The following is a 115,343-nucleotide window of genomic DNA, read 5'->3' on the forward strand; positions in this document are numbered from 1 at the left end:
GGCAGTCGCACTGGGATGGGTTCGTCCTCGGCCCAACCGTTCAAGAAAGCGCAGTACGTGTACGCATGCGTGTTATCCGTGCCAATGACACCAACCCGAGCACCAGACAACCCAACACACCTCCAGGAATCTCATCCACCGACGTAGGCGGAAGTCAACGACCAGAATCGTTTGCGCAGCAGACCTCGCAGGTCAGCGATCTTGAGCTGTTCGGCGATGCGTTCGGCGGCGTGGCCGTCGCCGAAGGCTGAGGTGGCGGTGGCGGTCACGGCGGCGTGCTCGGGCGACAGTGCCCGCCGGATGGCCGCCCCGATGTCGTCGGCCGACTCGCCGCAGTCGATCACGGACGCCGCCCGAGGGCGGCCGTCCTGGCGGCTGCCGATGTTCACCGTCGGCGTCCTCAGGGCGGGGACCTCGGCCAGGCCGCTGGACGAGTTCCCGACCACCACGGCGGCCAGGTCGACCAGGCTGAGGTACCTCTGCGCCCCGAGTGAACTGACGGCGACGCTTCGGGTCGGGTTCGACGCCACGAACCGGCGGATGGGCTCGTACGTGGCCGCGCCGTTCTGGTCGACGTTGGTGCCGGTGAACACGACGGTCGCCGATGGGAGTTCGTCGAGCGCCGCCACCAGGCCGCGTACCCCGTCGAGGCTGCGGACCGGGTCGGCGGTGGCGGGGTGGTAGGTCACGGCGACGACCGGATCGCGCAGGGAGATTCCCAGCACCTTCGCCAGCGACTCCCGCCCCACGAACGACATGGTCCTGATCGTGTCCAGGCCGGGTGCCCCCGTGACGTACACCCGCGCGGGGTCCTCCCCCATCTGGATCACCCGCTGCCGGAACTCCTCGTTCGAGGTGAAATGCAGGTGGGCGAGCTTGGTGATGGCGTGACGGACGGAGTCGTCGGTGGACCCGTGGGAGAGCTCACCGCCGCCGATGTGCGCGACGGGCACCAGCCGCAGCGCAGCGGTCACGGCCACCGCGAGTGCCTCGTACCGGTCCCCCAGCACGACGACGACGTCGGGGGCCAGGCGGTCCAACGCGTCCGCGTATCCGATCACTGCCAAACCGAACGACTTCGCCACAGCCGACGCGGTGTCGCTCGCCAGTACCACCTCCACCCGCTCGGCGACCCGGAAGCCGTCGGCCTCGATCTGGCCTACGGTCAACCCCTGCGACTTGACCAGGTGGCCACCCGACACCAACACCGACAGGTCGATCGACGGCTCCGCGTCCAGAGCCCGTAGCACCGACAGCAGCGGCCCGTAATCGGCGCGGGACCCGGTGAAGACGCAGACGCGCCGCATCGCTAGCCGCCGACCGGCAGGTACGTCGGGTCGACGTGCGGTGCCCGCAGCGCGGTCTCCAGCGTCGCGGCGAAGTCCCAGCGCGGCTCGTACCCGAGCACGTCGCGCGCCTTCGCCGGAGAGATCTCGAACGCCAGCCGCATCGGCAGCGCCACCGTCACCGTCTCCAGGTCGAACCGGGCCGCCACGACCCGCGCACCCGCGGCGAACGTCGTCGTCGACGGGCCGACGATGTTGAAGTGGTCGTCGGCCGCCTTCGGGTGCTCGATGCCGAGCATGAGGCCCGCGACGGCGTCGCGCACGTCGGTGAGGTGCACGGCCCATGGCGCGCCGTCCGGGCCGATCAGGACGGCGGCGGCGTTGTCGACGCGGGCGGCCACCATCTGGTCGAGGGCGGCGACGGCGTCGTCGCGGCCGTCGAAGACCTGCCACAGGCTGCCGCGCCGGCCCGCGGCCACCTGACCGGCCACGAAGGCGCGTGCCCAACCCAGCCGGAACAGCGGGAGCACCTCGTTGGGCGCCACCACCGACCCCAGCCGCATGATCGTGTACTCCAGGCCGTGCAGCTCGCGATGGTTGCGGACCAGCTGCTCGGCCAGCACCTTCGTCATGCCGTAGTAGTCGCCGGGGTGTTGCGGATGCTCCTCGGTGATCGGGCTGAACCGCGGCCTGGCCGGGCCGTACGTGCCGTCGGTGCTGGCCAGCACGAACCGCCGCACCCGCCGTCGCCCGGTCACGGCCGCCTCCAGCAGCCGCAGCGTGCCGCCGACATTGACGTCGAGGAGCTCCTCCGGCGGCACGTCGCCGACGACCATCCGCGCGGCCAGGTGCACGACGACGTCCACGCCGGCGACGGCGCGCCGCACCGCCGCCGCGTCGCTGAGTGGAGCCTCGACCACCTCGATCCGCCGCGCCAGCGCCGGATGCGGCTGCCGACCGTCCGGCCGGACCGTCCCGCGCACCTCGTAGCCGGCAGCGACCAGCTGCTGCGCCAGGGTGGACCCCACCCGGCCGGCTACCCCTGTGACCAGTACTTTCACCCGACATCCTCCCTGCGGATCACCAGCTCGACCAGCCGCCGTCGACCACCCATTCGGCGCCAGTCACGAACGACGCCTCGTCCGAGGCGAGGAACTCCACGACGGCGGCCACCTCCTCCGGCCGGCCCAGCCGCCGCAGTGGCGTGGCCTGCGTGAACAGCGCCACCCGCTCGTCGGTCACCGGACGCTCCGGGGTCCGGATCATCCCGGGCGACACCGTGTTCACCCGCACGTTCCACCGCCCGGCGACGACGGAGAGCTCGCGGGTCAGCGCCGCGAGGCCACCCTTCGACGCGTGGTAGGCCGGGGCGCGCTCCGGCCCGCGAGACCCGTCCTGCGGGTACACCCCCGGGTAATACGCGCTGTTCAGCCCGAGTGAGCCGTAGACGGAGCCGATGTTGACGACGCAGCCGTGCTCGCGCTCGCGCATCCGCTCGATCGCCCACGACGAGAGCAGTGCCACGGCGACGAGGTTGGTCTCGAGCTCCGCGACCCATTCCGCGGCCGACTGCTCGAACAGCGGCATCGCGGTCGATCGTGCCGCGCAGTTGACCAGCAGCTCCAGCGGGAGCGCCTGATCCGCGGCGGCGGCCGCGATGGCCTGCCGGCCCGCCTCCGTAGCGACGTCGCACTCCAGCGTGTCGACGTCGCCGCCGGCGTCCGCGGCGGTCCGCTTCAGGTCCACCTCCTCCAGCCCGGCGATCAGGCACCGCCAGCCGACCGCCGCCAGCCGCAGGGTGATGGCCCGCCCGATACCCCGGCCACCTCCGGTGACGACGGCGTACCCGGCCGCGCCGGTCATCGGGCCGACCACCCGACGGGGACCGCGCCCAGCGCCGTCGCCAGCGCGGTCGTCACCCGCTGCTGATCGGCCGCCGACAGTCCGGGCGACGACGGCAGCGACAGGCCGCGCCGGTACAGATCCTCCGCGACGGCGCCGCCGAGCCGCTCGGCCGACCGGTACGGCTGCTGGCGGTGCAGCGGCGGCCACAGCGGGCGCGCCTGGACCCCGTCGCCGGCCAGCACGGCGACGACGGTGTCCAGGGCCGGCCCGCCCGGGTCGAGCAGCACCGACGAAAGCCAGTGCGACGGCTGCGCCCACGCGGCGGCTGGCGGTAGTGACACCGGCGACCCGCTCAGCGCGGTGCGGTATCGGGCCGCGATCCCGCGTTTGGCCAGCAGCAGCTCGGGCAGCCGCTCGAGCTGGGCGAGTCCGACCGCGGCGGCCAGGTTGGTGAGCCGGTAGTTGTAGCCGACGGTGTCGTGGACGTAGTGAGCGCCGGGCACCTTCGCCTGCGTGGTCAGGTGCTTCGCGGCCGCCGCGAGCTGGGCGTCGTCGGTGACGATCATCCCGCCACCACCGGTCGTGATGATCTTGTTGCCGTTGAAGGAGTAGCAGCCGAGGTCTCCGACGGTCCCGACCTGCCGCCCGGTGAGCGGTCCGGTCCGCCACGACGCGCCGAGCGCCTCAGCGGCGTCCTCGACGATCCGCACGCCGAACCGGCGGCGCAGCTCGAGCAGCGGCTCCATAGCCGCGGGATGTCCCAGCACGTGCACCACCTCGACGGCGTCCGGCAGCCGCTCCCCGACCGTGGCCCGCCGGATCACCTCGTCATACAGCAGCTCGGTGTTCATGCACCAGGTTTCGGGCTCACTGTCGACCAGGAGCACGTCGGCGCCGGCGTAGGCGGCGGCGTTGGCCGAGGCGATGAACGTGAAGTCCGAGACCGCCACCAGCGCACTTGGCCCGGCGCCGGCCAGCCGTAATGCCACGTGCAGCGCGGCCGTCCCGCTGGCGCAGGCCACCGCGTGCTCCGCGCCCACCGTCGACGCGAATTCCGCCTCGAAACGGTCCACGAACGGTCCGACCGACGAGACGTAGCCGCTCTCGACACATTCGGCCAGGTAGCGAGCCTCGTTGCCGTCCAGCGACGGTTCGGCCAGCGGGATCATCGCTGGTACCAACCCGCGCGCTCGGTGACCACCCGGGGTGCCAGCCACCGCATGGTCTCGGCCAGACCGTCCACCAATGTCCACGAAGCCTGCCAGCCGAGCAGGTCCTTCGCCCTACTCGGTTCCGACAGCAGCACTTGGACCTCACTGCCGGCCGGGCGGACGCGTTCCTTGTCGGTCACGACGGTCGCCTCGATCCCCGTCGCCTCGCAGCAGATCGCGAACAGCTGTCTGATCGACACGGCTTGCCCGGTCCCGAGCTGCACGACGGCGCCGGGTTCCAGGTCCGCGCCGGCCAGCCGGACGAACCCGTCGACGGTGTCGGCGACGTAGGTCAGGTCTCGGCGGGGCGACAGGCTGCCCAGGCGCACCGTCGTCGCCCCGGAGAGCAGCTGGCCCAGGATGGTCGGGATGACCGCGCGGGCCGACTGCCGCGGACCGTAGGTGTTGAACGGGCGCAGAGTCAGCACGTCCACCCCGAAGGAACGGGCGTAGGCCTGGCAGAGCTGGTCCGCGCCGATCTTCGACGCGGCATAGGGCGACTGCCCACACAGCGGGTGCGACTCGGTGATCGGCACCGACTCCGGCGTCCCGTAGACCTCGCTCGTGGACGTGTGCACCAGGCGGACGTCTCCGGCGTCGCGGACCGCCTCCAGGACGTTCAGGGTCCCGGTGACGTTGGTGTCGACGAACGACTCCGGCGCCTGGTAGCTGTACGGGATGGCGACCAGCGCGGCCAGGTGGAACACGACGTCGACGTCGTGGACGGCCCGGCGCACCGACCGCGGGTCGCGGATGTCGCCGAGCTGCAGGTCCACGCCGGCCAGCTGGTCCGGCGCCAGCTGATCCAGCCAGCCGTACGAGCCGTTGGAGTTGTAGACGCAGAACGCCGTCACCCGGGCGGCCTGGTCGAGCAGCCGCTCGACCAGGTGGCTGCCGATGAACCCGTCGGCGCCGGTCACCAGGACCCGCCGGCCAGCCAGGGCGCCCATCACGCCGTGATCCGGCCGCGCCGCAACGTGGTCTCGCGGGCCGGGACGCCGACGACGCAGGCGCCCGGCGGCACGTCCTTGGTGACGACGGCGCCCGCGCCGACCACCGCCCCGTCGCCGATGACGACGTCGCCCAGGACGATGCTGCCGATGCCCAGCATGACCGCGTCGCCGATCCGGGCGCGGGCACCGACCGACGCGCCGCCGGCCATGATGACGTAACTGCCGATCCGCGAGTCGTGGCCGGCGAACGTGTTGACCTCCATCACCACGTGCCGCCCGACTGTCGCGCCGGCGACCACGTGCGCGGTCTCGAAGATCAGCGAACCCGGGCCGACGGCGGTGTGCTTGCCGATCCAGGCCGCGGAGTGCACCAGCGTGGCGGCCTCGCGGCCCAGGCCGGTGGCCGCGGCGTCGAGGTCGCGCCGTGCGGCCGGCAGGCCGACGCCGATGACGTAGCGCGCGTCGAGCGCGGCGAGCTGATCGTCGCCGCCGAGGACCGGCACGCCCCACACGTCCGGCTCGTCGACGCCACCGTCGAGGAACCCGATGAGCTTGTCCGCCGCGGTGTGACGCTCCACCTCCTCGGCAAGTCCGATGATCTGCCGGCCGAGGCCGCCGGACCCCAGGATGACGAATGGGCGCACGGGCCCGTCCCTTCGCTGTGCGGGTGATGATCACGATTCTGGTGTCGGCCCGCCGGACGAGGCAGGGGGCGCGTTTCGCTCACAGCGGCATCGCGACGACCGCCCGTCCCGGCGCGCACAGCTCGCCGCGCTGGTTGTGCTCGGTCAGCTGGACGGTGACCGACCGCCGGCCGCCTTGGGGGTCGTCGTCGACGGCCGTCACGGTGCCGGTGACCGTGAGCACGTCGCCGGCCACCGCGATGCCGCGGTTCTGCCAGCTGAACCGGCGCGGTGTCGCCGCTGGGCCGGCCCAGGCGAGGACGGCGTCGAGGAGGTAGCAGCCGTGCAGGTGCGACTGGACGAGCACGCCCGGGTATCCCTCGGCGGCGGCGTGCCCGGCGTCGTAGTGGACGCGGTGGGCGTTCCAGGTGGCCGCGCTGAACCGGAACAGCCCGACGGTGCTCGGCCGGACTCGGTAGGGGGTGATCGGTGTCCCGATGGCGAGGTCCACGGCGTCACCTCGCGATGAACGACTCGCGGCAGGTGACCAGCGGCCGGCCGCCGTCGTCGGTGAACCGGCGCAGCACCTCGAGGACCAGGAACGCCCCGGACCGGCCGTCCTTGCGACGCACGTCGGTCAGCCGGGTGTGCACGACGACGGCCGTCCCCGCGCGCACCGGCTCGTGCAGCTCCAGGTCCTGCCCCGCACCCATGAGCCGGACGCCGTCGAGCGGCAGCCCGCGGGTCTCGGCGACGCCGGAGCCGTCCGGCCGCAGCTCGCCCTCCGCCGGTCCGACGTCCCAGCCCATCACCGAGCTGACGTACAGCGGCGGCGCGCTGCTCCACGGCGCGGGAGTGCCGGCGGCGACGGCGAAGCGCTCCAGGTCGCGGGCGTGCACGACGCCGAGGCGCTCGTGTCGCTCGACGTCCAGCTCGCCGCGGAGCCGCTCATAGGCACGGTCGAGGTCCGGCGGGGTCCGCTCGATGTCAAGGGCCACGGTCTCCTCCTGAGCCGTCAGTCGCGGGCGGACTGGCCGAGCAGGTTCCGGGCGATCATCCAGCGCTGGATCTCGCTGGTGCCGTGGCCGATCCGCCACACCCTGACCTGCCGGTAGAAGCTCTGCACGGGCAGCTCGCGGGTGTAGCCGAGGCCGCCGAGGATCTGCAGGCACCGGTCGGTGACGCGCTGGGCCATCTCGGTGGCGTAGAGCTTGGCCATGTGCGCCTCGTTCTGGATCGGCAGGCCCTCGTCGGCCATCCACGCCGCCCGGTAAACGAGCAGCCGGGCCGCCTCCAGCTCGGTCACCGAGTCGGCCAGCATCCACTGCACCGCCTGCCGCGACGCGATCGGGCGTCCCCAGGTGGTGCGCTGCCGGGCCCAGTCAGTGGCGATGTCGATGCAGCGCTGGGCGATGCCGAGCTGGAACGCGGCGATCTTCAGCCGGCCGTGCGTCAACTGCTCGCTCGCCAGCCGCCAGCCGTCGCCGACCGCGCCGAGCCGGTTCGCATCCGGGACCACGCAGTCCTCGAAGACCAGCTCGTTCGGGTCCCAGTCGTCGCCCATGGTCGGGATCGGCTTGGACACGGTGAATCCGGGGGTGCCGATGTCGACGAGGAAGCAGGTGACACCGCGCGCGCCGAGCGACCGGTCGACCGTCGCGAACACAATGACGAAGTCGGCCCGCTCCACGTAGGAGATGAACGTCTTGGTGCCGCGCAGCCGCCACCCGTCGCCGTCGCGGGTCGCCGTCATGCGGACGGCGGCCACGTCGGAGCCGCCGCTGGGCTCGGTGAACGCATAGCAGCACCGCAGGTCGCCGTCGATGATCGGGTGCAGGTAGCGCTTGCGCTGCTCCTCCGTGCCGGCGTAGAGGACCGGCTCCGGGCTGCCGCCGAACTCGAACATGGCCGGGTGTTTGAACAGCTCCTCGCCGACCAGGCAGGCCCCGAGCGTGCCGATGCCCTGCCCGCCGAACTCCTCCGGCACGTCCAGCGCCCACAGCCCCTGCTTACGGGCCCGCAGCTCCAGGTCGGTGCGGGTCTGCGCGGTGAAGCGGCCGGCCAGCAGGAACTCGTGCTCCAGCGGCATCAGCTCGCGCTCGCGGAAGCGCCGGACCACATCGACGAACTCGCGCAGCTCGGCGGGGATGGTCAGGTCCATGTGAGACCCACGAGCGAGCGCCGGAGTGGTCTGCCACGGGAGACACGACAGACCACTCCGCGGCGCTGACGCGCCTCCTCCGCCCCGCTGGCCGAGTGGATCAAGGCTCTCACCTTCCTGAAATCATGTCAATGAACGGAACGCTCATTTCGATTCACGTACTCGCCAGCTCCTCCGCGACATCGGCATGATGTCGTCGCCCTCGTTGTCGTGGGCGAGGTAGACGGAGAAGAGGTTGACCGCGGCCGGCGCCAGCAACCGTTCCGTCAGGTGCTTCGCGTCGACCACCGACATGCGCTCGTGCGTCACCGTCGTGGCGCCCCACGTCTGCTGCCACGGCGGGTCCACCGGCGTGAGCAGCGACATCTGCGCGTCCGCCGTGGCCGCGTGCTGCAGCTCCCGGTTCGACCGGATGATCGAGAACCCGCCGTTGAGGAGGAAGAAGATGCTGACGTTGCCGTCGACGCGGCCGCCTTCGTGCCGCAGCTGCTGAGCCAGGCTGGGCAGGCTGGACGGGACCAGCCGCGCGGCACCGTCACCGATGAAGCCGACGATGTTGCCCGGGCTGGTCAGCGCGACCGCCGGGATGGCCTGCAGCGCGTCGCCCATCAGCGCCCGCCCGTACCAACCGGAGAACCCCGGCCCGGTGCGAGCGAGGTTGCGGATGGCCGAGATGCCGCCGCGGCCGACGTCGTAGAAGCCGGTGTACTCGTAGCCGTGGTCGACGATGAGCTGCTCGATCACGGCGTTGAGCTCGGTGAAGAAGTGCTCGTGCGTCATCGGCACCGACGGGACCAGCGCGACCGGGTCGCCGACGGCGTCACGTACCCGACCGATGGCCTCGCGCCGCCCGCGCACGACGCCGTCGTCGGGCCGCAGCCGCGGCTCCAGCCGGCGCAGGAACGGAAGGAGCTCCTCGACGACGGGTAGGTCCGCGAACGGCGCCACGTGCGCCGCGGTGTCGGTGACCTGCACGATCCGGGTGTCCTGATACAGCACCTTGTCCGGGAACGGCGTGGCCAGGTCGGTGATACGGCTCTTGAGGAAGAACAAGGCCTGGTCGCCGTAGGGCCGGCGCTTCCCCTCGGGGTGCAGGAAGCGCCACACCGCCGGCGAGCATCCGTAGATGCTCATCGTGCCCAGGAACTCCGGCACGACCTCCCCGCGGTGGTAACGGGCCACCGTGCCGGGCCGGCCCAGCGAGTCCACCAGCGCGGCGCCGGTGGCGTGGGCGAGGTCGTAGACGTAGTCCCGCTCGGTGTCGGTCAGGTTGCCGCACTGCCACAGCACCGCCGCGGACTCCTCGTTGAGGATGCGGGCGACGGCGTCGACGGTGTCCTCGTCGACGCGTGGGTGGGCCGGCGCCACCGCGACCCTGGGCACGTCGACCGGGCCGGTGAGCTTGAGCACCTCGGGCGCGGCCAGCAGGACGACGGGTCCCTGGCGCCGGTGGTAGGCGCGGAACGCCGCGGCCAGCTCGTCGGCCAGCCGGCCGGGTTCGGTCAGGTAGAAGCAGGCCAGGCCGTACGCGGCGAAGACCGCACGGGCGTCCTCGTCGTCGTGGACGGTGCCCTGGAACGGCTGCCAGCCGCCGGGCGACGTCTCGCCGAAGACGATGAAGCCCGGCGCCTGCGAGTCGCGCAGGTTCGCCAGCGTGCCCTTGAGCTCGTCGACCATGCCGGCTGTCGCCACCAGCAGGAACGGCGCCCGCTGGAGCTGCCAGCGGGCCAGGGCACCGCAGGCCAGGCTGTGCTCGTTGGGCCCGCGCAGCACCGGGTTGCCGGCGCGCCGCGCGATCGCCGTCGTGTCCTGGATGAGCTTGGCCGGCAGCGTCCCGGTGAAGAAGTGCAGCGCCCAGCGGGCGCCGGCCTGCTCGGTGAGGAAGCCGGTCAGCGCCGAGGCCAGCGTGCAGACCGGCTCGGTCTCGGTGAGGACCGCCCGCTGGTTGACGTGGCGGGCCTGGACGAGGTCGGTGAAGGTGGTCAGCACCTCCGCGGCGAGCACCCAGTCATCGTCGGGGACCTTGCGCGCGGTGCACGTCGTGCGCGAGTACACCTGCTCCTCCTCCAGCTCGTCGTAGACGACGACGGAGTAGGGCGAGACGCCGATGCCCAGACGGTCTCGCACCGCGGTGAGTGTGTCGACGACGGCGTCCAGCCTGGTGTCGACGTCCCGGCCGGACACCGCGTCGACCGCGTCCACCAGGAACAGGACGGTGGCGGCGTCGGACCAGCGCCGTGGACCCTCACTCGGCGCAGCGGCGGGTTGTTCGACGAGGCGGCGTAGCCGCTCCTCGGCGAGCTCCAGTCGCGCCACGTCGACGATCTCCACCGTCGCGTCGGGCAGCACCTCGTCCAGGTAGGCGGTAGCCCGCTCGGCCAGCGTCACGGCCACGTCCGGCCACGCGGTCGGGAACACGTCCTTGTCCAGCGCGCCGACGAAGCGGCGGCGCTCCGATGCCAGCTGCCCCAGCGCGGCCGCCACGGTCGCATGGAACGCCGGGCTGGTGCCAGCGACGACGACATAGAGCTTCTGGGCCACGGTGTCACTCCGGGGTTGTGTGCACGTGAAAGCCGCGGCCGGTCTTCACGCCGAGCAACCCGGCGTCGACCATGCGGCGCAACAGCGGCGGCGGCGCGTGATGCGGCTCCCGGAACTCCGCGTGCAGCGACTCACCGATCGCATGGACGACATCGAGCCCGACGAGGTCCGCCAGCCGGAGCGGCCCCATCGGATGGTTGCAGCCCAGCACCATGGCGTCGTCGATGTCGTCGGCCGAGGCGAAGCCCGACTCCAGCATCCTGATCGCGGACATGATGTACGGGAACAGCAGTGCGTTGACGACGAAGCCCGACCGGTCTCGCACCCGCACGACCCGCTTGCCGAGGACGTCGGTGAGGAACGCGGCCAGCCGATCCGCTTTGGCACGATCGGTGAGCAGCGTCTCGACGACCTCGACCAGCGGCATCCGCGTCGCCGGGTTGAAGAAGTGCGCACCCATCACCCGCTCCGGCCGGGTCGTAGCGGCGGCCAGCCGCATCACCGGGATCGACGAGGTGTTCGACGCCAGGATCGCGTCAGGATGTTGCACCACTTTGTCGAGGGTCGCGAAGATCTCGGTCTTCAGCTCCTCGTCCTCCGGTGCTGCTTCGAACACCAGCTCCCGGTCCGCGAGATCCCCCACGTCCGCGGTGATCATCACCCGCCGATGGACGTCCGCGGCTTCCGCGTGGGTGAGCCGCCCCTTCCGCACGGAGCGATCGAGCGCCGCGCGCAGCCGTCCGCGCCGCAGCTCGACGGAGCTCGTCCCCGACACCACCACGACGACGTCCAAGCCCTCCATGGCGCACAGCTGGGCGAGACCAGCACCCATCACCCCACACCCGACCACCCCGATCCGCTCGGGCGCGACGGCCGGCCGGTCGTCGGGCCGGTTGTCGGGCTGGCGAGCGGGCTCGCCGGACGTCGCCGGCACGCACTGGTCCACCGACATCCTCGTTCACCTGCACCTCGACTCGGCTGCCGGATCCCGGACGGGCATCCGTCGTCATGCTCGCCACTCGCGCCACACGACGCGCAGAGGACGAGTTCAGGCACGCGCATGAGAACCGTCCGGTGAGCGCTTCGACGCCGCGAAAGTCGGCCCCTGAGACCGGCTGGCGAAGCTGTCTACGGTGCACGAAACGGCTCCGAGCGACCGCCGTCGAGATCGCAGCCCAGCAGTCGATCAAGAGGGGGGAACGCGGATGAAAGCTCTCTTGGTGACGTACGGCAGCGACGGCGATGTCCACCCCTTTGTCGCCCTCGCCGTGGCGTTGATGGACGCTGGCCACGAAGCCACCCTGTGCGCGCCTGCCGGTTTCTCCGGTCTCGTCCAGAGCTACGGCGTGGAGTTCTTCCCCCTGACCGACTCGTGGGCTGACCACATCAACGACGCCGTCGTGCGAGCAGCGATCGAGACGAACTTCCGCGGCTCGATCGCGCTCAAGGTCATGCGTCGTTACCGACGGATGATGCCTGGTGTGCTTCACGACCTGGCCGAGGCCGCTAATGGCGACAGGTCGTACGACATCGTCGTCCATCATGCAGCTTTTCCTGGCCACGAGGTCGCGGAGCGGCTCTCCGTCCCCAATGCGCCAGCCTGCCTGGAGCCGATCTGGATTCCGACGCGGGCGTTCCCGAACCCACTGCCCAACTTCCTGCTCCCGTTCCGATGGCCACCCGTCTTGAACCGACAGACGTACCTGTGGACACGGTTATGGCATTGGGGGCTTATTGGGAGCACCAGGGGGTGGCGGCGCCGGCATCTCGGTCTGACCTACCGATTCAGACACCGCGACGCGATGCGTCGTCCCGACGGCTCCCGTGCCACCGTGCTTCAGGCGTTCAGCGAGCTCACGCTCCCACAGCCGACGCGCTTTCCCGATCACGTGCACACCACTGGGTACTGGCTTTTGCCCACGCCCCCGTCATGGTCTCCGCCCCCGGACTTGTCCGAGTTTCTGGCCGACGGCGTACCGCCCGTCTATGTTGGGTACGGGAGCGCCGTAGGGAGCGACCCCGACCACGCCGGCCGTCTGATCTCGGAAGCGATATCACTTGCCGGCGTCAAAGCCGTGGTTGCCTCAGGATGGGGAGGCATCGCGGCCCACGGTCTGCAAGGGCGAATCCTCCATGTCAAGTACGTGCCGTTCCCGTGGTTGTTCCCCAGGATGGCGGCCATCGTGCATCACGGCGGAATGGGAACGACCGGCCTCGCTCTCGTCGCCGGCCGGCCGCAGGTCGTCTGCCCGTATATGACCATTCAGCCGTTCAATGCCGCGCGCATGCACGCCGCCGGCGTGGCGCCGCAGCCGATTTCCCAGCCCGAACTGACTCCACAACGCCTCGCAGGCGCCATCCATGAGGCCGTAACCAGCACATCCATGCGGGAACGGGCCGAACATCTCGGCAGGCACGTGCGCGACGAGGACGGTGTCGGACAAGCGGTCAAGCTATTGGAGCAGCTCGCGTGAGCACCAGCCGAGAAGCGGTCGCTTCCGCGACGCCATGTGTCGCATGAGCTAGCGGCGTCGCGTGCAGGCGGGTCGGCCGCATCTCATAGGTAGAAGCAGATCTTGAGCGCCTCGCGCGTGCCCAGCAGGGCATGACCCTCCTCGTAGTCGGTGAGAGGCATCGACTGCGTGACGAGGGCGCCGAGATCGAGCCGACCGTCGAGGACGTGTCGCAGTGCCACCTCTGCCGCACCTCGATGGTGTTCGCCGTAGCCGAGCAGGCCGAGGCCGATGAAGTGCTTCCAGCCGAAGGCGACATCCTCGCGGAGGACACCGAACAACGCGACTGCAAGGCGGGTCCGATCCATCAGGTACTGCACCGACGGGGCGCTCCCGACGCAGTCGATGGCAACGTCGAACGGCGCATCGCCGGTCCAGCGGTGGCGCGGTTCAGGCAAGTCCTCCGGTCGCACAACACGGTCCGCACCCAGCTCGTGAGCCGCCCGTCGACGACCCGCGACCGGGTCGATGCCGATCACCTCTGCCGCTCCGTGGACTCGGGCGAGCTGCACGGCGACGAGCCCGGCGGGCCCCAGGCCGCCAATGGCGATGCGCTGACCGGCGATGGCATCGCGGCGCTCCAAGGACTCGAACGACACCTGGACGCACATCGCGAGCTCGAGGGGGGCGAGCGCCTCCGGTGGCAGGTCCGCCGGCACCGGGAGCAGATCGTCCTCGGCTCGCACGACGTACTCGGCGTACGATCCGAGTTGATCGTGCCCCGGATCCCGCCAGGCTGCCACCCGCATCCCGAGCCGCAGGCCGCGCACCCCGTCACCCACCTCCGTGACGGTGCCGACAGCCTCGTGCCCGGGCTGCCCGGGCGGATACGGATATTGGATCGGGACCTCGGGAAACATCTGCTCTCCCGCCATGAGGTGCAAATCCCACTGCGGGCAGGACGTGACGGCCTCAACCTGGACAAGCACCTCGCCCGATCCAGGACGCGGTGGCTCCACCTCGACGATCGCGGCCTTCCCAGGCGCCTGGATCTGGAGTGCCCTCATGGCGCCGGGGTCACCGCTCGCGGAAGGCCGAGTGCACCTTCTCCATCGCTCGCACGATGTCGGCGACGTCCTCGTCCGTGTAGTTCTCGTTCCACAGGATGAGGAAAAGACGGCGGTAGATCAGTTCCTCGGCGTTGGGGCAGAGTCCTTCCCGATACCGCGGGGCCGAGCTGGCCGGCGGCGACGACAGCGGATAGCCGGACGTCCCGTAGGTCTTTCCCTCCGTCAGCACCGGCTCCAGGTAGAACGGCCGGCTCAAGAAGCCCGCGAATGTAGGCACGCCCTCAGCACCGACCGCATCGGAGAACCGGCGAGCATCCACCCCGAGGAGCTCTGGATCGACTATGACGGGGAACGCCCAGTAGGACATCCCCTCGGTCTCGCCGGTCTCGACACCGTCGAGGGCCTTCATCGCATGCACCAACGGCTCCGCGGCCTTCTGGCGGCAATCGACGATATCGTCGAGCTTCTTCAGCTGCTCTCGGGCGACGGCCGCGTGGAGCTCGGTCATCTTGTAGTTCAGTCCCAACATGAGATGCGTTCGGTCGACGCCGCGGGGCCAACCCTTGTCGGCGAACAGACCTGCCCGGCGGGCCAGATCGGCGTCGTCGGTGATGGTCAGGCCTCCTTCCCCAGCTGTGATGTGCTTCGTCTGCTGCAGGCTGAAGCAGCCGACGTGCCCGATCGTGCCGGCGAGCGCCCCGTCGGGAGGACAGGGTGTCCGGTAGGCCTGGGCGCAGTCCTCGATGAGCATCAGGCCGTGCGTGTCAGCCAGCGCGCGCAACTCCGCGACCGGTGCCGGTTGCCCGAAGAGATGCACGACGATGAGGGCCCTGGTCCGCGAGGTGATCCTCGCCGCGACGGAGTCAATGTCCAAGTTTCCAGTGTGCGGGTCGACATCGGCGAAGACGGGAACGGCGTTCTGCCAGAGGATGGGGAGGATTGTGCCGCTGTCGGTCAGCGGTGTCGTGATGACCTCGTCGCCCGGCTCGAGACCGACCGCGGCGACGGCAAGGTGCAGCGCCGCCGTGCCCGAGCTCGTGGCCATGGCGTGTCCGATCCCGTAATAGTCGGCGAACTCTGTCTCGAGCGCCCTGGTCTCGGGCCCGACGAGGCTGCTCAGCTTGCCTCGCCGCACGACCCGCTCGACCGCCAGCACTTCCTCGTCGCCGAGACGCCGGCCGTCCGGCTCGAAGAAGTGGGGAAAGGACTTCGTCCGAATCGGGACTCCGCCGTCGATGGCAAGGACGTTGCGGTTTTTCGTCATAAAGCCTCCTCGGCTCGACGTTGGGTGAAGGATGATGACCTGGCGCGGTGCCCTTTTCCACCCCGAGCATTCGCTAGGGGGGAATCGAACGTGGCCTCTCCTTGCACGAATTCGATGCGTTTTCCGCACGGCAGAACGACGTCCGCCGTCGTACCGGCCGGCACCAAGACGTTCACGGTGAATCTCTCCCCGTCAAGCACCCATGACGACTCGATGCGTCCGTATGGTGAGACGTGTACGGCGCGTGCCCAGGTGAGGCCGCCACCGGGTTGGGGAACGATCTGGAACCTGCGATACGCCGGGCCATCGTCGAGGAGCTGGATGCCGGCGACGTGCCGATGGAGGAACGAGATCACGGCGCCTTTGCTGTAGTGATTCAGTGACAGGTGTGCCTCGCCGGTCGTGTCGATACCGTTCCAAGCTTCCCAGATGGTCGTGGCTCCGCGATCAATCATCGTCAACCAGGAAGGCTCGGTGTCTTGGAGGAGCAACTCGTAGGCCAAGTCGAGCTGCCCATGGTCGGCAAGGACCGGCAGCAGGTAGGGCGTGGCCAGGAAGCCGGTGCCGGGATGGGTTCCGGCAGCGCGCACCAGCTCGACCAGCCGCCGAACCGCTTTCGTGCGCGCGGTCGGCGGTACGAGTCCGAACGCGAGCGCGCGCACGTGGGCCGCTTGGGTATCGCGCGTCAATGCCCCGTCGGGGCGGAAGAACTCGGTCATCCAGGCCTTGCGGGTGGCCTCGGCCAGCGCGTGATAGTGGGTCTTCTCCAGACGGTTGCCGAGGACCTCGGCCATGTCGCCCAGCCGGCGCGCCGACAGGTGAAGATATGCGGTGGCGACGTCGCCGTGGTCGGCCTCCCGCAGATCGTCGACACCGGCCGATCCAGTCCCCGTGCCGTCGGGTTCGAGCCACTCTCCCCAGTGGAATCCGGTGTCCCAGAGGAACTGATCGTGCGGAGCCGGCACGGGCCGAGTGGCCGTCCGAGTCGGGTGGCGTGCGGACCGAGCGGCGTCCGCGGCGAACTCCACCCACGCCGCCATCGAGGTCCACTGCTCCCGAAGGAGCTCCTGGTCACCGTAAGCCCGGTAGACCTCCCAAGGGACCAGCACCGCGGCGTCGCCCCATCCGGCTGCACCGTGGGCCACGCCGAACTTCTCAACGATGGCATCGGAGAGGGTGTTCGGCACACAGTGGTTGACCGCTCCGCTGGAGCGCTGTTCCACGGCGAGGTCACGCAGCCACTTGACCGAGAATCCGGCGACGTCGTAGAGGAAGGCTGCCGTTGAGACGAAGATCTGCCAGTCACCTGTCCAGCCCGCACGCTCCCGGGTGGGGCAGTCGGTGGGGATGTCGCACACGTTGCTCCGAAGGCTCCACACCGCCGCTTCGTGCAGTCGGTTGACCCGCTCGTCACTGCACTCGAACCACCCGGTGCGCCGTAGGTCGGTATGAACGACGACTCCGGTCAGGTCGTGTCCAGCGTCCAGGCCCTCCGCGCCCTCCAGCCGCACGTAACGGAAACCGTGCGTCGTGTGCCTGGGCTCGTAGACGACGTCGGCGCCCGCGAGCGTCACACTGTCGGTCTGGAACGGCAGAGCGAGGTTTGCGAACTCGGGTTCGTAACTGACGTTCGAATTCCCGGGATCGCTGACCGCCAGGTTCTCGAGCGTGACGTCCCCGTCGTCGCCCAATGCCTCGCCGTGCGTGAACGTCAAGGTCGCCCCGGAGCGAACACTGCTGGCGAGCCGAATACGCCCGTTGAAGTTCTGCCCGAAGTCGACGACCTGGCGATCCCCCCGGTCGATGACGGCAACGGGGGCAAGCTCCTCGATCCGCCGCACCGGGGGTGACGGTGACGAACACAGGCGGCTGAAATCGTGGGCGGCAACGCGGACCGGGACCCAGTCAGACGGCCTGGTGCCGGGCGTGCACCAGCCCGGCACGTCCAACCGGAGATCCACGACCTCACCCTGAATGAGGTCGGCCTGCCGAATGGCGCCGAAGCCTGACAGCCAGTCTGGCCCGGTGCCGAAGTGCACCACATCACCGTTGGTGCTACGAAGCACGAGTTGGGCGAGGAGCGCGACCGCGTCACCGTAGTGCCCGCTCAGCCGGGCTCCGCCGACTTGACCGCGAAACCACCCATCCGAGAGGACGGCTCCCAGGACATTCTCACCTGGCTGGAGCATGTCGGTGACGTCGTAGGTCTGGACCTGGAGGGTCGCCCCATAGCTGGTGAAGCCCGGCGTCAGCTCGAGGTCTCCGACACGCCGTCCGTTGAGGTGACACTCGTAGATTCCGTGCGCGGTGACGTAGAGCCTCGCCCGCTCGACCGGCTGATCGACGACGAATCCACCGCGTAGAAGATGCGCGGGGTGCGGAGTCTGATGCCGTTCTTGCGCTGACTCCGACGGCTCGATCCAGGTGGCGAGCCAGTCGGCCTCCTCGAGGAGACCGAGCTCGAAGGACGCCGGCGTGGCCCAGTCGCTAGCACCGAGCTCGGTCCAGACCCGGACGGTCCAGGTCACGGTCTCGCCGGATCTCCATGGCGGGCCGCTGTACTGCACCAGGACCGACTGGTCGCTGTCGATCCGGCCAGAGTCCCACCCGTTCGCCCGCACCTGGTAGCCGACCTGCCCACGAGAACCAGCCGGCAACCGCCATGAGAACCGTGGTCGCGACACCGTAATGCCCAATGCCACGGCAAGGTGCTCAACCCGTAGTTCCGTCGGCGATGCCATGCTTACTCCTCACGTGGGATCGGTCACCGTCGTCAGAGCACGCCGGAGAGGTCGTCGGCCCAGTCGAGCACCACGCCCAGGTAGGGCTCGGAGTGTGTCATGATCATCCGCCATGCCTCCGGCGCATGATCCACGGGAAAGTGGTGTGTGATCAGGGGGACGGTTTTCAACTGGCCGGTCGCGACGAGCCTGAGCGTGGCATCCATGCGCCTATGCTCCAGACCGGCAACGACGTCCACACCAATCTCCTGGTCCCTGAGCGGCTGGAGCGCGAGCCGATCACGCACTCCGTAGAAACCCGCCGAGACGATGTGTCCGAATCGACGCAGGTAGGGCACGAGTTCCTCGAGCGCCTCGATGGTCCCCACGGTGTCGACGACGACGTCGATTCCATCCGGGAAGCGCTTCTCGATCACAGCTCGCGGCGACTGCGTCCCCGTGTCGACGACCATGTGAAGGCCGCCGGCCGTGTCGAATCTGGCCAGCCGGTCCGAGTGCCGGCCGAGCATAGCGACGCGTGCGCCGCGTAGCGCCAATGTCTGCGCGGCCCAGTGTCCGACGAGGCCGTCGCCGATCACGACCGCCACGCCTCCGATCTCGACCGGTGGACGCGACCCACAGTTGTAGCCGACCTGTGCAAGCACAAGTCCGGAGAACGCTACTTGGTCGCAGCCCTCGGGCAACCTCCAAACCCATGACCTCGGCACCACCGACGGCGAGATGTGCCCGGCCCCCTCGGCGAAGAGGTCGCATATGCCGCTCACCCGGCTCGCGACCGCGAAAACCGTCTGGCCGACCTCGAGGTCGTCCACTCGATCTCCCACCCGCAAAACCGTGCCAACCTTCTGATACCCCGGCACGACCGGGAACGGCCACGGGTCGCCGTCCCGCCACGGCGTGTCACCGCGAATCCGCTCACCGCGCAGGAAGGAGGACTCGGTTCCGGTGCTGATCCACGAGTGCGTGAGTGCGACGACGACGTCGTCGGGCCTGGGTTCCGGGCAGGTCACCTCCTGGACTTCGACGACCCCCGGGGTAGTGAAGACGACCGCTTTCGCTCGCATACGTCACGCTCCTGGTGGTCAGTGGACAGTCCGCTCTGCCGGTCGGACGTCACGCGCGTGGGTGTCGGCGCCGGCTGTGCGGGGAATGTGAACGGCTCGGTGGACAGGAAGCGACGCAGCACATTGCGGCTCAGGGTCGCGACGTTGTTGCCGTAGTCGTTGTGGGCGAGCGCACCGGACCACGAGATCGAGCCGGTCGCGAAGACGGCTCCACCCGACGCCGTTTCGAAGAACACGAGGTCTGACCGTGCCCGGCGGGTGACCGCGCGCACCTCGGACATGAGAGTGACCGCATCCTCCTCGTCGTCGTGTGATGGCGTCCAACGCTTCCGCGGCTCACCGACGGCTGAGGCCAGGACGAGCGCATGGCGTGGCGTGCCTAAGGCGTGATCGGCACGATCAACTTCGAACCCTGCCGCGCCGTAGCGGTGGATGACATTCGGGAACGCACCGATCAGTTCGTCGTCCTCGATCCCGGCGAAGATGAAGGCCCCTCGTGGATCGAAACTCCCGGGCTGCCGCCTATATGGCGAACCGGCCGGGGGGCCAGCATCCGGTTCCTCGGAGAACCCGAGCCCGGACATTCCAACACCCACGTAACGCTGGGGTGGCCGACCACGCCACCGCCATGCTCCGCCCGGCTCACCCGTGAAACTGATGTGTCCTTCACCCGCCGCGGCGTGGCGCGCCGCGTCCAGGCCCGAGGCGTCCTGCCTGCGCACCTCAACTGTGTGTCCACCACTGCGCATGGCGGTCACTCGATAGAGGCCGTTGCCCGAGAGGTACATGTAACGGCCACCGGCCTCGAGATAGCCGGCGAGCCCGTCGAGCATCGGTGCGCTCCAGTACTCCGCGTGCGCTCCGGAGATGACCACGCGGTATCGGCGAAGTAGATCCGCGCCCTCGCGATCGAGATCCTCGTCGGTGATCACATCGAAGTGCACGCCCTCGTGCTGGAGCCAGTCGGTGATCAGCAGATCCGCCGTCAGCTGATGCGGGTCGCCGCCGAGTCGGTAGTCGGGACGGATGTGCAGGTTCGGTCGTAGCCACGACGCGTGGCATACGCTGCTGGCATCGGAGTGCCGATCGTAGAGCCCGCTCAGGCCGCATTCCACCGCGTACCGGCCACGGTCGGTGTGCTCGGCCGCCGACGCGTAGCTGGCTCGCCAGTTGCCATAGGCGAGCCAGCTGAACAGCGGGGCGACGAACAGCACCTGAGCCCTCGGACCGTTGGGACGCGGGCGTACGACGATCGGCGCGAAGTCGATCCCGGATGTCGTGCCCTCGACTCGGATCGCGTAAATGCCGCTGGAAAGCGCGTCGTCGATGTCGAACGATGCGGTCGGCTCCCACCCCGCGTCGTCGAGGTCGTCGTCGTGGAAGTGGATGGCATCGTAGAGCTCCGGCCGCTCGCGCCAGGACAGAGAGCTGCCATCCCATCGCGGACCGGTCACGGCGCGCGTCGGCATTTGCACCGTACGGCCATCCAGCCCGTTTCCTGACACGTCGACGACACGCTCAGATGGGATGTCCTGCGCGAAGTCCCACGCCGCCACGACGGGCCGGTTGTGGGGCTGAGCGGGCGCCTCGGCCTCGAGCATGACCTCGTCTTGGGACAGGGGTCGTCCGAACAGCCGCGGCATCGCGATCTTGCCGTTGAAGGTCCGGTTCGTGAGTCCTCTGGCGTCCCGCCGCCGTGCTCCCGCGATCAACAGCGGCTCCGGGACGCCGGCCACGGATTCGATCCCGGCGGGAGCCTCGGTCCAGACCGCGTCACTCGTCGACACCGACGGCGTGAGCGCGTCGCCGACAGGTCGCACCAGGAGGCATAACCATCCGTCGACGCCGTCGAAGGTGAAGCCGACGAAATGCCACGCGTGATCCCGCAGTGCGATCGACGACTCGATGCAACCTTCCCCCTCAGCGCCCGCGATATCGGCCCGGACACGGCCTGCCGCGGTCGTGCCGATCGCCCAGCCGCGGCCGTCGCGGTCACTCTTCGAGATGAGAGCCTGCGCCCCGGCCGACAGGAGGGTCGGCATTACCCATAGTGTGACGCTGAACCCCCTGTCTATCCGCAACCGCGGGTCATCCTCGATGACCACGTACGATCCGGACACGATGGACTGCGGACTGGACGCATAGGTGCCGTCGACCGCGCTCTCGCAGGCTTCCGGTTCGCCTCCTGCGCCAAGGCTCGCGCCCGACAGCCGCACGAGGGAGACCTGTACCTTTGGATCGACCGCACTGACCATCACCGACACACGCTCACCGGCGGCCGCACCCATCTTGTCGGTGTAAGCGACAACCTCCACAGGCGAGAACCTTTCTTAGAGCTCGAACGCCGTAACGCATCGCACCTAGGTTCCGCGGCGGCTCGGTTTTGCGTCGCATCTCAGGAAGCACCGGCGTGCGGAGCGACCAGCACATCTTCAACAGTCGCGCTGTCAGATTTGAACTATAAATTTCTAAGCTTGAAACCAAGGTAGGTTCGGCCACGCCGATCCGTCAACGCGTGTCAAGCGCTGGGCACCGAAATCGGTCCTCTGCCCAGTCGGGACAGCCTGAAACGACACTTGGTCCACGCTCGCCAGGTTGTGGCGAACGCAGCGGCCGATCAGGCCTGCGACGGATTGACGGAGCGCGGTGATGGAATTGCAGAGAGATCCTGCGACCCGACCTTTCCGCTTCGGCGTCTACATGTCGAACGTCACGTCCCGAAAAGACCTGATTGCGAAGTGTCAGCGTGCCGAAGACCTCGGCTACGACGTCATCGGCGTGGCCGACCACCTGGACATGTGGGCGCCGTTCCCTGCGGTTATGCTGGCTGCGGAGGTGACGGAACGCCCCAAGGTCGCCACGACGGTCCTCAACGCTGCGTTCTACAACCCAAGCCTGCTGGCCCGAGACGTGATGGCCGCACACCGGCTGACCGACGAACGGTTGGAGCTCGGACTCGGGACCGGGTACATGCGATCCGAGTTCGACGCGTGCGGGCTCGCCTGGCCGGCCGCGCCACAGCGCGTCGACCACTTGGAGCGCAGCATCGCCGAGATCCGCCGCCGGTTCGCCGGCCCAAACGGCATCCCGCGACCGCCCCTCTGGGTGACGGGTCGCGGCGACCGCGTACTGCGCATTGCCGCACGGGAGGCCGAAATCATCGGCTTGACGGGATTCGCACCGGGCAACGACGGACACAAGGGCGATCTGGCCAATGCCGACGGGCTCGCCGAACGAGTGGCCTACGTGCGAGCACACCTCGGCAAGCGATCCAGCAGGGTGGAGCTCAATGTTCTCGTGTGGCGCGTCATGGTGACGACCAATCGCATCGCCGCCGCATCAAACCTGGGCCCGGCGCGGTCTCTGACGCCCGATGAGCTTCTCAACGTTCCGACCGTCCTGATCGGGACGCCGATGCAGATAGGTGAGCAGCTCGTCGAGTTCAGGGAACGGTTCGGCTTCTCGTACATCACCGTTCGTGACTATTTTCTCGACGAGTTCGCGCCCGTGATCGCTTATCTGCGCTGATCGCGGTACGCCCGTCATTGGCATGTGCGAATCGGGCGCGGATCACCGCATCCTGAGCTGACGTCCCAGGGACTCCGAGAACCGGTTGAGCCCGAGAACGGTGAGGACGATGGCTAGACCAGGGAAGAGCGATACCCACCAGGCGCCGGCGTGCACAATGCTGAACCCGTCACGGATGATGTTCCCCCACGACGGCGCCGGCGGCGGCACCCCGGCCCCGAGGAACGACAACGCAGCTTCGGCGAGGATGGCACCAGCCATGATGAGTGTGGCGTAGACGAGAATCGGCAGCGCGGCATTGAGGCCTATGTGGTAGCCAACCAGCCGGACCCGCCCGGTGCCCAGCAGCCGGGCGGCGAGGACATAGTCGTGGGCATACTCGGCGAAGATGGCACCACGGACGACTCGAGTCATGGGAAAGGTGAACAGAACGCCGAGCGCGATGATCGTCGTTGCCATGCTCGGTCCCATGACAGCGGCGAGCACCAGCGGTAGCAGTATGCCGGGAAAGGCCAGCCCGATGTCGACGAACCGCATCACGATCTCCTGGACCCACGGCCGCCCGGTTGCGGCCAGTGCACCCAGAATGCTGGCCAGCACCACGGCGATCAGCGTGGACGATGCCGAGACCGCGAGACTTAGCCGGGCGCCGTGGACGACGCGCGCCAACACGTCACGACCCAGCTGATCGGTTCCGAACAAGTGTTCTAGGCTGGGCCTCGCGAGCGCATCCTCGGCGTTGATCTCGGTCGGCGAAGTCGTGATGATCGCGGGCAGGACCACCAGGATCAGGAGTAGCCCTCCTGCAGCACCAACCAACCAGGCCACCATGGCGCCGCGGAGCCACGAACGCGTCGCGGTGGCATCCTGAATCGACGCATGTGCGGTGACCTTGATTTGCTGGCCAGGCTGGATCGCCGTCATTGGGCACTCATCTCCACACTTCGCGGGCTGAGGGCCACATGCAGGAGGTCCACCACGAGATTCACGACGACGAACACCGCGGCGGCGACGATCGCCACAGCGCGGACGACGCCCAGGTCGCCCTGATTGACACCGGTGATCAGCAGGGTTCCCATGCCAGGCAGGTTGAAGATGGTCTCCACCAGGACGGCGCCCGACATTAAGGATCCGATTACCACGCCCAGGACCGTGATGGGGGTGATCAGGGCGTTCCGCAGTACGTTCCGGAACAGCACCACCGGCCAGGACAGTCCGCTACCTCGGGCCGTGATGACGTAGTCCTTCGCCAGTTCGTCGGCCATCGATGCCCGGACAATCCTCGTCAGCGCCGCCATGATGCCCAAGGCGAGAACGACCGCGGGGCCGATGATCGGCGACAGCCATGGCCCGAAGCCTTCTGAGATCGGCACGTACCCACCGGACGGGAGAATGCCGAGCGCGACCGCGAAGGTCTGGATGAACAGCAGGCCCAGCCAGAAGTCCGGCGCGGCATACAGCATTGCGACCAGGCCGCTGATCGCACGATCCGTTGCGCGGCCTTCCTTCCACGCCGCGAGCACCCCGAGGACCAGCCCGAACAGGCACGCCAGCGCGATCGAGAAGGCCATGAGCTGGAAGGAGACGGGTAGCGCTCGGGAGATCAGCTCACCAACGGTCTCCGGTCGAACGACCGAGTCACCGAAGTCGAACTGGACGAGGTCACCGAGAAACCGCACGAAACGCACCACGAGCGGATCGTTCAAGCCATTCTCCTCGGCGAACTGCTCGCGCGCCTCCGCGCTGGCGAACATACCGAGTCGGGCCAGCGCAGGATCGTTGGGCGACAGATCGACCATTACGAAAACAGCGAATGTCACGCCCAGCAACGTCACTGGAGCAAGCACGAGCCGACGGAAGACCAGGCGGCCTGCGTTCAGCCTGCTCGGCCCCTTGACCTTTGAGGTCCCGCCGATTCCGGACTCAGGAAGTGTGTCGACCGTCAATACTCCAACACCGCCTTTCGGCGCCGGTCGTGGCACAGTGGACCCGACCAGATGGTTACGCAGAGTGGAGAAAAGATAACGGGTAGTGACAGAAGTCCAGCACTGTTCACGCGAGGTTATGTTTTAAGTCGACCCATCGTCAACCGTGGCACAGTCGAGCCGTCGCCACGACCCACTCACAGTTGTGCACGAGCTTCACCACAGGTTTCATTCGAACCGCCACGACGTCGCTGCCTCATGGGCCGTGCGACCCCACCGGGGCGCTCCTGCCGACGCAGCGCCCACCAAAGTGGGCGAAGTCCACTATAGTTGGCTGAGATTCACCAGCGCTCCAGCCAGGCTCGACTCGTGGCACAGCGGCGTGAACTTCCCCGGGACTGGCCTGGCCTAGCTCGCGAGCTCGGCCTGCGCGTACGCCAATTCCGTGAGGCCTACGAGACGCCGGACGGGCGCCTGCTGACACAGGAGGATCTCGCGCATCGAGCGGGCTTGAGCCGCAACCACATTCAGAACATCGAAAACGCCCGGAACAACGCCCGCGACGCATCGGGCAAGCCCGCGCCTGGGCCTGGAAACCCTGGACTGGCAACCCTCCTCGCGATCGCCCGAGCTCTCAACGTCCAACTGCTCGACCTGCTCCCTGACCAACTCCTTCCCGAAGACATCAGGGATCGACCCTGGCCTGAAGGCGATGCCCAGCCGGCGGAGATGGACAGCGCCTGAACAGCGTCCGTTGCCGATGCACCGTCGCGCGTGCGAGCAACTCGTGTCGCACGCCCAACTTGTTGGGCACAACCCTACGAGCTGACCCGATCTGGCGTCAACCGACTCCACTCACTGCTGGCCGTGGGCGCGGGCGAGCTCATGGGGGCGCGGGGCACCTTGCCCGACGGCTGAAGCGTCGTCGCACGGGCGCTCCGAAAGGCGGTTGGAGTTCTTCAGCGGCGGCCCGGCGGCGGACGCGCGGCCCTACTTCGACCAGTCAGGCCATCACCTTGTCGCGGCCGAGGAGGTGGTGCCGCGCTCCGCGGGATCGGCATGGGTGCTCATCTGTCCGGCCGCACGACTCATCGGCCGCGACCTACTCGCCGTGCAGGGTCTGCAACCCCGCCGCGAGCGGCGACAACGTCGTCAGCCAGTGAGTCATGGCACAGTTCGGGCCCGTTCGGTCACGTGGCACTGCTGCGGCAGCGACGGCAGACACTCAACCACCCGATCGGGCGCGACAACCGAGTCACGGGCGACGACGTCGAGGCACCGACCCACTCGCTGCGGACCCGCTCACCATGGCGAAGGACGTCGTCCCGGAGCTCGACCTGTACGCCAGGCCGCAGACGAGTTCCCGGACATCGGCAGTCCCGGTCGGCGTGTGACACACCACGACCGTCAACCACGTTGAGCCTGCCGAAGGAAGATCACCGCGACCAGCGCCACCAGCGACAGCGCGGCAGCGACCAGGAACGATGCCGCAGCCGCGTCGCCGTAGGCCTCCGCGACGACCTGCCGCACGCGTGCGGATGAGTGCGACCATGCGGCGGCTGCGGCGCCGCCGTTGTCGATTCGCACGTCGGCGGCGCCCGCCCCCAGCCGCTCGTCGACGAGCCCCGCCAGACGGGACGCCGTAACCGCACCGATGACGAGGACCCCGGTCGCGCCTCCGATCGCCTGAGAGAACGCCACAGACGCCGAACCGGCGCCGACCTCTCGGTCGTCCAGTCCGTCCTGACCGGCCAGGAGGAGAGTCTGCATTGTCGCGCCGACGCCCGCGCCCAGAAGAGTCATGTATGCACCCACGAGCAGGAGGGGCGTTGTGTGGCCGATCGTGGCCATGAGACCCAGGCCCCCGGTCATGAGCGCGGTTCCAGCGACGAGGATCATTTTCCATCCTCCGGATCGCGACACACGACGACCCGACACCGTGGATGCGAGACAGAGGCCAAGCATCATCGGTGACATCAGCAAACCCGCCTGGCTCGGCGTTCTGCCATGGGCGATTTGAAAATAGGGCCCTAAGAAGACCAGCGCGCCGACCATCGCGCCGCCGGCGCCAACACTCCCAATGACCACCAGGACCATCGTGCGTCGCCTCATCAATCGCGGCGGCAGAATCGGCCGCGACACCCGGTGCTCGACGAGCACAGCCAGTCCGATCAGGAGGACACCGCCCACGACGATCATCACGCTGGTGAATGAGAGCCACCCGAAGCTCCTGTCCACCATGGACATCCAGAGCAGCAGAACAGCGACACCGCCCGGGATCAGCAGAGCTCCCAGCCAGTCGATACTGGCCTTCACCCGCGTCACAGGCAGGTCCAGCGTCCGCTGAAGCACCACGAGGGCACCGACGGCGAGAGGCGCACAGATCCAGAAGCACCACCGCCAGCCCATCGAGGAAGCATCTGCGATCAACCCACCCAGCACGGGCCCGCTGACAGTGGCGACGGCCATGACCGCACTCAAATGGCCCAGGTACCGACCACGCGCGCGGTGGGGAACCAGCGAGGCAAGCACGATCTGAACCAGGACCTGCAGCCCACCCATGCCCACGCCTTGCAGCAGGCGGAACGCGATCAGCGTCGGCGCGTCCTGCGAGAACCCGGCCAAGATCGACGCCAGCACGAAGATCGATATCGCGGCTTGCACCAACAGCTTCTTGCTCACCTGGTCAGCCAAGCCGCCCCATAGCGGCATGGCTGCCGTCGCTGTCAGCAGCGCGGCTGCGACAACCCACGAGTACTGATCCTGGCTGCCACCGAGATCGGCCACGATGGTAGGAAGTGACACGGAGACCATGGTGCCGGCGAACATCGCGACGAACGCCGCCATGAGCAGCCCGGTGAACGCCCCCCAAATCCCGTGCTTTGGCTCGGCTTGCCAGCACCGGACATCGCCGTGCCGGACATCACAACCTTGACCATTCACGAAGCTAGCCGGCCAACGCCGACACCTGAATCTCGATCGCTTTGGACATTCGTTGCCTGTCCTGAGGTGAATAGACGCTCGCCGAGTACCGACCAAGAATGCTGAGGTGACCGTCGTAGGTGTAGACGACGAAGAGCGGCCTATGGCTCATGTGATCCCGGGATTTGAACACTCTCAGCCAATCGGTGATCACCATCCCTGGCGGCTGTTCGAATCGGGGAACGCGCCCGAGGTTCGTGATGCTCAGCCCCGGCAGGTCCGCCGACCGCTGCTGATCGCGGGTCCCCTCGGCCCGCAGCTCCCACATCGGACGTACGGCGCGCTCCTGCAGCGCCGTCGTCAGCTGGGCCTTGACTTGGGAACCAATGGCGATCGGATCGCTGGCCACCGTGACGACCACGTTCGCCACGTGTGTCCCCAGCATGCCGACCGCTTCGTCGACCCCCACCGGAGGCGAGAGGTGTTTGCGCAGATCCACCAAGGACGTGCAGGACATCCATCCGTAGTGCGCCGACGATGCCGGAGGCGCCTGTCGCCGCATGGCCAGGAGCAGCGCTCCACACACAAGGCCATGGACCGACGTACCGTGCTGACGCGCCACCACCGGGAGGGCTGCCGTGATCTCCCTTCCGAACCGCACCCTCTCGTCGACCACATCGCACAGCTCGGGGCCGCTTTCCTCATCGCCTGCTCCCGTGGGCGGTCCGACGGCTGTGACGTTCCAGCCCCGTTCGGTGAAGAGCTCCAGCGGTGCAGCCGGCAGCGATCGCGTCGTCTGGATCGAGACCTCTGTTCCCTCGACGATCGCGCTGTACAAGCGCCAGAGTTCCGCGAACGTTGCCGTCCAGTTGAGCCCGTCTATAACCGCGTGGTCCGCGCGCAACGCGACGTACACGAACCGACGATCACGCACGATGCTCAGCTCGGCCACCCCGTTGCCTGGGTCCCAGGAACTGTCCGCGAGCTTCCGCAACGTCTCCATGTCACCGTCGCGGACGACGATCCCCGGCCGGTGGTCGGGATCGACCTCGAGCAGAAACCGCTCGCGATCGGACCTGATGCGCGCCTTGAGAACTGGGTACCGCACACACACCAGCTCGTAGGCGCAGGCGAGAGAGCTGACATCCACTTCGCCCTCGATCTCCGCGACTTGAATCGGCGGCGAGACATTGCGCAGAAATACTGTCTCGATGTCATCCAAGTAGCGGCATATTTCAGGCATCGCCATGCTTCCAACCCGGTTAGACGAATGTCTCGTTCATCGTCCTTCCGGGGGAAGTTCGGGGCCAGGTGGCTGCTTCAGCCGCCTCATTCACCGCTCGCCGGATGGTCCTGACCAGCCGATCGCCTGAACGACCGTCGTCAGATCACGCCCTCCTCGCTCAGGGCCATCATCCGCTCGTTGGTGAATCCAAGAATCCCCTGATAGACGGCCACATTGTCGGCACCGACCTCACGACCAAGATGCTCCACAGCCCCCGGTGTGCGCGACAGCCGCATGACGGGTGCTTGTACGGTGACCTGGCCGAGATCGGGATCCTTGATCGGCACGAACGCCTTCCGCTGAACCAGATGCTCGTCCTCGAGAAGCTCCACGACGTCGTAGACCGGCGCCGCCGCCACGCCGTGATCCGTGAAGGTCTTCATCGCGTCGTCCAGGGTCTTTGCCGAGATCCACTCGGCGACCAGTCGATCGATCTCCACCGCGTTCGCCAGCCGGCCCTGAGCGTCCGCGTACGCAGGCTGGCTCAGGAGGTCCTCCCGGTCGATCGCCAGAAAGACTCGTCGCGCGATGCTCGGCGCACTTCCCGACATCGCGATCCACTTACCATCGAGCGTGCGATAGGTGTTGCGCGGGACTGACACGTCCCAGCGGTTTCCCATCCGCTGCGCGACGAGGCCCAGTTGGTCGTAGCTAAGCACCGTATGCTCGAGCAGCCTCGCCAGGGGTTCGATCAGATTGACGTCGATGAGCTGGCCGTCCCCGCCGCCCACATCGCGGTGGTGCAGGGCCATCATCACACCCGACAGTGCGGTCAGTGCTGCAACGCTGTCCGCGAGCATGAAGGGCGGAAGCGTCGGAGGGCCGCTCGGCTCGCCGGTGAGATGGGCGAACCCACTCATAGCTTCGCCCAGCGTGCCGAAACCCGGCTGGTCGCTACGAGGCCCACCGGCACCGAACGCGGTGATGTGCAGCATCACGAGCCCGGCGTTGACGTCACGCAGTTCCTCGTAAGCAAGTCCCCACGTCCGCAGCGTGCTCGGCCGCGTATTCATGATCAATACGTCTGAGGCCGCGACGAGCTGCTTGAAGACGTCCTGACCCGCTCGGAGGCGGAGGTTTAGGCTTGCCGTCTTCTTGTTGCGGCTCATGCTTTTCCACATCAGCCCGACCCCGTTCTTCTGGGGTCCCCAGTGTCGTAGCGGATCTCCAGAGCCGGGCTGCTCGACCTTGATGACCTCGGCGCCGTACTCAGCCATCATGGTGGCCACGAACGGGCCCGCACCGAGGGTTGCCGCATCAACGACCCGGACACCGGAAAGCGCGCCCATCGTTGGCGCTCGGTCGGACCTCTTCATCGTTCTCCTCGATGTTTCGTGTCGCCATGAGCGACGTTCGCCTGTCAGACTGATCCGTTCGTTTCAGCTGCCATAGGAATGGGCAAGTGACGATTCCCATATCTTGGAGAAGACGATCAGCCCATTGATGGCAATCTCGCCCTTCGCCCACAGGCTGGCCTGGTTGCAATGGACTACGGCCTCGATTGAGACCTCCTCGCCTGTAGTCAGCACCACCCTCGCAGTGTGGCGTCCCCTCGTGATCGCAGCCTCGGGTGCACTCCGCCGCACGGCGGCTCGCGCCTCGCCGCTGATTTCGACTCGATGCCCCGGACCCACCTGACTCCGAAGGCCAGGTTCTCTGATCAACACCTCGATCCCGTCGTACACCGGATCCCTGGTGATCAGCCACGGGGGGGCGAACTCCGCGATCGCCGGGCGAGAGGTGTCCGCGTCCCACCCCGCCGACAGCTCCGCCCCTGGGGCCTCCCACAGGATCGGGACCGTAATCTCGAGGCGGGACACACTGATCGTCGCCGGAGCGGGCAAAGGCACGAGCCGGGGAAAGTCCGAGTCGCTGAGCACCACGCGAAGGCGATGCCCGGCGCGCACTCTGTAAAACGTGACTCGGAGCGGGACACGGTGGGACTCTCCCCGAGCGTTCGGGGTGACGACGCCGGCAGCAATGAATGTGGACCGCCCCTGGGGATCGACGTCCGCCAGCTTGATCACGATCCGTTGCAACGGTCGACCGATTGTGTCGTCGGCGACGCGTACCACCACCTCCCCGCGCCCGCAGATCAGTACATCGTCAGGAAGCGGTTCGCTGGTCGCACTCAGGGCCCGGACGTCATCGGAATGCTGGTCCAAGGGGGCACCGAACCCTGGGTTGATGATTCCCCAGAGACCGCTGAGACTGCCCACGGTCGGATCCGGCTCATAGACGCCGATGGCCCATGGCGACGAGTGCGCCGGCGCGTTCCCCGCACGAAGTGTCAGATCGGCACCGGTCGCAAGGGTCAGCTCGTCAGCCGTCGACATCGGCGGCCACGACTCATAGGTACGCCAGCCCGGATGGTCGCCCTGGACATAGAGCGCGACCGGTGGCTCGGACATCAGCCCATCGTCGATCCCGCGGAGCCAGTGGTCCCACCAGCGCAGGGCGATCGTGTAGAAGTCGATCGATCCGTAGATCAGTGCCGTGCCGGGAAAATAGTGGGCCCACGGACCGATCATGAGCCTCTTAGGACCTCTCACCCGTTCGTAGACGCGAACCATCGCATCCGCATAGACGTCGCGCCAACCACCGACGCAGAACGTCGGAATCGAGATCGCTCCGACGTCCACCTTGCGTTCCCGAAGCTCCGGGTCCCCGGCCGGTCTGGCCAGATCGAGAACCAGAGGACTCGAGTCCTGCATCCGCGCGCGCCATCGGCCTTGCTCATCTGGGGATGTGTAGTTGTTCAACGGTGGTAGCAATTGCTCCATGATCATCTGGCTACCCCACCTGGCCCGCTGATGGAGGTCGGTGCGGGCACCGTCGTGCTGGAAGGCATCACGCTCAGGGTCGATAGGGCACATCAGCGGCATAATGGCCTTCAACGAAGGACAACCAGCAGCCGCAGCTCGCAGCGTCGTCACTCCGGCGTAGGAGATGCCCCACATCCCGACGTCACCGGTGGACCACTCCTGCGACGAGGCCCACTCCACGACCGTGCACACGTCCTCGGTTTCGTCCGGGTGGAACTTCGGCAGCGCGGTACCATCCGACGACCCATGGCCACGCAGTTCGGCGAGCACAACCGCATAGCCGCGCTCAGGCCAACGACGTAGGAAAGGCTCGTCGTCGGGAATGAAGTCTTTTCGGTATGGAGAGACCGAAACGAGCACGGGGACGGCGTGCGGCGTCACCGGCAAATAGAGATCGGCCGACAAGGTTATCCCCGGATCAGCCGTGGGTATCCGCACATCCCGCCGGACCAGGACGTCATAAATGCCGCTGCGATCTTCTGAGGTGATCCCTGAGGCCAGAATTTGATGAGAGTCCATTCGACGTACCCCCGGCCAGCGCGAATGGTTGGCAGCTCGAGCACCAACCGACGTCGCGGGCCTGGTCCTCGGCGCACACCGGCGCCAAGAATTAACGAAGAAGGTCTTCGGCAGAAATTATATGTTGGCCACTGGGAAGCTGTCAATGTCACCGAATGAGACGTTCTGCTATGTGCCTCGCGGGTGATTTGTCGGCTCGATCTCGACCGACTAGTCGACGTTACGGGCGCTGCCTGGATAAGCCAGCATTCGTCTCGCACGGTCGATGATCGGTTTTCCAATGAGTTCGCCATCGAGAACGGCGACCGATCCGTCTTTTGATGCGGACACAATTTTCTCCGCCCGCTTGAGCTCTTCTGCGGAGGGCGCGAAAACCGCTTGAACCGCGGCGACCTGACGGGGGTGTACGCAGAGTTTCCCGGTGAAGCCGATGGCGGCGGCATGCCTGGCATCGGAGACCACGGCGTCCTCATCAGCGATCGTTGTCGTGATCCCGTCGATCGGAGGAGCGATTCCTGCCGCCGCCGAGGCGAGCACGACCTCGGAACGTGCGTGAACCAGAGCGGACTTGTCCGCATGATCGATTCCGAGCTCGCTCGCGAGGTCGATGTTGCCGAACACCGCGCGAATGACGCCGGGCACCGAGCAGACCTCGCGTGCAGCGAGGATCCCAGCGGAGACCTCGAGCAGCGGCAGGATGCACGATCCCGGCGACAGCCGCCGTAGCACGTGCGAGACCTGTGACTGGTGAGAAACCTTCGGCAAGATCACGGCGCTTCGCCAGGTACTCAAGGCGGCGACATCGTCGTCATGCCACGGCGTGTCGACCGAGTTGATCCGCACGATACCTTCGCCGCCAGAGGCCAACCAGCGCTCGACGTTCGCACGGGCCATGGACTTCAGCCCTGGACCAACAGCATCCTCGAGATCCAACATGATCCAGTCCGCACCGCTGCGTGCAGCCTTCTCGAAGCGTTCAGGGCGATGGCCGGGCACGGCAAGCAGTGCGGGTGCCTGAGCCAACGATTGCCAGTTCGGATGAGTCTCGCGGTGCGCGTCTGTCTTCATCGGATCGTCCAGGTTCACCCGTGGTACGCCGCAGCGTTCTGCTGCCAGCTTGGCCCGTCGCCACGAATACTGCTGGCCTCAATGGTGCCAGACCAGGGGGCGGTTCCAGGCACGACCGCCAGGGGTTGTTTCACTCTAAGAGATCGCCCTTTTATGCATGGTGCCATAGGCTGATCCCGAACACGACAGACCTCGTGGAGGGGTGGCGCGGCATGACGGTCGGGGGCATCGTGTTGACCAGGCTCTATGTTCCCGCGGACCGCCCTGACCGTGCACGCAAGGCCTTCGCCAGCTCTGCCGACGTGGTCATCCTCGACCTGGAGGACGCTGTCACGACGTCAGCCAAGCACGGTGCCAGGCGGTCGATACCAGACCTGCTCGCCGCCTCCGAGGGGCGGCCTCTGGAAGTTCGTGTGAATGCATTGAGCACCGTCTGGGGTGTACCGGACCTCGAGGCGATCGCACCTCTTCCGGCAGAGGTTGGCGTTCAACTGCCCATGGTGTCCTCCCCCACCGAGGTCGAATCGGCCCAGCGAATCGTCGGTGATCGCCCGGTGCATGTCCTGGTCGAGACTGCCGCTGGAATAGAGGCGCTCGGTGAGATCGCTGCCGTACCCGGGGTAGCGTCGATCGGCCTCGGCGAGGTCGACTTGAGCGCCGATCTTGGTGTCACAAGCGACGACGGCCTCGCGTGGTGCCGGCAGCGAGTCATCGTGGCCGCTCGCGCTGCGGGCTTGCCTCCACCCAACGCGGCTGTCTACCCGAACATCGATGACGTCGAAGGGCTGGCGGAGTCCACGTCACGCGCGCGAGACTGGGGGTTCGTCGGCCGCGCGGCGATACATCCTCGGCAGCTACCAGTCATCGAGATGGCCTTCGCACCGATGTCCGGCGAGATCCAGCGTGCGCGTCAAGTCCTGGACACGGTGGCCGCTGCGAGCGCCCGCGGGCACGGTACGTCGACACTGCCAGATGGCAGCTTTCTTGACATCGCGATGATCCGGCAGGCGCGTCGGGTCCTGGCCTTGCACGAGCGTGCGCAAAGACCAGGCTCAGCCGGCGTCGCCGACAGCTCGAGACCCCCCCGTTTGTGACCCGGCTACTCGGCGATCCAGGTGCGGTCGGTCCAGACGAAGACAGGGACGGACTCACCGTTGCGCTCAATGAAGTGGTGAAGGTCGAAGTGCTCGTAGCCCGCCCCGAATAGAATTTTCAGCCGGCCCTCGACGACGGCGGATCGATCGACTGCGATGCGCGGGCCTATGCCCGTACAGCCGACGAGTTCGACCTCCACGTCATGTGCTTCGCCCCGTCCGGTCATGATCGGTTCCTCCTCTGACCTCGGCTCATAACGCGTTCACCACGTTCGAGGTGTCGTCGAATGGTGTCTGCTTCGCGGTACGTGAGTCTCAACCTTTCCGGTGAACAACCTGGGATGGCCAGGGGGCTAATTCTCAAGGCCACTTGTTAGGTGGCGGCTGTTGCGGTTAAGGATGTTGATCCTCGGCTCTGTCGGGTCGGCATGTGGGGCACACCTCCGATAGGAGATGTCGTCGACCAAGACTCCTCACCACACGGGCGTGGGTCGAGGCTTAACGCGTGCGCTCACCAATCCCCCTCGCCTGGGCGAGCTCGTGAGGGCGGCCGATGTCTTGCCACTGGTCGCGTATGGGCCACAGACCCACCGCCTCGCCGCGGGACAGGCAGTGCTCGAACAAGTTGGTGATTGGGTACATCTCACCTCGCGGCACCCGCCCCAGCAGCATCGGCGACACCACGTAGATGCCGGCGTTCACGGGCCAGGAGGGCCGCGGCTTTTCGACGATCCGCATTAGCCGCCCGGACCGGGACTCCAGGACACCGAACGGCACCTGGTGCTCATAGGTGCTCGTCGCGATCGTCGCCACGGCTCCGCTCTCTGCGTGGGCGGCCAGGAGCTCAGTAACGGGGAACGCGGTGACGAGGTCGCCGTTCATGACGAGTACCGGGGCTGCCGGGGTCTCCCCGAGGTCGCCCAGGAGGCCCAGTGCTCCGCCCGTCCCGAGAGGACGATCGGGGGTCTCTCGCAGGTACTCGATGTCGCAGCCATACTTAGATCCGTCACCGAAGTACTGCTCAACGAGACTTCCCAAATAGTTCACCGACAAGAAGAGCCGCCGGATCCCGGAACCGACCAGATGCAGCACGATCCGCTCCAGAATGGGCCGACCCGCCACGGGCAACATGGGCTTCGGAATATCGTCGGTCAGCGGTGCGAGACGGGTTCCGCGGCCACCTGCCATGACCACGGCCCAATTCTCCAACGGAAACGAACCGACTATTTCGGAATCGCGGTGCACACCGACAATGCGACCTTCGCCGTCGACGATCGGCACCTCACCGACTCTCAACGCGCGCATCACGTCCAGGACCTCCGCGCGGCCATCGCGCGGTGTCGACGTGGCGGTCGGCGGGTCCACGAAGGCGGCCACCGCGTCGTCCAGCTCGGCGCCTCCTACCAGGGCTTTTCTGATCTCCCGCTCCCCTACGACGCCCGCCAGCCGGCCTGATTCGTCCACGACGAAGACCGTCGCCACGCCGTGCTTGTCGATGATCGTCAGGCACTCCCGGACGGACGATCCGAGAGTGGCGAGCATGTCGTCGAGGTGTATGTTCCGTTCGCCCATCCCACACTCCATACGCGGCGGCACGCATATCACTCTGATGACGCATGGAGTCTTCAGCCAGGGGGCGAGTTTCCATCGACCGGTGCCCTTGCGCCCAGTAGGCGCCAGATTCGTGAAGTGGACAAGTCTTGTCGCAAAATGCACCGACCACGTGGCTGATTCCGCCGTACCGTCTCCGGTGGCAACCCGTCGCGTATCCCCGGAGCGACGGCACCGAAACGAGGTGTGGCGAAGAATGAATCCCGAAGTTCAGGAAAACGTCGACCTACCGATCGGCCAGCTCATCAGGTCAGCCCGGCAACGGCTGCACCTGAGCCAGTACGCCCTCGCCGATCAGCTCGCGACCATCTCCGGCAAGCCGACCATGGGCCGCGACAGGGTCGCCCGGTGGGAACGCGGCCGGCAGATCCCTCGTCGGGAGTGGCGGCAGTGGCTGTCAGTCGTCCTGCACGTGCCGCCGGAGCGTCTGGACGCCGGTGCCGTCGCCGCCCGCCGGCAGAACCGTCTCGGCCAAGCCGTCGTCACCACGCCGAGCCCGCGACGAGTGACCACCCGGCGCCAACAGGGCACCCCCGCTCTGCTCCCGGTCTTCCGCTCCAGAGTCCAGGCCGGCATCCTGGCCGCCACCCTGCTCAACCCGCACCGGGCGTTCAGCCTCACCGAGCTGGCCGACCACGCCGGCGGCTCACTGGCGTCGGTGTCCAAGGAGGCCAAGCTGCTGGAGGACGCCGGCATCCTGGTCACCCGCCACGACGGCGCCATCCGGCTGATGCGGGCCGCGACCGACAAGCCAACGCTTGGGCCGCTCACCGAGCTCATCCGCGTCACCTACGGCGTGCCACAGATCATCGGTGAGGAGTTCAGCCGGGTCGCCGCCATCGGCCGCATCGCCCTGGTCGGCACCTGGGCCGAGCGTTTCGCGGGCATCATCGGGCCCGAGCCCGAGGCCATCCAGGTGCGGCTCACGCCGCGGCCGAACGCCACACCCGATCAGGATGCGCTACACGCCGCTGCCACCAGGGCTCAGCGCCGCCTCCACCGCCCGGTGCACTTCACCATCGCGGCGATCGCCGACCACACCGCGTCACAGCATCACCGAACGGCGAGTGGCGCGGTCCCCCGGCAGCGTAGCGGCCTGCCGATCGTGCGCATCGCACCCCTGGACGAACCGACAGCGCCCATCGGGGACGCCTGGCGGCCCGGCGTCGACGTCGTCTCGCGGATGATCGGCAGCGGGCAGCTCGAGCTCTTCAGCGGACCGGAGGCCGACGGCCGGCCCTACTTCGACGCGGCGATGAACCATCTCGCCGCGGCCGAGGAGGTGGCTCCGGACTCCGCCGGATCGGCTTTCGTCCTGGTCTGCCAGGCCGCGAACATGGTCGCCTCTGGGCTGCTGGCAGCACAGGGCCTGCGTCCAGCGGCCGGTAGCAACGCCGACGCCGCCAGCCAGTGTGTCATCGCCCAGTTCGGACCCCAGTTCGGCCATGTCGAGTTGCTGCGTCAGCGTCAGCTCACGCTGAACTTCCCCAACGGACGCGACAACCGAGTCACCGCCGAGGACGTCGCCGCGGCTATACCCGCCCTCGAAGCGCTGCTGAAGACGGCGAGAGACCTTTCGCTGGACCTCGACCTCTTCGCCTGAACCTGAGCATCAGCCTGAGTTCACGGGCGAGGCCAGCCGAGCTCTCGCTCCAGGACCTCCGAGTAGGTGTTCGGCTGGGAGCGCAACAGCGCGGAGAGCAGCATGTCCTCGAGCTGCCGTGCCCGGGCCGGTTCGTTGACCACGCTCTCTTCGTAGTTCAGCTGACGCGCCAACGGCCGCAGGAGCTCCCTGTTCAGGGTGCCGCCGGGGCCGCTGCGTCCATCCAGCACCAGGTCGAACCGCAGCGGCTCGGTCACCGGCCGCTCCAGCAGCGCACCGAGGTGCCCGATCAGGTGCGGGGCACGGATCTGGTAGGCCACCACACCGCAGTCCGCCGACCACCATGTCGTCAGATGCCGGTCCGGTGACAACACGACGACGTCTCCCGCGCCAGCCGTAACCTCTTCGTCGTCCTGCCGGACGTGGTAGGTCCCCTTGACCACGAGCTGCATCAGGTAGAACGCGATCTCGCCGGGCTCAGTGCGGACGGCAGCCCCGAACTCCAGGTAGCTGGCGGAGATCCGGTCGATGAGGCGACCGTTGATCCTCGCACGCAGCGTCGCGGTCGGGTCCACGAGCTCGATCGGGTGTTCGCCCATGGCCTGCCAGATCTTCGCCCGCACGTCGTCGAGGTTCCCCGAGTTGAGCACGGGGAACTGGTCGAGCGGCAGCGAGATCATCAGGTCACCTGTCCAAGGTCCGCGACGGCAGCTCACCGTAGCGCTTGCGATAGACCGCGGCGAAACGGCCCGGGTGGCCCAGGCCCCACTTTGCGACGACCCGGCTGACGGTGGTGGTGTCGCGCTGCGCGGCACGGAGCTCGTCATGAGCACGCTGCATGCGGATGCTGGTGAGGTACTCACGCGGTGTGGTGCCGAGGTGCTGGCGGAAGCCGAGCTGCACGGCGCGCACGCTCACCCCGGCCGCACCGGCGAGACTCCTGACGGTGTGCTCCCATTCAGGATGATTCTCGATCAACTCCCGGACAAGGGTTACCGCGCGGTTCGGCACCGACGACTGCTCCGACTCGTCCAGCAGGTGCGAGTAGTTGTGCGGCTGCGCCAGCAGCAGCGTCGTCATCAGCCAGTCCTCGAACTCGGCCGCCGCCAGCCGGTTGTTGATCATACTGCCGTCGGTCCGGTCCAGCTCCTCGACGAGCGTGCGAAAGTAGCCGACCCAGCTGCGGCCGAAACCCGTGCTGATGTCCATACCGGCCTCGAACCGCACGGGCTCGGGCAGCGGGGCGCCGATCAGATCGCGCAGGTGCGCCTCCACGGCCGGGCGCTCCAGCCGGAGGATGAGCTTGGCGCAGTCCTCCGACCACCGCATGCTCAGTGGCACCGTGGGCGAGATCACCGTGGCGACCTCCGGCGTCGAAACAACCATCTCACCTCCGTAGTTGATCATGCTGTGGCCTGCCAGCGGAACCTGCACGACGAAGAACGAGCCCAGCTCACCGGGCTCGATCAGTACAGCACCACCGTAGGTCACGTAGTTCGCCGCCACGCGGCCCAGGCGTTTGGTGTGCATGCGCGCATCGAACCGTGTCGACCCGCCGACGAGGTCCAGCCGATGCGGGACGAACACCTGCCCGACCAGCTCCCGCGCGTGGTCGAGGTCCTTGGTGTGAAACAGCTCATAACGCTGCAATGGCGGCGTCGTCATGACGTTCCCCCTGCGGATACTCCCGACCTCGAGCGCGCGGACCACGACACACCTCGGCCGGCGGGGGAGCTCCACGGTGTCCCCCAAATGGCCCAGGTCGGGCAAGGTGGCCCAAACGATAACGCTTTCCCACGGCTGCGTCACGCCTGATCGATGTCACAGATCGAGGCCGTATGTCACAAGATCGTTCAGGCGTCGAAATTGGCCCCTACCTGCGACGAGGCCGTTCCCACAGACTTGATGACATCGAGTCGCAACCACTGGGAACCACCCAAGAACGTCGCCCGGATGGAAAGGGGCCACTCCGGTGCCCGTGTACATGGAACCGTTTCGGATCAAGGCCGTCGAGCCGATCCCGTTCCCGACGCCGGACCAGCGGCGCACGGCGCTGGCCAACGCCGGGTACAACCTGTTCCGGGTACCCGCCCGCGCCATCACCATCGACCTGCTGACCGACTCGGGCACGAACGCGATGTCGGCCGCGCAGTGGTCGGCGCTGCTGTCCGGCGACGAGTCGTACGCCGGCGCCACGTCGTTCGAGCGGTTCGAGGCGGTCGTGCGCCACCTCACCGGGTACGACGAGGTCATCCCCGTCCACCAGGGCCGCGCGGCGGAGCGCATCCTGCTCGGCTCGCTACTGCGACCCGGCGACATATCCGTCTCCAACACACACTTCGACACCACCCGGGCAAGCGTGGCGGCGACCGGTGCGACGGCGATCGACCTCCCGGTCGACACATCGACCTCGACGTCGTTCGGCGGCGACATCGATCTCGACGCCCTGCATGCCCTGCTGGACGGTCAGGACGGCGCCCACGTCCGCTGCGTCGTCCTGACCGTCACCAACAACGCCGGCGGCGGCCAGCCGGTCTCGATGGCCAACGTCGCCGGCGCGCGGGCACTCTGCAACGCCTTCGACGTGCCCCTGCTGCTGGACGCGTCCCGCTTCGCCGAGAACGCCTACCTGATCACCGAGCGCGACCCCGACCACGCCCACTACAGCCCGCGTGAGGTCGCCCACCTGACGTTCTCACTGGCCGACGGGTGCTGGGCGAGCCTCAAGAAGGACGGGGTCGGCAACATCGGCGGGATGATCGCACTGCGCGACGCCGAGCTCGCCCGCCGCTGCCGCGACCAGCTGATCGCGGTCGAGGGGTTCCCGACCTACGGCGGGCTGGCCGGCCGCGACCTCGACGCGCTGGCCCAGGGCCTGCAGGAGGTCACCGACCCGGCGTACCTGCGCTACCGCGCCCAGAGCACGCGCTGGTTCGGCGAGCAGCTCCTCGACGCCGGGCTTCCGGTGCTGTTGCCGACCGGCTGTCACGCCGTCTACGTCGACGCGGCCGCCTTGCTCCCCCACGTCCCGACGCACCAGCTGCCGGCCACCGCGCTGGCCAACGAGCTGTACCTGGCCGGCGCGGTGCGGGTGTCGGAGCTCGGGACGCTGGTGTTCGGCCGGCGCGATCCCGGCGGCGGACCCGACCTGCCCGCGCCCCGGGAGCTGGTGCGGCTGGCGCTGCCGCGGCGCGTGTACACGAAGAGCCACCTCGAGTACGTCGTCGAGGTGGCGGCAGGGGTGGTCGCGAAAGCCGCGGAGATCCCCGGCTACCGGATCGTGGAACAGGCCGACACGCTGCGGCACTTCAGCGCGGTGCTCGCGCCGGCGCTCACACCGGTTGCGTGACCCGCCGGTCGGCGCCTGACCGCGCGTCACGAGTGACCTTCGCGGCCGCGGCCAGCTCGCCGGCCGGGACCTGGAGGACCCGGCTGAGCCACTGGCGCCAGTAGGGTCCGGGAATCCGCTTCCCCCGTTCCCACCGCGCCACTTCGTCGCGGGTCAGCGAGCCGTTCCCGGACACGCGCACCAGCTCGTCGGCGAAGCCGTACTGGCTGTAGCCGAGGACGGCGCGGGCCCGCCGGATGACCTCCCCCACAGGCTCCTGGTCCACCGCATCACTCCGTCGTCCACTGGCTGAGCCCCCCGTCCCTCAGCGTCGTGACAACGCTTTCGCCGCGCCAGGACGGCCTGCGAACGATCTTGTCCACTTTGCGAAATGGCCCACGCTCGCCGTGATCGGCCTGCGGGCATCGCCTCGTGCGTGTGTCCGGCGGTTGCCTCGTCTTCGCCAACACGGCACAATCAATTCGAAACTGATGTTGCACTAAACAAAACTCCGCCGACTCGTCGGTCGGTCAGTCATGCCGTCGCTACCCGGATCGTGATTCAGCCCAGAGCGCGAGGAGCCGCCGTGAACCAACCGATCCGCCTGCGAGTGGAGCATGTCGACGAGGCGTTGGGCATCCATGTCCGGCGGCCGCGAATGTCGTGGCGACTGCCCGAGGGAACACGTGAACAGGTGGCGTACCAGCTCCGGGCCGGTAGGTGGGATTCCGGCAGAGTGGAGTCGGACCAGTCGATCCTGGTGCCGTACGACGGGCCGGACCTGGCGTCCGGCGAGCGGGTCGAATGGACGGTCCGGGTGTGGACCGATGCGGGCGAGAGCGACTGGGCGGAGCCGTCCTGGTGGGAGATGGGGCTGCTCGACCCGGCCGACTGGGTGGCCCGGTGGGTGGAGCCGGCCGAGCCCGACCGCGTGCGCGCTCAAGTGGTGCACCCGGCCCACCTGTTTCGCGGCAAGTTCACCCTGGACGACGCGGTGGAGCGCGCCCGGCTGTACGTGACGGCGCACGGAATCTACGAGTTCTTCGTCAACGGAGACCGCGTCGGCGATCTGGAGCTGACGCCCGGATTCACCAGCTACCGGTCGCGCCTACAGGTGCAGACGTTCGACGTCGCGCCGCTGCTGCGGGCGGGCGAGAACGTGCTCGGCGCAGTGTTGTCCGACGGCTGGTTCCGCGGCCAGACCAGTGGGTTTCGACACATCCGCTCCTATGGGGACACGCTCGCGCTACTTGCCCAGCTCGACGTCCTTCGTCCGGACGGCACGCTGCGTCGGGTCGGCACCGGACCGGACTGGCTGTCCACCACCGGATCGATCGTGGCGGCTGACCTGGTCGAGGGCCAGGTCGTCGATCTGCGCCGCGATCCCGCGGGATGGCACTCGGCCGATGCCGTGCTCGAAGGTTGGTCCCCCGTCACCGTCGTCGATCACGACCTCACCCGGTTGTGCTGGTCGCCGTCGCCGCCCGTGCGCCGCGTCCAGGAGCTGCGTCCGGTCGCTGTCACCCGCCCGGCGCCGGACCGGCAGGTCATCGATCTCGGCCAGAACCTCAACGGCTGGGTCCGGGTGACCAGCCTCGGCCCGGCCGGCACCACACTCAGCCTCACCCACGGCGAAGCCCTCGATGCCAGCGGCGACGTCACGCTGGACACCCTTTCCCCGGACGCCGACGACGTGCCCGGCATCGACGCATGGCCGTGGGACATGTCCATGATCAAGCGGTCCCTCCAGGTCGACCGGGTGACCGCGGCGGGGACAGACGGTGAGGTGTTCGAGCCCCGCCACACCACGCACGGGTTCCAGTACGTGCGCGTCGAGGGCCATCCCGACGACCTGACGGCCGACGACGTGACCGGTGTGGTGGTGCACACGGACCTGCGGCGCACGGGATCGTTCGAGTGCAGCGACGTACGGATCAACAGACTGCACGAGGCGGCGGTGTGGAGCTTCCGCGGCAACGCCTGCGACATCCCCACCGACTGCCCGACCCGGGAACGCGCCGGCTGGACCGGTGACTGGCAGATCTTCGTGCCCACCGCGGCGTTCCTCTACGACGTCGCCGGCTTCTCCACCAAGTGGCTGCGCGACCTCGCCGCCGACCAGCGCCCCGACGGCACCGTCGAACACCTCGCCCCAAACTCGGTGCCGACCGACCTGACCGACAACCCCGTCCCACCGGGAGCAGCCGGGTGGGCCGACGCGGCGGTCATCGTGCCCTGGGAGATCTACCGCGCCTACGGCGACGTCCGGCTGCTAAAGGAGCAGTGGCCGTCCATGACCGCCTGGGTCGAGTACGCCGCCACGGCCGCCAAGGACCGCCGTCACCCCGACCGGGCAGCGACCCGGCCCACCCCCGGACCACACGAGAGATACCTGTGGGACACCGGCTTCCACTTCGGCGAGTGGCTGGAGCCGGGCGAGCACGAGATGGACATGGCCAAGCGTGCCGCCGCTGATCACGGCGACCTCGCGACCGCCTATCTCCATCACTCCGCCGACCTCCTCGGGCAGATCGCCGCCGTCCTGGGCGACGTCCCCGGCGTGTGCCGCTACGCCGACCTCGCCGGCTTCACCCGCTGGGCCTGGCAGGAGGAGTTCCTCCGCCCGGACGGAACCCTGGCGACCGACACGCAGGCCGCCCACGTCCGTGCACTCGCCTTCGGCCTGGTGCCCGACGACCTACGCGCCCAGGTCGCGGGCCGGCTGGTCGAGCTGATCCGCGACGCCGGCACGCATCTCGGCACTGGCTTCCTCGCCACGCCGTACCTGCTGCCGGTCCTCGCCGATACCGGTCACCTCGACGTCGCCTACGAGCTGCTGTTCCAGGACACTGAGCCCTCCTGGCTGACCATGATCGACCGTGGCGCCACGACCATCTGGGAGGCCTGGAACGGCATCGACGAGCACGGCACATCCACTCTCTCCCTCAACCACTACAGCAAGGGCGCGGTCGTCTCGTTCCTGCACCGCTACGTCGCGGGCATCCAACTCCTCAACGACCACCCCGCCTACCGGCGGTTCCGCATCGCGCCGCGGCCCGGCGGCGGCCTCACCACCGCTCGCGCCACCCACGACTCCCCATATGGGCGCATCGAGTCCGCCTGGCACCTCGACGGCGACCGGTTCACCCTCGATGTCACGGTCCCACCGGGCACCACGGCCGAGGTCCACCTGCCCGACGGCCGACGCCACGACGCGGCTCCCGGCACCGCCACCTTCCGCGGCCTGGCCACGCCGGCGCTCGCAGCCGCCACTGCCGGCGAGGAGGGCCGGTAACCAGAGAGCTCCGCCGGACCGCATCGTGGACGCGGGGGCCGATTACACCACGGCGTGACATCCGCCCTGCGACCGCGACCCTCCCAGCTCGCGTGATGACGGCACCAGCGATCTTGGCCCCTGCACAGGAGCTGCTCCGGCTGCGAGTCTGGAAACGTGAGCAAGATCGTCACCCTGGTCAACCCAAATCTGGTCCATCCGCCGATCACGCCGTACGCACTGGACGTCCTGACGACGTCGCTGGAGGCCGCCGGCTTCGACGTGGAGGTGGTCGACCTCACGCTGGACCGCGAACGCTGGCGCTCCGTCCTCGTCGACTACCTCGAGCGGCGCGACCCGCTGCTCGTCGGCGTCACGATCCGCAACACCGACACGATCTACCCGCAGGAGCAGCGGGTCTTCCTGGACTCGCACCGCGACATCATCCGGGAGATCCGGCGCCGCACGACGGCACCCGTCGTGGCCGGCGGGGTCGGCTTCTCGTCGATGCCGTTCGCGCTGGTCGACTATTTCGGCATCGACTTCGGGGTCAAGGGACCCGGCGAGGTCACCGTCGTCGAGCTGGCCTTGGCCCTCGAGCAGGGCAAGCCGGTCGACGACGTCCCCGGCCTGATCGTCAACGACCGCGCCGGGCGGGTGCGCCAGGTGCCGCACGTCAGCCGGCAGGTCTCGGTCGGCCGGGCGGCTCTGGTGAACCGGACGACGGCGTACGTGCGGCGCTCCGGGACGCCGGGCAAGGTGGACAACCTCGCCTACTACCGCAGGGGCGGGCTGGGCAACATCCTCACCAAGAACGGCTGCACGTTCGCCTGCGCGCACTGCGTCGAGCCGGACGCGAAAGGCACGCAGTTCGCCCGCCGCGCCGAGACCGCCGTCGTCGACGAGATCGAGCTGCTGACCGGGCAGGGCGTGCACCACCTGCACACGACCGACAGCGAGTTCAATCTCAACATCGCGCACAGCAAGGCGGTGCTGCGCGAGATCGTCCGCCGCAAGCGGTCCGACCTGTCCTCGCCGCTGCACCGGTTGCACCTGTGGATCTACGTCCAGCCCGCGCCGTTCGACGAGGAGTACGCCGAGCTGCTGGCCGAGGCGGGCTGCGCCGGCATCAACGTCGCGCCCGATCACGTCCGCGACGAGGTGCTCGACGGCTGGAAGATCACCGCCAAGGGCACCCGGTTCTACACCTACGACGACGTCGGCCGGCTGTGCGAGCTGGCCCGTCGCCACGGGATGCTCACCATGGTCGAGGCGCTGCTGGGAATGCCCGGCGAGACGGCGGAGACGATGCGCGCCTGCGTCGAAGGGCTGCTCGAGCTGGACGCCACCGTCGTCGGCTACACGCTGGGCATCCGCGCCTTCCCGTACTCCCCGCTCGGGCGTGACCTGGCCGCCCGCAGCGGCGGCGAGCGCACGGTGCCGGGGGTGCAGTCCAACACCGCGACGTCGCCGATCCTGCTCAAGCCGCTGGCCGTGTGCGACAGCCGGGTCGAGTACGAGCGGCAGTTCATGTTCGACGAGCACGGCGAGCTGCGCCCGGTCTACTTCTTCTCCCCCGACCTGCCCGAGGGCCGCACGCCGATGGGTCCCGGCGACCGCTGGCTGACGAGCCTGGAGCTGCTCTGGGACTGGGTGCCGCTCGAGGACCGGCACCGCGTCATGCTGCCGACGGCGCCCGGCCTCACGCCCGAGGACAACAACTATGCCGACAACCCGTTCCTGCTGCGGCTGACCGAGCTGGGCTACAAGGGCGCGTACTGGTCCCACTGGCCGCTGCGCGAGCAGATCATGAGTGGTCAGTCGGTGTCCTGAGGCGTCGGGCTCATTGACGACGAAAACGGCCGCACCGGTGACGGTGCGGCCGCTTCGACTGACGACGATCAGAGGGGGCGGACGTTCTCCGCCTGCGGGCCCTTCTGGCCCTGCGTGACGTCGAACTCCACGCGCTGGTTCTCGTCCAGCGAGCGGTAGCCCTCGGCCGCGATGGCCGAGTAGTGCACGAACACGTCCGCGCCGCCGCCGTCCTGTGCGATGAAGCCGAAGCCCTTCTCGCCGTTGAACCACTTCACAGTTCCCTGTGCCATGTCTTGCTCCTTCTGTGGGGATGGAGAGGTCGGATCGGTCTATCACCGATCCGGATTGCCCGGTGCTCGTCATCCCACAGCCGGACACCGATGTTCTTTTGGCCACGTAGCGAGAACGCCCGCCGGAAGTTGATCCGCGGGCGTTCAGAGTACGTGCCAGAAATCACCATGCAACCGCAGAAGAGCCTACCACGGCGACGCCCGTCGGACGCAGCGCCCGTCAGCCACGGCGCTCGCGGGCTCGGCGTTTGCCCTCGTGCATCGCCTGGACGCGCGCGACGGGGATCGTGTGGCCCTCGGCGACCAGGTCGGCCGGCAGAGTCTGCGGCTCGGGCATCCGCGCCGCCCACGGGTCGCTGTCGCCGAGCAGGGCCGGCACGGTGCGGATGGTGAAGTCGGCGGGTGTGACGGAGTCCAGGTCGTCCCACGCGACCGGGAACGACACGGTGACGCCGGGCCGCGCCCGCGGACTGTAGGCGGCCACCACCGTCGCGCCGCCGGAGCGGGTGGAGTCGAGGAACACCTTCCCGCCGCGGTCCTGCTTGATGTACGCCGTCGTGGCCAGGCCCGGGTCCAGCCGCTCGGCGCGCGCGGCCAGCGCCCGGGTGGCGGCGGCGACGTCCTCGTGCGACTGCGGCGCGAGCGGGACGAACACGTGCACGCCCTTGGCGCCGCTGGTCTTGACGATCCCGGCCAGCCCGTCGTTCTCCAGCGCCCGTCGCACCAGGTGGGCGGCAGCGACGACATCGGCGAACGGTCCGCCCTCCGGCGGGTCGAGGTCGAGGATCAGGTGCGTGACCCAGTCCCAGTGCTCCGCGGTGACCAGGGTCGGGTGGTACTCGACGGCGCGCTGGTTGGCGAACCACAGCAGGGTGCGGCGGTCGTCGCACAGCGCGTAGGCGACCTCCCGCTTCGAGGTCTGTGCCCACACCGACACCGTCCGGATCCACGACGGCGCGTATTTCGGCACGTTCTTCTGCATGAACGGCTGCTGCCCCGGACGCACCCGCAGGACGGTCAGCGGCCGGCCGGCCAGCTCGGGCAGGATGCGCCCGCTCACCGCGTCGAGGTAGTCGACGAGGTCGCGCTTGGTGGCGTCGGCGCCGTCGAACAGCGGCTGGTCCAGGTTGGTCAGGTCGACCCCGTCGCGCTCCTCGGCACCCATGGCCACTCTCCTCGTCCGCTGCCGTGTTCGCAGGGTAGACCCACCGGGTTCGGGGAACTCATCGCCGTTGTCTTGACGATGACGCTGCCCACTCGGGCATCCGCCCCTACTTCCCACGTCGTCTGGCCGCCGCCGGCCTTTATGGCCCCTTCTCCTGCGTCAGAACAGCCCCGGGATGATCACGTTCAGCACGAAGTCTCGTGTCACACCATGCTCGCAATCATGGTGAGGCTCGGGGGATCCTGCTGAACGTGATCATTCGAGGCACTCCGACCCGATCCGCCGAGCGACTGGAACGGGCCCGACGACGGCGACGCCTCACCTGGGTGTCTCCACGCCGCGGCATGACCCAGGCAGCGCCACCCGACCTCGATGACCAAGCCCACGCCCAGGACCCGAAACCGGAGCCAGTGCGCGTCCGCCGCCATCACGGTCGACGCCGGCCATCGACATCACACCGATCCGAACCCGTTCGGTCTGCGCCCTGGCACGCCAAATCATCGCTTGAGCGCGGCGATCTGCCCCAATTGTCGACCGACGATGCGTGCCAAGCCACGCCGATGCGATCTTCTCGTGATCCTGGCACCACCGCACGGTCGTCGTCCCAACCCGGTCATCGGCGCAGCCGGATGCCCCACGCCGTCGTCCAGGTCTCGCCCGGCTCCAGCCAGCGCAGCGCCTCGCCGCTGCGCAGCGCGTTGGGCGGCGCGGTCATCGGTTCGACCGCGACCGCCGTCGTCACCCCGTCGGCGCCGGGGAAGCTGTCGGTGACCCACAGCTGGACGTAGCCGAAGTCGGGCTCCTGCCACAGCTCGACGACGGTGCCGTCCGGTGCGCGCAGCGTGCTGGTGGCGCGCCCGTCGACGACGTCGAGGCCGGTCCAGCAGCCGTGCCGGCCGCCGGGGCCGACGAGGACGCCGTCGCTCAGGTCGTGCACGGTGCCGGCGACGTCGACGGTGCCGGTCGGCATGTACCGCTCGTCCAGCTCGATCGCCCGCGCCGCCGGCACGGTCACCGTCAGCTCGGCGACCGGTGCCGTGCCCACCCGCAGGTACGGGTGGGTGCCGATCGCCACCGGCGCGGGGTGGGCGCCGCGGTTGACGATGGTGTGCCGGACGACGACGCCGTCGGGCTCCAGCACGTAGGCGACGGAGGTGTCGAGGTGGAACGGGTAGCCCGGCTGCGGGGTGACCGGAGCACCCAGGGTGACGGCGTGCTCGTCGCCGGCGGTCCGGGAGTAGCGGGTCGCGGCCAGCAGCCCGTGCACGGCGTTGCCCGCTGCCGGCTCGGTCAGCTCCAGCTGCTGTTCGACCCCGTGCAAGCTCCAGCGGCCTCCGTCGACGCGGTTCGGCCACGGCACCAGGACCGCGCTGGCGTACAGCGCGGGCGGGCCGTCGCCTGCGGGCCGCTGCACCAGGTCGATGCCGTCCACGGTGAGTGCTCGCAGGCTGGCGGCGTACTCCGAGACGGTGGCCCGGGTCGCGCCGAGCGCCAGGTGGTGGTCGGTGTCGCCAGGGGATGCGTGCACGTGAGCGCTCCTACCCGGGTGGGCGTTCGTCGGTCCGTGACGGTGACTGTAGCGGCCGCGGCCCAGTTCGCGGCACGGGCACCGTCGGGGGTATCGGGTACCGTTCCGAGCATGTCTGCGAGCCTCCCCGAGAACCCGTTCTTCGCCGCGAGCGACCTGCCCTATCAGCTCCCGCCGTTCGAGCGGATTCGCACCGAGCACTATCGCCCCGCGTTCGACCGCGGCATGGCCGATCACCTCGCGGAGGTCGAGGCGATCGCCACCAATGCGGAGCCGCCGACGTTCGAGAACACGATCGTGGCGCTGGAGCGGTCGGGGCAGATCCTGCAGCGGGTGTCGGCGGTCTTCTTCAACCAGACCTCGTCCCACACTGATTCGGCCATCCAGACCATTCAGTCGGAAGTATCGCCGCGGCTGGCCGCGCACAGCGACGCCATCCACCTGGACGCCCGGCTCTACGCCCGCGTCGCCGCCCTGCTCGACGACGCCGACCGGCTCGACCCGGAGTCGCGGCGCCTGCTGGAGCGCTACCACCTCGACTTCGTCCGCGCCGGCGCAGGCCTGTCCGAGGAGCAGCAGACGCGGCTACGGGAGATCAACGCGGAGCTGTCCGCGCTCTCCACCAAGTTCGAGAACGACCTGCTCGACGACACCAACGCCTCCGCCGTCGTCGTCGACGACGTCGCCGAGCTGGACGGGCTGTCCGACGGCGCCATCGCCGCGGCGGCCGAGACGGCGAAGGAGCGCGGTCTCGAGGGCAAGTACGTCATCACGCTCGTCCTGCCCACCGGCCAGCCGCCGCTGGCGTCACTGACCAACCGGTCGCTGCGCGAGCGGCTCTTCCGCGCCTCCATCCAGCGCGGCGCGCACGGCGACGAGCACGACACCTCGGCGACGGCGTCGCGGATCGCCTCACTGCGCGCGGAGCGGGCGGCGCTGTTCGGCCACCCCGACCACGCCACGTACGTGCTGGAGGACCGCACCGCCAAGACCCCGGCCGCCGTGCACGACATGCTCGGCAAGCTGACGCCCACCGCCGTCGCCAACGCGCACGCCGAGGCGGCCAAGCTGCAGGCGGCCATCGGCGACGAGTTCGAGTTGCGCGCGTGGGACTGGTCCTTCTACTCCGAGAAGGTCCGCCGCGCCACCTACGACATCGACGCCGCCGAGCTGCGGCCGTACTTCGAGCTCGAGCGGGTGCTCCGCGACGGCGTGTTCTACGCCGCGAGCAAGCTCTACGGGCTGTCCTTCACCGAGCGGCCCGACCTCGTCGCCTACCACCCCGACGCGCGTGTGTTCGAGGTGGCCGACGAGGACGGCTCCGAGATCGGCCTGTACATCGGCGACTTCTTCACCCGCGACAGCAAGCGCGGCGGCGCCTGGATGAACTCGCTGGTCGACCAGTCCACGCTGATGGGCACCAAGCCGGTCGTCCTCAACAACCTCAACGTCGTGAAGCCGCCGGCCGGCGAGCCGGCGCTGTTGACCTTCGACGAGGTCACCACCTTGTTCCACGAGTTCGGGCACGCCCTGCACGCGCTGTTCTCGCAGGTCACCTACCCGAAGTTCAGCGGCACCAGTGTGCTGCGCGACTTCGTCGAGTTCCCGTCGCAGGTCAACGAGATGTGGTCGGTGTGGCCGGAGGTGCTCGCCAACTACGCCCGGCACCACGTCACCGGCGAGCCGCTGTCGCAGGAGGTCGTGCAGCGGTTGCGCGACTCCCAGATCTGGGGCGAGGGCTTCGGGACGACGGAGTACCTGGCGGCCACGCTGCTCGACCTCGCCTGGCACGAGCTCCCGCCCGGCACCGTCATCGACGACGTCGCCGGGTTCGAGGCCCGCGCCCTGGAACGGGCCGGCGTCGCGCTGGAGACCGTCCCGCCCCGGTATCGCACCACGTACTTCGCGCACATCTTCGGCGGCGGCTACTCGGCGGGCTACTACTCCTACATCTGGAGCGAGGTCCTGGACGCCGACACGGTCGAGTGGTTCACCGAGAACGGCGGGCTGAAGCGCGAGAACGGCGACCACTTCCGCCGCGAGCTGCTCTCCAGGGGCGGCAGCGTCGACCCGATGGAGGCGTTCCGCACCTTCCGCGGCCGCGACCCGCAGATCGAGCCGCTGCTGGAGCGCCGCGGCCTCACCCAGTGACCCGCTCCCAGCCCCCTCCCCCGAACAGAGGCTCTTCTGTTGCAACCGTGGGTCGGTACTGCCCGGATCGCGACGCCCGGTGCGGACAGGTGCCGTGGCCCCGCCGGCCAGGTCAGGGGCACCGCGACGACCCGGTTCGTGCCGGTGGGGCGCTGGGCCGGGTACCGCGACGCCCAGCGGTGCGAACAGGGCCGCCCTCGGGGAGTTGTCGCAACCGGCTGGAACGACGCGGGATCGCCGCGGCCCCGGGGGTGTCGTGTCGCTGCCCCCACCGCCCGGTCAGCCGCAGCGGTCTCACAGCGCGGCCTCGAAATGATCACGTTCAGCAGGATCGCCCTAGCCTCACCATGATTGCGAGCATGGTGTGACACGAAATCTCGTGCTGAACGTGATCATTTCGGGGCCCGCGCACCCACGGAGGCGGCAGATGAGGGTGAACGTGGCTGGGGCCTGCCCGACCCGGCGACACCGGGCAACTGGTGAGGAACGGGTGATCGTGGTGACCGCCTTTTCACCGGCCACCCAATTCTGGACAGGGCAGTCCAGAACCGTGCTACGGTTTCCACCATGGCCCGGCCCAAGGAGTTCGATCCCGACCACGTCGTCGACGCGGCCATGGACGTCTTCTGGGCCGGCGGGTACGCCGCCACCTCCACGCAGGACCTCTGCGCGGGCACCGGGCTGGGCCGCAGCAGCCTCTACAACACGTTCACGAGCAAGCACGAGCTGTACGAGCAGGCGCTGCGCCGCTACGGCGAGCGGACCCGAGCCGACCAGGCCGAGCTGCTGGAGCGTTCCGGGCCGGTGCGCGCCATCATCCGTGACTTCCTGCTGGAGGCAGTCGACCGGCAGCTGGCCGACCCGAGCCGTCGCGGCTGCCTGGCGCTCAACGCCGCGGTCGAGATCGGCGGTGCCGACGCCGTCGTCGCCGATCTGACCCGGGCGGACTTCGACGCGATCGTCGACACCATGCGCGCACTCATCGAGCGGGGCCAGCGCACCGGCGAGCTCGCGCCCGGACGCGACGCCGAGGCCCTGGCTCGGCTGGTGCACGGCGCGCTGACCGGCATCCACGTGGTCGGCCGGGTCGCGCAGGACCGCGAACGGCTGAGCGACATCGTCGACGCACTCATCGACAGTCTCTGATCCGACCCGCTCGTCACCTGAGGGAGGAACGCGTGCGCGTGCCGCCGGCCGTCTACGTCCTTGGCTCCAGCATCTTCGTCCTCGGCACGACGGAGTTCATGATCGCCGGGCTGCTGCCCACCATCGCGAACGACCTGGACGTCTCGATCCCCGACGCCGGCCTGCTGATCTCCGCCTTCGCGATCGGGATGACGGTGGGCGCGCCGGTGATGGCGGTCGCGACGCTGCGGCTGCCGCGCAAGGCGACACTGCTGGCCGCGTCGGCGGTCTTCCTGGCCGGTCACGTGGTGGCCGCGCTGGCGCCGAACTACCAGGTGCTGATGGGCGCCCGGGTGGTGACGGCGGTCGCGACCGGGGCGTTCTGGGCGGTCGCCGCGGTCGTCTCGGTGCGGATCTCGCCGCCGGGCACGACGGCGCGGGCGCTCGCCGTGCTGGTAGGCGGGCTGACGCTGTCGAACGTCCTGGGCGTGCCAGCGGGAACCTGGGTCGGGCAGCAGCTGGGCTGGCGGGCGGCGTTCTGGGCGGTCGCGGCGCTCACGGTGGTGACGGCGCTGGCGGTGGTCGCGCTGGTGCCCCGGGCCGCCGGTGCCGCGATCGCGCCGCCGCGGGTCCGGGACGAGCTGCGGGTGTTCCGGGGACGCCGCATCTGGCTGGCGCTGGCCACCACAGCCACGTTCCAGGCCGCGATGTTCGCGGCGTTCTCGTACTTCGCCCCACTGCTGACCGACGTCGCCGGGGTCGACGAGGCGGACGTGCCGCTCGTCCTGGCGCTGTTCGGGCTGGGCAGCTTCATCGGCATCACGATCGGCGGGCGGGTGGCCGACCGCGGGCTGTTCCTCAACATCTTCGGCAGCCTGGTCACCCTGGCGGTGGCGATGTCGGTGCTGGCGCTGGTGTCCGGCAGCACGGCCGGCGCGGTCGTCGCGGTGTTCGCCGTCGGCGTCGCCGGGTTCTCCATCGCCCCGGGCCTCAACGCCCGGGTGTTCGTCGTCGCCGGCGACGCGCCCACGCTGGCGTCGTCGGTCAACACGTCGGCGTTCAACGTCGGCAACACGCTCGGCCCGTGGATCGGCGGCGCCGCCATCTCGGCCGGCTGGGGCTACGTCGCGCCGGTTTGGCTGGCGGCCGGCCTGGCGCTGGCCGCGCTGGGCCTGGCGGTCGCGGCGTGGGCGCACGAGCGGCGCCACGAGCGGGCGCTGACGGCGGACCTGGAGCCGGTGGGTGGTCCGGCGGTGGCGTGCCCGGCACCGCCGGTCGCCTGCGACGCGTGACGTCATAGGGTCTGGTCCATGCACAGCGTTCAGCAGGTGGAACGGTGGCCGGTCGACCACGCGGCGACGGCGGTGGTCGCCGCCGACGGGCGAGTGGCCGGCGCGCACGGCGACCAGGACCGCACGTTCCGGCTGGCCTCGGTGACCAAACCGCTCACGGCGTACACGACGCTGATCGCCGTCGAGGAGGGCGCCATCGGCCTCGACGACCCCGCCGGGCCGGAGGGGTCCACCGTCCGGCACCTGCTGGCGCACACGTCCGGCCTGGCGTTCGACGAGCACAAGGTCGTCTGGGCACCCGGCGCGCGGCGGCTGTACTCCAACGCCGGCTTCGAGCAGCTGGCCGACGCCGTCGCCAAGCGCTCGGGCATCCCGTTCGCCGAGTACGCCCGCGACGGCCTGCTGGTCCCCCTGGGCATGACCGCGACGACGTTCGAGGGGTCGCCCGCCGCCGGTGCCGTGTCGACGGTGCGCGACCTCGCCCGCTTCGCCGCCGAGCTGCAGGCCCCGACGCTGCTGGACCCGGCCACGGTCCAGGCGGCGACGACGGTGGCCTTCCCCGGGCTGTCCGGGGTGCTGCCGGGACACGGGCGGCAGGATCCGAACGACTGGGGCCTGGGTTTCGAGATCCGCGACCACAAGTCGCCGCACTGGACCGGCTCGGCCAACTCGCCGCGCACGTTCGGCCACTTCGGCGGGTCCGGCACGTTCCTGTGGGTCGACCCGGAGCTGGGGGCGGCCTGCGTGGCCCTCGCCGACCGCGACTTCGGCCCCTGGGCGGCCGAGGCCTGGCCGCCCTTCAGCGACGCCGTCATCGCCGAGCTGCGCGCGTAGCCGGCGACGCGGCGCCGTTGCGGCAGAATGCCTCCGGTGCGCATCGGCATCCTGGGACCGCTGGAGGTCCGCGACGACGACGCGCCGGTCTACGTGGCCGGCGCACGGCTGCGCACGCTGCTGATCATCCTGGCGCTGGAGCCCGGCCGGCTGGTACCGGTGGCCCAGCTGGTCGACGGCATCTGGGGCGACGACCCGCCGGCCGGTGCCACCAATGCGCTGCAGGCGCTGGTGTCGCGGCTGCGGCGGGCGCTGCCGGGGCTCGCGATCGAGTCCCACCCGGCCGGATACCGGCTTGCGCTGGAGCCGGACGCCGTCGACGCCGCCCGCTTCGAGCGGCAGGTCGCGACCGCGCGGTCCGCGTCCGACGACGCCACGGTGGAGGACGGGCTGCGGGCGGCGCTGGCACTGTGGCGCGGCCCGGCGCTGCTGGACGTCGCGGAGACGGAGTTCTTCGAGGCGCCTCGGGCGCGACTGGAGGAACTCAGGTTGACGGCGACGGAGGACCGCGTCGACGCCGCGCTGCGGCTGGGCCGCGGCGCCGGGTTGACCACCGAGCTGACCACGCTGGTCGCCGAGTACCCGGTGCGCGAACGGCTGGTCGAGCAGCTCATGCGGGCGCTGGTCGCGGCCGGGCGCCCCGCCGCGGCGCTGGCGGCCTACGAGCGGACCCGAGGGGCGCTGGCCGACGAACTGGGCACCGACCCCTCCGCCGAGCTGTCCGCCCTGCACACGGCGATCCTGCGGGCCGACCTCACGTCGGCGGCCCCGGCGCCGCCCGCGCGGGTCGCGGACCCGGCGCCCCAGCCCGCCGCGCCCCGGACCAACCTGCGCGCCGGGCTGAGCAGTTTCATCGGCCGCGACGCCGACGTCGCTCGCGTGCGCGACCTCGTCGGCGAGTACCGGCTGACGACTCTGACGGGACCGGGCGGGTCGGGCAAGACCCGGCTGGCCAGCGAGGCCTCACGCACGCTGACGGACCAGCTGTCCGCCGGCGTCTGGCTGGTCGAGCTGGCCCTGGTCGCGGCCGACGCCGACGTACCGTCCGCGGTCCTCGGCGCACTGGACCTGCGCGACCAGGCGTTCGGCGCGACCACCGAGGACGCCACCGGGCGGCTGGTCGCGGCGCTGCGGACCCGGACCGCCCTGCTCGTGCTGGACAACTGCGAGCACGTCATCGGCGCCGCCGCGACGCTGGCCGACCGGCTGCTCGGCGAATGCCCTGACCTGCGCATCCTCGCGACCAGCCGCGAGCCGCTCGGCATCACCGGCGAAGCGGTCTGGCCGGTCGAGCCGCTGAGGCTCCCACCGGAGCACGTCGACGGTGCTGACCTGCTGCGCTTCGACGCCATCCGGCTGCTCGTCGACCGTGCCCGCGCCGTCCGGCCGGGCTTCACCGTCACCGACGCCGACGCGCCCGCCGTCGCCCGCATCTGCCGCGCGCTCGACGGCATGCCGCTGGCCATCGAGCTGGCCGCGGCCCGGCTGCGCACCATGACCGTCGAGCAGCTGGCTGCCCGTCTGGACGACCGGTTCCGGCTGCTCACCGGCGGCAGCCGCACCGCGCTGCCTCGACACCAGACGCTGCGCGCGGTCGTCGACTGGAGCTGGGGCCTGCTGCCCGAGCCCGAGCGCGTCGTGCTGCGCCGGCTCGCGGTGTTCGCCGGCGGCGCGACGGCGGAGGCCGCGGCGCAGGTGTGCGGCGATGGTGCCGACGTGCTCGACGCGCTCATCTCGCTCAGCGACAAGTCGCTGCTGGTGGTCGAGGACGACGGCGAGGCGCCCCGATACCGCCTGCTCGAGACGATCAAGGCGTACGGCCTGGAACGGCTGGACGAGGTAGGCGAGCTCGACACCGTCCGGCGGGCGCACATCGGCTGGCTGATCGAGCTGGCCGAGACCGCCGAGCCGCACCTGCACCGGGCCGAGCAGCTCGTATGGCTGCGGCGGCTGCGCGCGGTGCACGACGACATCACGGTGGCGCTGCGCGGCGCGAGCGCCGCCGGCGACGCCGAGAACGCGGTCCGGCTGGTGGTGGCCTGCGGCTGGTACTGGTGGCTCAGCGGCCACAAGAACGACGGGATCGAGCTGGCGATCCAGGCGCTGGCCGTGCCCGGCCCCACCGACCCCGAGGCACGGGCCACCGCGTGCGCCGTCGTCACCTTCCTGATCACCAGCGGCGTGGGCGACCTCAGGGAGGCCGCCGACTGGGTACGACAGGCCCGCGAGCTGTCCGCCGGCATCGCGGACCCCGGGCCGTTTCTGCGATTCATGGCCCCGTTGAGCGTGATCCTCGGCGCCGAGGACGAGCCCCTCACGACCCTCGCCGACGCCTTGGCGCCGCTGCTGGAGGACCCCGACCCGTGGTTCCGGGCTCAGGCTCGGCTGACCCGGGCACAGATGCTGCCGACCCGGGAGCGAGAGGCCGACCTCACCCAGGCGCTCACGGAGTTCCGCATGGTCGGCGAGCGGTGGGGCATCTCGTACGCCCTCACCACCCTGGCGGACCTGCACGCCCGGCGCGGCGAGCTGGAGCGCGCGATCGAGCAGTACGAGCAGGCCATCGTCGCCATCAGCGAGATCGGCACCGTCGACGACATCGTCATGATGCGCAGCCGGCTCGCCCAGCTGCGGTGGCTGACCGGCGACCGGGCCGGCAGCGCGGCCGAGGTCGTGCGGGCCGAGCGCGACGCCGAGCAGGTCGCCTGGCCCGACGGCCTGGCCATCATGGCGCTCCACCGTGCCGGCCTCGCCGGCTGGGCCGGCGACACCGTCACCGCGCGGCAGCAACTGGTCCGTGCGCAGGCGCTGCTGCGGGACATCCCGATCCACCCGGTGTTCCAGGCGATCATGCTGGAGATCAAGGCTTCGCTGGACGTCGAGGAAGGCCGGTGGGACGCCGCGGCCGCCGCCCGCACGCAAGCGCTAACGGCCGTCCTGAGCAGCGAGGACAGCGGCGAGGAGACGGTCGGGGCGGTGCTGGCCGGGATCGCCGACCACGCGCTGCGCCAGGGGCGGCCGGCCGACGCCGTCCGGCTGCTGGCCGCCGTCGAAGTGCTGGCCGGCGGGTTGGACCGGTCCGCTCCAGGTGGCGTAAACACCGACGAGGCCGCCCGCGCCGCACTGGGCGCCAGGTCGGCCTCGAAGCTGCTGGCCGAGACGGAGCGGGAGCTCGCCGGCCTGGACGGCGACGCGGCCAACTCCTGGTTGCGCGAGCTGGCCGCGTCGGTCCTGGGTCACCCGGTCAGCGAACCGGGGGCCGGCGGAACAGCTTGAGCGCCCAGAAGTAGCCGAGCAGGCCGATCACGGCGGTCCAGGCGAGCGCCAGGACGGCGTTGTCGCCGATCTCGGTGCCCAGCAGCAAGCCGCGCACCGTCTCGATCACCGGGCTGAACGGCTGGTACTCGGCGAACCACGCCAGACCGGCCGGCATCGAGTCGGCGGGGACGAACCCGCTGCCCAGGAACGGCAGCAGCACCAGCAGCGTCGGCGTGTTGCTCGCGGTCTCCACGCTTTTCGCCTGCAGACCCATCGCGACGGCGAGCCAGGTCAGCGCGATGGCGAAGAGGCACAGCAGGCCGATCGTGGCGATCCATTCCGCCGCGTTCGCGTTTGTCCGGAACCCGATCAGGAAGGCCACGCCGATGACGATCGCGATGCCGACCAGCGTCTGCAGGAAGCTTCCGATCACGTGCCCGGTGAGGACCGCGCCACGGGAGATCGCCATGGTGCGGAACCGGGCGATGATGCCTTCGTGCATGTCCATGGCGACGGAGATCGCCGTCCCCTGGATCGATGCGGACACCGTCATCAGGATGATGCCGGGGACGAGGTAGTCGATGTAGTCGCCCCGGCCGGCGGACGGGCCGCCGAGCCCGGCGCCGAGCGTCTGTCCGAAGACGAAGGCGAACATCAGCAGCATGATCACCGGGAGGGCGATCAGCTGCACGGTCATCGCGGGATACCGTGCCCACCGGCGCATGTTCCGGCGCAGCATGGTGCGCGAGTCGCGGGCGGCAAGGGTGAGGGTGCTCATCGGACGGTCTCCTTGGTCGTCGAGTCGGCGGCGGTGTCGGTCGTCTCGGCCGATTGATGACCGGCCCCGGCTGAGGAGCGCACCTCGGTCGGGCGGCCGGTCAGCGCCAGGAACACGTCGTCGAGGTCGGGGGTGTGCACGGTGAGGTTCGTGACCTCGATCGAGGCGACGTCGAGGTGGTCGAGGACGGCGCGCAGCGAGTTGACGTCGCCGTCGCTGGGGACCTGCAGGGCCAGCGCGGCGTCGTCGCGGGTGGAGCCGGCGAACGTGCGGGCGGCCTGGTCGAGCTCGTCCGGGTCCGCGAACTCGAGCCGGATGTGCCCGCCGGGGATCAGCCGCTTCAGCTCAGCGGAGGTGCCCTCGGCGACGATGTGGCCGTGGTCGAGCAGCGCGATCCGATCGGCCAGCTCGTCGGCCTCCTCGAGATACTGCGTGGTGAGGAAGATCGTCACGCCGCCGGCGACCAGCCCGCGGATGGCGTCCCACATGATGCGCCGGGTGCGCGGGTCCAGCCCGGTCGTCGGCTCGTCCAGGAAGATCACCTTGGGGTCGCCCACCAGGGTCATCGCGAGGTCGAGCTTGCGCCGCATGCCACCGGAGTAGGTCATCGGGTTCTTCTCCGCCGCGTCCACCAGGTCGAACCGTTCCAACAGCTCGGCCGTCCGGCGCCGGCCCTCGGCCCGCGGCAGGTGGTTGAGGTCGGCCATGAGGAGCAGGTTCTCCTCGCCGGTGAGCAGGTTGTCGACGGCGGAGAACTGACCGGTGACGCCGATCGCGCCGCGGATGCCGTCGGCGTCGGTCGCCAGGTCGTGGCCCGCCACGCGGACGGTGCCGCCGTCGGCTTCGATCAGGGTGGAGAGTATCTGGACGGCGGTGGTCTTGCCGGCGCCGTTCGGGCCGAGCAACGCGAAGACGGTGCCTTCGGGGACGGTGATGTCGATGCCGTCGAGGACGGTCTGTTCGCCGTACGACTTGCGCAGGCCGGTCGCGGCGATGGCCGTCGGTTGGTCGGGTGTCATGGTGGCCTCGTTTCAGGAGGTGTCGCCGTGCTGATGCGACAACCGTCGCCGAGACCGCTGACACCGCTATGACACCCCGCTGACATGGCCGCTGACGCGGCGCTGACACGGGCGTCAGCCCGTACGTCGAGCCCTTCGGATGCCGACAGGACGGACGGCGGATAGGCTCGCCCGGTGGCCGTCGCTACTGCATCGAAGACCACCCGGTTCCGGTGGCGACGCGCCGTCCGGGTCTGTGCGCTGGCCGCCTTGGGCGTCGTCCTGAGCGCGGCCGCGCCAGCCGCCGCCGGTGACGTCCCGCACGCCGGCACCGTCGACGAACTGGTCGAACAGTTGCGCGCCGACCCCGTCCTGGTGCAGCCGTCGATGGCGATGGGCGACTCCCGACGCGCCCACGAGGTGCTCGCCGACGCCGCGGCCGAGGTCGACGTCCCGGTCTACGTCGTGCTGGCCGACACCCCATCCGACCTGGCGCACGCCGAGCGCGTGGCCGAGCAGGCGGCCATCCTGTTCCGCGCGGAGCTCGGCGACGGGCTCTACCACGTCGAGTTCCTGGACGGGATCTCCTACACCCAGGCCTGGGGCGACGGCCTGGACGACTTCACCGTCCGTCCCGCGGCCGACGCCATCAGGCGCGCCGAGGCGAACGCACCGGGCGAGTATCCGCGGGCGTCGGCGCTGTTGGAGGCGGTTTACACGGTGCGGTCCGCCGCCGAACCCGGCGCCGCGCTGCCCGACGCCGTCGTCGACGAGTACGCCGGCCAGCCGTGGGCGATCCTCCCAGAGTCGGACCATGACCGAGCCGATGCCACCGCAGCACGCTGGGTGGCGGCGATCGCCACCGGCACCGGCATCGTCGTCGCCGGGCTCATCGTCAGCCTCGTCGTCGCTCGGACGAAGCCGCTGCCCCGCCGGCACCACGACACCGGGCCGGACCGCGCCGGCCACGCACCGGCGCCGGCCGACGTCCGCGCCCAGGCGGAACGGCGGCTCGACGCCGCCCGGCGTGGCCTGGCCAGGCTGCCCGCCGGCTCCCTGTCGACGCCACCCGCCACGGCGGCCGGACTCGCCATCGAGGCGGCGGACCGGGTGCTGACGTCCGGCGACGACCTCGACGCTGTCGGCGCCCTCGTGCTGGCGCACAGCGCGAACCGCGAGCTGGACCGCATGTCCAAGCCGATGCTGGAGGCTTATCGGCCGTGCTTCGTCAACCCCATGCACGGTGAGGCCCAGGACACCGTCCAGGTGGGCGGGTCGTCGATCGACGCGCCGGTCTGCCGGTCCTGCGCCCGTGACCGCGCGGGGCGACCGTTCCTGTCGGTGCGCCGGCGGCTGCGCGGCTGGGTGCCGTACGTCGAGACGTCCACGGTGTGGGCGCGCACCGGCTTCGGCGCCCTGGTCGGCGACCTCGCGGCCCAGGTGCTCGACGATCGGAGCGCCCGCCGATGAGCCGCCGCCTCCGTGGGCTGCTGATCACGCTGGTCTGCGCACTGGCCGGCGTCGCCGTCGCCTGGTGGGCCGCCACCCGCGGCGTCCCGGCCGAACCCGAGGTCACCGAGCGAGCCCGGGCGGCCGCTGAGGGGTTGCGGGACTCCCACGTGTACGTCGACCCGAGCGCCGACGGCGTCTTCACCGAGGCGGAACTGAGCCGGCTCGATGCCGCAGCGGCCGCCTCCGACCCCCAGGCCTTCCTGGTGGTGTGGCCGGACAGCCCCGAGGCGGGATATCGCTTCAGCTCGGACGTGCTGGGCCAGATCGGCCGCCTGACCAGCCGGCCGGGGCTCTATATCGAGGTCAGCCCGGGCGCCGATCTGTCCAGTGTGGACGTGGGCATCACCGGCGAGTACTTCTCCGTCTACGGCGCCCTGGACGACGACGGCGAGTGGACCAGCGCCCGCGAGACCGCCCGGCTGCTGGAGGAGATCGAGGCCAACGACGGCCGCGAGTACGAACTGGGCGTGGACACCAGCAGCCACTATTGGGGCGGCACCGGCGGCACTATAACCGCCGGCCTGCTCATCGGCGTTCTGAGCGGGGGCGTCGCCGGGCCGCTGATCCTCGGCGGCTGGTTCGCGGTACGACGACGGAGGACACGGACGTGATCAGGCAGGGTGACGTGGACGAGCCGGTCTATGAGCCCGATCCGGCGGCCATCGCCGCCGATCTGGCCGACGACGGCGTGCATCTCGACCCGTCCCTCGCCGACGCCGTCACCGCCGAGCAGCTGGACGCCATCACGTCGTTCGTCGCCGCGGTTGACCATCAGGTATTCGTGCTCGCGGTGCCGCTGGACTACGGCAGCGACATCTCCTCCAACCAGCTCGTCTCCCTGGTGCACCGCGAGCTGCCCGAGGACGGCGTCTACTTCGTCTCCGCGGGGTCGGATCGCTGGCGCATCGACACCACGACATACCGCGTGTCGACCGACAACGAGAACGCGCTGGCCACGTACGTGGCGATGGACCGTTACCCGTCGGATCTCGGCGAGCAGCTGCGTGAAACGCTCGAGATTTACACCAGCGGGAACGCCCGACAGGAGTACGACGAGCACTCCCAGGAACGGCAGGACTCCGGCACGACCCAGAGCGACCCGGGCGAGCCGGCCCAGGTCCTCGGCATGGACGCTCCGGTGGCCGTCGGGCTGGGGGCGGCACTGGTCGCCGTCGTCGTCCTCGGCTGGCTGCTCACGCGCCGCCGGCACCCGCGGGCCGACGTCACGCTGAAGCGACGGGCCCTGCAGCGCATCTCGTCCGCGCAGACCCGGGAATGGCGCCGGCGGGCCGAGACGGAGAGCGCGGCACTGGGCGAGCGGATCCGGGAGCTCGAGATCGGCCACGGCGCCGACAGCGAGGCCTGGGCGGCCGCGCTCGACCACTACCAGGCCGCCACCGCCGTGCTGGACCGCTCGGCCGACGCCGCCGACTCCATCGGAGCCATCGTGCTCACCCGCCGCGGCGACGACGCCCTCGACCACGCCGTGGCCGGCCGGGCCTGGACACCCACGGTGGCGTGCTTCTTCAACCCCCTGCACGGCCCAGCGACGACGACGTCCCCGTGGAGCACCTCGGCCGGCAGCCGGGACGTGCCGTGCTGCGCGGACTGCCGACGCGACGTCCGCAAACGCCGGGAGCCGGAGATCCTCGACCTGCCGACCGAGACCACGGTGATGCACTACATGGACTCCGGCGCGGAGCCGTGGGCGTCGACGGGGTTCGGCGCGCTGGCTCCTGACCTGCTGGACCGGCTGCGTCAGCGCTGAGAAGCTTCGCGGGGCCATCACCACGGGTTCTCCCGCTTCACGGCCACGCCGACTGGGCTAGGTCGTGGTCAGGGTCAGCTCGAAGGTGTAGAGCGAGGCACGGTAGATGTGCGACCCGTACTCGACCGCCCGGCCGGTGTCGTCATAGGCGATCCGTGTCATGGTGAGCAGCGGGGCGCCAGGGCTCTCGGCCAGCAGGCGGGCCTCGGCCGCGCGGGCGGCCCGGCCGCCGATGCTCTGGGTGGCGATCTTCAGGTTGATGCCGGCGTTGCGGATCAGCGCGTACAGCCCGGTCTCGGCCAGCTCGTCGGCCTGGAGCCGGACGAGCTCCGTCGGGACGAAGTTGCTCATGATCGACAGCGGCTCGTCGCCGGTGTAGCGCAGCCGGCGGATCGCGTAGACCTCACTCCCCCCGCCCAGCCCGAGCGCTTCGGCGACGACCTCGCTGGGCTGCTGGACCTCGAAGGAGAGGATCTCGGTGCGGGGTTCCTTGCCGGCCGCGCGCAGGTCGTCGTAGAGGCTGGACAGCTCGACCGGCCGGCGCACCTTGGGCTGGACCACCTGGGTGCCCACGCCGCGCTTGCGCACCAGCAGCCCGCGGTCGACGAGATACTCGATGGCGCGGCGCATGGTGGGCCGGGACAGGCCCAGCTGGTCGGCGAGCATGATCTCGTTGTCCAGGCGGGTGCCCGGCGGGTAGGCACCGGACTCGATCAGCTGCTCGAGATGCTGCGCGACCTGGAAGTACAGCGGAACAGGGCTCGTCCGATCGACGACAAGCTGTGGGATTCCTTCGGCCACCCGGCCCCCTCATCTCGCACCTACGGACGTCAGTATGTTAAGACATTTGCCAGACTACCGATCGACCTGGACGGGCGCTGAGGTCGCGGTTGGGTCACTTGTTGCGGCGACATCTGGTCCTCGTCAGATGGTCATGACAATCTGACAGCCGAACATCGAGGTTCGGCACTGGAGGACGGATGAGGCTCAACACCAGGCTCGGCGGAACGGCCGCCGGCCTCCTCGCAGCGGCGCTCGTCCTGGCCGCGTGCGGGAGTGACGACGACGACGGCGGCTCCGGCGGCGGCGACCCCTCGCTGAACGCCGACGCGACCGAGGTCACGCTGACCATCACCGACAACTCGATCGTCGGCGGCAAGAACACCGAGGGCGCGGAATGGATCACCAACTGGGTGATCCCCGAGTTCACCGCGATGCAGGCGGAGAAGGGCGTCGACGTCACCGTCGAGTTCGAGGAGAACGGCGTCGACGACGAAGACTACAAGACCAAGATCGCTCTGGACCTGCAGTCCGGAGGCGGCGGCGACATCATCGGCATCGACGGCATCTGGACCGGCGAGTTCGCCGAGGCCGGCTACATCGCGCCCCTCACCGACGTCGCCGGCGACGCCGTCGAAGACTGGGAGGGCTGGGAGCAGATCCCTGAGGCCGTCCAGCAGGCGATGACCTTCGACGACCAGGCGTACGGCATCCCCGTCGGGACCGATGGCCGCGTCATCTACGTCAACAAGGACCTGTTCGCGCAGGCCGGCCTGCCCGACGACTGGCAGCCGACCAGCTGGGACGAGATCATCCAGGCGGCCGAGGCGCTCAAGCAGATCGACGGCGTCACCCCGCTCCAGATCAACGCCGGCGTCCCGATGGGCGAGGCGACGACGATGCAGGGCTTCCTGCCGCTGCTGGCCGGCGCCGGCGAGGAGATCTGGGCCGACGACACCTGGACCGGCGCGTCCGACGGTGTCACCGAGGTGCTCGACTTCTACGGGCAGGTCTACGGCGACAGCGCCTACGGCGACGCGCTGCTGCAGCAGGAGGCGCAGGGCCGCGACACGTCCTTCGCCATGTTCGCCGCCGGTGAGCTGGGCATGCTCATCGAGAGCGACTACTTCTGGCGCTCGGTCGTCAACCCCGACGGGGGCATCAACCCGATGCCGAACCGCGACGAGGTCGTCGGCTGGGCGAAGATCCCGGCCCGCGAGCCCGGAGCCGGCCTCGACGGGCAGGACTTCGTCAGCATGTCCGGCGGCACCGGCCGCGTCATCAACCCGAACACCGAGTTCCCGCAGCAGGCGTGGGAGCTGATGATGTTCATGAACTCCGCGGAGGCGTACGAGGCACAGCTGGCCGGCGTCCCGCGCATCACGCCGCGCGACGACGTCAACGCGACCGCGCTGGCCGGCGACCCGATGCTGAGCTTCATCGCCGAAGAGGTGCTGCCGATCACGGCGTACCGCCCGGCGCTTGCGCTCTACCCGGAGGTGTCGGTCGCGCTGCAGGAGGCAACCGGCGCCGTCGCCGCGGGGACGTCGGCGCAGGACGCCGCGTCGGAGTACCAGAGCGCTCTGGAAGGCATCGTCGGTGACGACGGTTCCATCTCCGACTGACCTCGACCCGGCGGGCGGTCCCCCACCCGGGGACGCCCGCCGGGGCCGTGGTTCTCGGCGGCCAGCGATCGACGACGGCGACGCCGCCGGCCTCGGCCGTCTGCGGGCGGCCGGGTTCGTCGCACCGGCGATGCTCGTCATCGCCGTCTTCCTGCTGTTTCCCGCCATCTGGACGCTGTACCTCGGCCTGACGAACTGGCGGCTGACCGGGCTCGCCGCGCGCGAGCCGGACTTCGTCGGCCTGGAGAACTACACCGACGCGCTGAGCGACCCGGACTTCCGCAACTCGCTGCTGCTGACGCTGGTTTTCGTGTTCTTCTCCGCGATCGTCGGGCAGTCCATCCTCGGGTTCGCGCTGGCGTGGATCGCGCGCAAGCTCCGCCCGGCGCTCCGCTCCGTCGTCGAGACCGTCGTGCTGCTGGCCTGGATCATCCCGGCGTCGGTGGTGGCCTTCCTCTGGCTGGCGCTGCTGGACCGCCGGGAGGGCACGCTCAACGCGCTGCTCGGCACCGACGGCACCGCCTGGCTGCTCGAGTACCCGATGCAGTCGATCATCGTCTTCAACATCTGGAACGGCACCGCGTTCTCGATGCTGCTGTTCAGCTCGGCGCTGGCGTCCGTGCCGCCGTCGCAGTTCGAGACGGCCCGGATGGCCGGCGCCGGCACCTTCGCCACGCTGCGCGACGTCGTGCTGCCGAACATCCGCGGCCACATCCTGACCAACACGCTGCTGATCACGCTGTGGACGTTCAACGTCTTCGCGCCCTACCTGATCACCGCCGGCGGTCCGCAGGGCCGCACCGAGATCCTCGGCGTGTACATCTACCGGGTGGCGCTGCGCGACGGCGCCCTCGGCCAGGGCGCCGCGCTGTCGCTCATCATGATCATCATCAACTTGGTGGTGGCGGCGGTGTACCTGCGACTGCTCGGCCGAGACAGGCCTTCCCGTCGAGGACGGAAATCGACCAGGGAGCGCCGAGCATGAGCGTTCGTGCCGCCTTGGGCGTGATCGGCCGGTACGTGTTCGCCGGCTTCGTGCTCGTCTTCTTCGCGCTGCCGCTGCTGTGGCTGCTCACCGCGCCGTTCGACAGCGCACCGTCGGTGCAGGTGTCCGTGCCGGACTTCACGCTGGAGAACTTCCGGACCCTGTGGGACAACCCCTACGCGATGCGGTCGCTGGGCAACTCGGTGATCATCGCCGCCGGCACCATGGCGATCACCCTGGTGCTTGCCGCACTGGCGTCGTATGCGCTGTCACGGGTGCGCATCCCCGGCCGCGACACACTGCTGTACCTGCTGCTCCTGCTGTCCTCGATCGTCACCGGGACCGCGGCCATGGTGCCGACGTTCCTGCTGATGACGGAGCTGGGGCTGATCGACCGGCAGCTCGGCGTGGTGCTGGTGCTCACCGGCGGGCTGCTGCCGACCGCCATCTTCATACTCAAGGACTTCATGGACTCCACGCCGCGCTCCTACGAGGAGTCCGCGCGGGTGTTCGGCGCATCGTCGTTGCAGATCCTGCGCCACGTGGTGGTGCCGATCGCGCGGCCGGGGCTGGCGACCATCGCCGTCTGGGCGGTGGTGCAGGTGTGGGGCAACTTCCTGGTGCCGTTCATCCTGCTCCGCTCGCCGGAGCAGCAGCCGGCCGCCGTCGTCATGTTCACCTTCTACACCGAGGGCGGTCAGCCGAACCTCGGCCTCATCTCCACGTTCTCCCTGCTCTTCTCCATCCCGGTAGTGGCCATGTACCTGTTCGTGAACCGCCGCTACGGCTTCCGCTTCCACGGAGGGATCAAGCGCTGATGGCGGCGATCACCACACACCAGCTGGTCAAGGAGTACCCGGGCGGGGTCCGCGCCGTCGACGGCCTGGACCTGACCGTCGAGGACGGCGAGTTCTTCGCCCTGCTCGGCCCGTCCGGGTGCGGCAAGACGACGCTGCTGCGCACCATCGCCGGGCTGGAGACCGCCACCGACGGACGGCTGTCCATCGGCGACCGCGACGTGACGGACCTGCCGCCCGGACAGCGCCGGGTCGCGATGGTCTTCCAGGACTACGCGCTGTTCCCGCACATGTCGGTCGTAGACAACATCGCCTACCCCCTGAAGATCCAGAAGGTGGACCGCGGTGCCCGGCACACCACCGCCGAGGAGGTCGGCAACGGGTTGTCGCTCGAAGGCCTCATGGCGCGCCGTCCGGGGCAGCTGTCCGGTGGGCAGCAGCAGCGGGTGGCGCTGGCCAGGGCGGTCGCCAGCAACCCCGAGGTGTTCCTCTTCGACGAGCCGCTGTCCAACCTCGACGCCCGGCTGCGGCTGGAGGCGCGCACGTTCCTCAAGCGGCTGCAGCGTGACCTCGGAGTCACGACGGTGTTCGTCACGCACGACCAGGCCGAGGCGCTGGCCCTGGCCGACCGCATCGCCATCATGCGCAGCGGCCGCATCCAGCAGATCGGCAGTCCGCGGGAGGTCTTCTCGCGGCCGGCCAACACGTTCGTCGCCGGCTTCGTCGGGTCCACCCCGATGAACCTGCACCCTGGCGTCGTCGGTCCCGACGGACGGGTATCGGTGGCGGGCGCTTCGCTGCCGCTGCCGTCGTCGGCCGCGGACTCGGTGAGCGACGGTCAGAAGGTCATCTGGGGCAGCCGGCCGGAGTACCTGCGGTGGTCGTCGTCACCGGTGTCCGAGGCGATCGAGGGCACCGTCACCGTCGTCGAGAACCTCGGCGCGTCGGTCCTGGTCACCGTCGAGGCCGACGACGTGCTCGTGCAGGTCGTCGTCGACGAGGACGACGAGCCGGCGCCGGGCACCCGCGGCTGGGTCTCCGTCCGGCCGGACCGCACACTGCTGTTCGACGCGGACAGCGGGGAACTGGTCGAGGCGACGGTGCCGGCGGCATGACCGTCTCCTCGGCGCGGTTCGACCGCCGGGTCGGGCCGGACGACCGCGCGGAGTCGCCGTACCTGGAGGTGCCGTTCGAGGTGCCGGCGGGGACCTCGTCGGTGCACGTCACGCTCTCGTACGACACCGGCGCGGGGGTCATCGACCTCGGGTGCACAGGCCCCGACGGCTGGCGCGGCTGGTCCGGCGGTGCGCGATCGCGGTTCACCATCACGGCCGACGCCGCGACGCCGGGCTACGTGGCCGGCCCGCTGGAAGCCGGCACCTGGGCCATGGTGCTCGGCCTGCACCGGGTGCCCGCCGACGGGCTGGCGGTGTCGGCGACGGTGACCCTCGACGATCCCGCGCCGCCGCTGGACCCAGAGCCTGCCCCGCCACCGGTGCCGGCGCGCCCGCCCCGTCGTTCCCTGCCGGCCGACACCGGGCTGACCTGGCTGGCCTGCGACTTCCACGCACACACTCTGCACTCCGACGGGTCGCTCGGCGTGGCGTCGCTGGCCGCGACGGCCGTCTCGGCCGGCCTTGACGTGCTCGCCGTCACCGACCACAACACCATCAGCCACCACGCGGCGCTGCCGTCCCTGGGCTCGCGGTACGGGGTGACGCTGCTGCCCGGTCAGGAGGTCACCACCGACCGCGGCCACGCCAACGCGTTCGGGCCCATCCCCTGGGTCGACTTCCGCCGGCCGGCGCCGTCGTGGGTCTCGTTCGTCGAGTCGAACGGCGGCTTGCTGTCGATCAACCACCCGCTCGGTGGCGACTGCTCCTGGCACCAGCCACTGGATGACCACCCGCCGCTGGCCGAGATCTGGCACTGGTCGTGGCTGGACCGCACCTGGACCGGGCCGCTGGCGTGGTGGACGGCGTGGGGCCTGTCGACCGTGCCGATCGGCGGCTCGGACTTCCACTCTCCCGCCGAGGGACGGCCGTTGGGCGCGCCACTCACCTGGGTCGCCGCGGCGTCGCCGGCTGTCCCCGACGTCCTCGACGCGATGCGCGCCGGCAGGACCGCGGTCTCAGCGGCCGCCGACGCGCCGGCCCTGCTGCGCGTCGACGACGAACTGGTCGCCGTCGACGCCGACGGGCTGCTGCTCGCCGACAGCTGGGGGCGCCGCCGCGCGGTTCGCGGCGACCTCGTCCGCTTCGCCGCCGCCGACGGCCCGCACCGCCTGGAAACCCCCCTCGCCGCCGTCGTCGCCCTCACCCCGTAGGCGTACTGCCGTTGAGGCGGCGGGCGACCGATCATGCGTGATGGCGGGGCGAGAGGCCGTGGCGGAAGGTGCGGACGGCGTACTCGGCGGCCTTGTGGCGGGGCATCCGGCCGGACGCGGCGGCCTCGGCGGCGACGTAGACCAGCGAGTACACGATGCCGACGGTGAACTCGGCATCGATGTCGGAGTCGACGGTGCCGTCGGCCTGGGCGGCTCGGACGAGGTCGACCATGTCGTCGGTGTCGTCGTCGGCGCGCCAATTGGGATTGCCGGCGAACCGGCTGGGGTCGCTGAAGAGGAAGACGATCCGGTTGGCCTCCTCGGCGATGGCGATCATGATGTTCTCGATCGACTCGATGGGCGATCCGGATGCCGCGGTGGCACCGGTCCACAGCCGTTCCAGGGTGTCCTGGGCGTCGATCAGCAGCGCGTCCACCAGCGCCTGACGCTCCGGGAAGTACCGGTGCAGGGTGCTACGGCTGACCTCGGCGCGGTCGGCGATGTCGCCGAGGGACGTCGACCAGTCGCGGGCCCAGGCGGCTGCCGCGGCGTCGAGGATCGCCCTGCGCGTGCGCTGCCGCACGCCGGAGTCCACCTGCGTCGTCATGGCCCCGTACTCTACAGGACCTCCCCATAAGGAAACACTCGCTGTTGAAAATGGGACATGAATGTGTCATTCTTCCGGTGACGAGTCCCACCACTCGAGGAGCTCCGATGGCCCGGCCGCCCGACCAGTCGACCGACCAGCCGCCCACCACCGCCAGCCGCGCCCCGTACCAGGAGGCGGGCGCCACGCCGGACCCGGGCGAGACCCCCGACCTGCCGATGTCGGCCAAGGCGCGGCTGCTGTGGCGCTACGCCCGTCCGCACCGGGGCGTGCTGGCCGTCGGCATCCTGCTCGGCCTGCTGGGCACGGGCGCGGAGCTGGTGACGCCCATGGTCACCAAGAGCGTGCTCGACGGCCTGGAGGTGTCGGCGTCGCTGCGCGGGCCGGTCACGCTGCTGGCCGTACTGCTGGTGGCCGGCGCCGTCATCGGGCTGGTCCAGGCCATTCTGCTCGGCCAGCTCGCCGAGCGGATCATCCTGGCCGCCCGCACCGGCATGGTCCGGCATCTGCTGCGCACCAAGGTCACCGAGCTGGGCAACCGCAGTCCCGGCGAGATGGTCACCCGGGTCACGTCCGACACGATGCTGATCCGCGAGGCCACCACGTCCAGCATCGTCAACGCCGTCAACGGCGTGGTCGGTCTGGTCGGCGCGCTGGTGTTCATGGCCTACCTCGACTGGGTCCTGCTGGGGACGACGCTGGGCGTCATCGTCGTGGTCGGGGTGCTGGCCGGCACGCTCATGCCGCGGCTGGCCAAGGCCCAGCAGCAGGCGCAGGAGGAGATCGGCGCCCTGGGCGGGCGGCTGGAGGGCGTGCTGCGGGCGCTGCGCACGGTCAAGGCCGCCCGCGCCGAGGACCGCGAGACCGACCGCATCTCCGGCCACGCCCACCGGTCGGCGCAGAAGAGCATCCGCGCGGTCAAGATCGAGGCGTGGGCGTGGACGATCACCGGCGGCGGCATCAACCTCGCCGTCATGCTGATCCTCGGCCTCGGCGCCTACCGCGTCTCCACCGGCGACATGACGGTGACCGCGCTGGTCGCGTTCCTGCTCTACGCGTTCCAACTGATGATGCCGGTGATGCTGCTGACGATGAGCCTGACGGCCATCCAGTCCGGCCTCGCGGCGGCAGCGCGCATCGCCGAGATCGACGGCCTGGCGGTGGAGTCCGACCCGCCGGCGGCGGAGTCCCGGCCGGCCCTCAGCCCCGTGACGCCGGCCGGCGCCGCTCCGACCACACTCGAGCTGCGCGACGTCGTCTTCCGCTACTCCCCCGAGGCCGCCCCGGCGCTCGACGGTGTCACGCTCACCATCCCGCGGCACGGCCACACGGCCATCGTCGGACCGTCCGGCGCCGGCAAGACCACGGTCTTCTCGCTGCTGCTGAAGTTCCTGCAGCCCCAGCGCGGCGAGGTGCGGCTGGACGGCCGGCCGTTCCAGGACTGGACTCTCGGCGACCTGCGCGGCCGGATCGCCTACGTCGAGCAGGACACGCCGCTGGTCCCGGGCACCTTGCGCGAGAACCTCACCTACGCCGCGCCCGACGCCGGCGACGACGCCGTCTGGGCCGCCCTCGAGGTGGTCCGGCTCGCCGACCGCGTGCGTGTGCTGGAGCACGGCCTGGACAGCGAGGTCTCGCCCACCACCATGTCCGGCGGCGAGCGGCAGCGGGTCGCACTGGCCCGGGCCCTGGTCACCGACGCCGAGCTGCTCCTGCTCGACGAGGCCACCGCCCAGCTCGACGGGTTGAGCGAGGCGGCCGTGGCCGAGGGCATCCGCCGTCAGGCCGAGAAGGGCGCCGTCGTCACCATCGCGCACCGGCTCTCCACGGTGGTCGACGCCGACCAGATCGTGCTCATGGAGGCCGGGCGCATCCGCGCGGTGGGTACCCATGGCGAGCTGCTGGACAGCGACGAGCTCTACCGCGAGCTGGTCGCCGCCCTGCGCATCAACGTCGCCGCCGAGCCACCGGTCGAGGAGCCCAGCGCCGTCTGAACAGCCACCCGATCATGGCCGACCCCGATGTCGGCTCGTGATCAACCTCTGCTTAGGCTCTGACTTCTCGGATATCCACCAGCTTCACCCGTTGTCACCGATTCGTCACGACCCGTGACCGGAGCAGAGAGAACACCGTGACCCGACGACGCACACTCGCCGTTGCCGCCATCTCCTTTCTGACACTCGCAGTGCTCGGCGCGACCCCGTCGAGCGCCGGCACCGCCGCCGACTCCACCGCCGACTCCGGCTCCACCGACATCCCGGCCGACCCCGCGGACTCCACCGACCCCGAGGCCATGGATGCCGTCCGCGCCTTCCAGGACGCCTTCCCCGGCGTCAGCGACACAGAGGCGTGGCAGCGCATCAACGCCGAGGACGAGCGGGTCGCCCTGATCGAGGAGCTGGCCGCGGAGTCGCCGGACACCTACGGGGGCGCCTGGTACGACGGCGCCACCGACACCCAGCACCTGCTGTCGACGACGCCCGACGCGGCCGCGGAGTTCACCGCCGCGGCGACGGACCGGGGCATCGACGTACGCACCCACGACGTCGACTACAGCCTCGCCACGTTGTTGGAGCAGCGCGACCAGGTCAACGCCGGCGAGCACCCCGACGTCCCGGCCGGCGCGAGCGCCGGCGTGGACATGCGCGAGAACCGCGTGGTGGTGGAGCTGCCGCTGCGGGCGCTGCGCGGCGTCCGCTCGGGCGAGGTGCAGCTGCCGGACATCATGGAAGCCGTCGCGCGGCGGAACGGCACCACCGGCCCTGAGGCGTGCGAGAGCCAGTTCGAGTGCCAGCGCCCGCTGCGCGCCGGGCTGGAGATCCGCCGCGGGAACGACAACTACTACTGCTCCAGCGGTTTCACCGCCAACTCCACGACGAACAGCCACAAGTGGATGCTGACGGCGGCACACTGCGGGTCCACCGGCACGACGTTCAGCCACGACGGCCGCGCGATCGGGCCGATGCGCGGCCGGCACAACACCGGTGACGTGGACGCCGCGGCGATCCGGGTGGACAACGAGTACTGGTTGAACGCCACCTGGGGCTGGCTGTTCCACGAGAACGCGAACAACATGCAGCTCCCGCTGGACGGGCGGATCACGTCGGAGTCCAGCATGCAGCCGGGACAGACGGTGTGCATCGCGGCACAGTCCAGCACCTCGGGCATCCGCTGCGGCGTGCTCGGCGACGTCAACGACTCCACGGCACGCAACATGGCCCGGGTGGACGAGATCGACACCTGCCCTGGCGACAGCGGCGGCGGCTGGTACCGCTACTCCAGCGGCACCCGCATCGCCTACGGCATCCACCACGGCGGCAAGATCCAGCCGTCCACCTGCCACGCCAACGACGTGTCGCTGTTCAGCACGTTGCCCGACATCACCGACCGCATGGGCCTGCGCGTGCACACCCGATAGGCAGCACAGGGGGCGCGCCCGCCCGCGGTCAGCTGAGCCGGACCGTGGCGATCTCCCAGGGGCCCAGCTCGACGTCGGCGCGCCCGCCGGTCACGGTCAGCGGCTCGAGCGGCCGGCCGAGCAGGTCGGTGCGCGTCGCCGTGGTGAACGAGCCGGCCACCATCGCCGTCGTCGGCGCGGCGGACATCGCGACCAGGCGCACCTCGATCTCGCCGTCGAGGCTGCGAATCGACGACGTCACCACGCCCGGTCCGCCGACCGAGATGCCCGCCGACGACGGTGGCAGCGCGCCGCCCGCGGTGGCCGAGCCCGGTGCCGTCAGCGGCTCGTGCCGGAACTCCTCGGCCAGCCGCGGCGCCCGGGACGGCCCCCAGCCGCCGGCGCGCGGCACCACCGCGAGCCTGGTCCGCACCGGCACGCCCAGGTACTGCGCGCCGGGCACCTCGAGCTCGGACCCGGCGGGCTCGTCGCGCAGCGGGTGCAGGTTGACACTCATCCAGCCGACCGCGCGCAGCAGCGTGAGCGCCAGCTCACTGCCGTCGCCGGTCAGCTCGTACTCGGTGACGTGGTCCAGCAGCACGGTCGCGGCGCCCGCGGACACGAACGCCGAGGCCGGGAACGTGGGCAGCGGGTATTCGCCCCAGCCGCCCTCAGAGGTCAGCCCGCGCACTGTCACCGCGAACTGTCCGTCCGCGGCGGACTCGGTGGCCGACGCCGGCAACGGCACGTGCAGCCGCACCCGGTGGTCGCGTGCCGGGTTGACGAACGACACGTCCAGACGCATGAACGGCTCGCCGGTCCGCACCTCCACCAGCGTCGTGACCTCGACCGGCACTGTCGCCGCCGAGCGCACGTCGACGTCGTCGGACAGCGACTCCGGCCACTCGTAGCGCCGCACCACCCGCAGCATTCCGCGCAGCGGCCCGGACTCCACCACCGTCACCTCGACCGACGTCGGTGTGTCGACGACGACGTCGCCGGCCGGCGGGCCGAAGTTGTAGCTGTCGCCACGGTCGCCGCCGGACACCAGCCGGCCCACGCCCGTCAGGGTCGTGCCGTCCGGGCTGCTGACCTCCAGCGTGCCGTCGTCCGCGACCTCGACGCGGACGTCGCGCGAGGCCAGGACGCGATCGCCGGACACCGCGACGCCGCCCGCCGCATCGACGGCCTCCGCCCGGCCAGCCGCCTGCGACACCCGGACCGCCGTCTGGCCGGAAGCGTCCACCGGGACGGCGACGAGCACCCGGCGACGCTGCCGCGCCACCGTCCGGACCCGCCATTCCCCGGGCTCCGCCTCCGCCGCCTCGGCCAGCTCCGACCGCAGCGCCGCCAGGTCGAACTCCGGCGTCGACGGCACCTTCGCCACGGCGAAGTCCAGCGCACCCGGCGCGACGGTGTAGTCGTCGATCTGCTGGCCGAACAGCTCGCGGCCGTGGATGCGGCGCAGCACCTTGTCCAGGTCGGCGGCGGGCAGCTTCTCGTCCCCGAGCGTCGTCACCGAGCGTTCCAGCTCCTGCACCGGCACCGCGGCGCCACCGGCCACCACGGCCGTCGTCGGCGCGGACGGGTCCGGGGCGGCGACGTCCAGCTCGACCAGGACGGTGCGCGGCCACGGCACGGTGTTCACCACCAGGTGCGCGTCGGAGGGCACCGTCGCGGCCATCGACGCCAGGACGCTGGAGCGGACGGCCCGGCCGAGCTGGGCGGCCTCCGCGAGCCGGGCCGCCACCTGGTCGGCCGTCTCGTCGACGCCGCAGCCGGTGACGGAGTCGTGCGCGGTGGACTCGACGATGCGCCGCCAGGCCAGGCGGAAGAAGCGGGCCCGCTCCCCCGGCGTGGCCGTGTCGTACTGGGCCGCCAGTGCCTCCGCCTCGCCGACGACTCGCTCCGCCCGTGCCATCGCCTCCTTCAGGCCGACCCGGATGGAGATCACCCCGGGCAGGATGTTGCCGCGGGCGTGGCTGCGCAGCTCGCCGACCACCACCGGCAGCGCGGGGTCGTCGGGGCGGAACCGGGTGACGTACTCGCCGAGGCCGGCGACCGAGAGGCCCTGCCCGCCCGGCCCGCGCACCAGCTCCATGAGGTCCGGACGGGGCGCGGAGTGGTCGGTGCCCAGCATGCCCAGCACCGGGTCGTCGCCGTACCAGGACCGGGTCTCGTCGCGGTACGCCGCGGCCGCCTCGCCCAGCCGGTCGGGCAGCGCGAACACGCCCAGCGCGTTGCCGTAGCCGTCGAACAGGTACTCGACGCGCACCGAGCTGCCGTCGGGTGCCTCCCAGCGCCATCCGTGGCTGGCCAGCGCACCGGGAGCGCCGCGCCACAGGCACGCGTGCCGGATGCCGGCCCGGGCCAGGATCTGCGGCATCTGCGCGATGTGGCCGAACATGTCCGGCAGATAGCCCACCGGCATGGCCCCGCCGAGCGCCGTCGCACCCTGCCAACCCAGCTCCAGGTTGCGCACGATGGTCTCGCCGGAGCACAGGAACTCATCGAGGAGGACGAACCACGGCCCGACGCTCAGCTGCCCGTTCGCCACCAGGGCCGCCACCCGGGACCGGTACTCCGGCCGCATCTCCAGATAGTCCTCGACCGCCGCGAACTGCCCGTCCAGCGTGAACCGGAACTCCGGGTCAGCCCCGGCCCGTGCGATGACGTCGTCGACGACGTCCACCAGCTTCAGCCGGAACACCTGGAACGGCTCGTACCACTCCCGGTCCCAGTGGGTGTGCGGCACCAGGACGATCTCGGGCTCGGTCATGCCGTCGCCGCCTCTCCTGCCTCACCGCTCAAATGGTCGCGCTCCTCAGATCGCTCACTCCGCGGCGCGACCTCGTCCCTCGGCCCACCACTCCGCTCGCTCACCTCGTCGCCTCTCCGCTCAGCAGATCGCCGCCGGCCAGGGCGCGCAGGATCCGCTGGCTGGTGAGGATGTCCGCGCGTCCCTCGGCGACGCCGGCGCGCGGCCGCTCGCCCTTGGTGACCATGCGGTGGAACTCGACCAGCTCGTTCTCGAACGACTCGTCGGTGGAGACGAACGTGGAGCGGACGACGCCGGCCGGCACCGCGTGCTCCGGCGGCGCGACGACCTCCAGCGTCGTCGGGTTGTTGAGCACGTACGGCGTGCCGAACGTCAGCCGCAGCGAGCCGCGGGCGTGGTGCACCACCAGCGTCTCCTCGTAGGCCGGGTAGTTGGGGAGGTAGTGCCAGCTCATCCGTGCCCGCACGGCGCCGGGCAGCCAGCCCTCGACCTCAACCGACGGCGGGAACGCGTCGTCGGGCCAGGCCCGTGCGCCGTCGACGCCGACCAGCCCGCCGAACAGGGCCCGCAGCAGCGACGTGTCGTGCACCAGGCTGCCGAGGACGATGTTCGCGTACAGGCCGCGCAGACGTTCCGGCGTGCCGGCCCCGATCGCGGCGTCGACCAGCCGCTCGGAGTCCTCCCGCAGCCGGTCCAACGCGGCCGGGTCGATGTCGGCCGGGGCCGGGCGCAGGTTGGCGAAGTCCAGCTGCGACTCCCCGGTCGGGTGCAGCACGCACACCTCGGCCGCACGGACCCCGTCCGCGTCAGCCAGCAGTTCCGCCGTCCGCCAGACCGCCTCGTCGTGCTCCTTCATGTACGCCAGCAGCAGCGCCGGCCGGCCCAGCGCGGCTTCGGCCTCGGCCAGCGCGTCCGCCTCCGCGAGGGTGAAGGCCAGCGGCTTCTCGCAGAAGACGGCGATGCCTCGGCTCAGCGCCCGCAGCGCCGCGTCGCCGTGCGAGCCGGAGGTCAACAGCACGACGCCGTCGACGTCGGCCTCGGCGAGCATGGTGTCGACCTCGCCGTAGCGCCGCTGCGCCGGCACGCCGTACTGCGCACCGACCGCGTCGCGCAATGACGGCGACAGGTCGCAGACCGCGGCCAGCTCGAACAGGTCCCAGCGGCGCAGGATGAGGGGCAGGTGCACGGACTGCGCGACGGCGCCGAGACCGGCGACGGCGATCCGCACCCGCGTGGTCACGGCAGCCACCGCCGCAACGCCTCGCGGTTGGCCCGCTGGTCCTCGACCACCCGGCCGGGCGAGTCGGACGGCGACGGCACGACGTCCTGCTCGACGACGAGCCAGCCGTCGAAGCCGCTGTCGCGCACCGCGTCCATGAAGCCCTCGACGTCGAGGTCACCGGCACCGAGCTCGACGAAGGCGCGGCGCTCCCAGACCGCGCGCATGCCGGCCTTCTCGCGCACCACTTGGTCCAGCACCTCGGTGCGGGCGTCTTTGAGGTGGAGGTGGTTGATCCGCCCACCCCAGCGCCGCCAGCCCTCGAGCGGGTCGCCGCCGCCGATGAGCAGGTGCCCGGTGTCGAACGTCAGCCCGACGTCGGTGCGGGCCAGGAACTCGTCGATCTCGGCCGGCGTTTCGACATACGTGCACGCGTGGTGGTGGAAGGTCGGTTCCAGGCCGGCGTCGCGCACGAGCCGCGCCGCCGTGGCGACGTTCGCGGCCAGCCGGTCCCAGCCCTTCTCGTCCAGGCTGAGCCCGGGTGCCGCCCCGCCCGGGTTGGCCCGGCGGCGCTCGTCACCGGAGTCAGCCAGGGTCGGGAGCGGCGGACGGGCCGGGTCGATCTCGGCCGCCGCCACGAACACCTCCAGGGCGTCGTCGAGCATCGGCAGCGCCGCGGCGAACGCGTCGTCGTCGGTGAACGGCAGGTCCACCCAGCCGCCGGCCAGCGCCAGTCCGTACGTCGTCAGCCGGCGGCGCAGCTCTTCGCCTCGGCCCAGCCACCCGACCGGGCCGAGGTCCACGCCGTCGTACCCGAGGTCCCGCAGCGGCGCGAGGATCTCCTCCGGTTCCGGGAGCGGTTGGTCCGCTGTGAGCTCGAAGACGCCGAAGCTCACCGGCGCACCGGCAATTCCCCTCATCGCCACCCCAATCCCATCCGTCCTCGAACCCGGGCCCGGGCGGGCCTCCGCCCGACTTTGTCCTGACAACAGTACGTACGGTCAGGCTGCCGTGTCCGGCCGGGTCCAGAAAGCGGACGACCCGGCCGGCAGACCCGGCGGTGGATACCGTGGGGCAGGTCCTTTATCACGAAAACACGCATCTGAACACTGGTCCCGGGAATCTTCCCCGGAGCTCACACGTTGTGAACGTATGTTCGCTGATCGTGCGGGTACGGTCCGGACACTGACTCGACCTCGAGGGGGACACGACTGATGGCAGCTGCACCCAAGGCCGGTAGGGCGGGTTCGCCGCGGCGCAGGCAGGCACGCACCGAGGGTGAGCCTGACCTGGTCGGGCGGTACCTGGCACAGCTGGGTTCCACCCCGCTGCTCACCGCGGCCGAAGAGGTCGAGCTGGCCAAGCGGATCGAGGCCGGCGTCTACGCCGAGCAACTCTTGGCCGGCGCCGTGCCCTCCAAGCGCAGGCTCACCGGTAAGCACCGCGCGGAGCTGGAGACCCTGGTCCGCGACGGGGAGCGCGCCCGCGACCACATGATCCGTGCCAACCTGCGACTGGTCGTGTCGGTCGCGCGCAAGCTGTCCGGCCGCGGCCTACCGTTCCTCGACGTCATCCAGGAGGGCAACCTGGGGCTCATCCGCGCGGTCGAGAAGTTCGACTACGCCAAGGGCTTCAAGTTCTCCACCTACGCCACCTGGTGGATCCGCCAGGCCATCCAGCGCGGACTGGCCGAGCAGACACGCACGGTGCGGCTCCCCGTCCACGTGTCCGAGACGGTCGCCAAGCTGCACCGCATCGACCGCGACCTGCAGCGCCTGCTGGGCCGCGACCCGACGGTCGAGGAGGTCGCCGAGGAGGCAGGGATTGCGGTCGAGAAGGTCGTCGAGCTGCGCCGGGTCGCCCGCGACCCCCTCAGCCTCGACACCCCCATCGGCGACGACGGCGAGTCGAGCATCGGCGAGCTGATCGAGGACGACGACGCCGTCCAGGCCAGCGACCTGGTCGAGCGCCGGGCGCTGAGCGAGCAGCTGCGCACCGTCCTCGACTCCCTGCCCACCCGCGAGGCGAAGATCATCGGGATGCGCTACGGCCTGGTCGACGGGCACGAGCACACCCTGCAGGACGTCGCCGACGAGGTCGGCGTCTCCCGCGAGCGGGTGCGCCAGCTGGAGAAGCACGCGCTCATGCTGCTGCGCGACCCGCGCCGCAACGAGTCCTTGATGGCCTGGGCCAGCTGACCCGAGCCCTTCCGCCGCCCCTCGCACGTTGATCATGGAGCAGGTCAGCTCCCCGAACGCCGGGATGCTGGCCGACTCCGTGATCAACCGGGGTTGTGCGAGGCGCCAAGGGGTCAACGGCGGAGCTCGTGGGCCAGGGTGTCCAGCTCGTCGCCGCCGGCCATCTCCTGGGTGAGCTGGTCCAGGTTGATCTCCGAGCGGCGGCAGTCGAGGTTCATCCGGCCCCGTTTGAGGACGATGAAGTGGTCGCCGACCAGGAACGCGTGGTGCGGGTTGTGGGTGATAAACACGACGCCCAGGCCGGCATCGCGAGCGCGGGCGGTGTACTTGAGCACCACGCCGGACTGCTTGACGCCCAGCGCGGCGGTGGGCTCGTCGAGGATCAGCACCCGGGCACCGAAGTAGACCGCCCGGGCGATGGCGACGCATTGGCGCTGCCCGCCGGAGAGCTCGCCGATCGGCTGGTCGATGTCGGCGAGCTCGATGCCCATCTTGGCCAGCTCCTCGCGGGCGGTGCGCCGCATCCCGTCGGCGTCGAGCATCTTCACCGGCCCCATGCCGCGGCGAACCTCGGAGCCGAGGAAGAAGTTGCGCCACACCTCCATCAGCGACACGACCGCAAGGTCCTGGTACACCGTCGCGATCCCCCGGTCCAGCGCCTCACGGGGCGACCCGAACTCCGTCTCCTCCCCGTCGACGCGCATCACGCCGGACGTGTGTTGGTGCAACCCGGACATGATCTTGATCAGGGTCGACTTGCCGGCGCCGTTGTCGCCGAGGACGCAGGTGATCTCGCCCGCGCGCACCGTCAGCGACACGTCGGACAGGGCGCGGATGGCGCCGTAGTCCTTGCCGACGTTCTCCATCTCGATCAGCGTCGTACCTACGGACGTCACCACCACTACCTCCTGGCCGCCAGCTTCTTCACGTACAGGTTCGTCAGCGTCGCGAGGATCAGCATCGCGCCGAGGAACGTCATGTACCAGTCGGGGTTCCACCCGGCGTAGACGATGCCCTGCCGGGTCATGCCGAAGATGAACGCGCCGATGGCCGCGCCGATCGCCGAGCCGTAGCCGCCGGTCAGCAGGCAGCCGCCGATGACCGCGGCGATGATGTACTGGAACTCGTTGCCGACGCCCTCGCCGGCCTGCACGGTCTGCAGCGAGAACAGCAGGTGCATGCCGACGAACCAGGCGGCGAACCCGACGGCCATGTACAGCCCGATCTTCACCTTCGCGACGGGTACGCCGACGGCGCGGGCGCTGGCCTCGTTGCCGCCGACGGCGAAGATCCAGTTGCCGACACGGGTGCGCAGCAGCACCCAGGTGGCGACGGCGACGAACAGCAGCCACCACAGGATCACGGTGCGGAACCGGACGCCGCCGATGTCCCACTCCGAGGCGAAGATCGCCTCCAGGGAGCCGAAACCGTCCATGTCGGAGATCCGCTGCGTCGACACGGTGCCGGTGATCTGTCTGGTCACCGCGAGGTTGACGCCCTGGAGCATGAGGAACGTGCCGAGGGTCACCAAGAAGCTGGGTAGGCCGGTGCGCACCACGAGGTACCCGTTGAACCACCCGATCGCCAGCGACACGGCCAGTGCGGCGATCACGCCGACCCAGACGTTCAGGGTGAGCTGGTAGCTCAGCTCCGCGGCGGTGATGGCCGACGTCGTCACGGCGACGCCCGCGGACAGGTCGAACTCGCCGCCGATCATGAGCAGCGCGACCGCGACCGCCATGATGCCCAGCACGGACGCCTCGTAGGTGATGGTCGCGAACGACTCCACCCGGCGGAACGGACCGGCCACCACGAAGAAGAGCACGAAGATGACGACGGCGCCGACCAGCGAGCCGGTCTCGGGCCGCAGGAACAGCTGCCGCAGCATCGAGCGCCGCGGGCCGTCGTCGCCACCTGGTCCGGTGCCGGCCGGACCAGGGCCGGGCCGTGCCTCGACTACGTCGCTCATGAGCCGATCACCTCGTCCCGCGCTGGGCGTACTCGGCGATCGCGTCGATGTTCTCGCTGGTGATGAACGACGGACCGGTGAGCACGGCCTCGCCGCCGCCGATGTCGTTGCCGTTGGTGATCTGCAGCCACAGTCCGCTCACGGCGAGGTATCCCTGCAGGTAGGGCTGCTGGTCGACAGCCCAGAGGACGTCGCCGGCCTCGATGGCGGCCACCAGCTCGGCGTTGGTGTCGAACGTGACCACCTGGGCCGCCGAGCCGGCGTCGGCGACGGACTGGACGGCGGTGACGGCGAACGGCGCGCCCAGCGTCAGCACTCGCTCGATGCCGGGGTCCTCGGCCAGTTTGGCCTGGATGGTGGAGCGGACCGACGGCATGTTGGTGCCGTCGACGTAGAGCTTCTCGATGGTGCCGGTGAAGGTGGAGGCGGCGCCGTCGCAGCGGGCCTCCAGCGAGACGCTGCCCTGCTCGTGCAGGACGCACAGGACGCTGCTGACGCCCTCCTCGCTGAGCCGCTCCCCGGCGGCCTGGCCGGCGATCGTCTCGTCCTGGCCGAAGAACATGATGGCGCCTGCGTTCTGCCACGCGTCCATGCCGGAGTTGACGCCGACGACGGGGATGCCGGCCTCGACCGCCTGCTGGACCGCGGGGGTCATCGCGTCCGGCTTGTTCATCGTCACCGCGATGCCGTCGACCTGGGAGTCGACGGCGTTCTGCACCAGGTTGGCTTGCCGCAGGCCCTCGGGGTCGTTGGAGTACACCAGCTCGATGTTGTGCCGGGCCGCGGCCTCCTCCGCACCGGCGCGGACGATCGTCCAGAAGGTGTCGCCGGGTGCCTCGTGGGTGACGAAGGCGACGGTGTACTGCGGCGGGCCGGCATTCCCGGCCTCAGCTGCCCGCTCGCGCTCCTCCTCGGCTTCACGGCCACCGGAGCTGCTGCAGGCCGCTGCCGTCACGGCGAGGACGACGGCCAGCGCGGCTCTCAGCCGAGGCGGCGAGGCATCCCGCCGAGGCACGCTTCTCAGCCGAGGCGGCGAGGCATCCCGCCGAGGCGAGCTTCTGAGCCGGGGCCGAGTGGTCGCCCGGTCGGGTCGGTGTCGTCGCGTCATTGCGATCTCCTCACCTGGCGGTGCGGGGCCTCGCCACCGATGGGCGGCGGGGTCCCGCGCGGCGGGAATCGGGAAGCCCTCGAACGGCCCGGGCCCGCCCGCCGACGCGACCCCGGCCGATCACTCAGACGATCATCGGGCCATCACGACGTTGTCGGGAAGTGGTAGCTGGCGCCGATGGGATGTTCGACCCGCGGCCAGCGTGACGTCACGACCTTGGCCCGGGTGTAGAACGCGACCCCTTCCGGGCCGTGGATGTGCGACTGGCCGAACAGCGAGTCCTTCCATCCGCCGAAGGAGTAGTAGGCCATCGGGACCGGGATCGGGACGTTGATGCCGATCATCCCGACCTTGACGCCGCGCTGGAACCGCCGGGCGGCCTCGCCACTGCTGGTGAAGATGGCGGTGCCGTTGCCGTACGGGTTGGCGTTGATCAGCGCGATCGCCTCGTCCACCTCGGTCGCGCGGACGACTGACAGCACCGGGCCGAAGATCTCGTCGCGGTAGACGTCCATCTGCGGCGTCACCCGGTCCAGCACCGTCGGGCCGACGAAGAACCCGTCCTCGTGCCCGGGCACGGTGAGGCCGCGGCCGTCGACAGCGAGCGTGGCGCCCTGCTTCTCGCCGGTGTCGATGTAGCCGAGGATGCGGTCACGGGCGGCGGCGGTGATGACGGGGCCCATCTCGCTGGACTCGTCGCGGCCGGGGCCGACCCGGACCGCCGCGGCCTTGGCCGCCACCGCCTCGACCAGCTCGTCCGCGCCGGCGCCGACCGCGACCGCCGCCGAGACGGCCATGCACCGCTCCCCCGCCGAGCCCATCGCCGCGGCGACCAGGTGGTCGGAGGCGAAGTCGACGTCGGCGTCGGGCAGCACGACGGCGTGGTTCTTGGCGCCGCCGAGTGCCTGCACGCGCTTGCCGTTGGCGCCGGCCCGGCCGTGGATGTACTTCGCGATCGGAGTCGAGCCGACGAACGACACCGCCGCCACGTCGGGGTGGTCGAGCAGCGCGTCGACGGCGGCCTTGTCGCCGTGCACGACGTTGAAGACGCCGTCGGGCAGGCCGGCCTCGGCCCACAGCTTCGCCACCAGCATCGACGCCGACGGGTCCCGCTCGCTGGGCTTGAGCACGAACGCGTTGCCGCAGGCGATCGCGACCGGGTGCATCCACATCGGCACCATGACGGGGAAGTTGAACGGCGTGATGCCCGCGACCACGCCCAGCGGCTCACGGAAGCTGAACACGTCGACGCCGGTCGACACCTGGTCGGAGTAGTCGCCCTTGAGCAGATTGGGGATGCCGCAGGCGAACTCGACGACCTCCAGGCCGCGCTGGACCTCGCCGAGCGCGTCGGAGACCACCTTGCCGTGCTCGTCTGCGATGACCTCGGCAAGGTCTCGCGCGTGCCGGGCGATCAGCTCGCGGAAGGCGAACAGGACGTTGGTCCGCTTGGTCAGCGACGCCTGGGACCAGCTCTCGAAGGCCGCGGCGGCAGCGGTGACCGCGACGTCGACGTCGGCCGGCTCGGCCAGCAGGACCTCGGCCTGCCGCTCGCCGGTGGCCGGGTTCCACACCGGCGAGGTCCGGGTCGAGCCGGCCCGGGTGGTGCCGCCGCCGATCCAGTGCTCGATGGTCGTCATGCGTCGTTCTCCTTCGTCCGCTCCGGGCCGATCAAGGGCCGTTGCGCCTTCTTGTGCCGCTCGTACTCCGCGCGCGCGGAGCGGGTGGTGTCCAGGGACGCCGTCTCGCTGACCGGGACGTCCCACCAGGCGTCGCTGTCCGGCGCACCGGCCAGCGGGTCGGTCTCGACGTGCACCAGTACCGGGCCGCCGTCGGCGGGGGCGGCCTTGGCGTCGCGCAGCGCGGCCTCGAGCTCGTCGACCGAGCCCGCCCGCACCACCCGCACGCCCAGGCTCACGGCGTTCGCGGCCAGGTCGACCGGGAGCACGTCGCCGTCCAGGCGGCCGGACGCGCCGGAGCGGTACCGGTACGACGTGCCGAACCGCTGCGAGCCGAGCGACTCCGACAGCGAGCCGATCGAGGCGAACCCGTGGTTCTGCACCAGCACGACGATGATCTTGATGCCTTCCTGGACGGCGGTGACCAGCTCCTGCGCCATCATCAGGTAGGAACCGTCGCCGACCAGCACGAACACGTCCCGGTCGGGCTCGTGGTCCAGCACCGCCATACGCACGCCCACACCGGCGGCGATCTCGTAGCCCATGGTCGAGTAGCCGTACTCGACGTGGTAGCCCTTGGGGTCGCGGGTGCGCCAGAGCTTGTGCAGCTCGCCGGGCATGGAGCCGGCCGCGTTGATGACGACGTCGCGCGGCTCGCTGACCTCGTTCACCGTGCCGATGACCTCGGTCTGCGCCGGCAGCGGCGTGTGCCCGGCGGTATAGGCGGCCTCGACGACGGCGTCCCAGTCGGCGTTGAGGGTGGCGGCCAGCTCGCGGTAGCCGGCGCCGGTCTGCCAGCCGCGCAGCGCCTCGATCAGCGCCTCCAACGCGACGCGGGCGTCGGCGACCACCGGCAGCCCGGCATGCTTGGCGCCGTCGAACCCGGTGATGTTGACGTTGACGAACCGCACGCCGGGTTCCTGGAACGCGGTCCTGGACGCCGTCGTGAAGTCGCTGTACCGGGTGCCGATGCCGATGACGACGTCGGCCTCGCGCGCGAACCGGTTGGCCGGAGTCGTCCCGGTGGCGCCGACCGCGCCGAGCGCCAGCGGGTGGTCGTACGGGAGGCTGCCCTTGCCGGCCTGGGTCTCGGCGACCGGGATGCCGGTGGCCTCGGCGAAGGCCCGCAGCGCCTCGGTAGCCTCGCTGTAGATGACGCCGCCGCCGGCGACGACGAGCGGCCGCTCGGCACCGCGGATCACGTCGACCGCGCGAGCGAGGGAGGCCGGTTCCGGGACCGGCCGGGCGACGTGCCAGACGCGCCGGGCGAACAGCTCAGCCGGCCAGTCGAACGACTCGGCCTGCACGTCCTGCGGCAGCGCGACCGTCACCGCTCCGGTCTCGGCCGGGTCGGTGAGCACCCGCATCGCGCCCAGCAGTGCCGCCGGCAGCTGCTCGGGCCGCCACACCCGGTCGAAGTACCGCGAGACCGGCCGGAACGCGTCGTTGACCGACACGTCCGGGCTGTGCGGCGCCTCCAGCTGCTGCAACACGGGGTCGGCGACGCGGGTGGCGAAGACGTCGCCGGGTAGCAGCAACACCGGCAGCCGGTTGATGGTGGCCAGCGCCGCGCCGGTCACCATGTTCGTCGCACCCGGGCCGATGGACGACGTGCAGGCCAGCGTGGAGAGCCGGTTGCGCATCCGCGCGAAGCCGACCGCGGCGTGCACCATGCCCTGCTCGTTGCGTGCCTGGTAGTACGGCAGCGCGCCGGGCGCGTCGAGCTCGGCCTCGAGCAGGCCCTGGCCGATCCCGGCGACGTTGCCGTGCCCGAAGATGCCGAAGCACCCCGCGATCAGCCGGTGCTCGACGCCGTCGCGCTCGGTGTGCTGGGCGGCCAGGAACCGGACCGTGGCCTGCCCGACCGTCAGCCTCATGTCGTCTCTCTCCTTCCAGCTCCCATGATCATCAACCGTTGGCGACGTCATGGCGTCGCTGATCGTTGATGATCACGGGGAGTCGGGGGTCGGGGGCCTGCGCGGCCCATTCGTCGCGGACCCAGGCGTGCGCCGGGTCGTCGCTGATCAGCCACTCCCGGGTGGCGCCCGGCCCGGCCATGACGTTCAGGTAGTACAGGTGGTAGCCCGGCGCCGCGACCGACGGACCGTGCCAGCCGTGCGGCACCAGCACGACGTCGCCGGTGCGCACCTCCGCCAGCACGTCGATCGGCCGATCGACGGTGCCGTACACCCGGTGGTAGCCGAAACCGGGGCCGGCCGGGCCGTCGCTGACCTCGAAGTAGTAGATCTCCTCCAGCTCCGACTCCTCGCCGGGCCGGTCCTCGTCGTGCTTGTGCGGCGGGTACGACGACCAGTTGCCCGCCGGCGTGATCACCTCGACCGCGATCAGCCGGTCCGCCTCGAACGTGTCGGCCGAGCCGAAGTTGTGCACCTCGCGGGTGGAATTGCCCGCACCTCGGATCTCGACGGCGACGGCGTCGGCCGGCAGGTAGCGGGTGGCCAGCCGGTTCGTGCACGGCGCGCCCGGGAGCGCGAGCCGGACGCCGTCGCCGTCGCTGCCGATCACGACGGAGGATTCACGCGGCACGTACACGGTGTCGGTCGGGCCGCTGAACACGTCCGGGCGGCCGGTGAGCGAGAACCGCTCGCCGTCGACGGTGACCGTGCAGCCGCCGGACAGCGGCAGCACGAACAGCTCCTCCTCGCCGCTTCCGAACTCGTGCGTCTGCCCGGCGCCGAGCGACAGCACCCGCAGCGACGTCCAGCGCCATCCGTCGGCGATCTTCGGGGTCAGCTCGACGGCGTACGGGTCGCGCCCGCCGCTCCCGGCCGGCCAGTAGTGCCTCATCCCATCTCCCTGTCCCCCATGATCATCAACCGCTGGCGACCTCATGGCGTCGCCGACCGTTGATGATCATGGGACCTCACAGCAGGCTCACCGCGGTGTCCACCGCCGCGGCGACGTCGCCGTCCGGCGGGTACAGCAACGTTCTGCCGACCACCAGGCCCATCGCCGTCGGCAGCCGCAACACCTTCTCCCACTGGCGGAACGCCGCGTCCGGGTCGTCGGGCACCTCGCCGCCCAGCAGGACCGCAGGCAGCGTCGAGGCCGACAGCACGCGCTCCATGCCGGCGGGGTCGTCGTCGACCACGGGCAGCTTCAGCCAGGTGTAGGCCGACGTGGTGCCCAGGCCCGCGGCCACCGTCACCGACCGGACCACCGCCTCGGTGGACAGGTCGTTGCGCAGCCGGCCGTCGACCCGGTGCGAGATGAACGGCTCCACCAGCGCGATCCTGCCGCGGGCCGCGAGCGAGTCGACGGCCTGCGCGCAGGCGTGCATGGTGGGCGGGGTCGCCGGGTCCTCGGGGTCGATGCGCAGCAGCATCTTGCCCATCTCGAAGCCCATCGTGTCGATGGCCGCGGCGTCGTAACCGGTGAAGCGGTCGTCGATCTCGAACACGGTGCCGGCGAGCCCGGCCCGGTTCATCGAACCGACCACCACCTTGTCGTCGAGGGCGCCGAGCAGCAGCAGGTCCTCCAGCACGTCCGCGGTGCCGAGCACGCCGTTCACACCCGGCCGGCCCAGCGCCACGATGAGCCGGTCCAGCAGCTCCGCGCGGTCGGCCATGGCCAGCGGGTCGGGCCCGGCCCGCAGCGCCCCGCGTGCCGGATGGTCCGCGGCGATGACCATGAGCTTGCCGGTCGGCCCGAGCAGGCTGTCCGGACGCTTGCGGCGCGCGGCGGCCTCGGCGATGGCGTCCGGCCGGTGGACGCGCGTCTCCACGATGGTGCGCAGACGGTCAGCGGACATCGGCATCCTCAACCAACCCTTCCGATGTCGGGTGATGCGAAGAACGCGCGACCATCAATGTCGGCCTCGATCCCCGGACCGAGGGCTCCGCGAGACCGTCGGCCCCCCATCGCCCGTTCGCCCGCCACCGATGGCTTGTGCATCACCCTCCAGGAACGCGGTGACCTCGGCCGTCGTCGGCATGGCGTCGGAGCAGGCCAGCCGGGTGGCGACGATGGCGCCGGCGGCGTTGGCGAAGCGGACGCACTCGTCCAGCGGCCGTCCGGCGAGCATCAGGTGGCACAACGCCCCGCCGAACGCGTCGCCGGCGCCCAGGCCGTTGAGGACGTCGACGGGGATCGGCGGGACGTCGTAGGCGCCGGTGTCGTCGACGGCGAGCACGCCCTTCGGACCCTGTTTGACCACGGCGGTGGCGACCCCGTGCTCACCGCGCAGCGCCCGCGCCGCCGCGGCCGGTTCGCGGATGCCGACCGCGGTCTCGCACTCGTCCAGGTTGCCGACGGCGACGGTGACGTGCCGCAGCGCCTCCTGGACGACCTCGCGTGCGGCCTCGCGCGACGGCCAGAACATCGGCCGGTAGTCGAGGTCGAGGACGGTGATGCCCCGCCGGCCGCGTGCCTCGAGCGCGGCGAGGGTTGCCGACCGGCTGGGCTCCTGGCACAGCCCGGTGACAGTGGCCCAGAAGATGCCGGCGTCGCGGACGGCGTCGAGGTCGAGCTCGTCCGCGCGGATTCGCAGGTCCGGAGCTGTCGGGGTGCGACCGTAGAAGTAGATTGGGAAATGGTCCGGCGGGAAGATCTCGCACAGCGTCACCGGGGTCGCCAGGTCGTCGACCGCGGTGACGAAGCGGTCGTCGACGCCATACCCGGTGAGTGCCCGGTGCACGAACCGGCCCAGCGGATCGTCGCCGGTGCGGGTGATGACCGCCGAACGCCGGCCGTGCCGGGCCGCGGCCACCGCGACATTGGTGGCCGAGCCGCCGAGATATTTGGTGAATGTGGTGACGTCCTCCAGCCCCACCCCGGCCTGGTTGGGGTAGATGTCCACGCCGACCCGCCCGATGGTGAGAACGTCCAGCCCAGAACTCATCCTGCGCGCACCTCGTCCACGGTCACCGGGCGGCCCTCGACACGCGAGCGGGTGGCAGCGTCGGCGACGTAGAAGCTCTCCAGCGCGTCGGCGACGGTGCACGGGCTCTCGCGTTCGCCTCGGGCGACGTCAACGAACGCGGAGATCTCGGCCTCGTACGCGGGCCGGAACCGGCTCCAGAACTCGCGGAAGGACGGCCCGGCGGGGAACGCGACGCCTGGCTCGGCCGACACCAGCGGCGCGTGGTCGTCCAGCCCGACGGCGTACGTCGCGGCCGTGCCGGCGATCTCCATGCGCACGTCGTAGCCGCCGCCGTTGTAGCGCGAGCCCTGCAGCGTCGCCAGCGTGCCGTCGTCGAGGGTGAGCACGGCGGCGGACTCGTCGACGTCGCCGCTGGTGGCGAAGACCTCGGCGCCCCGGTTGGCGCCGATGGCGTACACAGAGACGACCTCGCGGCCGGTGACCCAGCGCAGGATGTCGAAGTCGTGGATGTGGCAGTCGCGGAAGATGCCGCCGGAGGTCGGGACGTACGACGGGTGCGGCGGCTCGGCGTCGGCGGTGATCAGGTGCACCCGGCGCAGTTCGCCGATGACGCCGTCGCGCACCGCCCGCCGCGCGGCCACGTAGCCGGCGTCGAACCGGCGCTGGAAGCCGATCTGGTTCGGCACGCCGGCGGCCTCGACCGCGGCCAGCACCTCGAGCGTCCCCGCGACGTCGACGGCAACCGGCTTCTCGCAGAACACCGGCAGTCCGGCGCGGGCCGCGGCGGTCATCAGCTCGGCGTGCGCGGCCGTCGCGGCGGCGACGACGACGGCGTCGACGTCCCTGAACGCGTCGGCCGGGGTGGCGACGGCGCCGACGCCGAGCTCGTCGGCGACCTTGCGAGCCCGGGCGGGATCGGCGTCGGCGACCCGAACCTCCGTGACCGCGGGATGGTCGCGGACCACCTGTGCGTGGGCCGCACCGATGCGCCCCACACCGACGAAACCGACCCGCATGCCGCGCCCTCCCGGAGTGTCGAGTTTGTCCTGACAATCTAACATGCTGTCTAGAGTCGAGACACCTCCACCTACTGATCGGAATGTGTCGCGGCCGCGCGGTGCCGCTGCTCGCCGCCGATCTCCCACTATCGTGGAACACGCACTCCCACGTGGACAGGAGAACCATGGCCGAGCAACAGCGCGGTTCGGTCACGCTCATGGACGTCGCGGCGCGGGCCGGGGTCTCGCTCGCGACCGCCTCGCGCGCGTTGAACGGGAGCACCCGCCGGGTCGGCGACGACCTGCGCGAGCGCGTGCTCGCCGCCGCGCGCAGCCTCAACTACGCACCCAACGCGCAGGCGCAGGCCATGGCGCGCGGGCAGACCAACGTGGTCGGGCTGGTGGTCCAGGACATCGCCGACCCGTACTTCTCCTCCATCGCCGCCGGCGTCATGGGCGCCGCCGAGGGCCACCAGGTCCTGGTCACGCTGGGCAGCACGCTGCGCCGGTCCGAGCGCGAGGTCGACTACCTCGTAGCCGCCCGCGGCCAGCGCAGCCGCGCCGTCATCCTGGCCGGCAGCCGCATGGACGACGACGACCACGCGCAGGCGCTGCGGCGCGAGGTCGAGATCTTCGAGAACGACGGCGGCACCGTCGTCGCCATCTCGCAGAAGCACCTGCCGGTCGACACCGTGGTCATCGAGAACCGCATCGGGGCACGCGACCTCGCGGCCGAGCTGGTCGCCCTCGGCTACCGCCGGTTCGGCGTCCTGGCCGGGGCGGACCGCATGCTCACCTCCCGCGACCGCGTCCACGGGTTCCGCGACGGGCTGGGCCGCAGCGGCGTCGACCTCGACCCCGCGTTCGTCCTGCACGGCGCGTTCACCCGCGACGGCGGCTACGAGGCGATGCAGACGCTGCTCGATAGCGGCGGCGAGCTGGACTGCGTCTTCGCCGTCAACGACGTCATGGCCGTCGGCGCCATGGCCGCCTGCCGCGAGCGCGGCCTGGCCGTGCCCGACGACCTCGGGCTGGCCGGGTTCGACGACATCAGCACCCTGCGCGACGTCTACCCCGCCCTGACCACGGTCCGGCTGCCGCTGGAGAAGGTCGGCGCGACGGCGTTCGACCTCGTCCTGAGCGCCCCGGAGCGCACCAAGCCCCGCACCCGCCGCATCAAGGGGGAGGTCGTCCTGCGTCAGAGCACCCGCCGCATCGACTGACCCGCCGCACCCGTCACCACCTCGCGCTCCAATGATCACGTTCAGCACGAAATCTCGTGTCACACCATGCTCACAAGCCTCGTGATCCACGGGTGATCCTTGTGATGCCCGCGAGCTCGCATGACCGCGGATCAGCGCCGGCCGCACCCCGTCCGCCAGCCCCGAGTGATTAGGCGGACAGGCCGACAAATTCCTCACCTCGCAACATCGATGGCGCGCCGGAACTTGCCATGCCGCGCCGGAACCCTCTACCGTTGGTGGGCAAGCGCTTTCCCAGGAGGTGGCATGGCAGTCAAGTCGCTCGGTGTCGTGATGAACGGCGTCACCGGCCGGATGGGTTACCGGCAGCATCTGGTCCGGTCCATCATCGCGATCAACGAGCAGGGTGGGGTCGAGCTGTCCGACGGCTCCCGGGTCACCCTCGCGCCGGTGCTCGTCGGGCGGAACGCGGAGAAGGTCCGCGAGATCGCCGACCGGCATGGCCTCGACACGTGGACCACCGACCTCGACGCCGCCCTCGGCGACGCGGCCAACCAGGTGTACTTCGACGCCCAGCTGACCTCGGTGCGCGAGAAGGCGATCGTCAAGGCCATCGACGCCGGGAAGCACATCTACACCGAGAAGCCGGTGTCGGAGACGGTCGAGGGCGCGCTGGCGCTGGCCCGGCTGGCCGGGGCGGCGGGCGTCAAGAACGGCGTCGTCCACGACAAGCTCTTCCTGCCCGGACTGCTCAAGCTGCGGCGACTCGTCGAAAGCGGGTTCTTCGGCCGCATCCTCTCCGTACGCGGCGAGTTCGGCTACTGGGTGTTCGAGGGCGACTGGCAGCAGGCGCAGCGGCCCAGCTGGAACTACCGCAGCGAGGACGGCGGCGGCATCGTGGTCGACATGTTCTGCCACTGGGACTACGTCCTGACCAACCTGTTCGGCCGGGTGGAGTCGGTGACGGCGCGGGCGATCACGCACATCCCGCAGCGGTGGGACGAGAAGGGCGAGCCGTACGACGTCACCGCCGACGACGCCGCGTACGCCATCTTCGAGCTCGCCGGTGGGGTGGTCGCGCAGTTCAACTCCTCGTGGGCGGTCCGTGTGCATCGCGACGAGCTGCTGGAGCTGCAGGTCGACGGCACGCACGGCAGCGCCGTCGCCGGCCTGCACCACTGCGTCATCCAGCCGCGCACCGCGACGCCGCGGCCCACCTGGAACCCCGACGTCGTCGACGAGCAGCGCTACCGCGAGCAGTGGCAGGACGTGCCCGACAACTCACCGCCGCAGAACGGGTTCAAGGCCCAGTGGGAGCAGTTCGTCCGGCACGTCGTCGAGGACGCGCCGCACCCCTACGACTTCCTCGCCGGCGCCCGCGGGGTGCGGCTGGCCCAGGCCGGGCTGCAGTCGTCCGCGGAGGGTAGGCGGGTCGAGCTGCCGGAGCTGTCGCTGTGAGCGGCGCGGCGTCGGTACGCGTGCCCGGTCCGGACGGCGCCGTTCGCGAGCACGTGCTGCGTGAGCCGGTGGCGTGGACGCGCCCGGCCGAGCCGTTCCGCTCGCGGGTGGCCTTCGCCGCGGCACACGTCGTCGCGAACCCGCTCGGCGACAACGTGCCCGGCGCGCCCGCCGTCGTCGACTGGGACCACACGCTCGCCTTCCGCCGCCATCTGTGGTCGTACGGGCTGGGTGTGGCCGAGGCCATGGACACCGCCCAGCGCGGCATGGGCCTGGACTGGGCGGCGACGCAGGAGCTCATCCGGCGCAGCGCCGCCGAGGCTCGCGCCGTCAGCGGCCGGATCGCGGCCGGTGCCGGCACCGACCATCTCGCGGCCCCCGCCACCGGCCTGGACGAGGTCGCGGCCGCGTACGAGACCCAGCTCGAGGTGGTGCACGACGCCGGCGCCCAGATCATCCTCATGGCCAGCCGCCAGCTCGCGGCGGTCGCGACCGGCCCGGACGACTATCGGAAGGTCTACGACCGGCTGCTCGAGCAGGCGCCGTCGCCGGTCATCCTGCACTGGCTGGGCCCGATGTTCGACCCGGCGCTGCAGGGTTACTGGGGTGCCGACGACGTCGAGGTGGCCACCGATCACGTCGTCGGCCTGATCCGCGACCACGCAGCGAAGGTCGACGGCATCAAGGTGTCGCTGCTGGACGCGGAGCTGGAACGACGGGTACGCGCGCTGCTCCCCGACGGCGTCCGGCTGTACACCGGCGACGACTTCAACTACCCGTCGCTCATCCGCGGCGACGACGACGGCCGGGCCAGCGACGCGCTGCTGGGCATCTTCGCCGCGATCGCACCCGCGGCATCGGCCGCGCTGCAGGCGCTGGATCGCGACGACCTGACAACCTACGAGGCGGCGTTCGAGCCGACGCTGCCACTGGCACGCCAGGTGTTCGGCGCGCCGACGTACTACTACAAGACCGGCATCGCGTTCCTGGCCTGGCTGTCCGGGCTGCAGCCGGGGTTCACCATGGTCGGCGGGCTGCAGAGCGCCCGGTCGCTTCCACAACTTGTGACGACGTTCGAGCTGGCCGACGCCGCCGGGCTGCTCCCCGACCCGAAGCTAGCCGCGGCCCGGCTGTCCGCGCTGCTGACGACCTACGGGGTGGTGTGACGGTGCGGCGACTGGCGCTGAACCAGAAGACGACGAACCGCTGGTCCGTCGAACAGGCCGTGAACGGGTGCGTCCGGGCCGGCATCGAGTGGATCGGGCTGTGGCGCGAACCGGTCCACGACCACGGGGTCGCCGCGGCCGCCCGGCTGGTCGCGGACGCCGGGCTGCGAGTGTCGTCGCTGTGCCGAGGCGGCTTCATCACCGCGTTCCCCGGCGGCGAGAGGGACGCGACGCTCGAGGACAACCGGCGCGCCATCGACGAGGCGGCAGCGCTGGGCGCGCAGTGCCTGGTGATGGTGGTCGGCGGCCTGCCCGACGGGTCGCGCGACCTGGCCGGCGCGCGGTCCCGGGTGGCCGACGGCATCGCGTCGCTGGTCCCCTACGCGCAGCAGGCCGGGGTTCGCCTGGCGCTGGAGCCCATGCACCCGATGTACTGCGCCGACCGCGGTGTGCTGTCGACGCTGGACCAGTCGCTCGACCTGGCCGCGCCGCACCCGGCCGACGCGGTCGGCGTCGTCGTCGACACCTTCCACGTGTGGTGGGACCCTCGCGTGGAAGCCGCCATCGAGCGGGCCGCCGGCCGGATCGCGAGCTTCCAGGTGTGCGACTGGATCACCCCGCTCCCGGCCGACGCGCTCCTCTCTCGCGGCATGATGGGCGACGGCCACATCGACTTCCGGCACCTGCGCCGGCTCGTCGAGGCGGCCGGCTACGACGGCCCGATCGAGGTCGAGATCTTCAACGCCGACATCTGGGCCGCCGACCCCGACGACGTGGTCGCCCTGATGCGCAAGCGCTACGACGAGCACGTCCTGGACTGATCCGCTGACCCGCGCTACCGATTGGGAACGAGGGCTCGTGTCCTGGTAAGGTTCACCGTCGGTTGGACCACTCGGTTCGCCCGATCCCGCATAGCTCAATTGGCAGAGCATCTGACTGTTAATCAGAGGGTTCCTGGTTCGAGTCCAGGTGCGGGAGCCAGCCTCTCACCAGCGCAAACACGCCAACACGACGAAGGCCCCGGCACGTCGCCGGGGCCTTCTCGCTGGGGTCTCGCTGGGGTCAGCCGCTCGAAGCGTCGGAGAGCAGCCCCGCGGCCGCCTCCGCGGCGGCCTTCCCGACGCCCGGCATGAGGTGGCTGTAGGTGTCGCTCGTCAGCGTCACGGTGGAGTGGCCGAGCCTCTTGGACACGATGCCGACCTCGACGCCGGCCGCCAGCATCAGCGACGCCTGCAGGTGCCGCAGGTCGTGGAACCTGCAGGGCTCCAGCCCGCCGGCCTTGGCCAGCCGGACGAACGTCTTCGTGACGCGCTCCGGATGCCACGGTGCGCCGTCCTCGCGGGTGAACACGTGCCCCTCGTCGTCCAGCCACGCCGGCCCCAGCGCGAGCCGCTGACGGGCCTGGGAGCGCTTCAGCCGCTTCAGCAGCTCGACGGTTCCCGCGTCCAGGTCGACCAGCCGGTGATCGCCGCTGGCGGTCTTCGGCGGCCCGACGATGACCTCGTGGCCGACGACGACGGCCTGACGCTTCACGGTCACCACGCCGGCCGCCAGGTCGATGTCTGACCACTGCAGCTCGACCAGCTCTCCGCGGCGCATCCCGGTCAGCGCGGCGACCTCGAACAGCGGCTTCATCGGGTGCTCGGCGACGGCCGGGCAGCTCATGAACGTCTGCCACTGCGGGACCGACCACACCTGGACGCGGGGGCGCCGCGCCTTGGGCAGCTCGACGTGCTGGCACGGGTCGTGGGTCAGGCCCTCCCGCCGCTTCACCGCGGCCCGTAGCGCCGAGCGCAGCGTGGCGTGCAGCCTGACGAGCGACGCCGGCCCCATCGCCGGGTTCGCCTTCGCGATCTTCCGGTAGCCGGCTTCGATGTGGTGCGCGCGCAACTCGTGCAGCCGGTGATGCCCGATCTCGGCGACCAGCAGCTCGACGTGCCGCGTGTAGCTGGCGACCGTGGCCGGGCGGATGCTGCCGGTGTCGACCTTGCGGGCGAGCCAGCGCCGCAGGTACACGGCCACGGTCAGCGAGCGGTCGTCGGTCAGGGTGCCGCTCCGTTCCTCAGCGATCACGGCGTCGCGGGCCTTCTTCGCCTCGCGCTGGCCGGCGTACCCGGACTTCGTGACGCGGCGGCGCGAGCCGTCGGCGCCGGCCGGCAACTCGACCTCGAACGCCCACGGGCAACCGCAGCGGCCCGACTTCGCGCACCTGGTGCGGTGGCGCTGCGTCACACCGGTTGGCTTCTTCGTGCTCATCGATCCTGGCCCTTCCTCGGTCGGCCTGGCTTTCTCTTCGGCGGCATGCTCACTCCCTCTGTCGATCGCGCCCGCGTGAGCCACCAGTCGGCTGTACGGACGGAGATCCCGAACACCTCGGCGACGGCGTGGCGCTGCGGCCGCCCGGCCCGGTACGCCTGCCATGCCGCCTCCGCCACGGTGTCGACGCTGGGCTTCTGGTCGTCCGGGTTGGCCAGCGAGGTCCCGGCGCCGGCGAGGCTGTCAGCGGCGTACTGGGCGAGGCTGGCGACGGGGATCCGGCGCAGGGCGGCGGCATCGATGTAGCGGCCCGGGGCGACCGTCAAGGCGAGCCCACGGATGCGGGGCACGCCGTCGACGACTTCGACGTCGAGCTGATAGGTGACGCCGGCCGCGGGATCGTTGATGTGGACGACGTCGCGCGGCTCGAACGTCTTCGCGGACGGGTCATCGTCGGCCGGCTGCCCGTACCAGCCGCGGCCCCACGGCGGGCGCCGGAACCACGCCTTCCCATCGGGGTCGACCTCCCACCACCGGGGTTCCGACTTTCGGGTGCGCGTCACAGGTCCAGTAAATACCGGCTGGCATCTTTCAGCAAGCGTCGGCACGCTGGATGCATGACCAGTACCAAGCCACTCGCAGCGGATGAGCTGCGCGATCTTCCCGCGACCATCGACGTGGTGACTGCCGGCCGGTTCCTCGGCATCGGCCGGCAGTCGTCCTACGCGCTGGCCCGCACCGACGACTTCCCGGTCAAGGTCCACCGCCTCGGCGGCCGGCTCCGCGTCGTCACCGCCGACCTGGCGGCCTTCCTCGGGGTCGCCCTGTGACGCGCCAGCCGGCACCCGGCAGCCTCGGATGGGCTCGGGCCACGCTCAGCAACATGCAGTACTTCCGGTTGTGGTCGTCCACCTCGGCATGGCCGCCGACGCCGGAGCTTCGACGGGCAGCGCTGCAGCTCTCCTGCCAGCGCTTGTACGGCGAGCAGCAGCGCGCCCAGCGGCGCCGAGACCGCGCGGCGGCCTTGCGCGCCCGGGCGAGGGTGCGTGGTGCGACCTGACCAGGTGGCCGCCCAGCTCGACCACGAGCCGGATGTCGTGCCGCTCGACGCCGCGTTGTCGGCCTTGCGCCTGGTCGTCGTGGTCGACGCAAAAGGCCAGCCGTACGTGACCAGGAGCAGCCTCGCGGCCGCGCTGCGGCAGCGCCCGGGAAAGCACGAGGGCGCCGGGCTTGTGGCCAGCCGGCGCCCTCACGATGCAGACAGGAGCGACTCTACTCATGAGCTCTGACAACGGCGACTGGCTGGCCGCCGTGCTGCGCCGGTCGCCGTCGAGCTGGCTAGCCCGCCAGCGCGCCGCCAGGCGGCTGTACAGGCGCCGCGGGGCCGAGGCCCGACGTCGTGCCCGGCCGTGGCCGGTGGGGCTGCTGGGGGGCCACCGGTGACGTCCTGGGTGAAGTACGGGACGGCCTTGGCCGACGTCCTGCTTGCCGTCGGGTCTATCGAGCGTCGGCTGATCGACCTTGCGGTGAAGCGGGTCAACGCGATCGGGCACGCCGAGTTCACCTCCGGGGAGCTGGCGCGGCTCCTCACGGTCATGAACCCGCTCACCGGCGAGGTGGTCACGACGGTGAGCGACCGCGCGGTGCGGAAGGCGGTCCGAACCCTGAAGGAGCACGGCGTGATCGAGAAGGACAGCAGCACGTTGTGCCTGCACTTCCCCGCCGATCACCTCAGCAACGGCACCGGCACGCGGGGCTGCCGCTACCACGGCATCGGCGCGAGAACGCGGCGCAGGAGGTGAGCGTGAGCGCGTGCACGAACGCCCTGGTCGTCGAGCCGGGGGCGGAACTACAGGTTCCGCTTTCTGCTGCGCAGGCGGAACCACAGGTTCCGGGAAGCGGAACTACAGGTTCCGGCGCCGATGCTGTGACCTGCACCGATGTCACGCCCCTCTATGAGTCTTCTTGCGACCGCTCGCGGGCGCTCCGATTCCGGCGACCACGGAGCCGGTCATGAGCCGCGCACGCCGCGGTCCTGACATCCTCGTGATCCGGCACCCGACGAGGCCGCGGTTCACGATCATCGGCTCCGAGGCGACCACGATCGCTCGGGCCGTGGCCGGCGACGTCTGGAGCCGGTCTTGGCTGCTCGGCGGCGCCGTCCTCGACAACCGCCACTGGCCCGCGGTCGTCGCGTACTGCGAGCTGCATCACCTGCTGCTCGTCGTGAAGAGCAGCGACGAGGAGAGCGAGGCGGAAGGCGAGCCCGCCGGCCGTCGTGCTGTCCGTCGTCGTCGCCGTTCTGAGACCGAGCCGCGCCGACGTGGAGCTGCGCCGCCGGCTGCGGCATCCGCCCCGTCAGCTTCGCCGGACCGCTTCGCTGGGTCCGGCCCGACGAAGGAAGAACATGATCATGGATGAGCTGGCCGCCGACGGCCGCGTACAGCGCCAGGTCGACGAGGTGGCCGCCCGGCGCGAGCGGCTGCGCGCCACTCGCCGCGAGTTCGACCGGCGCCGCCGCTACGGCAAGGAGCGGCTGCACGCGCTGAAGCTCGCCCGGCTCGTCGACCATCCCGACGACTGCCCGCGTCCACGGCCCGTGGAGCGGATCGAGCGGGCCGCCACGGGCCAAGCGCGGCTCGTGCTGACGTGCCCAGCGTGCGGGGGCACCGACCATGAGGAGGCGCCGTGATCGAGCCGCTGACGCCGCACGGGATGCCGCCACCGGCAGCGCTCGCTGCGATCGGCGCGATGCTGCGCCACTGGCGCGAGGTCGGCCAGCTCCCGCTCGCGTGCGCTCACGTGCGGCCCGGTGACGTGTTCGTCGTCGATGCCGTGGCGCGCGCGTGCTGGTGCTGGAGCTGCGCTCAGCGCGAGCTGTGGAGTCCCGATGCCACGGTCGGCCGGGCATGCGCGGTGTGCAGCAAGGTCGTGGGCCTGGGCGCCGTCGCGGACCTGATCATCCGTCACCCGGTCGCGGTCACCGCGATCCGTCACCCAACGTGCGAGTAGAGGAGTCATCGATCATGAGCCAGAGGAACCGCAGGCGCGCGAAGACCGCGGCCAAGACCGAGACGCCGGCCACCACGACCACGGCGCCGTCCACGCCAGCACAGACCGCGGCGGCGCCGATCCATACCCCAGCGGCCCAGCAGCCGACCAGGCGCCCACGGCGCCGCCTGCCTCCGGTCACGCACACCACGCCGGGGATCATCGGGCCGTCTGGCGTCGGGACCTACGACTACGAAGCCCGCACCACCGAGACGACGCCATGCAGGATCACCGGGCAGGCCGTCGAGCCCGGTGTCGGCCGAGTGGTCGGCGGGTGGCGGGAGCACCCGGACGCGCCCCGCACGGCGGGCGAGATCGTGCGGGCGATCATCGGCGAGCGGGTGACCGACGAGCGGGTGACCGACGCGGAGGCCGTGGCGGCCTGCGAGGCCGCGTACGGCATGGTGCCGCTCTACTGGCGCTGGGAGGGCACCAGCGCGGTCGACGTGCCCGAGGCCGAGCCGTGGTCGTTCCTCGGCGACGAGGACCGCCAGCGGCTCGCTGACGCCCTGGCAGAGCACCGCCGGGACGTACAGCGCGCGGCCCGGCTGCGGCGCTCCAGCACCGGCCGTGGGTGCGGCTGGTGCGGCGTGCGGACGTCGGCGAGGTGGACCAAGCTGGGCCAGTCGTGGCGGTTCGCGGACGGCAGCCGGGCGTCGCTGTGCCAGGACTGCGCGGGCGCGTACAGGTGGGGCGGCCTGCCGTCGAAGCACGACCCCGGCTGGCGGTCACGGCTGCTGATGTTGATGACCGGGCTGCGCAAGCCCTACCTCGGCGACGGCGACCGGCTGAACGTGAGGGCGTTCATCGAGGTCGAGCGTGGCGACTACACCGGCACCGACCGGCCGTTCGAGTACGTCCCGCGGGAGACGCTGCACGAGCTGCGCGTCCAGTCCTGGGGGCGGCACCCGCAGGATGCGCCCGACGAGGCCAAGGCGCGGGTGTTCGCGCGGCTGCTGCGGGAGCGGGAGGCCGCAGCGACCCGGAGGGCGGTCGAGGCCGAGCGGGAGCGGGAGGCGGCCACCAGCGGCCTGCGGTGGTGACTACGCGCCGCTGCGCCGGTACGCCGCGAGGCCCAGCCGGAACAGCTCCCGGTACATCGCTGAGACGGTGACGCCGGCGCGGGCGGCTTCCTGACGGACCCGTTCGTCGGCGGCCGCCCGCACCTGAACGCTGATGATCTTCTGTGGCTCGTCGGGCTTCGGTCGAGGCATGCCCCGGACCCTACCGGTAGCTTCACAAGCAACCTGGCGGCGACGTTGCTTGTGAAGCTAACCGGCCCCGGATTGGGCCACGGGTCCCTCACTCGCCGGGGTCGTCCAGCTCGCCGGCCAGCTCCCCGTCGATGACGTCCGCCTCGACCGGCAGCCACGCCATCTCGTGCTCGGCGATCTGCGCGACCCACTCCTCAAGCTCCCTGGTAGACGGGTTGATCGACAACTCGGCGGGCTCGTCGAGGCCGTGCAGCCGGGCCGCTCGCTCAGCGACCCTCACCGCCGCCGTCACCGCGCCGGCCTTACCCTTCAGAGCGTCCATGTAGGCGATCCGCCACAGCGTCTCGACCCGTTCATCCCACAATCGCCGCAGGTCATCGACCTCGAACGCCGGCATCTCGTCGAAGTGCGACTTCACCGCCCGGTAGGCGTTGGACTTGTTCGCGTATCCACACTCGGCCGCGATCGCATCCCAGGTCAGCCCAGACGCCCGGAGCTGGGCCGCGCGTGCAGCCCTGGCCACCGCGGAGAGGTTGTCGACGCTGGTGCTGTGGTCGTCGTCGGCCTGGTGCCCGTCTTGGGTTGTCGCTGGGTTGTCCATGTGACCAGTGTCGGACCGCGAGGCACGGATCGGCGTCTGCGCTGGCTGCACTGTGGGTTGGCGTGTCCCAGTCGGTGGCGGGCACGGGGGTCAGCGCCGGCTGAACCTGCTGCATCTCGGACAACGTCGGGCGATGTGGCGACGTTGCCTACTGAAGCGCAATGAGCAACGACCCCGTGAGGTTCGACACGGTCCCGACGGCGAGCAGAACACCGCCTGTGACGTCCCAAGGGTGAGGCTCGCGCAGCCGCTCGACCCCAGCCACCAGCGAACGCGTCTGCTGCTCCAGCGCGTCAAGGCGCTTGCCGTGGACTCGTGTCAAGTAACTCACCCTGGCCAGCTCGCCGCTCGTCAGCGCTATGTCGCTGATCTCGACTCGCGCCCCGGGCTTTTCGGCGCGCCACGCTCTAACCTTCCGGATCACGCCATGCAGCACTCGCCAGAGCACAGCGATGCTGACGAGCTGCAGACCGGTACCGACTACTACGAACCACTCTCCAGCCGTCATCGCGCCCCCTCGCGTCCAGCGATGAGGCGGCACGGTACAGCAACCACCGGACATAACCGCCGACTCGCTACGAGCGCGGGCGGAACGTGGCAGAGCGCAGGCTGACAGGAATGGGTCACTCCTCGCTGCCGTGAGACCTTGGCCCTTCGACCTCATCGTGCAGCTTCTCCAGCGCCAGGAGCACGACGCCGGACAGCGGCCGGCGCGTGCGCTCGGCGTAGTCGCTGGCCCACTGCCACAGCCACTCGTCGCGGGGGCGCACGTACACCACCTTGTCGGCCATGACTCCATCCTCGGTCTACCCCTGGCTTCCCTAGGTAACCCGGGGGTAGTGTGCTGATCAAGGCACAGGCGAGCCCCGCCGGTGTGTCAGCACCAGACGGGGCTCTTGATCACATCCCTGACTGGAGGGACGGACCCATGCAGAACCTACCCGCCGAGCGCCGGCCGCGGATCGTCTACGACGCCGCGTTGCAGGCCGAGGTCACGCTCACCTACGACGACGAAGGTCTCGTCGTCACGTTCGGCCAGATAGAGCCGTCGCGCACCGGCTCGTGGGGCGTCGTCGTGCACGCGCTGCGGACGGCCGCGATGGAGGTCGACTCGTGACGCAGTCGAGCGACCCGCAGAAGTGCACCGGCGCCCGCTGGTGCGACGAGCCCGCCGGCCACCGTGGCCGGCACCGTCACTACGTCGGTGAGGTCATGCTCGACCGGACGTCATCGGTCACCAGCGTTGCCGTCACCGTCGAGTCGGCGACGTCGGCGCCGGCCCTGGTGCTGACGGTCGCGGCGTCGCGGCCGGCCCGCTACCACGCGGCGCCGCTCGACTGGGGCCAGGTCGGCGAGCTGGCCGGCCTGCTCGCCGACGCACACGGACGGTGGGCACGATGAGCGACGTCGCGCGCGAGCTCGCCGACATGGCCGCCGCCAGCGTCGAGGCTGCGACGGCGGACCTGCGGGCCGCGCTGGACCGGCTCGACGACCTCAGCACCGCACTGACCGCCTACCGCGAAGCCGCCGCGAACGAGTAGCCGGCGACCCACCGACGACGGCCCCGCGCATCCTCCCCCGGCGTGCGTGGGGCCGTCCCATGCCCAGACCATGATCGAACCCGAATGATCCGACACCGGACCCGGATGCCAGGCCGGAGAGCGTCCTCCACGGGCGCCCGCGTTCAAGTCGGAGGGGGTAGGGGGTGCTGGGGTCTCGCTGGGGAACCTCTCACTCCCCAGCGAGACGGAGCCTCACGGACTGGACCCGGTGAGGAACGTTCGCGCACGTCAACGGACGGTTGCGACACGGCGCGACACACGCCAGCACGGCGCGCCCGGAACTGTTAATCAGAGGGTTCCTGGTTCGAGTCCAGGTGCGGGAGCCACTCCCCCAGGTCATCGTCGCGAGGCCGACCCAGCACCGCCCAAGAGGCCACACTTTTCTCACAGTTTTCCCTCACTCGCGGCCTTGTTCAACATGCCATCGAGGTCCTCAGCAGCGCCAGGGTTGAGCACCCGCCGGCCCATGTACACGTCCTGTGTCATCGACGGGCGAGCGTGACCGAGTTGATCCGCGACCTGTCGCGCCGACATGCCCGCGTCGTCGAGGACCGTTGCCGTGGTCTTGCGGTACACGTGCGAGGTCAGCCACTCCATCGCCGCCGGCCCTCTGGCGAGCCGGATGTCACGACTGGTGTTGGAGGGATCACGGAACCCACCACGACTGTCAGGGAACACCGGGCGGTCGAGCTGGGTACCGGGAACGAACCGACGACGCAACATCGCCACGGCCACGAGCGGAAGCTGTAGAGCGCGATCGAAACGGTTCTTGATCCACTTCCGGATCAGTCCTTCGCCTCTCACGCGGATCACGGTGTGTGTGATCTGAACCGTCCCGGTCGCCAGGTCCACTTGGTCCCACAGAACGGCCAGCGCTTCACCGATGCGGCACCCGGTCGACAGCATGAACAGCGTCAGGTCGGGCAGCTCCTTCCGGACCGCTCGAGGATCAGCTCGAAGAGCGTTCAACCAAGCCGCCAGCTCGGCATCAGTGAGGGAACGCGCCTGCTTGGCCTTGCTCTCAATGTGCTCGACCTCACGCACAGGGTTGGCCAGCACGGCACCACGCCGCGCAGCCAGGCCCATGACGCCGGAGATCACACTTCGGCAGGTCTTGGCTGTCGGCCCGCCGACATCAGCACCAATCTTGCCGATCACCCTGTCCAACAGTGGCGTGGTGATCTCACCAAGGCGGACCTCCCCCAACGCGGGAGGCACGTGATTCTTAAGGTGCTTGCGGTAGGTGTCGAGCGTGCCCGGCGACCCCGATCCGCGTCTTCAGTCAGAAGCAGATCTACGAACTTGCCACGTCGCCTCCAAGCTTCCTAACGACCCTAGACGACATGCGGCGATTCAAAGGAACGAATGGGACGAGGAGTACGAGGAACTACAGCTCCGGTTCAAGGGAGAACGCAACAAACTCCGGCAGGTGCTCGCCGAGACCGAGAAAGCCGACCGGATCCGCGGGCAACTGGAAGAGGTCCAAGGACGGTTGCGGCATCTGGCTCACTTCGGGCGAGCGACCAGTACCAGGAGCTTGAGGTGACTGAGGCGCGCATCAGGGACGCCACGACCGCCGAGCAGCAGGCCCTAAACATCGAGCAGAGGCTGATCACCGATGCCAACACGTTGCGCGACCTTGTGACTGATCCGTTGCGAGTAGGTGCCAGCAACCCGCTCCGCGGCGACCCACGCGCCGAGTTCGGGTCCACGGCTGCCGGTCTCGGCGCCCTCATTCGGATGCGTTCGTTCGACTCGGAGACCTCCTGAGCTGCCGCGACTGCTACTCCACGGTCGGCTGCAGCCACTGCGCGGCCCACGCTCGCGCGCGCCGTGGTGTTGGCGTCCTTTGCTGCTCGCCTTGCTGAGTGCGCGCTTTCGGCCCCGCTTGCTGGCGTTGCCGGTGGCGAGCAGGACCACCAGAAGGTGGCTGGCGAGCAGCAGGGCCACGGCTGACACCGCACTCACGATGCTGGCCACCGTGACGCTGACCGCTTGTCGATTCGCGTGGCTGCTGGCGTGCAGTGCGTTGCCCAGGGATACCAGGTGACGCGCGGTCCCCGATCGCGCAGCGCGACGGCCGCCGCTGTCGCGAGGAGGATGAACTCATCAACGATCAATGGCCAGAGCCAGGCGATCGACCAGTTGAGCCCGGCGACCGTGGCGAGCTCGCGCAGTGCGTCGAAGCTGAGCGTGAACGCACCGATCGCGAGTGCGCCCACCGTTCCGGCAATCATCGCGTTCAACCGTCTCGACGGCGGGGTTAGGCCGGAGCCGCGCTTGCTTGCGCGCTGCGCACGCGCACGCGTGCGGCGCTCCGTAACGGTGGCCTCGGAGCCCCTGCGCGGGACGCGCTCGCCCGGGTGAGCGCCCAGCCGGTCGCTCGTCACATCGTGTGCGTGCGCGGCGACCGTCCCTGCGTTCAGCGTCTCGATGCTCAATGCCCCGCTCCACTCCGGATTCATGCCAGCGCTCACTCGAGCGCCGCTCACGGATTGGGTGGCCCCTACCGCGCACATTCAGGAGGGGGTCTCACTCATGAACGTGCTCGCGCACGCGACCAAGCTCCAGTCGTGCTTGACGGCGACCGGAGGATCATCCCCGCACCGGCCGGCAGACGGGCGCCCGGAGGGGGATTCGCAGCCCATTTGCGGCGGCGAGCCTGCGGCGACCACACGCTGGCCGCCGGCGACGCACATGCTGTACTGCCCTCGTAGACCGCTACTGCGACATCCAGCACCCGCACATCTTCCAGAGCTGCTTACACGCGACCGGCCCAGGCGACACGACCACACCGTGCTGGCCACAGCTACAGCCCACCGCGTGACAGGTCCAAGTGCCAGATAGAGCGGGTGTACCGCTCGGGGAGACATGGTTGCCCGCGAAAGAGCGGGGCCTCCCCTCGTCCGGCCCCAGGCGTTGACGGGGGCACCACGACTCGTTACTTTAAAAAACCTACCTGGATACAGAAGATGTTTTCCGCATAGAGGATGTTAACGCTCACAGCGTCGCTTAGCTACCGTCCAGTGCACTCCATCCGCCGCTAGTCGATACGGAGGTTTCACGTGTCGTTCAAGGTTCGTGAAGGTCATGACGTTGTCGTGGTGGGAGGAGGAACGGCTGGAGCAATCGCGGGTATCGCCGCCGCGCGGACTGGGGCACGAACACTCGTCGTGGAACAACAGGGTCACCTGGGTGGCACCCTCGCGTTCGGCATGAGCATCACCGGCGCCGTCGACGCAAGCGGCCGATGGGCCCTGGGCGGCACCGGGCGTGAGGTACTGCAGCGGCTGGAGGCCCAGGGCGGGGCCACGCGGGCGCATCTGAGCGAGATGTACGCGTCCGTCATCGGCCAGAGTCCGGAGATGCTCCGCATCGAACTGCTGCGCATGACGCTCGAAGCCGGGGCGAAGCTGTTGTTCCATTCGACGCTCGTGGACGTCACCACCGACGGTCAGCGGGTGACCGGGGTCGTCGTGGCCAACAAGAACGGGCTGGAGAAGATCCCGGCCGATATCGTCGTCGATGCCACGGGTGATGCGGACGTCGTGGCCCGCGCCGGCGGCCGATTCACGTTCGGGCGACCCGGCGACGCGCTCGCCCAGCCCAGCTCGCGGATCTTCCTCGTCGGCAATGTCGACATCGACCGAACCTTCGACTACCTCGAGAACAATCCTGACGACCTCCAGCCCCCGCCGGGCTGGCGCAAGCCCGGGACGTCTGTGGAGGGTGCAGAGGCCGCGGACACGCCGACGGTCGAACACCTGCGGACAACTCCGGGCATCAACATCGAGGGCTTCGCCGGACTCGTGCGCAAGGCGAAGGCCGCGGGAGACCTGAACGTGCCCCGCGCCTGGGTGGGGATGTACACGTATCCCGGCCGGCGCGAAGTCGGGATCAACTTCACGCGGGCGCACGGTGTCGACGGAACGGACTCTGATTCGATCACTCAAGCTGAGGTCGAGACGCAGCTGCAGATGGCGGACGCGGTCGAGTTCCTGCGCAAGTACGTACCCGGCTTCGAGGGCTGCTACGTGGTCGCGACCCCGTACCAGTTGGGTGTGCGCGAATCGCGCCACGTCGTGGGACACTACGCCCTGACGGAGTCGGACGTCCTCAGTGGCGCCAGCTTCGACGACCAGATCGGCCGAGCCGCCTACGCTCTGGACATCCACGACATCGGCGAGGGCGTCGTCACCGGTGGCCGGAAGGTCAGTGGCGGCGGAATCACGATCATCCCGATCGAGAAGTCCTACGGTGTGCCGATGCGATGCCTCATTCCGGTGGACCTGTCCAACGTCGTCGTCGCCGGCCGCTCGATCTCCGCCGAGCACGAGGCTGCCGGGTCGGTCCGTGGTCAGGCGGTCTGCATGATGACCGGGCACGCCGCGGGCACCATCGCCGCCCTAGCGGCGATGGACCGAGTCGAACCGCGCAACCTCAACTACGACAAGGCCAAGGAGACGCTTTTGGCCCAGGACGCCGTCATCGACGTCGGCGAGCCTCTGATCGCGGGTGTGGCGCGCTGATGGGTGGCGCGCGAGGCGCGCCGGTGCCACAGCGGACGGCAGTCGGTCAGACACCGGACGCGCCAGATCCGCGGGACGACCAGCGCCGGCCCTCAGCCAGCCGGCCGGCGGCACAACGCCGCTGGCGGTCGTCTTCGGCACCGCTGTCGATCGGGCTCACCGCTCCTGTCCTCGTGCTCGTCGCCCTGGTCAGCGTGGTCCCGATCGTCTACGCCACCCGTCTCAGTCTTTTCGAGACGCAGTTCATGAACATCGGCGAGTTCATCGGCTTGGACAACTTCCGGCAGGCACTGGGCACGAGCGCGGCGCGGGCCGACATTCTGCGGACGCTGGTCTACGTCTCGGTGTCCTTGGTGGTGGCTGTTCCACTCGGCCTGGCCCTGGCCTTGATGCTCAACCTGCCCTTCCGCTTCCGTGCCGCCTTCCGGGCGGTCATCTTTCTTCCCTGGGTCGTGTCGCAGACGGTCGCGGCTCTCCTGTGGAAGTGGTTGCTCAATCCCGACTATGGACCACTGCCACTGGGCTCGTTCGACCCGTTCGCCGACTCGGTGATGGCGATGGGCGCATTGATACTCGCCAACGTCTGGATCAGCTATCCGCTCGCCGCGATGCTGTTCCTCGCCGCCCTGCAGACGGTTCCAGGCGAGCTGCTCGAAGCTGCCGAGGTCGACGGTGCGGGAAAGCTGCGGAGGTTGGTGTCCGTCATACTACCCACCATCAAATCGACCGTACTGATCGTGACCATCATGCTCACGCTCTTCTTTTTCAACATGGTCACGTTGGTCTACACGTTGACCGCCGGTGGTCCGCACAGCGCCACGCAAACGCTGAGCCTGCAGGCGTTCCGAGAATCCTTCCAGTTCTTTCATCTCGGCCTCGGCGCCGCATACAGCATCGTTCTGTTCGGTTTCAACATCCTCTTCGGCGCGGCGTATGTGCGCGTGCTGAGGTCGGAGAAGTGATGACCATGGCGAATTCCGCGACTGCCCGTGGCAACACGACCATGGCGCGTCGGACGGCGGCGGATCGACCCCGGGGTAGGCCGCGCGGCTCGACGTCGCGCTGGGTGTACGTGGGCCTGGCCGCAGCCTCGGTGCTGGCTCTGACGCCGATCCTCTGGGCCGTCTCCACCTCGCTGAAGCCCGAGTCGCTGGTCATCAACGCCGATCCGACCTGGATTCCCACCAACCTCACCTTCGAGAACTACCGGATCGTTCTCAACGAGTCGATGTTCCCGCGGTACGTGCTGAACACGTTTCTGGTGGCCGTGGCGGCCGTCTTGTTCACATTGGTCTGCGCGTTGCCGGCCGCCTACGCGGCTTCCAGGCTTCCGTTCAGGGGCCAGCGAGCCATGCTGTTCTGCATTCTCACGACCACCATGATCCCGGGAATCGCGATCCTCGTACCGACGTACTACCTGGCGGTCACCACCGGTCTCTATGACACGTTCGTGATCCTCGTGATCGTCTACGCAGCCTGGCAGGTTCCCTCGAGCGTCTGGGTCCTGCGAGGCTTCGTCGACAGCGTCCCCGTCGACATCGAAGAAGCCGCACGAATAGACGGCTGCAGCCGAATCGGAGCATTTTTGCGGGTCTTGATGCCCATCCTCCGACCGGGCATCGGTGGTGCCTTCATCTTGGCTTTCGTCAACATCTGGAACGACTTTCTCATCGCCAGCACGATGGTGAGCACCGACGAGCGCCGGCTCGTCTCGGTCGGGCTGTACCAATACCTGTCCGACACCGGGGTGATCTGGGGGCAGCTGACGGCGGCGGTGGTCGTCACGTTGCTTCCCATCATCGTCTTGTTCACTGTCCTCAGCCGCTATCTCACCGCCGGCCTGGCCGCGGGAGCAACGAAAGGATAAGAGGTGTCCAGAATGACTCTCCGACCAGCGACGGGACTGTCTCGCCGGAAGATTCGTCTCGGTGTCGTGGCGGGTGTGGTGGCCGTGGCCGCCTGCGGCAGCGCCGGCACCTCGGGCGACGACGGCGCCGTCACCCTGGAGGTGTGGTCGGTCATCGACCCGGAATCCACGACCGATCCTCGTGGCGCGGCGTTCCAGGACCAGCTCGAAGTGTTCGAAGAAAGCCACCCGGACTTCAAGGTCAACGTCACCGTCTACCCCTTCGCCAAGATCGCCGAGGAGCTGATCCGCGCGAGCGCGACCGGCAGAGGACCGGACGTGGTCGACGTGTACGACCCGGTCGTGCCGATGCATATCGCGGCCGAAAGCATCCAGCCGCTCGACGACTATGCCGGTCCGTGGCTGGACGAGTTCGGTGACGACTACATCTTCCCGCTGGAGCCACTCCGCGGCGGTGGCGACAGCATCTACGCGATGGCCTACGAGATGCGCGGCCAGGTTCTGTGGTACCGCCAGGACCTGCTTGACCAAGCCGGAGTCGCTGCGCCGACGTCGCTGAGCGAGGTGGCGGCGAGCGCGGGAGCCCTGTCAGAACTACCCGGTGACGTGACGGGGTTCGGTTTCGGGCTGTCCACGGATCTCGCCGGATCGGACCTGGTGGAGAAGTTCATCCCGCTCCTGTGGGGGTTCGGCGGTGAGTACATCGGTGAAGACGGCCGCGCCGAGTTCAATAGCCACGCCGGGGTCCAGGCGATCGAATGGCTCCTGTCGGTCCGCGACAACGGCGGCTACGGCGAGGGCGCGCTTCGCACGAACTCCGATGACGTGCTGGCACAGGTACGCGCGGGCACCGCGGCCATGACGGTCGGCGGAACCCAACGCGTCGCCAGCGCTAGGACCGGCGACGGCGTCGGTGAGAACCTGGTGACCGCACCCATCCCCGGTGCCGAGCCGGGGACCGTCGTGCCCACCCTGGTCGAAGGCTGGACCTACGCGATCGGAGCGAACTCCGAGCATCCCGACGAAGCGTGGGAGTTCATCAAGGCCAAGCTGACCAGCGAGTACCAGGTGCGGTCCGCGGACGCAGGCGTGCTCCCCGTGCTCGCGAGCACCTACGAGAACGGCTCGCCAGAACTGCTCAGCTGGCGCGACTACCTGGCTGAACACGGCAGAAGCGTCCACTACCCGGAGGACTGGAGCGAGCTCAACACGGACCTGACCGCCGCTGTACAGGACATCATCTTCCACGATGCCCCGGTGCAGGAGACGTTGGACGAACTCGCGGAGGCCTACAACAGCGAACATGGGTTCGACTAGCCCCGCGTTGGCGCGTCGAAATTCCTGGCTGGTCATCTCGGGCAGAGGCGCCGACCGCGTGGGCACAGATCGGATCGGCGCGCGCCTCAGCGTTGATGGAATTCGGGCCTGACCTGCAATGATGCCTTGACACACCGCTCGATACGGGAGGGGCTCGCGCCCGAACGTTCCGGTGACGGTCGCCTCTCACCGTTTCGGGGTACAGGGCGGCGCATGGCAGCCATCCGATTCGTGCTCACCCAGGCCCCGCACCCGGGCAGCTGCTTCGTCGAAGTCAAGGCCGACGACGGCCGCTCGGTCTCGGTTGGCCAGTGGCGGCACTGGGAAGACGGCCTACGGGAACTGCGGGTCACCGCTGACGACGTCGACGAGGCGGTCCGCGGCGTCGACCGGGCGCACGCGCCGGCGGTTGGATCGGTCTCGTCAAGTTGTCCCATGCTGCGGTCTCGAGCAGGAAGTGGGCCGCGCGCGCAGGTGTGCCTGGGCTGTGGTGATCGCCCGCAGGCACCTTTGGGGTAGGCCTGCCACGGGGCTGAGCGCGGCGCCGCAAGTCGTCGATCATGCGTTCCACTTGGAGACCACGCGGGCGGCATCGGCTGCGCAGTGGCGGAGTACGTCCAGTGTCCTGGGACGCAGGTTCGCTGATGCGAGGTCGATCCTGTTGGCCGCCTGGGCGACGCCAGCCCGGTGGTTCGCCGGCCGCCAGATGGCACAGGTCGCCGACGTGCACGGCTGGCTGCTCGGCGACCTCGGGTCCGGGTTCTTCATGGGCCGCGCCGGCGTACGGGTGACGCCGGCCGCGCTGGACCGGCCCGAGCGGCCAGGACCGCTCGGTCTGGCGGTGCGGCAGACCGTCACCGGCGTGACCGAGTTCGACCCGACGTCGCGCGGCAGGTGGCGCCGACCTCGTCATGGCGGTCCACGCCAAGCCGCCGGTGGCGCTGTCGGCGCTGGCCCCGCTGGTGACGGCGCACGCAGGGACCGATCCGGAGGCCGACCGGATACTCGCCGAGGCGGCGGACCACCTGCTCGCGCACGCGCGGGCGGTGCGGGCCGCGGGGGACCCGACCCCGATCGTGCTGGCCGGGTCGCTGCTCCCACCAACACACCGCTGGCCCGGCTGGTCCGGCCGCGCCTGGCGGAGGCCTGGCCGGACGCCGTCGTAACCCCGCCCCTCGACGGAGCGGCCGGCGCTGCCTGGCTGACCGTCGTGTCGCTCGCGCCCGACGACATAACGCGCGCCGTCCGCCTGCACGCCGCCCTGTTCTGAACTGCCGCCATTCTCTGAGAACCGGTGCGATGCATCGTGAGCAGCGGTGCCGTGGGACCGGAGCGATCCGCAGAGTCAGCGCTCCAGGATAGCGCCCTGCTTGCGAAGACGTTCCTGCAGCTCCTTAAGGTCCACTCTGCGCACCGGCCGGCCTTGCTGCACGGCCAGCGCGGATGCCGTGCCGGCCGCATGCCCGATCACCATGCAGGCGGCCTGGCCCCGTGCCGATGCCGCGGCCTCGTGGTCGGCACTGATCCCCCGGCCGGCGACGACAACGTTCTGCAGTCCTACGGGCAGCAGAGAGCGCAGCGGGATGCCGTACGACCGATTGATCCGCCGCATTGTGAGCCCACCGCCGGTGACCCGCTCGCCCTGGGCGTTCGTATCGGCGGTGGTCGTCACGTCATGGATGTCCACCGGGTACGCGCCACGGCCGATCTGATCGGAGAAGTCTCGCCCCGATGTCACATCGTCACGGGTCAGCTTGTAATCGCCGGAGATGTGCCGCGACTCGCGGACCCCGAGCTGGTGCGGAAGTGCGATCAAGTAGCTGTTCTCGAAGCCCGGAACGTACTTGCGCAGGAAGTTCATCGCTTCGAGCGTCTGGAGCTGCAGGTCGGCTTCGGCCTGGCTGACCTGCCTGGGGTCGGTTCCATCGACCCCGTGCACGCGCGTGACGTTGACGACCGTGTCGGTGCGCCCGGGGAAGGTGTAGAGGCAGATGCGATGGCGGTCGATCGAGAAGTCACCGGCCTTGCGCGCCGTACGGATGAGGCTGTTGAAGGAGGACACGTGGGCGCCCGGAGCCTCCCGGATGTACTGCATGGTGTAGGCCTCGCCCGACCAGCCCTTCGGAGCGGCCCGCTCCTCGGGATGGGCCTCGAGGTACTGCCAGGTCTTCTCGAAATCGACGTTGGCCACCCGGAAGATGTTGCTGACCGGCTGCGAGAGGTTGTCGCCACAGCGCCCGAGCGTGAACTCGCCGCCGGCCCGCGCGACCAGGTCCGCGTCGCCTGTGGCGTCGACATAGGCGGCCGCCGACACCTGCTCCAGGCCGGCCTTGTTCGCGACCGTGACCGACGTGACCTGGCCGTTCTCCGTCGTGGCGGCGACGACCACTGAATGGAAGAGCATCTCGGCGCCCGCGTCCCGCGCCATCCGCATCAGATACATTTTCAGCATCTCCGGGTCCTGTGCGACAGTGCCGGAGTCGGAGTACGGGAGCGGCGCAGTGGCGTATCCGGCGGCGATCAGCGCGTCGATGAGCTCACGTCCGACACCGCCGAGCGCCCAGTGTCCCTCTGCGTCACGAGCGCCGATCAGGCTCATGCCGAGCGACAGCATCCCGCCGAGGTAGCCGTACTTCTCGACCACCAGGGTGCGGGCGCCGGTGCGAGCGGCCGCGATCGCGGCGATCGCTCCTGCCGTGCCACCGCCCGCCACCACGACGTCGTACTCTGCGCGCTGCATTTCCATTTAACGGTCCTTTCCGACGATCGGACGCATCCGAAGGACGTTCCACGAGACCGGTTCCAGCACGAGGTTCCCGTCCGGCACTGGGCGGCTGACCGGTACCACCGTCGCCGGAGCGCCGGCGACGTTGGTGGCGCTCGAATCCGGGTGCGAAAGCACCAGATGCTCGACCAGCCGGTAGTCGGCCAATTCTCCGCCCAGGGTCACCTCCATTGGGTGAGCTGTCCAAGGCGATCGATTCACGACGAAGACCACGAGTTCGTCGTCGTCGGCGTTCCACACGGCCGCGCTCACGATGGATGCGACCCGTCCGTACTTCTCGGTCTCGTGCTCGGCGGACATGGCCTCGGCGGCCCGAAGCACTTTGCCGCGGGCGAACCGGGCGACGTGGGCGAACGGGTAGAACGTCGTCTGCCGCCACCCCGGCCCGCCCGGCTCCGTCATGATCGGCGCGATCACATTGACCAGTTGCGCGAGGCAGCCGATTCGTACCCGGTCGGCATGATTGAGCAGGCAGATCAGCAGCGATCCCACGACCACCGCGTCGGTGACCGAGTAGCTCTCCTCGGCCAGGCTGGGCGCATGGCGCCACGCCTCGCGGGTCGAGTCGTGCGAGTGGAACTCCGTCTGCCGCCACACGTTCCACTCGTCGAACGACAGGCCCATGGTCTTCGTGCTGCGCAACTTCTCCTTGATGTGGTCGCAGGTGGCGGTGACGGCGCCGATGAAGGACTCCATCGCGTCCGACGATGCCAGGAAAGAGACCTGGTCGTCGTCGCCCTCGTAATAGTCGTGCAGCGAGATGTAATCGACCTGGTCATAGGCCTCTTCCAGTGCCGTTGCCTCCCAGGCTCCGAAGCTCGGCATCCGGTTGTTGGAGCTGCCGCAGAGGACCAGTTCGATGCCGGGGTCGACGCGTCTCATCGCCTTCGCGGCCTCGACGGCGACCCGGCCGTACTCCCACGCCGTCTTGTGCCCGATCTGCCAGGGCGCGTCCATCTCGTTTCCGAGACACCACATGGTGATGGCATGCGGCGACGCGACGCCGTGCGCGCGGCGCTGATCGGACCAGTAGGTCCCGCTGGGGTGGTTGCAGTACTCGACGAGGTTGCGTGCGGCGTCCACGCCCCGGGTTCCGAGATTGACCGCGAGCATCATCGTGGTGCCTGCCTGCCGGCACCACTGGGCGAACTCGTTGAGACCGACCTGGTTCGTCTCACGTGCGCGCCACGCCAGGTCCAGCCGGACCGGTCTTTCCGACGCGGGGCCGACACCGTCCTCCCAGTCGTACGCGGAGACGAAGTTTCCGCCGGGATAGCGGACGACCGTCGGACCAAGCTCACGCACCAGTTCCAGGACGTCGGCGCGGAAGCCGGAACGGTCGGCGGCCGGATGTCCCGGCTCGTAGATGCCTGTGTAGACAGCCCGTCCCATGTGCTCGACGAACGACCCGAACAGCCTGCGGTCGAGAGCGGCCGTTTGGAACAAGCTGTGCAGAACCAGCCGGACCGGGTTCACGCCGACTCCTCGCTGTCCGGTCGGGGCCTGGGCCCGGAGACTTCCGGCACCGGTGTCGACGACAGTTCCAGCACGCTGCGCCCACCGAGTCGGGGTGTGTCTGATTAACGGTGGATCCGGTCTTGGCATCGGCTAGTTTCCGGTTGGTGTGATGCGGCCTTCGAACGTGATCGCGAACGCGTTGAGGGCCGGTTTCCACCTCATGGCTCATCGTGCCCGGCCTGGGCCGGTCGGGTCCAGCGACCGGGTCACCAGGTAGAGGCATTTCAGGGCGGCCTGTTCGGTGGGGAAGTGTCCGCGGGCGCGGATCGCGCGTCGGTAGCGGGAGTTGATCGACTCGATCGCGTTGGTCGAGCAGATCACCCGCCGGATCTCCTGGTCGTAGTCCAGGAACGGAACGAACTCCGACCAGGCGTTCTCCCACAACCGCACGATGGCCGGGTACTGCTGCCCCCAGTTGGCGGCGAACTCGTTCCAGCGTTCCTTGGCCGCGGCCTCCGAAGGTGCGGTGTAGACCGGTTTGAGCTCGCGTGACATCTGGTCCCAGTACCGGCGCGACGCGTACCGGAACGTGTTGCGCAGCAGGTGGATGATGCAGGTCTGCACGATCGCGAGCTCCCACACGGTGGTGATCGCCTCGGGAAGCCCCTTCAAGCCGTCGCACACCACGATGCACACGTCCTGGGTACCGCGGTTCTTGATCTCGGTCAGCACCTGCAGCCAGAACTTCGCGCCTTCACCGCCGTCGCCGGCCCACAGCCCGAGGATGTCCCGCTCGCCGGTCACGGTGACGCCGATGGCGACGTAGATCGGGCGGCTGGTGACCTGACCATCGCGGATC

At 69.8% G+C, this 115,343-nt stretch carries 103 protein-coding genes, 1 tRNA gene and 2 pseudogenes (1 of these 106 running past the window's edge); 47 read left to right on the top strand and 59 right to left on the bottom strand.

Annotation, left to right across the window (positions count from 1 at the left end; genetic code table 11):
- Positions 1-131: 131 nt before the first annotated feature.
- The 11 genes from neuC to E1269_RS10975 form a co-directional block, all read right to left on the bottom strand.
- The gene (neuC, locus tag E1269_RS10925) at positions 132-1,307 is read right to left on the bottom strand and encodes a UDP-N-acetylglucosamine 2-epimerase (RefSeq protein WP_162606349.1); all 1,176 of its coding nucleotides are present in this window, start codon (positions 1,305-1,307) and stop codon (positions 132-134) included.
- Positions 1,308-1,309: 2 nt separating this feature from the next.
- Positions 1,310-2,347, bottom strand: coding sequence for an NAD-dependent epimerase/dehydratase family protein (locus E1269_RS10930; RefSeq protein ID WP_162606350.1), 1,038 nt, complete (start codon positions 2,345-2,347; stop codon positions 1,310-1,312).
- Between the two features lie 19 nt (positions 2,348-2,366).
- Positions 2,367-3,149: an SDR family NAD(P)-dependent oxidoreductase gene (locus E1269_RS10935; protein ID WP_131894303.1), complete on the bottom strand. Its 783-nt coding sequence runs from the start codon at positions 3,147-3,149 to the stop codon at positions 2,367-2,369.
- The gene (locus E1269_RS10940) at positions 3,146-4,300 is read right to left on the bottom strand and encodes a DegT/DnrJ/EryC1/StrS family aminotransferase (RefSeq protein WP_131894305.1); all 1,155 of its coding nucleotides are present in this window, start codon (positions 4,298-4,300) and stop codon (positions 3,146-3,148) included. Before E1269_RS10940 ends, E1269_RS10935 begins: the two co-directional genes overlap by 4 nt.
- Positions 4,297-5,292 (bottom strand): SDR family NAD(P)-dependent oxidoreductase, encoded by a 996-nt coding sequence (locus E1269_RS10945; protein ID WP_131894307.1) that lies wholly within the window; start codon positions 5,290-5,292, stop codon positions 4,297-4,299. Before E1269_RS10945 ends, E1269_RS10940 begins: the two co-directional genes overlap by 4 nt.
- Complete coding sequence (locus E1269_RS33780; RefSeq protein ID WP_131894309.1) at positions 5,292-5,939, bottom strand: PglD-related sugar-binding protein; 648 nt, start codon at positions 5,937-5,939, stop codon at positions 5,292-5,294. The genes E1269_RS10945 and E1269_RS33780 overlap by 1 nt, the downstream gene beginning before the upstream one ends.
- Positions 5,940-6,018: 79 nt before the next feature.
- Positions 6,019-6,429 carry an FAS1-like dehydratase domain-containing protein gene (locus tag E1269_RS10955; protein ID WP_131894311.1) on the bottom strand — a complete coding sequence of 137 codons (411 nt, stop codon included), beginning with the start codon at positions 6,427-6,429 and terminating at the stop codon, positions 6,019-6,021.
- Positions 6,430-6,433: 4 nt separating this feature from the next.
- Entirely contained in the window at positions 6,434-6,916 is a 483-nt protein-coding gene (locus E1269_RS10960) for an FAS1-like dehydratase domain-containing protein (protein ID WP_131894313.1), read from the bottom strand.
- Between the two features lie 17 nt (positions 6,917-6,933).
- Positions 6,934-8,079: an acyl-CoA dehydrogenase family protein gene (locus E1269_RS10965; protein WP_131894315.1), complete on the bottom strand. Its 1,146-nt coding sequence runs from the start codon at positions 8,077-8,079 to the stop codon at positions 6,934-6,936.
- Between the two features lie 144 nt (positions 8,080-8,223).
- A complete protein-coding gene (locus E1269_RS10970) occupies positions 8,224-10,620 on the bottom strand; it encodes a hypothetical protein (RefSeq protein WP_131894317.1) in 2,397 nt (798 codons plus the stop codon).
- Positions 10,621-10,624: 4 nt separating this feature from the next.
- Entirely contained in the window at positions 10,625-11,572 is a 948-nt protein-coding gene (locus tag E1269_RS10975; RefSeq protein WP_131894319.1) for a 3-hydroxybutyryl-CoA dehydrogenase, read from the bottom strand.
- A 253-nt stretch (positions 11,573-11,825) separates the two neighbouring features.
- On the opposite strand from E1269_RS10975, the gene E1269_RS10980 reads away from it, so the two are divergent.
- Positions 11,826-13,094 carry a glycosyltransferase gene (locus E1269_RS10980; protein ID WP_131894321.1) on the top strand — a complete coding sequence of 423 codons (1,269 nt, stop codon included), beginning with the start codon at positions 11,826-11,828 and terminating at the stop codon, positions 13,092-13,094.
- An 83-nt stretch (positions 13,095-13,177) separates the two neighbouring features.
- Here E1269_RS10980 and E1269_RS33350 read toward each other — a convergent pair whose 3' ends face one another.
- From E1269_RS33350 to E1269_RS11005, 6 genes and pseudogenes are all read right to left on the bottom strand, one after another.
- Positions 13,178-13,792, bottom strand: coding sequence for a zinc-dependent alcohol dehydrogenase (locus E1269_RS33350; protein WP_239000857.1), 615 nt, complete (start codon positions 13,790-13,792; stop codon positions 13,178-13,180).
- Positions 13,793-13,798: 6 nt separating this feature from the next.
- Positions 13,799-14,140, bottom strand: a pseudogene (locus tag E1269_RS34205) (alcohol dehydrogenase catalytic domain-containing protein); the annotation flags it as partial.
- A 10-nt stretch (positions 14,141-14,150) separates the two neighbouring features.
- Positions 14,151-15,407 (bottom strand): DegT/DnrJ/EryC1/StrS family aminotransferase, encoded by a 1,257-nt coding sequence (locus E1269_RS10990; protein WP_131894516.1) that lies wholly within the window; start codon positions 15,405-15,407, stop codon positions 14,151-14,153.
- Positions 15,404-18,148 carry a family 78 glycoside hydrolase catalytic domain gene (locus E1269_RS10995; protein ID WP_131894325.1) on the bottom strand — a complete coding sequence of 915 codons (2,745 nt, stop codon included), beginning with the start codon at positions 18,146-18,148 and terminating at the stop codon, positions 15,404-15,406. The genes E1269_RS10990 and E1269_RS10995 overlap by 4 nt, the downstream gene beginning before the upstream one ends.
- Positions 18,149-18,180: 32 nt before the next feature.
- On the bottom strand, positions 18,181-19,212 hold the full coding sequence (locus E1269_RS11000) for a zinc-dependent alcohol dehydrogenase (protein ID WP_131894327.1): 1,032 nt from the start codon (positions 19,210-19,212) through the stop codon (positions 18,181-18,183).
- Positions 19,155-21,527, bottom strand: coding sequence for a N,N-dimethylformamidase beta subunit family domain-containing protein (locus E1269_RS11005; protein WP_131894329.1), 2,373 nt, complete (start codon positions 21,525-21,527; stop codon positions 19,155-19,157). The genes E1269_RS11000 and E1269_RS11005 overlap by 58 nt, the downstream gene beginning before the upstream one ends.
- Positions 21,528-21,861: 334 nt before the next feature.
- Here E1269_RS11005 and E1269_RS11010 point away from each other — a divergent pair, with 334 nt between their 5' ends.
- The gene (locus E1269_RS11010; RefSeq protein WP_131894331.1) at positions 21,862-22,740 is read left to right on the top strand and encodes a TIGR03621 family F420-dependent LLM class oxidoreductase; all 879 of its coding nucleotides are present in this window, start codon (positions 21,862-21,864) and stop codon (positions 22,738-22,740) included.
- A 42-nt stretch (positions 22,741-22,782) separates the two neighbouring features.
- Here E1269_RS11010 and E1269_RS11015 read toward each other — a convergent pair whose 3' ends face one another.
- Both E1269_RS11015 and E1269_RS11020 read right to left on the bottom strand, forming a co-directional pair.
- Positions 22,783-23,664: an ABC transporter permease gene (locus E1269_RS11015; RefSeq protein WP_131894333.1), complete on the bottom strand. Its 882-nt coding sequence runs from the start codon at positions 23,662-23,664 to the stop codon at positions 22,783-22,785.
- Positions 23,661-24,686 carry an ABC transporter permease gene (locus E1269_RS11020; protein ID WP_131894335.1) on the bottom strand — a complete coding sequence of 342 codons (1,026 nt, stop codon included), beginning with the start codon at positions 24,684-24,686 and terminating at the stop codon, positions 23,661-23,663. Before E1269_RS11020 ends, E1269_RS11015 begins: the two co-directional genes overlap by 4 nt.
- Before the next feature lie 348 nt (positions 24,687-25,034).
- On the opposite strand from E1269_RS11020, the gene E1269_RS11025 reads away from it, so the two are divergent.
- Positions 25,035-25,409 carry a helix-turn-helix transcriptional regulator gene (locus E1269_RS11025; RefSeq protein WP_131894337.1) on the top strand — a complete coding sequence of 125 codons (375 nt, stop codon included), beginning with the start codon at positions 25,035-25,037 and terminating at the stop codon, positions 25,407-25,409.
- A gap of 663 nt (positions 25,410-26,072) precedes the next feature.
- On the opposite strand, the gene E1269_RS11030 is transcribed toward E1269_RS11025, so the two are convergent.
- From E1269_RS11030 to E1269_RS11050, 5 genes are all read right to left on the bottom strand, one after another.
- Positions 26,073-27,512: an MFS transporter gene (locus E1269_RS11030; RefSeq protein WP_131894339.1), complete on the bottom strand. Its 1,440-nt coding sequence runs from the start codon at positions 27,510-27,512 to the stop codon at positions 26,073-26,075.
- Positions 27,513-27,612: 100 nt separating this feature from the next.
- A complete protein-coding gene (locus E1269_RS11035; RefSeq protein WP_131894341.1) occupies positions 27,613-28,836 on the bottom strand; it encodes a phthiocerol/phthiodiolone dimycocerosyl transferase family protein in 1,224 nt (407 codons plus the stop codon).
- Between the two features lie 134 nt (positions 28,837-28,970).
- Positions 28,971-30,188 (bottom strand): CaiB/BaiF CoA transferase family protein, encoded by a 1,218-nt coding sequence (locus E1269_RS11040; RefSeq protein WP_203433341.1) that lies wholly within the window; start codon positions 30,186-30,188, stop codon positions 28,971-28,973.
- A 63-nt stretch (positions 30,189-30,251) separates the two neighbouring features.
- Complete coding sequence (locus tag E1269_RS11045) at positions 30,252-32,216, bottom strand: CocE/NonD family hydrolase (RefSeq protein WP_131894343.1); 1,965 nt, start codon at positions 32,214-32,216, stop codon at positions 30,252-30,254.
- 210 nt (positions 32,217-32,426) lie between these two features.
- Positions 32,427-33,302, bottom strand: coding sequence for an HpcH/HpaI aldolase/citrate lyase family protein (locus E1269_RS11050; protein WP_239000858.1), 876 nt, complete (start codon positions 33,300-33,302; stop codon positions 32,427-32,429).
- Between the two features lie 194 nt (positions 33,303-33,496).
- Here E1269_RS11050 and E1269_RS11055 point away from each other — a divergent pair, with 194 nt between their 5' ends.
- A complete protein-coding gene (locus tag E1269_RS11055; RefSeq protein WP_131894345.1) occupies positions 33,497-34,378 on the top strand; it encodes an HpcH/HpaI aldolase/citrate lyase family protein in 882 nt (293 codons plus the stop codon).
- A 5-nt stretch (positions 34,379-34,383) separates the two neighbouring features.
- Here the strand turns inward: E1269_RS11055 and E1269_RS11060 are convergent, their stop codons facing one another.
- Together E1269_RS11060 and E1269_RS11065 are read right to left on the bottom strand one after the other, a co-directional pair.
- Entirely contained in the window at positions 34,384-34,605 is a 222-nt protein-coding gene (locus tag E1269_RS11060; RefSeq protein WP_131894347.1) for a DUF5988 family protein, read from the bottom strand.
- 271 nt (positions 34,606-34,876) lie between these two features.
- Positions 34,877-35,950 (bottom strand): sugar phosphate nucleotidyltransferase, encoded by a 1,074-nt coding sequence (locus E1269_RS11065; protein ID WP_162606351.1) that lies wholly within the window; start codon positions 35,948-35,950, stop codon positions 34,877-34,879.
- Between the two features lie 235 nt (positions 35,951-36,185).
- Between E1269_RS11065 and E1269_RS11070 the strand changes: the two genes are divergently transcribed.
- Positions 36,186-37,592: a transcriptional regulator gene (locus E1269_RS11070; RefSeq protein ID WP_131894351.1), complete on the top strand. Its 1,407-nt coding sequence runs from the start codon at positions 36,186-36,188 to the stop codon at positions 37,590-37,592.
- A gap of 20 nt (positions 37,593-37,612) precedes the next feature.
- Here E1269_RS11070 and E1269_RS11075 read toward each other — a convergent pair whose 3' ends face one another.
- The gene (locus E1269_RS11075) at positions 37,613-38,272 is read right to left on the bottom strand and encodes a cupin domain-containing protein (RefSeq protein ID WP_131894353.1); all 660 of its coding nucleotides are present in this window, start codon (positions 38,270-38,272) and stop codon (positions 37,613-37,615) included.
- 4 nt (positions 38,273-38,276) lie between these two features.
- A complete protein-coding gene (locus E1269_RS11080) occupies positions 38,277-39,257 on the bottom strand; it encodes an AraC family transcriptional regulator (protein WP_131894355.1) in 981 nt (326 codons plus the stop codon).
- Positions 39,258-39,576: 319 nt separating this feature from the next.
- Between E1269_RS11080 and E1269_RS11085 the strand changes: the two genes are divergently transcribed.
- Positions 39,577-40,941: a tryptophanase gene (locus tag E1269_RS11085; protein ID WP_131894357.1), complete on the top strand. Its 1,365-nt coding sequence runs from the start codon at positions 39,577-39,579 to the stop codon at positions 40,939-40,941.
- Here the strand turns inward: E1269_RS11085 and E1269_RS11090 are convergent.
- Entirely contained in the window at positions 40,925-41,206 is a 282-nt protein-coding gene (locus E1269_RS11090; protein WP_131894359.1) for a helix-turn-helix domain-containing protein, read from the bottom strand. The two genes, E1269_RS11085 and E1269_RS11090, sit on opposite strands and share 17 nt — an antisense overlap.
- A gap of 300 nt (positions 41,207-41,506) precedes the next feature.
- Between E1269_RS11090 and E1269_RS11095 the strand changes: the two genes are divergently transcribed.
- Both E1269_RS11095 and tsrT read left to right on the top strand, forming a co-directional pair.
- Positions 41,507-44,215 (top strand): family 78 glycoside hydrolase catalytic domain, encoded by a 2,709-nt coding sequence (locus E1269_RS11095; RefSeq protein ID WP_203433343.1) that lies wholly within the window; start codon positions 41,507-41,509, stop codon positions 44,213-44,215.
- A gap of 156 nt (positions 44,216-44,371) precedes the next feature.
- Positions 44,372-46,027, top strand: a complete 1,656-nt coding sequence (gene tsrT, locus E1269_RS11100) for a tryptophan 2-C-methyltransferase (protein ID WP_131894361.1) — start codon at positions 44,372-44,374, stop codon at positions 46,025-46,027.
- A gap of 68 nt (positions 46,028-46,095) precedes the next feature.
- On the opposite strand, the gene E1269_RS11105 is transcribed toward tsrT, so the two are convergent.
- The 3 genes from E1269_RS11105 to E1269_RS11115 form a co-directional block, all read right to left on the bottom strand.
- Positions 46,096-46,299 (bottom strand): cold-shock protein, encoded by a 204-nt coding sequence (locus E1269_RS11105; RefSeq protein WP_131894363.1) that lies wholly within the window; start codon positions 46,297-46,299, stop codon positions 46,096-46,098.
- Positions 46,300-46,519: 220 nt separating this feature from the next.
- A complete protein-coding gene (locus E1269_RS11110; RefSeq protein WP_131894365.1) occupies positions 46,520-47,464 on the bottom strand; it encodes a DNA polymerase domain-containing protein in 945 nt (314 codons plus the stop codon).
- Between the two features lie 613 nt (positions 47,465-48,077).
- Complete coding sequence (locus E1269_RS11115) at positions 48,078-48,992, bottom strand: aldose 1-epimerase family protein (RefSeq protein ID WP_162606352.1); 915 nt, start codon at positions 48,990-48,992, stop codon at positions 48,078-48,080.
- A 111-nt stretch (positions 48,993-49,103) separates the two neighbouring features.
- On the opposite strand from E1269_RS11115, the gene E1269_RS11120 reads away from it, so the two are divergent.
- From E1269_RS11120 to E1269_RS11140, 5 genes are all read left to right on the top strand, one after another.
- Complete coding sequence (locus E1269_RS11120) at positions 49,104-51,143, top strand: M3 family metallopeptidase (RefSeq protein WP_131894368.1); 2,040 nt, start codon at positions 49,104-49,106, stop codon at positions 51,141-51,143.
- 567 nt (positions 51,144-51,710) lie between these two features.
- A complete protein-coding gene (locus E1269_RS11125) occupies positions 51,711-52,289 on the top strand; it encodes a TetR/AcrR family transcriptional regulator (protein WP_131894370.1) in 579 nt (192 codons plus the stop codon).
- A gap of 32 nt (positions 52,290-52,321) precedes the next feature.
- A complete protein-coding gene (locus tag E1269_RS11130; RefSeq protein ID WP_203433345.1) occupies positions 52,322-53,560 on the top strand; it encodes a Cmx/CmrA family chloramphenicol efflux MFS transporter in 1,239 nt (412 codons plus the stop codon).
- A gap of 18 nt (positions 53,561-53,578) precedes the next feature.
- Positions 53,579-54,394 (top strand): serine hydrolase domain-containing protein, encoded by an 816-nt coding sequence (locus E1269_RS11135; RefSeq protein ID WP_131894372.1) that lies wholly within the window; start codon positions 53,579-53,581, stop codon positions 54,392-54,394.
- A gap of 36 nt (positions 54,395-54,430) precedes the next feature.
- The gene (locus tag E1269_RS11140; RefSeq protein ID WP_131894374.1) at positions 54,431-57,670 is read left to right on the top strand and encodes an AfsR/SARP family transcriptional regulator; all 3,240 of its coding nucleotides are present in this window, start codon (positions 54,431-54,433) and stop codon (positions 57,668-57,670) included.
- On the opposite strand, the gene E1269_RS11145 is transcribed toward E1269_RS11140, so the two are convergent.
- Both E1269_RS11145 and E1269_RS11150 read right to left on the bottom strand, forming a co-directional pair.
- Complete coding sequence (locus E1269_RS11145) at positions 57,639-58,430, bottom strand: ABC transporter permease (protein ID WP_131894376.1); 792 nt, start codon at positions 58,428-58,430, stop codon at positions 57,639-57,641. The genes E1269_RS11140 and E1269_RS11145 overlap by 32 nt on opposite strands.
- Positions 58,427-59,449 carry an ATP-binding cassette domain-containing protein gene (locus E1269_RS11150; RefSeq protein WP_131894378.1) on the bottom strand — a complete coding sequence of 341 codons (1,023 nt, stop codon included), beginning with the start codon at positions 59,447-59,449 and terminating at the stop codon, positions 58,427-58,429. Before E1269_RS11150 ends, E1269_RS11145 begins: the two co-directional genes overlap by 4 nt.
- Before the next feature lie 174 nt (positions 59,450-59,623).
- On the opposite strand from E1269_RS11150, the gene E1269_RS11155 reads away from it, so the two are divergent.
- The 3 genes from E1269_RS11155 to E1269_RS11165 are packed head-to-tail and all read left to right on the top strand — an operon-like array spanning position 59,624 to position 62,708.
- Complete coding sequence (locus E1269_RS11155; protein ID WP_131894380.1) at positions 59,624-60,898, top strand: hypothetical protein; 1,275 nt, start codon at positions 59,624-59,626, stop codon at positions 60,896-60,898.
- Positions 60,895-61,551 carry a hypothetical protein gene (locus tag E1269_RS11160; RefSeq protein WP_131894382.1) on the top strand — a complete coding sequence of 219 codons (657 nt, stop codon included), beginning with the start codon at positions 60,895-60,897 and terminating at the stop codon, positions 61,549-61,551. Before E1269_RS11155 ends, E1269_RS11160 begins: the two co-directional genes overlap by 4 nt.
- Positions 61,548-62,708, top strand: coding sequence for a hypothetical protein (locus tag E1269_RS11165; RefSeq protein ID WP_131894385.1), 1,161 nt, complete (start codon positions 61,548-61,550; stop codon positions 62,706-62,708). The genes E1269_RS11160 and E1269_RS11165 overlap by 4 nt, the downstream gene beginning before the upstream one ends.
- A gap of 57 nt (positions 62,709-62,765) precedes the next feature.
- On the opposite strand, the gene E1269_RS11170 is transcribed toward E1269_RS11165, so the two are convergent.
- Positions 62,766-63,509 carry a GntR family transcriptional regulator gene (locus tag E1269_RS11170; RefSeq protein ID WP_131894387.1) on the bottom strand — a complete coding sequence of 248 codons (744 nt, stop codon included), beginning with the start codon at positions 63,507-63,509 and terminating at the stop codon, positions 62,766-62,768.
- A gap of 179 nt (positions 63,510-63,688) precedes the next feature.
- Between E1269_RS11170 and E1269_RS11175 the strand changes: the two genes are divergently transcribed.
- From E1269_RS11175 to E1269_RS11195, 5 genes are all read left to right on the top strand, one after another.
- The gene (locus E1269_RS11175) at positions 63,689-65,113 is read left to right on the top strand and encodes an extracellular solute-binding protein (protein ID WP_131894389.1); all 1,425 of its coding nucleotides are present in this window, start codon (positions 63,689-63,691) and stop codon (positions 65,111-65,113) included.
- 130 nt (positions 65,114-65,243) lie between these two features.
- Entirely contained in the window at positions 65,244-66,098 is an 855-nt protein-coding gene (locus E1269_RS11180; protein ID WP_131894526.1) for a carbohydrate ABC transporter permease, read from the top strand.
- Positions 66,095-66,916 (top strand): carbohydrate ABC transporter permease, encoded by an 822-nt coding sequence (locus tag E1269_RS11185; RefSeq protein WP_131894391.1) that lies wholly within the window; start codon positions 66,095-66,097, stop codon positions 66,914-66,916. The genes E1269_RS11180 and E1269_RS11185 overlap by 4 nt, the downstream gene beginning before the upstream one ends.
- Complete coding sequence (locus tag E1269_RS11190; RefSeq protein ID WP_131894393.1) at positions 66,916-68,010, top strand: ABC transporter ATP-binding protein; 1,095 nt, start codon at positions 66,916-66,918, stop codon at positions 68,008-68,010. Before E1269_RS11185 ends, E1269_RS11190 begins: the two co-directional genes overlap by 1 nt.
- A complete protein-coding gene (locus E1269_RS11195) occupies positions 68,007-69,221 on the top strand; it encodes a CehA/McbA family metallohydrolase (protein ID WP_162606353.1) in 1,215 nt (404 codons plus the stop codon). The genes E1269_RS11190 and E1269_RS11195 overlap by 4 nt, the downstream gene beginning before the upstream one ends.
- Before the next feature lie 31 nt (positions 69,222-69,252).
- Here the strand turns inward: E1269_RS11195 and E1269_RS11200 are convergent, their stop codons facing one another.
- Positions 69,253-69,828, bottom strand: a complete 576-nt coding sequence (locus E1269_RS11200) for a TetR/AcrR family transcriptional regulator (protein ID WP_131894395.1) — start codon at positions 69,826-69,828, stop codon at positions 69,253-69,255.
- A gap of 218 nt (positions 69,829-70,046) precedes the next feature.
- Here E1269_RS11200 and E1269_RS11205 point away from each other — a divergent pair, with 218 nt between their 5' ends.
- The gene (locus tag E1269_RS11205) at positions 70,047-71,822 is read left to right on the top strand and encodes an ABC transporter ATP-binding protein (RefSeq protein ID WP_131894530.1); all 1,776 of its coding nucleotides are present in this window, start codon (positions 70,047-70,049) and stop codon (positions 71,820-71,822) included.
- A gap of 137 nt (positions 71,823-71,959) precedes the next feature.
- Complete coding sequence (locus tag E1269_RS11210; RefSeq protein ID WP_131894397.1) at positions 71,960-73,246, top strand: S1 family peptidase; 1,287 nt, start codon at positions 71,960-71,962, stop codon at positions 73,244-73,246.
- A gap of 28 nt (positions 73,247-73,274) precedes the next feature.
- Here E1269_RS11210 and E1269_RS11215 read toward each other — a convergent pair whose 3' ends face one another.
- From E1269_RS11215 to E1269_RS11225, 3 genes are all read right to left on the bottom strand, one after another.
- Positions 73,275-76,004: a glycoside hydrolase family 38 N-terminal domain-containing protein gene (locus tag E1269_RS11215; protein ID WP_131894399.1), complete on the bottom strand. Its 2,730-nt coding sequence runs from the start codon at positions 76,002-76,004 to the stop codon at positions 73,275-73,277.
- Between the two features lie 100 nt (positions 76,005-76,104).
- Complete coding sequence (locus E1269_RS11220; RefSeq protein WP_203433351.1) at positions 76,105-77,244, bottom strand: Gfo/Idh/MocA family protein; 1,140 nt, start codon at positions 77,242-77,244, stop codon at positions 76,105-76,107.
- On the bottom strand, positions 77,241-78,143 hold the full coding sequence (locus E1269_RS11225) for a sugar phosphate isomerase/epimerase family protein (RefSeq protein ID WP_131894403.1): 903 nt from the start codon (positions 78,141-78,143) through the stop codon (positions 77,241-77,243). The genes E1269_RS11220 and E1269_RS11225 overlap by 4 nt, the downstream gene beginning before the upstream one ends.
- Before the next feature lie 294 nt (positions 78,144-78,437).
- Between E1269_RS11225 and E1269_RS11230 the strand changes: the two genes are divergently transcribed.
- A complete protein-coding gene (locus E1269_RS11230; RefSeq protein ID WP_131894405.1) occupies positions 78,438-79,421 on the top strand; it encodes a sigma-70 family RNA polymerase sigma factor in 984 nt (327 codons plus the stop codon).
- Positions 79,422-79,534: 113 nt separating this feature from the next.
- Here E1269_RS11230 and E1269_RS11235 read toward each other — a convergent pair whose 3' ends face one another.
- The 9 genes from E1269_RS11235 to E1269_RS11275 all read right to left on the bottom strand — a co-directional run bounded on the left by E1269_RS11235 (position 79,535) and on the right by E1269_RS11275 (position 90,036).
- The gene (locus E1269_RS11235; RefSeq protein ID WP_131894532.1) at positions 79,535-80,287 is read right to left on the bottom strand and encodes an ATP-binding cassette domain-containing protein; all 753 of its coding nucleotides are present in this window, start codon (positions 80,285-80,287) and stop codon (positions 79,535-79,537) included.
- 35 nt (positions 80,288-80,322) lie between these two features.
- The gene (locus tag E1269_RS11240; RefSeq protein ID WP_131894407.1) at positions 80,323-81,390 is read right to left on the bottom strand and encodes an ABC transporter permease; all 1,068 of its coding nucleotides are present in this window, start codon (positions 81,388-81,390) and stop codon (positions 80,323-80,325) included.
- A 7-nt stretch (positions 81,391-81,397) separates the two neighbouring features.
- Positions 81,398-82,405: a substrate-binding domain-containing protein gene (locus tag E1269_RS11245; protein ID WP_203433353.1), complete on the bottom strand. Its 1,008-nt coding sequence runs from the start codon at positions 82,403-82,405 to the stop codon at positions 81,398-81,400.
- Positions 82,406-82,641: 236 nt separating this feature from the next.
- On the bottom strand, positions 82,642-84,138 hold the full coding sequence (locus E1269_RS11250; RefSeq protein ID WP_131894411.1) for a CoA-acylating methylmalonate-semialdehyde dehydrogenase: 1,497 nt from the start codon (positions 84,136-84,138) through the stop codon (positions 82,642-82,644).
- Positions 84,135-86,054 carry a 3D-(3,5/4)-trihydroxycyclohexane-1,2-dione acylhydrolase (decyclizing) gene (iolD, locus tag E1269_RS11255; RefSeq protein ID WP_203433355.1) on the bottom strand — a complete coding sequence of 640 codons (1,920 nt, stop codon included), beginning with the start codon at positions 86,052-86,054 and terminating at the stop codon, positions 84,135-84,137. The genes E1269_RS11250 and iolD overlap by 4 nt, the downstream gene beginning before the upstream one ends.
- A gap of 31 nt (positions 86,055-86,085) precedes the next feature.
- Positions 86,086-86,985 carry a 5-deoxy-glucuronate isomerase gene (iolB, locus tag E1269_RS11260; protein ID WP_131894415.1) on the bottom strand — a complete coding sequence of 300 codons (900 nt, stop codon included), beginning with the start codon at positions 86,983-86,985 and terminating at the stop codon, positions 86,086-86,088.
- Positions 86,986-87,061: 76 nt separating this feature from the next.
- Entirely contained in the window at positions 87,062-87,949 is an 888-nt protein-coding gene (locus E1269_RS11265) for a Cgl0159 family (beta/alpha)8-fold protein (protein WP_131894417.1), read from the bottom strand.
- Positions 87,950-88,003: 54 nt separating this feature from the next.
- A complete protein-coding gene (gene iolC, locus E1269_RS11270) occupies positions 88,004-89,038 on the bottom strand; it encodes a 5-dehydro-2-deoxygluconokinase (protein ID WP_131894419.1) in 1,035 nt (344 codons plus the stop codon).
- A complete protein-coding gene (locus E1269_RS11275; RefSeq protein ID WP_131894421.1) occupies positions 89,035-90,036 on the bottom strand; it encodes a Gfo/Idh/MocA family protein in 1,002 nt (333 codons plus the stop codon). The genes iolC and E1269_RS11275 overlap by 4 nt, the downstream gene beginning before the upstream one ends.
- 167 nt (positions 90,037-90,203) lie before the next feature.
- On the opposite strand from E1269_RS11275, the gene E1269_RS11280 reads away from it, so the two are divergent.
- The 5 genes from E1269_RS11280 to E1269_RS11300 all read left to right on the top strand — a co-directional run bounded on the left by E1269_RS11280 (position 90,204) and on the right by E1269_RS11300 (position 94,825).
- Positions 90,204-91,241 (top strand): LacI family DNA-binding transcriptional regulator, encoded by a 1,038-nt coding sequence (locus E1269_RS11280; protein WP_131894423.1) that lies wholly within the window; start codon positions 90,204-90,206, stop codon positions 91,239-91,241.
- A 285-nt stretch (positions 91,242-91,526) separates the two neighbouring features.
- A complete protein-coding gene (locus E1269_RS11285) occupies positions 91,527-92,678 on the top strand; it encodes a Gfo/Idh/MocA family protein (RefSeq protein ID WP_131894425.1) in 1,152 nt (383 codons plus the stop codon).
- Positions 92,675-93,844, top strand: a complete 1,170-nt coding sequence (locus tag E1269_RS11290; RefSeq protein ID WP_131894427.1) for a dihydrodipicolinate synthase family protein — start codon at positions 92,675-92,677, stop codon at positions 93,842-93,844. The genes E1269_RS11285 and E1269_RS11290 overlap by 4 nt, the downstream gene beginning before the upstream one ends.
- On the top strand, positions 93,841-94,665 hold the full coding sequence (locus E1269_RS11295; protein ID WP_203433359.1) for a sugar phosphate isomerase/epimerase family protein: 825 nt from the start codon (positions 93,841-93,843) through the stop codon (positions 94,663-94,665). Before E1269_RS11290 ends, E1269_RS11295 begins: the two co-directional genes overlap by 4 nt.
- An 84-nt stretch (positions 94,666-94,749) precedes the next feature.
- A tRNA-Asn gene (locus E1269_RS11300) sits at positions 94,750-94,825 on the top strand.
- Between the two features lie 81 nt (positions 94,826-94,906).
- On the opposite strand, the gene E1269_RS11305 is transcribed toward E1269_RS11300, so the two are convergent.
- Complete coding sequence (locus tag E1269_RS11305) at positions 94,907-96,100, bottom strand: tyrosine-type recombinase/integrase (protein ID WP_131894429.1); 1,194 nt, start codon at positions 96,098-96,100, stop codon at positions 94,907-94,909.
- On the bottom strand, positions 96,097-96,663 hold the full coding sequence (locus E1269_RS11310; RefSeq protein WP_131894431.1) for a hypothetical protein: 567 nt from the start codon (positions 96,661-96,663) through the stop codon (positions 96,097-96,099). Before E1269_RS11310 ends, E1269_RS11305 begins: the two co-directional genes overlap by 4 nt.
- A gap of 54 nt (positions 96,664-96,717) precedes the next feature.
- Between E1269_RS11310 and E1269_RS11315 the strand changes: the two genes are divergently transcribed.
- From E1269_RS11315 to E1269_RS11345, 9 genes are all read left to right on the top strand, one after another.
- Entirely contained in the window at positions 96,718-96,930 is a 213-nt protein-coding gene (locus tag E1269_RS11315; protein WP_131894433.1) for a DNA-binding protein, read from the top strand.
- Between the two features lie 53 nt (positions 96,931-96,983).
- Positions 96,984-97,160 carry a hypothetical protein gene (locus E1269_RS32190; RefSeq protein WP_162606354.1) on the top strand — a complete coding sequence of 59 codons (177 nt, stop codon included), beginning with the start codon at positions 96,984-96,986 and terminating at the stop codon, positions 97,158-97,160.
- Between the two features lie 4 nt (positions 97,161-97,164).
- Entirely contained in the window at positions 97,165-97,389 is a 225-nt protein-coding gene (locus E1269_RS11320; RefSeq protein ID WP_131894435.1) for a hypothetical protein, read from the top strand.
- Positions 97,379-97,543: a hypothetical protein gene (locus tag E1269_RS32195; protein WP_162606355.1), complete on the top strand. Its 165-nt coding sequence runs from the start codon at positions 97,379-97,381 to the stop codon at positions 97,541-97,543. Before E1269_RS11320 ends, E1269_RS32195 begins: the two co-directional genes overlap by 11 nt.
- On the top strand, positions 97,540-97,902 hold the full coding sequence (locus E1269_RS11325; RefSeq protein WP_131894437.1) for a hypothetical protein: 363 nt from the start codon (positions 97,540-97,542) through the stop codon (positions 97,900-97,902). Before E1269_RS32195 ends, E1269_RS11325 begins: the two co-directional genes overlap by 4 nt.
- Before the next feature lie 211 nt (positions 97,903-98,113).
- Entirely contained in the window at positions 98,114-98,521 is a 408-nt protein-coding gene (locus E1269_RS11330) for a hypothetical protein (RefSeq protein ID WP_131894439.1), read from the top strand.
- Positions 98,508-98,792, top strand: coding sequence for a hypothetical protein (locus E1269_RS11335; RefSeq protein ID WP_131894441.1), 285 nt, complete (start codon positions 98,508-98,510; stop codon positions 98,790-98,792). The genes E1269_RS11330 and E1269_RS11335 overlap by 14 nt, the downstream gene beginning before the upstream one ends.
- The gene (locus E1269_RS11340; protein ID WP_131894443.1) at positions 98,789-99,112 is read left to right on the top strand and encodes a hypothetical protein; all 324 of its coding nucleotides are present in this window, start codon (positions 98,789-98,791) and stop codon (positions 99,110-99,112) included. The genes E1269_RS11335 and E1269_RS11340 overlap by 4 nt, the downstream gene beginning before the upstream one ends.
- Before the next feature lie 14 nt (positions 99,113-99,126).
- Positions 99,127-100,194 carry a hypothetical protein gene (locus E1269_RS11345; RefSeq protein ID WP_131894445.1) on the top strand — a complete coding sequence of 356 codons (1,068 nt, stop codon included), beginning with the start codon at positions 99,127-99,129 and terminating at the stop codon, positions 100,192-100,194.
- Here E1269_RS11345 and E1269_RS32200 read toward each other — a convergent pair whose 3' ends face one another.
- From E1269_RS32200 to E1269_RS32205, 4 genes are all read right to left on the bottom strand, one after another.
- Positions 100,195-100,365: a hypothetical protein gene (locus tag E1269_RS32200; RefSeq protein ID WP_162606356.1), complete on the bottom strand. Its 171-nt coding sequence runs from the start codon at positions 100,363-100,365 to the stop codon at positions 100,195-100,197. It lies immediately after the preceding gene.
- An 88-nt stretch (positions 100,366-100,453) separates the two neighbouring features.
- Positions 100,454-100,966, bottom strand: coding sequence for a hypothetical protein (locus E1269_RS11350; protein WP_131894447.1), 513 nt, complete (start codon positions 100,964-100,966; stop codon positions 100,454-100,456).
- Positions 100,967-101,114: 148 nt separating this feature from the next.
- On the bottom strand, positions 101,115-101,474 hold the full coding sequence (locus E1269_RS11355) for a hypothetical protein (protein WP_131894449.1): 360 nt from the start codon (positions 101,472-101,474) through the stop codon (positions 101,115-101,117).
- A 115-nt stretch (positions 101,475-101,589) separates the two neighbouring features.
- Positions 101,590-101,757: a hypothetical protein gene (locus E1269_RS32205; protein ID WP_162606357.1), complete on the bottom strand. Its 168-nt coding sequence runs from the start codon at positions 101,755-101,757 to the stop codon at positions 101,590-101,592.
- A 137-nt stretch (positions 101,758-101,894) separates the two neighbouring features.
- On the opposite strand from E1269_RS32205, the gene E1269_RS11360 reads away from it, so the two are divergent.
- Genes E1269_RS11360 through E1269_RS32210 form a run of 3 tightly spaced genes read left to right on the top strand, consistent with a single transcriptional unit; the run spans position 101,895 to position 102,507 of the window.
- On the top strand, positions 101,895-102,083 hold the full coding sequence (locus E1269_RS11360; protein ID WP_131894451.1) for a hypothetical protein: 189 nt from the start codon (positions 101,895-101,897) through the stop codon (positions 102,081-102,083).
- On the top strand, positions 102,080-102,367 hold the full coding sequence (locus E1269_RS11365) for a hypothetical protein (RefSeq protein WP_131894453.1): 288 nt from the start codon (positions 102,080-102,082) through the stop codon (positions 102,365-102,367). The genes E1269_RS11360 and E1269_RS11365 overlap by 4 nt, the downstream gene beginning before the upstream one ends.
- Positions 102,364-102,507: a hypothetical protein gene (locus tag E1269_RS32210; RefSeq protein WP_162606358.1), complete on the top strand. Its 144-nt coding sequence runs from the start codon at positions 102,364-102,366 to the stop codon at positions 102,505-102,507. The genes E1269_RS11365 and E1269_RS32210 overlap by 4 nt, the downstream gene beginning before the upstream one ends.
- 405 nt (positions 102,508-102,912) lie before the next feature.
- Here E1269_RS32210 and E1269_RS11370 read toward each other — a convergent pair whose 3' ends face one another.
- Positions 102,913-103,746 carry a site-specific integrase gene (locus E1269_RS11370; RefSeq protein ID WP_131894455.1) on the bottom strand — a complete coding sequence of 278 codons (834 nt, stop codon included), beginning with the start codon at positions 103,744-103,746 and terminating at the stop codon, positions 102,913-102,915.
- Between the two features lie 324 nt (positions 103,747-104,070).
- Between E1269_RS11370 and E1269_RS11375 the strand changes: the two genes are divergently transcribed.
- The gene (locus tag E1269_RS11375; protein ID WP_131894457.1) at positions 104,071-104,298 is read left to right on the top strand and encodes a hypothetical protein; all 228 of its coding nucleotides are present in this window, start codon (positions 104,071-104,073) and stop codon (positions 104,296-104,298) included.
- A 194-nt stretch (positions 104,299-104,492) separates the two neighbouring features.
- Here E1269_RS11375 and E1269_RS11380 read toward each other — a convergent pair whose 3' ends face one another.
- On the bottom strand, positions 104,493-104,969 hold the full coding sequence (locus tag E1269_RS11380; protein WP_162606359.1) for a DUF2637 domain-containing protein: 477 nt from the start codon (positions 104,967-104,969) through the stop codon (positions 104,493-104,495).
- A 663-nt stretch (positions 104,970-105,632) separates the two neighbouring features.
- On the opposite strand from E1269_RS11380, the gene E1269_RS11385 reads away from it, so the two are divergent.
- The 5 genes from E1269_RS11385 (at position 105,633) to E1269_RS11405 (ending at position 111,407) form a co-directional block, all read left to right on the top strand.
- Positions 105,633-107,057: an FAD-dependent oxidoreductase gene (locus tag E1269_RS11385; RefSeq protein ID WP_162606360.1), complete on the top strand. Its 1,425-nt coding sequence runs from the start codon at positions 105,633-105,635 to the stop codon at positions 107,055-107,057.
- A gap of 23 nt (positions 107,058-107,080) precedes the next feature.
- The gene (locus E1269_RS11390; RefSeq protein WP_162606361.1) at positions 107,081-108,019 is read left to right on the top strand and encodes a carbohydrate ABC transporter permease; all 939 of its coding nucleotides are present in this window, start codon (positions 107,081-107,083) and stop codon (positions 108,017-108,019) included.
- A gap of 104 nt (positions 108,020-108,123) precedes the next feature.
- A complete protein-coding gene (locus tag E1269_RS11395; protein ID WP_203433364.1) occupies positions 108,124-108,924 on the top strand; it encodes a carbohydrate ABC transporter permease in 801 nt (266 codons plus the stop codon).
- A 66-nt stretch (positions 108,925-108,990) separates the two neighbouring features.
- Positions 108,991-110,241: an ABC transporter substrate-binding protein gene (locus E1269_RS11400; protein ID WP_162606362.1), complete on the top strand. Its 1,251-nt coding sequence runs from the start codon at positions 108,991-108,993 to the stop codon at positions 110,239-110,241.
- Positions 110,242-111,152: 911 nt separating this feature from the next.
- On the top strand, positions 111,153-111,407 hold the full coding sequence (locus tag E1269_RS11405; RefSeq protein WP_131894469.1) for a hypothetical protein: 255 nt from the start codon (positions 111,153-111,155) through the stop codon (positions 111,405-111,407).
- A gap of 179 nt (positions 111,408-111,586) precedes the next feature.
- On the opposite strand, the gene E1269_RS11410 is transcribed toward E1269_RS11405, so the two are convergent.
- From E1269_RS11410 to E1269_RS11420, 3 genes and pseudogenes are all read right to left on the bottom strand, one after another.
- The gene (locus tag E1269_RS11410; protein WP_131894471.1) at positions 111,587-112,987 is read right to left on the bottom strand and encodes an FAD-dependent oxidoreductase; all 1,401 of its coding nucleotides are present in this window, start codon (positions 112,985-112,987) and stop codon (positions 111,587-111,589) included.
- Entirely contained in the window at positions 112,988-114,631 is a 1,644-nt protein-coding gene (gene arfA / locus E1269_RS11415) for an arabinosylfuranosidase ArfA (protein ID WP_131894473.1), read from the bottom strand.
- Positions 114,632-114,712: 81 nt separating this feature from the next.
- Positions 114,713-115,343: pseudogene (locus E1269_RS11420) on the bottom strand (IS256 family transposase) (its annotated part continues 554 nt past the right edge of the window); the annotation flags it as partial.

Origin of the sequence: Jiangella asiatica (genome assembly GCF_004349065.1) — a bacterium.
Lineage (GTDB): Bacteria > Actinomycetota > Actinomycetes > Jiangellales > Jiangellaceae > Jiangella > Jiangella asiatica.

Coding starts and splice junctions, on each gene's coding strand:
- E1269_RS11345 (WP_131894445.1), top strand. CDS start 99,127: ATGAGCCAGAGGAACCGCAGGCGCGCGAAGACCGCGGCCAAGACCGAG.
- E1269_RS11120 (WP_131894368.1), top strand. CDS start 49,104: ATGTCTGCGAGCCTCCCCGAGAACCCGTTCTTCGCCGCGAGCGACCTG.
- E1269_RS32210 (WP_162606358.1), top strand. CDS start 102,364: ATGAGCGACGTCGCGCGCGAGCTCGCCGACATGGCCGCCGCCAGCGTC.
- iolC (WP_131894419.1), bottom strand. CDS start 89,038: ATGAGTTCTGGGCTGGACGTTCTCACCATCGGGCGGGTCGGCGTGGAC.
- E1269_RS11180 (WP_131894526.1), top strand. CDS start 65,244: ATGCTCGTCATCGCCGTCTTCCTGCTGTTTCCCGCCATCTGGACGCTG.
- E1269_RS11215 (WP_131894399.1), bottom strand. CDS start 76,004: ATGACCGAGCCCGAGATCGTCCTGGTGCCGCACACCCACTGGGACCGG.
- E1269_RS11000 (WP_131894327.1), bottom strand. CDS start 19,212: ATGCGAGCGAAAGCGGTCGTCTTCACTACCCCGGGGGTCGTCGAAGTC.
- E1269_RS11250 (WP_131894411.1), bottom strand. CDS start 84,138: ATGACGACCATCGAGCACTGGATCGGCGGCGGCACCACCCGGGCCGGC.
- E1269_RS11085 (WP_131894357.1), top strand. CDS start 39,577: ATGGAACCGTTTCGGATCAAGGCCGTCGAGCCGATCCCGTTCCCGACG.
- E1269_RS11285 (WP_131894425.1), top strand. CDS start 91,527: ATGGCAGTCAAGTCGCTCGGTGTCGTGATGAACGGCGTCACCGGCCGG.
- E1269_RS11330 (WP_131894439.1), top strand. CDS start 98,114: ATGAGCCGCGCACGCCGCGGTCCTGACATCCTCGTGATCCGGCACCCG.
- E1269_RS11205 (WP_131894530.1), top strand. CDS start 70,047: ATGTCGGCCAAGGCGCGGCTGCTGTGGCGCTACGCCCGTCCGCACCGG.
- E1269_RS11280 (WP_131894423.1), top strand. CDS start 90,204: ATGGCCGAGCAACAGCGCGGTTCGGTCACGCTCATGGACGTCGCGGCG.
- E1269_RS11070 (WP_131894351.1), top strand. CDS start 36,186: ATGAATCCCGAAGTTCAGGAAAACGTCGACCTACCGATCGGCCAGCTC.
- E1269_RS32205 (WP_162606357.1), bottom strand. CDS start 101,757: ATGGCCGACAAGGTGGTGTACGTGCGCCCCCGCGACGAGTGGCTGTGG.
- E1269_RS32200 (WP_162606356.1), bottom strand. CDS start 100,365: ATGCCTCGACCGAAGCCCGACGAGCCACAGAAGATCATCAGCGTTCAG.
- E1269_RS11135 (WP_131894372.1), top strand. CDS start 53,579: ATGCACAGCGTTCAGCAGGTGGAACGGTGGCCGGTCGACCACGCGGCG.
- E1269_RS32195 (WP_162606355.1), top strand. CDS start 97,379: ATGAGCTCTGACAACGGCGACTGGCTGGCCGCCGTGCTGCGCCGGTCG.
- iolD (WP_203433355.1), bottom strand. CDS start 86,054: ATGAGGCTGACGGTCGGGCAGGCCACGGTCCGGTTCCTGGCCGCCCAG.
- E1269_RS11305 (WP_131894429.1), bottom strand. CDS start 96,100: ATGAGCACGAAGAAGCCAACCGGTGTGACGCAGCGCCACCGCACCAGG.
- E1269_RS11355 (WP_131894449.1), bottom strand. CDS start 101,474: ATGACGGCTGGAGAGTGGTTCGTAGTAGTCGGTACCGGTCTGCAGCTC.
- E1269_RS11225 (WP_131894403.1), bottom strand. CDS start 78,143: ATGAGGGGAATTGCCGGTGCGCCGGTGAGCTTCGGCGTCTTCGAGCTC.
- E1269_RS11045 (WP_131894343.1), bottom strand. CDS start 32,216: ATGGACTCTCATCAAATTCTGGCCTCAGGGATCACCTCAGAAGATCGC.
- E1269_RS11230 (WP_131894405.1), top strand. CDS start 78,438: ATGGCAGCTGCACCCAAGGCCGGTAGGGCGGGTTCGCCGCGGCGCAGG.
- E1269_RS32190 (WP_162606354.1), top strand. CDS start 96,984: ATGCAGTACTTCCGGTTGTGGTCGTCCACCTCGGCATGGCCGCCGACG.
- E1269_RS11145 (WP_131894376.1), bottom strand. CDS start 58,430: ATGAGCACCCTCACCCTTGCCGCCCGCGACTCGCGCACCATGCTGCGC.
- E1269_RS11065 (WP_162606351.1), bottom strand. CDS start 35,950: ATGGGCGAACGGAACATACACCTCGACGACATGCTCGCCACTCTCGGA.
- E1269_RS11240 (WP_131894407.1), bottom strand. CDS start 81,390: ATGAGCGACGTAGTCGAGGCACGGCCCGGCCCTGGTCCGGCCGGCACC.
- E1269_RS11275 (WP_131894421.1), bottom strand. CDS start 90,036: ATGCGGGTCGGTTTCGTCGGTGTGGGGCGCATCGGTGCGGCCCACGCA.
- E1269_RS10975 (WP_131894319.1), bottom strand. CDS start 11,572: ATGTCGGTGGACCAGTGCGTGCCGGCGACGTCCGGCGAGCCCGCTCGC.
- E1269_RS10940 (WP_131894305.1), bottom strand. CDS start 4,300: ATGATCCCGCTGGCCGAACCGTCGCTGGACGGCAACGAGGCTCGCTAC.
- E1269_RS11055 (WP_131894345.1), top strand. CDS start 33,497: ATGACGGTCGGGGGCATCGTGTTGACCAGGCTCTATGTTCCCGCGGAC.
- arfA (WP_131894473.1), bottom strand. CDS start 114,631: ATGCCAAGACCGGATCCACCGTTAATCAGACACACCCCGACTCGGTGG.
- E1269_RS11360 (WP_131894451.1), top strand. CDS start 101,895: ATGCAGAACCTACCCGCCGAGCGCCGGCCGCGGATCGTCTACGACGCC.
- E1269_RS10935 (WP_131894303.1), bottom strand. CDS start 3,149: ATGACCGGCGCGGCCGGGTACGCCGTCGTCACCGGAGGTGGCCGGGGT.
- E1269_RS11040 (WP_203433341.1), bottom strand. CDS start 30,188: ATGAAGAGGTCCGACCGAGCGCCAACGATGGGCGCGCTTTCCGGTGTC.
- E1269_RS11405 (WP_131894469.1), top strand. CDS start 111,153: ATGGCGGTCCACGCCAAGCCGCCGGTGGCGCTGTCGGCGCTGGCCCCG.
- E1269_RS11060 (WP_131894347.1), bottom strand. CDS start 34,605: ATGACCGGACGGGGCGAAGCACATGACGTGGAGGTCGAACTCGTCGGC.
- neuC (WP_162606349.1), bottom strand. CDS start 1,307: ATGCGGCGCGTCTGCGTCTTCACCGGGTCCCGCGCCGATTACGGGCCG.
- iolB (WP_131894415.1), bottom strand. CDS start 86,985: ATGAGGCACTACTGGCCGGCCGGGAGCGGCGGGCGCGACCCGTACGCC.
- E1269_RS11265 (WP_131894417.1), bottom strand. CDS start 87,949: ATGTCCGCTGACCGTCTGCGCACCATCGTGGAGACGCGCGTCCACCGG.
- E1269_RS11235 (WP_131894532.1), bottom strand. CDS start 80,287: ATGGAGAACGTCGGCAAGGACTACGGCGCCATCCGCGCCCTGTCCGAC.
- E1269_RS11200 (WP_131894395.1), bottom strand. CDS start 69,828: ATGACGACGCAGGTGGACTCCGGCGTGCGGCAGCGCACGCGCAGGGCG.
- E1269_RS10990 (WP_131894516.1), bottom strand. CDS start 15,407: ATGACGAAAAACCGCAACGTCCTTGCCATCGACGGCGGAGTCCCGATT.
- E1269_RS11350 (WP_131894447.1), bottom strand. CDS start 100,966: ATGGACAACCCAGCGACAACCCAAGACGGGCACCAGGCCGACGACGAC.
- E1269_RS11160 (WP_131894382.1), top strand. CDS start 60,895: ATGAGCCGCCGCCTCCGTGGGCTGCTGATCACGCTGGTCTGCGCACTG.
- E1269_RS10965 (WP_131894315.1), bottom strand. CDS start 8,079: ATGGACCTGACCATCCCCGCCGAGCTGCGCGAGTTCGTCGATGTGGTC.
- E1269_RS11105 (WP_131894363.1), bottom strand. CDS start 46,299: ATGGCACAGGGAACTGTGAAGTGGTTCAACGGCGAGAAGGGCTTCGGC.
- E1269_RS11015 (WP_131894333.1), bottom strand. CDS start 23,664: ATGACGGCGATCCAGCCTGGCCAGCAAATCAAGGTCACCGCACATGCG.
- E1269_RS11030 (WP_131894339.1), bottom strand. CDS start 27,512: ATGGCGGCGTTCGTCGCGATGTTCGCCGGCACCATGGTCTCCGTGTCA.
- E1269_RS10980 (WP_131894321.1), top strand. CDS start 11,826: ATGAAAGCTCTCTTGGTGACGTACGGCAGCGACGGCGATGTCCACCCC.
- E1269_RS11125 (WP_131894370.1), top strand. CDS start 51,711: ATGGCCCGGCCCAAGGAGTTCGATCCCGACCACGTCGTCGACGCGGCC.
- E1269_RS10995 (WP_131894325.1), bottom strand. CDS start 18,148: ATGGCATCGCCGACGGAACTACGGGTTGAGCACCTTGCCGTGGCATTG.
- E1269_RS11150 (WP_131894378.1), bottom strand. CDS start 59,449: ATGACACCCGACCAACCGACGGCCATCGCCGCGACCGGCCTGCGCAAG.
- E1269_RS10945 (WP_131894307.1), bottom strand. CDS start 5,292: ATGGGCGCCCTGGCTGGCCGGCGGGTCCTGGTGACCGGCGCCGACGGG.
- E1269_RS11190 (WP_131894393.1), top strand. CDS start 66,916: ATGGCGGCGATCACCACACACCAGCTGGTCAAGGAGTACCCGGGCGGG.
- E1269_RS11110 (WP_131894365.1), bottom strand. CDS start 47,464: ATGGGTGCCGAGGAGCGCGACGGGGTCGACCTGACCAACCTGGACCAG.
- E1269_RS11075 (WP_131894353.1), bottom strand. CDS start 38,272: ATGATCTCGCTGCCGCTCGACCAGTTCCCCGTGCTCAACTCGGGGAAC.
- E1269_RS11335 (WP_131894441.1), top strand. CDS start 98,508: ATGATCATGGATGAGCTGGCCGCCGACGGCCGCGTACAGCGCCAGGTC.
- E1269_RS11080 (WP_131894355.1), bottom strand. CDS start 39,257: ATGACGACGCCGCCATTGCAGCGTTATGAGCTGTTTCACACCAAGGAC.
- E1269_RS11035 (WP_131894341.1), bottom strand. CDS start 28,836: ATGGCGATGCCTGAAATATGCCGCTACTTGGATGACATCGAGACAGTA.
- E1269_RS11315 (WP_131894433.1), top strand. CDS start 96,718: ATGACCAGTACCAAGCCACTCGCAGCGGATGAGCTGCGCGATCTTCCC.
- E1269_RS11175 (WP_131894389.1), top strand. CDS start 63,689: ATGAGGCTCAACACCAGGCTCGGCGGAACGGCCGCCGGCCTCCTCGCA.
- E1269_RS11410 (WP_131894471.1), bottom strand. CDS start 112,987: ATGGAAATGCAGCGCGCAGAGTACGACGTCGTGGTGGCGGGCGGTGGC.
- E1269_RS11185 (WP_131894391.1), top strand. CDS start 66,095: ATGAGCGTTCGTGCCGCCTTGGGCGTGATCGGCCGGTACGTGTTCGCC.
- E1269_RS11010 (WP_131894331.1), top strand. CDS start 21,862: ATGGAATTGCAGAGAGATCCTGCGACCCGACCTTTCCGCTTCGGCGTC.
- E1269_RS11195 (WP_162606353.1), top strand. CDS start 68,007: ATGACCGTCTCCTCGGCGCGGTTCGACCGCCGGGTCGGGCCGGACGAC.